The organism is Gemmatimonas sp. (genome assembly GCF_031426495.1).
Classification (GTDB): domain Bacteria; phylum Gemmatimonadota; class Gemmatimonadetes; order Gemmatimonadales; family Gemmatimonadaceae; genus Gemmatimonas.
Window position 1 is genome coordinate 1 of sequence record NZ_JANPLK010000082.1, and the last position, 115,343, is coordinate 115,343.

The following is a 115,343-nucleotide window of genomic DNA, read 5'->3' on the forward strand; positions in this document are numbered from 1 at the left end:
CGCGTTCAACGACTCTGACCCCTTGAAACGGACCCCTTGAAACGCGTTGAAACCCCGCAGCTTCGCACCGTCGGTCAGCGCAGGCCGGTGAGATACGCCGTGACCTTGTCGACGCTTCCCCCGTACCGCACGATGCTGTCCGCCACCACGCCGCCGCGTTGCACGAGCGCCAGTAGCACGTGATTCGGATGGACGACTTCTCGGCGTTGTTCCGCCGCCATGTGGATCGCCGCGTCCAGCGCGGCTTGGGCGTCAGGCGCGAACGGCAGCGGTGCGCCATCGACGACGTGCTCACCGTGGCGTACGCGGTCACCCACGTCAACGCGAAACCGCTCCCGGTCCATCCCGCTCTCGTCCACGATGGCGCGCACGGCCGGGTACCCCCCGCGGAGCATACCGAACAGCAGGTGCTCCGGGTTGACGGTCACCTGTTCGAGTCGGCGCGCATCGTCGCTGGCCAGCCCGAACATGCGCGTAAGCTGTGGCATGATCTTCGGAGACGACGGTGGGCGTGCATCGCGCGCCGCGAGAATGGCATCGATGTCGAGCCCGCACAACTCCGCAATGCGGTGTCGGTCGGCGTCGGGCGGCTGGCTCTCGAGCATCTCGCGCGCCATCTCCCGCGCGCTGCCGTTGCATGCACCACGCAGATCGAGGTCGGCACCACTGCGAATGAGGGCCTCGACCATCTCGACCTTATTATTTCCCACGGCCATGACGACGAACGGCATGTCCCAGCGCCGGGTGTTCACGGGGAACCCGCGCGCGACGAGATACTCCATGACCGCCGTGCGGCCGTTGAGGAAGGCGATCATCGCGGCTTCCGCGAGAATCTCGTCGTTGTCGTCACCCGGGATGCGCCCGAACACGTGAGGACCGATGGCATCGAACTGCGGCCGGTTTTCGCGTGCGGCATCGGTTGGTCGGCCGCTCGCGTCGAGAAAGCGGCCGACGCCCGCCACGTCTCCGAGCCCCGCCGCGATCCACAGTGCCGGCTGGCGCACGGTCGCATACTGCGCGAGGCGATCCAATGCACCCGGGCTCCGGTACCGCACGACAGCGTGCTCCAGCACCGAGTATCCATTTGGCGCTACCCAGTTCGGATCGGCTCCACGGTCGATCCAGTAGTGCACATCCTCAGCCGTGATTCGCATGTCACCACAGAGCCGGAGATTGAGCTCGCGCTGCACGTCGAAGCCGATGGAGGCCAGCCACTCGATGATGGCTCGCATGCGGTGGCGATCCGCACCTTGCTCAACATCCATTCGTTCACGATCCAGAGCCATCCTTAGCAAATGCCTGCACGTCGCAATCTCGTGCTCGGTTGGCGTGCGCAGCTCGGGATGCGCTTCGGCGATAGCCTGCAACTGCGAAAGGTCCGCCGCGGTCATCGCCTCGTATGCACGTCGGAGCGGCGGGACCTCCAATCCTTCGCGAGTCGCCTGGGAGTGGACGCGCGCCATCAATGCGTCCCATGACGGAAAACCGTTCCCGCGCGCCACCGCGAGGCGCGCTTCGTCCTCGGTCGGCGCAATGTCGAACGCATCTTCCAGCGACATCCCGTAGAATCTGGGCACGTACGAGACCAGCGACCGGGCCGCGGAGACACGGCGGTTGCCATGTCGCGCGATGAGATCCTGCACCATTCCAGGCCACTCCTCGGGCCGATACAATCCCGGGTTTACTGCCGATGGCGTGCGGTGCAGGAGCCGTTCGGCCTCCTCGAAGTAGCGAACGAGACGTGGCCAGCTGGCGAAGCCGTACTCGCGCGCAATGACCAGCTGCGCATCGGCGAGTTGCAGCGTGTCGAGTGCGCCGACCTGCACGGCGGAAAGACGCGCCTGTGCACGGGAGCGTGCATCGCCGTCGCCGGCGCGCAGCAGCCGGAGCAAGGCCTTTGCCTCCTTTCTCTCGAACTCGAGGTTCGGCCTGAGCGGAAGCGAGCGGGGTATGGACAAAACTCCTCCTTTCGTGGTGGCCCATGTCCGCCTGGCGGGCCCGAAAAGAAGAGAGAAGTTTCGAGCGAGCAACTCAACTGCGTCGGATGGGACCATCCCTTTCCGCGGACCGGATGCGCTCCGTGGGCGCATTCGGAGTCTGCCCGCAGAACTCGGGAGTGTCAAGATTTTCACGCTGCACGGGTCAGACGGGTTGGCGGCGTGTGTGTTGACAGCCCCTCGTTCATCACCCGCCGATGACATTCGCCTCGCGAGTCACTTGCCCTTCACCACGCGCGGCAAGTGCACCGCGAAGCAGGTCCCCTGCTCAGCGTTCGACGTCACCTCCAAGCGGCCGCCATGCGCGAGCACGAGTTGGTCCGCAATAAAGAGGCCCAAGCCAAGATGATGGGCGTCGCTAGCCTGAACGCCGCGCCGCAGCCGCTTGAACGGAGAGAAGAGTCCGGATATGTCCTGCGGGTCGATCGTCGGCCCAACGTTCCGCACTTCGATCACGACGTGATCGGCCTCGCCTCGCGCGGTGACCGTCACGGGCGCGGATGCCGCGCCATGCTGTACCGCGTTGCCGATCAGATTGATCAGCGCTTGCGAGAGCCGGACGCCGTCAAATTTTCCGCGCAGATCGCCGGTGAGCTGCACGTCGAAGACGTGATGCGGACTGGCGCTCCGCATCTCGTCGACGGCGTCGCCCACCACCGTGGCAAGGTTGATCTGGCGCGGCGTGATGGCGATGCTCGTACCCATGCGGCTTCGGGTAAAGTCGAGGAGGTCATCCAGCATGTGGCCCATGCGTCTGGCACTCCGCATCGCGCGAGCGATCAGCGGAAGGTGCGGCGCGTCGACCAGCTTGGCATCGAGTACGTGCTCGGCCACGAGCGTGATCATGTGGAGCGGTGTGCGTAGGTCATGGCCCAGGATCGCGACAAACAGGTCATGCGATTGATCGACCGCGCCCGTGTACGTCGCTACCGACTCCACCATCGCCTGATCGATAGCCTCGTTGAATCGCATAAGATCCTGGAGGTCAGCTCGAGCCAAGTCGCCGCGCGACTCGGTCCACAGGCGCAGCACGCTCGCGCGCAGCGCCCGAAACTCCGCCATCATCTCCCCCACCGTGAAGCCATCACGGGCGCGGCCAGTGCCGTGGGACTGGGCCGCGCTCTCGGTCGGAGATGCGTCGGGAGGCGCCTCTCCTTGCGACTTGACAACTTGCTCGGCCGATGTCTGCGGCGTCCGCAGGTCCTTCGCGATGGTGCGAAGCATGTCCGAGGCATGATCGCGGAGGGTGTCCAGGTCCATGCCGTCCGAGCCCGCCTGTTTACGGGCGAACGTGACCCACTCATCCAGGATCGGGTCGATGTTGGCGTCGATGAAATCGGCCAAGCGCACGCGGGCTCCGAAATTAGACGTTGGTCGGCTGCACGTCCGATACACGCCAGCGCTTGAGCCTGCGTCAGGTGATGCGGTACGGCCTCATCATTCGCTGGTGAGCATGCCGTGTGATATCCTCTGTATTGGAAGGAAGGTGCACGACGCGTGCCGGGCCGCCGCGCCTCTCGCATGTACTCATCGTCGTGGTGCGCGCTATCACCGCATCGCCTCGATGATCTGCTCGCGTACCCACGCGCGGTGTTTCAGCGGGAGACTATGGTCGGCCCCCTTGCGCACGGAGACCGCGACCGACGGACGGAGGAGGGCGATGTCCTGGATGCCCGAAAGTGGTGCACTCTCATCCTGGTCGCCGTGCAGGAACGTCACGGCGACGCTGGGAGGCAATCGCAGCAGATCCGCCGTGAGATCGTAGCGATAGATGACCTCCCACATCGTCGACGTAGACGAGCGCCAGGTCATCTGATTCATGTCCTCCGCCACCTCACGCGGCACGTCGCCGGCGAGCATCGGCGCCGCCCACCCCAACAGTCGGCGTCCGAGCAAGCAGGCCAGTGCGAACGGCACCATATGCGTCCAGATCCACCCGTTGTCGCGGCGTGCAACGAACCGTTTGGCGTTGTCGCCGCCGGCGAAGTAGGGCATGCTCACCAGCACGAGTCCGCGCACCTGGGTAGGGAAGCGCGCGGCGTACGCCACGGCCAATCGTGCGCCAAGGGAGTGGCCGACCAGCACGACGGGCCCCTCCGCCGCGACCGGTGTGATGACGCGCTCGAGCTCGGCGAGATGACGGCTTACCGAGTACGTCGTCCACGGCTTCGGGGAACGACCGAACCCAAGCAGATCGACCAGCGCCAGCCGGTGCCGATCCCGCAACGAAGCCACCACCAACTCCCAATAGCGCGTGGTGCCGCCGATGCCTGGGAGGAACACCAGCAATGGGCCCGTTGCACCGAGTCGTTTCACGAAGAGTGGTCGACCGGTGTCTGCGCCGTCCGCGTCGGCCACGGCGAGCGCGGCGATCCCGAGCGACACAGTGCCCATGCCGAGCGCGACGCGTTTCACCCACCAGCGACGCGACCCACGCGGCTCGCTCAAGTTGCCAGCGTCACGGCGATGTGCTCACCGAATGGTTCGGCAACGCTAGATCCGATCTCGCAGTGCATCAGGCGTCCACTGCTGCAACCACGTCGACAGGACCGTCATACTGCCGGTAATCATGAGGATGCCGATCCCGATCAGTAGTACGCCTGACGCGCGCGACATCCACACGAGCGCTCCCTTGTAGCGCTGGAACAACGTCATGAAGCGGTCGATCATGAGCGCCGCCAGCAGGAACGGCACCGCCAGCCCGAGGGAGTACGCGAACAGCAGCAGCAGTCCGCGGTTGAGATCTGCCGACGATGCCGTGTACGTGAGCACGCCACCGAGAATGGGGCCGATGCACGGCGTCCAACCCGCGGCAAAGGCCATTCCCACGAGCACCGTGCCGAGGTAGCCCAACGGCTTATTCGCGACGTGCACACGGCGCTCTTTGGCGAAGGCGCCAATGTTGAACACGCCGAGCAAGTATAGGCCGAGCACGATCACCAGCACCCCACCCACGCGGCCCACCCACTCGCGTTCCTGATGGAACAGTCGGCCCAGCACCGTTGCTGTGGCACCGAGCGCCATGAAGACCAGCGTGAAGCCCGTGACGAACAGCAACGCGTGAATGAGCGTGGTACGACGCGAACGTTGCGTATCGTCGAGGCTCATCCCAGTGATGAAGCTGACGTAGCTCGGAATCAACGGGAGCACGCACGGCGACAGGAAGCTGAGAACGCCAGCGGTAAAGCTGATGGTGACGCCAATCGACGCGGACTGAATCACGATCCCAACGCGCGCTGAATGGCCGCCGTGAGCGTGGTGTCGCCGGGTGCAATCGGGCCCGTCTTTCGCCAGCGCAGCACGCCCTTGCGATCAATAAGAAACGTGGCCGGCACACCGACCACGAGGAACTTCGTTGACACGCGCTCGTCGGGATCACGCCAGATCGGGAAGGTCATCTGGAAGTCCCGCATGAAGCTGCGGATCGCATCGTCGGTCCCATCGGTGTCGACGCTCACCCCGATCAGCTCGAGGCCCTGCGCCTGATACTTGGCGTGAATCGCCCGCAGCTCCGGAATCTCAGTCCGGCACGGGTGACACCACGTGGCCCAGACGTTGAGCAGCACGACCTTGCCGCGCTGCGCGGCGAGTGAGACCGAGTCCCCGTTGAGCGAAACCGTAGCGTAGGCCGGCGCCGGATAGCCCACTTCTACGCGGCCGTCGCCCTCAGCCCCGACCGCATCACTCCGCTCGGTAGACGTGCAACTGCTCATCGAGAGCAGGCCGACGGCGATGAGCGCGGCGATGCGAGGTGCCGCATGCCAGCGGGTCATGGGAACTCCGTGACAGCGGCGCGCGCGACACGTACGGCTGACGGCCGCCCCGGCACAGTCCACGCGAACAGCACGTTCGCACCGGACACGGTGGCGCGAGGAAATCCGCTCGACCGTGCGGCTGAACTGGAGGCAATGGTCATCGGCATACCGACGCTGCCGTCTCGGCCGATGCGTCGAGCGCGCACCGCCGCAATGTCGCCACCCACCCGTTCCACCCACGTCACGAGGGCCGCGCCATCAGGTAGCAGCACGACATCCACGCGACCCGCCGGACTTCCGCCGTCAACGCGCACCGGCGCACCGAACGTGGCGCCGGCATTGTCCGAGAAGGCCACGTTCACGCGGCCGCTGTCACCAGGGGCGGTGAACCATGCCAAGGCCACCCGCGCGCCGTTCGCCGCCAGCGCGGGCCCGTTTACCGGACACGCCGCAATCTTCCACTGGTCGTTGTGCACCGGCGTGCCGGCACGCCACACGCCGCTCACTCGCCGAGTCACGTAAATGTCGCGAATCTCGTCATGGGTGCGATTGCGATACGCCACGATAGGACCGCTGCTCGTCATGACGGCGGCGTTGAGGCAACAGTCGCATGTGCGTTCGTCGAGTCGCACTTCGCGACCCAGCAGGCCGTTGGCGCTCAGGGTCGTTGACACCAGCATCATCTCATTGCCCGCGTCGTGCCCGCTCGACGCGGGTGCGCCCGGTGCTGGCTTCTTGAACTTGCGACCGTCGAGCCACACCGCCCCGAGCGTTTCTCCCTCATGCCACATTGCCACGAAGCCGTGCTCTGTTTGCGAACTGTCACGATGCGGCGTGACCGGAGGGCTCCACGTCTTTCCGCCGTCGGCCGACTGCGTGATGCGCACGCCGTACGCATACGTACCAGCGCCGTTGCGCTGCAACCAATGGGCGGCCAGGCGATTGCCGCTCAATACCTCGAGCGACGGAAAGTCGGCCCAGTTCACAAAAAAGTCGCTGCGCGTGACGATGGTCTGCGGCGGTGACCAGCGCGTACCATCATGAACGGCGAAGCGGAGGGAGTACCCGGGATTGGCCGGTTCCAGCCACGACAAGTACACGCGGCCATCGGGGCCGACCGTCAAGTTCGGCTCGGCGCTTCCCGGAGCCGCCGGGCTCGCGATGCTGTCGATGCTCGCGGCGGGCACGCGTTCGAGTGGTCCGCGCGTCGCGGCAGCTCGCGGATCCGATGTCGGGGATCGATTGCCCATGGTGAACGCCAGCGCACCCAGCGCGCTGCACAGAACCAGCACACGACGCGTCATCGAAAGCCTATGGTGTGAGTGAAGGAACGCATGTTGGGTCAGCGCCTCGCGACCGAGAAGACCAGCGTGGCCCAGTGCACGTCCCAGTCAGCGCCGGAGCCCTTGGTGGCTGGCACGATCTGTAGCGTGCGAATGTTCCACAGGCCAGGCTGCGTGACGACAACGAGGGCGATGCCACTGGCGTCGGTAACGAATTTCGCGTCGCGGGCCGCGGCACGACGGGCCACCGCGGTGTCGCTGAGCGCGGTCGCACCATTGGGCACTGATCCCGCGTGAAGCTGTGCGGCTGCCGCCGGTTTGCCGAGCAACATCAGTCGCACCCGCAGCGTATCGCCGATACGGAGGGCTGACGGATCGGACAGCGGCACGAACTCGAGCGGGTGATTCAGCACGCGCTCAAAGGCACGGGGGCCGCGACCAACTTCGATGACTGTTTTCGCGTACTTGGCGTAGCGGCGCGTGATACTGTCTCCCCCGACCGGTGGAAGCAGCCCTTCGCGTTCGTACCGCATTCGTGCCTCGGGCGCTCCCTCGAGGTCGAGATACCGTCGAAAGCTGGCCGGCGATTCGCGGACGCTGCGAGGCGCGAGCTGTACACCCACTACGTGCTGGCCTGCGGTCGACACCGGATGCGTAAGGCGCAACGAAGCGCCGAGCACCGACACGCCTTGCACGGTCACGGCCGTGTTCGCGGTCACGACGCGCGCCGCCACAATGCGATCGGGCGTGACCGCGGACAGGCTGCTCGGGAACAGACTTGAGGTTTGGCCTCGCACGGCGATACGTCCACCGGGGGTGACGGCGAAGGCATCGGGGATCAACCAAAAATCATGCGCGGCCAGCAGCGTCGCGGAGCCGGCCAGGCAGGCGGTCACGATGAGCGCCGACTTCAGCACTTGGCGCCGCACAATGTCCAGACGAAAGGAGCGCGGAGTGGGCATGAACGGGGAGGTGGAGGGAGGTATCGTATGTGGTGCGTGCCTTACTCCTCGTAAAGTAGCGTGGCGCTGGCCACGCGGCGATGCTTTACAGGCCGTAAAATGGCGCGTATGATATGCGGATCACGCCCTCGTTCGCTCCCTCCTCGGCTCAGGGCCCTCCTCATGCGCACCAAGCGTCGCACGTCGTTTCCCGCACGTTACAGCCGTAGCGTCGCGCTCGCCGCCTTCGCCGTCGTCGCGGTCGCTTCGACGGCGGCCGCTCACGACTTCTGGATCATTCCGGATCTGTTCGCGTTCGACGCCAATGCGACGCTGCAGGTCAATGCCCGGCAAGGTGGCGGCAAATTCCCCGTCGGCACGGCAGTCCAAATCGAGCGCGTCGTCGACGCGCGCATCATCGGCGCGACGACCGCTGCACAGCTGACCGACATGTCCGTGGTCGGGACTTCACTCACGCTGCGTCACAAGCCGACGGCGGCCGGTCAATACGTCATTGCCGTCAGTCTCGCGCCTCGCGTGTTTCGCGAAACGCCGGCGGGGGTCATTCGCTTTCTCAAAGCGGAGGGTGGCGCCGCCGAAGCCGCGCGCCTCGAACGTGAGACGCCGTTCGCTGGGCTCGATAGTGTGATCTTCACCGCGGCTTCCTACGCCGCGACGGTCGTTGAAGTCGGTACGGAAGGTCCGCGCGCTTTTGCCAAGCCTTCCGGTATACGACTTGAGTTCGTGCCGTTGGACGATCCGTCTCACCTGCATGTCGGCGACACGTTGAACGTGCGGATGCTCGGCAACGGGCGCCCAGTGCCCGGCATCGGTATTGAACTCGCAACAGGCCTCGAAAGCACGGCCGATGCGACGGCCGCCGTCATCCGTATCCCGTTCACGGCCGATGCGAACGGCGTGGTGCACATTCCTTTGGAGAAGGCAGGTCCGGTCATGCTGCGCTCCGCCTACGCCAGTCGGAAGGCGGGCGGCGCCGCGCGGGATTGGGACGTCTCGCGTACAACCTTCGTATTCCAGGTTGGAGCGCAGCACTAAGCGGATTCGGGGCGCGGACGACTTGCTTACCCAGCCGGTGGATCGCTTGGTCGGCGCGCGCGTGAGCTCGTTTGCGTATGCCGGACAACCCACCGGGCTGACGCTCCGGATCCACGGCGCTCGAGAATCGCGGTGCCGCGGCCAACGTTGTCCAGTGTTCGAGTGCCCATCTCGCCCTTGAGATTGTATCGGTACAGCGCCCACGCCGTATTTCCGGACACGTGCATCTCGATGTCCACGGGGCGGTAGTGAAAGTTCTTCATCTCTTTCATTTCGGGCGCGAGATGATGATCCCGATAGTCAGTCCAGCCGCGATTGATCCCGGCGCCTTCAACCACGGTGAGACTGTCGCCGGCGTAGAGCGTGTCCAGCGCCTTCATGTCATTGCGCTCCGCGGCTGCAAACAACGCCCGCAGCGTGGCGGTGGCTCCTGCCGTATCGTTTTGCGGCGCTGGCGCAGCGGTGCCCGTGGCGCGCTGCGCATGCGTGACGGATGACAGTACCGCCGTGAGCACCAAAAGTACGGTCGCAGGTCGATTCATGGGTGGTCGGGAGTGCGGGAAGGAAGGATGCGTTCTCGAGGCGCGGTGCGGCCGCCGTCGCCGCTCTTTACGGCGGGTAAAGCGTCATATACATTGCGCAGAGCCGCATTCTTCCGCCAGAGGGTCGTTGGTGTCCAAGCCACGTAAACCGTCATCGTTGGTCGCGTCGCCCCCGTCACGAGTCCGTGGTCTGGCGGCGCCACGCGCGTCCGAGCCGCGACTTCAGGATACGGTCCGTCTCTCTGCCGACGGGCTGGCCAAGGTGCTTGGCGACCTGGAGGCGCGGGTGATGACGGCCGTGTGGGCCCTTGGAACGCCGTCGCCGGCACGCGTGGTGCACGAGCGCGTCGCCCGGACGCACGCGGTCGCTTCGCTTACCGTGATCACCGTGCTCAACAAGCTCGTCGCGAAGCGCTTGCTGCGACGAAAGACGCGCGACGGACTGTTGCACTTCCACGCGGTGATGAGCGAAGCCGAGTTCATGGCGCACGCCTCCCGCCGAGTCGTGGAAGGCATTCTCTCCTTCGGGCCGCAGGCTGTGGCGTCGTCACTCGTCGACGTGCTCGCCGAGCAGGATCCTCAACAGCTCGAAGACCTCGCGCGTCTCATCCGACGCCGACTCAAGGGCTGAGCTGCCGCGGGAGCGGCGGTTCCGTGACTTGGGTCCGCGCCATCCCCGAAAGCGAGCGCCACTGGGAACATGCCAGATCGAGACCATTTAGCCCGCGCAACCGGCGCCCATGAAGGCCGTCATCGGCGCATCGTGCTTTTCGCCACCGGGTGCTGATCCTGCTTGCGACCAGCCCAGTGCTGGCGCATCACGTCGGTTCTCGCCTCGATCAACTGCTGGCGGGCCGTGATCATGTGTTGATGATCTGCGTAATTGCCGTGCACCAGATGCTCGCGCCCGTCCATGCGATCTTTCACTGGCTGCTGGTTGCGGGCCTCGCGTTCGCGATCTGGGATCGCAGTCGTGCATGGCTCGTCGTTCGCCGGCTTCTCGGGAGCGTCGAGGCGCGCAAACCTCGAGCAGGCGACGCATTCTGGGTGGCCGCCGTCGCTGCCGACGTACGGCCCACGCTCATGCGCGTCGTCGATGGTCTGCCCAATCCGGCGTTCACGGCGGGGTGGCTGCGTCCGCATATCTATGTCGCGGCACGGCTACCGGACGCGCTCACGGCGGAGGAGCTGAGCGCCGTGCTTGCGCACGAACACGCGCACGTGCGCCGACGCGATCCGGCACGCCTCTCCATCCTGCGCTTTGTCGGGTGCGCGTTGTTCTGGCTACCCGCGCTGCGACGGTTGGCGGCGGACGCGGCGGACGACGCGGAGATTGCTGCGGATGACACTGCGGTGCGTGGTCAACCGCTCGTGTTGGCGTCGGCGATACTCAAGCTGGCCGGGTGGCGAGTTTCGGGACAGGATCCCGACCTTGGTGGACGGGTCCTCTCGCGCGGATCGGGCGTGATGATCGGTTTCCAACGTGACGCGCTGCTCGACCGGCGGATTCATCGTCTGGTCGGGGACGAGGTCCCCGTCGTGACGCACGTTACTCGGCGGTCGATCGCGACGGCGTTTGCGGGTCTTGCTCTGGTGTGGAGCTCCGGGCTCGCCGTGGCCCATCCTCTTCCGGAAGGCGGTGAACACGGCGCCCCACACGGCGGACACTGTACGCAGCATAACGCATGGGCCGTCGAACATCTTTTCTGCCTGGCGGGGCACGCGCGCACCCCTGGGGCGCTCTGCCCGCACGCGACCGTGCGGAGCGCGACGCGGTAGCGCACCCGTGCTCAATCGCCCCGGTGCGCCACGGGCGTGCACATTTTATGCATGGTAAAGTGCGGTATGGTGCGCCGTCGAGGTGCCTTCCGCTTTGTGTTTCTCGAACTCGATAGTCGAATATGGAAGATCTGGAACGCTCGTATACCGATGGCATAGTCACTGAGCCCGTGACACGACGCCGCTTCCTGCACGCGGCCGGGGCATTTGGCGCGCTCGCGGGACTACAGCGCTTGAGGCCGGCTTATGCCTATCCAGCAAATGACTTGCAAGCATTTGCCGGCGTCGAGCATCGCGTGGCGGGGGCAGCCAGTCGCACCGACCTCGTCATCGACCGCACGCCGTTCGGGTTCGGGGGACGGCGCGGCATCGCCACGACCATCAACGGCTCGGTTCCCGGGCCGCTGCTTCGCTTCCGGGAGGGAGAACGCGCCACGATCCACGTGACAAATCGACTCGGCGAGGACACCTCGATTCATTGGCACGGTCTCCTCGTACCGAATGCGATGGACGGTGTGCCGGGTGTGAATTTTTCAGGAATTCATTCGGGGCAGACGTTTGTCTATGACTTTCCGCTCCGGCAGTACGGAACCTACTGGTATCACAGCCATTCGGGCTTCCAGGAGCAGCTGGGCCACTACGGGCCGCTCATCATCGATCCCATTGAGCCCGAGCCGTTTCAGTACGATCGGGAGTATGTGGTCATGTTGTCGGACTGGTCGTTCGAGAATCCGCTCAAGATCCTCGACAACATCAAGAAGCAGGGCTCGTACTACAATTTCCAGCGGCGTACGGTCGGTGACTTCTTCAAAGACGTAGACCGGGTGGGCTTGCGCGCCACCATCGCGGATCGCTGGGAATGGGGCAAGATGCGGATGAGTCCCATCGACATCGCCGATGTGACGGGCTCGACGTACACCTATCTCCTGAACGGCCTGCCAGCCGCCTCCAACTGGACCGGACTGTTCCGGCCAGGCGAACGGGTGCGGCTCCGCTTTATCAATGCCGCTGCGGGCTCGTATTTCGACGTGCGCATCCCAGGGCTCGAGATGACGCTCGTGCAGGCCAGTGGCCAGCATGTGCAGCCCGTGACGTTCGACGAGTTCCGCATCGAGATCGCACAGACGTTCGACGTGATCGTGCAGCCCACGGAGGATCGCGCCTATACGATCTTCGCGGAGTCGATGGACCGGTCGGGTCATGCGCGGGGCACACTGGCCCCACGTGCCGGCATGAGTGCCGAGGTCCCCACGCGTCGGCCGCGTCCCACGCTTGGCATGATGGACATGGGCATGGCGATGGGAATGGGCGGACACGGCGGGATGTCGATGCCCGGCATGGATATGTCTGCGGCTGCGCCCAAGTCTGTTGCACCGGCGGCGACTGGTCACGCGGGCCATGACATGAGCAGCATGCCGGGCATGGCCTCTTCGCCGGGATCCGGCGTGTTCGAGGGGACGCTGCGCGACGGCACGATTATCCGCGCCTCGAATCTGCGGGCGCCCGGGACAATCCCGGAGCCCATGATGCACGTCGGAGGCAAGCACGGGTCGGCGAGTGCCGGCACGGCGATGGAGACGCGGAGCCGTCTTTCGGAGCCGGGCGCCGGACTCGGCGAAGATGGATGGCGCGTGCTTGTCTGGACCGACGTCAAGCGACTCACGCCGGCTGCGACCTTTGAGGCACCAGCGCGCGAGATCGAGTTACATCTGACCGGCAACATGGAACGCTACATGTGGTCGATCAACGGGATCAAGTATTCGGACGCGCCCGATCCGATCCCGCTCAAACATGGTGAGCGCATCCGGCTTACCATCGTCAACGACACGATGATGGCGCATCCGATGCACATGCACGGCGTGTTCATGGAACTCGAGAATGGGCACGGACCAGAGTGCCCATACGTGCACACCATCAACGTCAAGCCCGCGGAGCGAGTGTCACTGCTCGCGACCCCGGTAGACCCGGGGCCGTGGGCATTCCACTGTCACGTGCTCCTTCACATGGACTTGGGGATGTTCCGGGTGTTTCAGGTGTCGGAACCGGATGGGACGATGACGACCAGCGAAGGGGCGGCGTCGTGAGCGGACACACGCGTTGGGCACGCGCACGGTGTGGCCGTGCCGCGGTCGTTGCACTACTGCTCTCGATGGGGAACGGCTTGCACGCGCAAGCGGCCGGTGCCTCGCATGGATCGCATGGGATGGACTTGGATCGTACGATTCGCGCGTTCGTCCTCGCCGAGCAACTGGAAGTGCACGCGAATCAACCCGATCGACCGGTTGACGTCGAGCTGGTCAGCTGGATCGGCGGCGACTACCGGCGCGTGTTCCTGCGACTGCAGGGTGAGCAGTCGACGCGCCGGTCCGGCGGGTTGGAGTTGCAGGGTGACGTCCTCTACGGGCGGCTCATCACACCCTTTTGGTCGGCGGTCGCCGGCGCTCGCGTCGACACGCGACTACGCAGCGACGAGGTGCCGGCCGAGGGTGGGAACCTATCGACCGTTCGGCGCGCCGCCGACGGTCGACTGACGCGCGGGATGCTCGCGATTGGCGTTGTCGGCCTAGCGCCTGGGTGGTTCGAGCTGGAGCCTACGCTCCTTGTCAGCGACAAGGGCGACGTGTCGCTCGAGGTGGAGTCGTCGTTCGACCTGCTCTTCACGCAGCGCCTGATCGTACAGCCGTGGATAGAGATCAACGCGGCGGTGCAGGCCGTGCCGGAAATCGGTGTCGGCTCCGGGCTCAACGACGTCGAGGTCGGCGCACGCATGCGCTACGAGATTCGGCGGAAGTTCGCGCCGTATGTGGGCGTCTCGCTGCTTCGCCGCACCGGTGTCACAGCTGCGACGTCGCACAACCTCGGCGAGCGGCGAAGCGTCGGCACTATTACCGCCGGCCTGCGGATCTGGCGATGAACTTCGCGATCGCTATTCAACCGCATGGATCTCTCCGCTCTGCGTCATTACCACAGGTCAACGCTATGCGCACTCTCTTGGTCGTTTCGCTGCTCGCCTTCGCTATTCCGAACGCCGCGGTCGTGCGCGCGCAAGGTTCGGGTAGCGTGACCTCGCATGACCACAGCATGTCGATGCCGCAAGGCGGTGCGATGACCGCGCTGCTGACCGATCCGTTCGGGTCGCGCGGCGCATCTGGAACCGCCACCGTGCGCGGTACGTCGGTGCTGATGCAGTGGTCTGGTGATCAACCAGGCACCGCGCGGGTCTGGTCGGTGCGACGCGGATCCTGCGCGCGTGATGAGGGGCTCATCGGCGCTGCAAGCGCGTACGCGCCGATTGCCGTTGATGCAGCCGGAAGCGCTCGTGCTGGCGCGAGTCTTGACGCGCCGCTGGCCGCTGACGGGCAATTCCATGTGCTGGTGCAGACGGCGGCAGACTCGCCATCCGCTGGCGCGGCGGCAACCAGGATCGCCTGTGGGGCCCTGGCAAAGGGAGCCACGCCGGCACGCGCTGTCACGGAGCTCACTACGTCGTCGAACGGCAGCAGACCGGCGGCGATGGATCACTCGGCGATGGACCATTCCTCGATGAACATGTCGGGCTCTGGTGCGGCCAGCGGCGCGGCCGACGCGGCAACGCCAAGCACGAGCATGTCGGGCATGGGTGCAACTGACACGAGCCTGATGGCGATCCACATGCGCATGATGGCCGACCCGGTGATTCGTGAGCGTGTGATGACGGATCCGGTGCTGCAGCGCATGATGGCGCAGATGCCGGGAATGTCCGCCATGGATCTGGACATGGACATGCCGGGGATGAAGAGGGCGCCGTCAGGCAGCGGTGCTGCTGCACGCGCCAAGGCCACGGGCACAACGGCCGAACCTGCCGCGAGGCCTGCGGTCAAGCCAGCCACGAGAGCCGCTACGAGACCCGCTGCGAAACCCGCTGCGAAACCCGCTTCCAAGCCGGCTCCGGCGGCGATGCCAGGCATGGATCACAGCAAAATGCCGGGCATGCGAAAGCCGCCTGCATGACTCACCGTCCCATAACGGCCTCGCGCACCGCAGAGGGCCGTCGGTTCTTGTCCGGTCGCACTTCGCGGTGCGCACTACTGGCACTGGTGCTTCTCGGCGTCGCCCCCGCGCCCGCGCGTGCGCACGCGTCTCTCAAGAGCTCAACGCCGGCTGCTGACTCGACGCTGACGGTAATACCGCGCGAACTGCGGTTGCTGTTTACGGAGGCGCCGGCGCTCGCCTTCAGTCGTCTTGAGCTGCTCAGCGCGTCGGGGGCGGCGGTGGCACTGTCGCCAGTGCGAGCCGCGGCGGATTCCCGGCGAGCGCTCGTGGCTGACATTCGTGGCACGTTGACCGCGGGCACCTACACGGTGGTGTGGCAGATCGCCGGCGATGACGGGCATCCGGTGCGCGGTCGATACACGTTCACGGTCGCTGCCGGTGCGCTGTCGGCCACGCCGACGTCGCCCGACACGTCCCCGCCAAGCGCGGCCGCGGAACCTGAAGCCCGCCCGGAAACGCATCACGATCCAGCGTCGATGCCGCAGGGCGCGAGCTTCGGCGTCGAGTCACCGGCATACGTGGCCATTCGCGCCCTGCTGTACCTCGGCTTGCTCATGGCCATCGGCGCGGTGGCCTTCCAGGGAGCGGTGCTGCGCTTGCTGCAGCGGCGGCGCGGCGCGGACGGTGCACTGCTCGCGAGTGCACGACACGGCGCTGCCCGCATCGGCATGCTCGGCACGGTGCTCGTCGGCATTGCGGCGATGCTGCGCCTGGGCGCGCAGTCGTACGCCATGCACCCACCCGGGTCGACGTTCGATTCGACCCTCGTTCGCGCTATGCTGACGGAGACAGTATGGGGGCGCGGGTGGCTGCTTCAGGTTGTCGGGGTACTGGTCGCCGCGACGGGCTTCCGTTCGGCCATCCGTGGGACAGGCGGGTGGGCGTTGGCCGGGCTTGGCATCCTGGCACTTGCGGTGACCCCTGCGCTTTCGGGGCACGCCGCCGCGACGCCGGAGCGAGCCGGACTCGCGATCATCGCGGACACGTTACACGTGATCGGCGCTGGCGGATGGCTGGGTAGCCTGCTGGTGGTGCTGGCCGCCGGCCTGCCGGCAGCGATGCGGCTGCCGGACGATGAACGTGGTGGCGTGGTCGCCGACCTCTTCAATGCGTTCTCGCCCACGGCAGTGTTTTTTGCCGGCCTCGTAGCCTCGACCGGCGTGTATGCCGCGTGGCTTCATATGAACGCACTTTCTGCGTTGTGGCAATCAGGGTACGGACGGACGTTGCTGCTCAAACTTGCCGTGTTGTCAGTAGTAGCCGGAACTGGCGCCTTCAACTGGCGCCAGGTGAAACCCACGCTTGGAACGAGTACCGGTACCTCGCGCCTTCCGATCTCGGCACGGACGGAGCTGCTCGTTGGTGCGGTCGTCCTCATCATTACTGCAGCGTTAGTGGCCACTCCGACTCCCATGGACATGTTAGACATACCCATGGAAGCCAACGTCGTAGACGCACGGTGAGCACCTGCACGCTCGACCTATTTGGTTGAGGCCTTCGGCTGGAACTCTGCGATTTCACGGGTCTGATCACGCTTCATGCGCTGGGCCATCGCCTTGACCTTGGCATCCTTCAGCATCGGCAGGTGGTGGTCGATCATCGTCGTTGCCTGCTGATGATGCTGAACCACGTGGTGGTAGAACATGCGGTCGTACGCAGCGCCAGTCAGCGGCTTGAGTTCGTCGACCATTTTCTGATTGTCGGGCATGATCATTGGATCATAGGCATCCTTGAATTGCCGCTCCAGCGTGGTCACCATTGAATCGAGCTCGGCGTCCTGTTTCGTGTCGAGCATTTCCGCATCCGCCTGTGTCGCTGCCGATCCCTTCTTTTGCTCGATCGTCAGATGAGCCATGGCGATCATGCCCTTGTGGTGCTCGCTCATCATGCGGAGGAAGTCGCGGTCCGGGTCGCCAGTAGCGCCACCCATCGGCGACATAGTGCCCATACTGCCCATGGTGCTGTGATCCATGCCCGCCATACCATCGGCACTACCTCCGGCCTCGGGCATCGGCGCACCGGCGCCCGCCGCTGCGGACGTATCGCCACGAGCCGCCTGGTCCGATTTTGCAGAGCACGCGGTGGTCACCACCAGGGCGCCCGAGGCGACCAACAACGCAGCGGCTCTCACGCCGCCTCGCCTCACGCCCTGGGTAGCGCTGGCCGGCAAAAGACTGTGCATTGACGCCTCGTGAAAGCAGAGTGAAAGGACAGTGTCGCGCTCGCAACGTTGCGGTGCATAAATCGTACCTTGACGGCGGGCCGAGTGGTCTAGCGAACGCGGCTTTATGCAGCATAAAACAAGAGTATACTTCGCACGACCACCCATTTGTGCAGTGTCTCCAATTCATCAATACATCCATCATGATTGATCCTCACGCGAGCCATCAGGGAGACACTGCTGGCGATGTTGCGCCTCACCACGCGGTGCCGCCGGCACATGGCGCGCATGCGAGCGGCCGTGTGCCCGAGACAAACCACAGCGCCCACGACAAGCATGCCGGGCATTCGGTCGAGATGTTCAAGAGCAAGTTCTGGCTCTCGTTGGTTCTCACGCTGCCCACGTTGGTGTGGGGGCACATGCTGCAGCGGGCGCTGCACTACAGCGCGCCGGCATTCCCTGGCGCCGAGTGGATTCCCGCGCTGTTTGGTACGGCGGTCTTTGCATACGGAGGCTTACCATTTCTGCAGGGTGCGCGGCGCGAGATCGTGAGTCGTCTTCCAGGCATGATGACGCTGATCGCGCTGGCGATCACGGTGGCCTTCGTCTTCAGTGCGGCGGTCGCGCTCGGCTATCCGGGAATGCCACTCTGGGAGGAGCTCGCGACACTCGTCACGATCATGCTGCTAGGGCATTGGCTCGAGATGCGCTCGATTTCGCAGGCGCAGGGTGCACTGGGCGAACTCGCGAAACTGTTGCCCTCGACAGCGGTACGCGTGCTCGGCGCTGGCGCCGACGAACGTTTGGAAGACGTGCCGGTGGATGCGCTGCGCAACGGCGATGTCGTGCTCGTGCGACCGGGGGCCAATGTACCGGCGGACGGCGTGGTACGAGTGGGTCGCAGCACCGTCAATGAGGCGCTCCTTACCGGCGAGTCGGCGCCGGTTGAGAAGGCTGACGGTGCTGAGGTGATCGCGGGCGCCATCAATGGCGCGGGATCACTTCGCGTGGAAGTGACGGGTACCGGAGAGCGTACGGCACTCGCGGGGATCATGCGACTGGTTGCGCAGGCGCAATCGTCCCGTTCGGGCGCGCAGGCGCTCGCGGACCGTGCGGCGTTCTGGCTCACGTGGGTCGCGTTGGGATCGGGAGCGATCACGTTCGCTGCGTGGTTGATCGCCGGCGCGAGCGCGGCCACCGCGGTTGAGCGACTGGTCACGGTGCTGGTCATCGCGTGCCCGCACGCTCTCGGGCTCGCCGTCCCACTCGTGCTGGCGATCTCGACCACGCTCGGCGCCCAGAGCGGTCTGCTGGTGCGTGACCGACGCGGGCTCGAGGAAGCGCGCAATCTTACCACGGTCGTCTTCGACAAGACCGGCACGTTGACGCTCGGCGAACATCGGGTGGTGTCGATGCAGACCGACGGCGACCTCGCTGAGAACGACGCCTTGCGCCTGGCGGCGGCCGTCGAACGTGACGCGGAGCATCCGGTCGCTCGTGCGATCGTCAAGAGTGCACAGGAGCGAACGCTCGCGATCCCTGCGGCGACCGCGTTCGAGTCGATGCCCGGGCAGGGCGTGCGGGCAACCGTCGAAGGTCGGCAGCTGGCGGAAGGTGGTCCGAATTTGCTCGCCAGTTTGGGTGTCACGCCGAGCGCGCAAAGCCAGGCGTTCGCCGACACGGCCGCGGCGGCAGGGCAGGGGGTGATCTACTTGATCGAAGGCGTGAACGCGCTCGCCGCGTTCGCCGTGGCTGATGCGGTGCGTCCCGAATCGGCGGAAGCGGTTCGACTGTTGCACGAAGCCGGTATCGAGGTGGTGATGATGACCGGCGATGCCCAAGCGGTTGCGGATGCCGTCGCACGCGAGCTGCAGATCGACACCGTGCTTGCGCAAGTGTTGCCTGAGCAGAAGGCATCGCACATCGAACGTTTGCAGCGCGAGGGCAAGCGCGTGGCGATGGTGGGTGACGGCGTCAACGACGCGCCGGCACTCGTCACGGCGGATGTGGGCATCGCCATCGGCGCGGGCACCGACGTGGCCGTCGAGGCTGGGGACGTCGTGCTGGTCCGGAGCGACCCACGCGACGTGCCGCGCATCGTGCACTTGTCGCGGGCCAGCTATCGCAAGATGGTGCAGAACCTGTGGTGGGCGGCCGGCTACAACATCGTGGCGATCCCCCTTGCCGCGGGCGTGCTCGCGCCGTGGGGGATCGTACTCACGCCGGCCGTCGGTGCCGTGCTCATGTCGTTCAGCACGATCATTGTCGCGCTGAATGCGCAGTTGCTGCGTCGCGTACGGCTGTAGTACTCGCGCGCAGATCGTCCACGTGTGAGCGCGCTCTGAACACCGAGCCGCTTGGCATCGGTAAGGGTTTTCCCGACTCGGCATCGTCGAACTGCTGACTGACAGGATCGACTCGTGTCGTGAGACTTCAAACATCAGAAACGGACCACGTGCAGCACATGCCTTGTCCGGTTTCCTGCCGCGTGCTTTCGCGCGTTGGAGTTCTTCGCGTGCGTGTCTGTGACGTGGAGCGCTACCGCGACCGGTGTTGCCCTGCCTCGACCTTGGCCGTGACCCACGGCGGTTCATAGCGCCGCGCAGCCACGGACTTCCCCGTCGCCGGGTCCACCAGGTGTTGCGCGCGCTCTCATCGAGGTCATCATGCGTTTCTCCGTCGCGGTCCCTTCGGCCGGGATCTTGGTCGGTTCCGTGGGGACGGTCCTGCTCTGTACGACATTGCTCACTGGTGCCGCAGTGGCGCAGGTCGCTCCGCGCGCGCCCATCACCGTGCGATCAGCCGGAGCGCCTGCGAGCGATGCTCGTGCCGACACGCTGCTATTCCTGCACGCGCTCTACGACGCGCTCGACCGCGCCAATCCACGCGTTCGCGCTGCGTCAGAGTTGTCCCGGGCGGCCTCCGCTCGCGTGTCCAGTGCCACCAAGCCACCGGATCCGGAGCTTCAAGTGGGCTTCATGAACTACAGTCTGCCACGCCTCGCGCCCGACGCGACGCTCGGCATGCGACAGCTGCAGCTCATGCAGATGGTGCCGCTGCCGGGGAAGCTCGCTGCCGCCGGCGATGCTGCTCGCGCCAGAGCAGAGGCTGCTGGTAGCAGAGCCGCCGACATCCGTTGGGACGTTCGCGCCGCAACGGCCATGGCGTTCTACGAACGCTGGTCCGCTGGCGAGCGTATCGAGATTGCGCGTGCAACCCGACGTCTGCTGGAGGACGCCGCCGCTGTGGCGACGGCCATGTACCGCGTGGGCGAGGGACGACAGTCGGACGTCTTGCGCGCACGAGTGGAAGTCGCGCGCATGGACGAGGAGATCATTCGCATGCAGGTGATGGCCGAGTCGGCGCGCGCGCGGCTTGCGGCGGCAGTGGACCTGCCCGAATCAACCGTCGACGGCACTCCGGTCCTTCCGATATTCCCGGACTCAGTCCCACAGCGCGCCGACTTGCAAAGCCTCGCGCTGCGAAACCGGTCGATGCTCGCGGCCGGCGAGGCCGAGGTACGGGCCGCCGTAGCCGAAGAGCGGCTCGCGCGCCGTGAGCGCTGGCCAGACCTGGTAGTTGGCGTGCAGTACGGCGAGCGTGGGATGGAAATGGGCACGGATCGTATGGGCAGCCTCATGGTCGGTGCGACGATTCCGATCTTTGCACGGTCGCGGCAGCTCCCCATGCGCGTTGAGGCGGCCGCGATGCGAGCCATGTCCGAAGCCGAATTGCGCTCAATGCAGGCGGACACGCGGGCACGCGTCACCGAGGTCCACGCGGAGTTGGCACGCGCCCGCCGACTCACTGCGCTCTATCTCACCACGGTGCTGCCACAAGCCGAAGCGGCCGCCGCGTCGGCGCTGTCGTCGTATCGGTCCGGCGCCGTCGACTTCATGACCGTCATCGAGAATCGTATGGTCGTCAACCGCTATCGTGAAGAACTTGTCTCGCTCACGGCGGCCGAGGGGCGGGCGTGGGCGGATCTCGAGATGTTGATCAGTCAACCTCTACTCGTGCCAGCGGGGACCAGGCAATGCCAAATAGCATGGGGCGAGTGGGGCGGGTGATGGCGCTGGTGCTTGTGCCCGTAGCCGCGGTGGTCACCGCGTGGTGGTTCACCAGGCCTGCCGCCGCGCCACCGACCACCGTCGGCACGGTCGATCACGCGGCGATGGGCATGCCGGCCAGCGATAGCGCCGGCCCGGTCATGATGGACGCGGCGAACGCGCGGCGCATCGGAGTGACCTTCGCGCCAGTGACGTTGGAGCCGCTGGGGCGCGAGGTGCGCGCTGTTGGCCAAGTGGTCGTTGACGAGACCCGCATGCGCACCGTCACGCTCAAGATCGACGGATGGGTGGAGCGGTTGTATGTGGACTACACCGGCCAGCGCATGACGCGCGGCGCGCCACTTCTGACGATCTACTCGCCGATGCTGGTCACCGCGCAGGAAGAACTGCTGCTGGCCCGACAACTGACGCGGGACGTCACTGGCAGCAGCGCCGACACGCGGACCGGAGCGGAGGAGTTGGTGCAGGCAGCGCGTCGGCGGTTGCGCTGGTGGGACATCAGCGACGAGCAGATTGCCGGAGTCGAGCGTGCCGGTACGGCACAGCGCGCGCTCACCATCCATGCACCGGTCGGCGGCACGGTCCTCGAAAAGAATGTGACGGTGGGGCAGCGAATCATGGCGGGCGAGCCGCTGTATCGCGTCGCTGACCTGTCGAGCGTGTGGGTGGACGGCGAGGTGTATGAACGCGATCTCGGCGCCATGCGCGTCGGACAACTCGTGACGGCGAGCTTTGACGCGCTACCGGGCGTGTCGATGAGGGGCCGGATCGCGTATGTGTATCCCACGCTGTCACCCGATACTCGTACCGCACGGGTTCGCGTGTCGTTGGCGAACCCCGGGTCGCGGCTGCTGCCGGGAATGTACGCGACGCTCAGAATGGAGAGCGATGCTCGCGGCGCGGTCCTGTCGGTGCCGCGCGGCGCCGTGCTGGCGACCGGCGACCGACAGCTGGTGTTCGTGCGGCTCGCCAACGGACAGTTGCAGCCGCGCACCGTGGACGTTGGGGCAGCTTCCGATGCGCGCGTGGAAATTCTACGCGGCGTCGCGCTGGGCGACACGGTGGTTGCCTCCGCCACGTTTCTCGTCGATGCCGAATCCAACCTCGGCTCTGCGCTGGGCGGTATGGGCAACATGCCGGGAATGGATATCACGGCTCCGGTCCCACTGCCGGTAAAAAAGGGTGGAGGATCCCGACCATGATCGGCGGCGTCATCGCGTGGTCGGTTCGCAATCGCTTCATCGTTTTGCTGGTGTCCGCCGCGCTGGCGGTCGGCGGATTCTGGGCACTCCGCACCGTGCCCTTGGAAGCGCTTCCCGACCTCTCCGATGTGCAGGTGATCGTGCAGGCCGACTTCGGCGAGCAGGCACCACGGATCGTCGAGGATCAGGTCACCTACCCGATTGCCGCGGAGATGCTCAAGGTGCCCGGCGCCCGGACCGTACGTGGCTACTCTTTCTTCGGCGTGTCGTTTGTCTACGTGATCTTCGAGGACGGCACCGATCTGTATTGGGCGCGCACGCGCGTGCTCGAGTACTTGAGTGGATTGCGCAACCGCCTGCCGAGTGCGGTCACGCCGACGCTCGGTCCGGATGCGACGGGGCTGGGCTGGGTGTACCAGTACGCTCTCGAAGATACGACGGGTCGGCTCGATCTCGCTGCACTGCGCAGTGTGCAAGATTGGTATCTCCGCTATGTGCTCACGGCGGTGCCCGGCGTCGCCGAAGTCGCCAGCGTGGGCGGTTTTGAGAAGCAATATCAAGTCGATCTCGATCCCGCGAAGTTACTCGCGTTCGGCATACCAATCACCCGGGTGATGTCCTCCATACAAAGCGCGAATCGGGATGTGGGCGCCATGGTCATGGAGCTCTCTGAACGCGAATATATGGTGCGCGGGCTCGGCTATCTCGGGGGGCTCAGCGATATCGAGAATGTGGTCGTGAGCGTGAATGCCACGGGGACGCCGGTCCGCGTGGCCGAACTCGGACGCGTTTCTATCGGTCCCGCCGTGCGCCGTGGCATCACGGATCTCGACGGACGTGGTGACGCCGTGGGCGGCATTGTGGTGATGCGATTCGGTGAGAATGCGTTGGCCACGATTCAGCGTGTGAAGGAGGCGCTGTCGGACGCACAGGCTGGGCTGCCCGCTGGCGTGGTCGTGCGGCCGGTGTACGACCGCAGTACGCTGATCGAGCAGGCCGTGAACACCGTGCGAGAGACGTTGCTCGAGGAAGCGATCATTGTCGCGCTCATCTGCCTCGTCTTCCTGTTGCATGCGCGCTCGGCGTTGGTGGCGGTCGTGACGTTGCCGATCAGCGTCTTGATTGCGTTCATCGGGCTCCGCACCTTCGGCATCGGTGCCGACATCATGTCGCTGGGCGGCATCGCCATCGCGATTGGCGAGATGATCGACGCAGCCATCGTGATGGTGGAGAATCTGCACAAGCACTTCGAGCGCCGCGCGCCGCCGGGCGATGGCATGATCGATACGTCGGCGCTCAGCACGGAGGAACGATGGGAGATCGTGCTGGCATCGGCGACCGAGGTTGGGCCCTCGCTCTTCTATTCGCTGCTCATTATCACGGTCTCCTTCATTCCCGTGTTCACGCTCGAGGGCCAGGAGGGCCGCCTCTTCACTCCGCTTGCGCTGACGAAGACATTCGCGATGGCCGCATCGAGTCTCCTGAGTATCACGCTGGTGCCGGTACTCATGGGACTCTTCATCCGGGGTCGGATCCGCCGCGAACAGCGCAATCCACTGAGCCGTGGGATGATCCGGGTGTATCGGCCAGCCCTCGCTTGGGTCATGAATCGTCGCTGGCCGGTGATCAGCGCCGCGGCGGCACTCTTGATTCTCACGTGGATTCCGTTTCAGCGCATCGGCAGTGAATTCATGCCGCCGATGGAGGAGGGGACGATCCTCTTCATGCCCTCCACGTTGCCCGGCATTAGCGTGGCCCGTGCGCGGGAGCTGCTCCGCCAGCAGGACTCCATCCTTCGCGCGTTCCCGGAGGTGGCGAGTGTCTGGGGCAAGGCGGGGCGCGCCAACACGGCGACCGATCCCGCAGGTCTCGATATGGCGGAGACCACCATCGCACTCAAGCCGGCAGCGGCGTGGCGCGCCGGAATGACCTACGACCACCTGATCGCGGCGATGGATTCGGCGGTGCGCATGCCCGGCGTGACCAACGCGTGGACGATGCCGATCAAAGGGCGCATCGACATGTTGGCCACGGGAATCCGCACGCCGGTGGGCGTGAAGCTCTACGGCCCCGATCTCGGAGAGCTGGAGCGGCTCGGCAACGAGCTCGAGGGGCACCTTAAGATGGTGCCTGGGACGAGGAGCGCCTTCGCCGAGCGTGCGGTGAGTGGGTACTACCTCGACATCGACATTGATCGCGTGGCGGCGGCGCGTCACGGCCTCAATATCGACGACATCCAGTTGGTGATCGCGACGGCGATTGGTGGGATGACAATCACGCAGACCGTCGAGGGAAGAGAGCGATACGGCGTGCGGGTGCGCTACCCGCAAGAACTACGCAACACGCCGGAGCGCTTGGCGGCCGTCCTGGTGCCCGTCATGCACGCGACCAGCAGCGGCAGCATGCCGAGTGCACCGTCTGTCGGCTCGATGGTGGGCGCGCAGTCGGGAGGTCTAACCGGCGCCACGGCCGCCACCCCGCCCGCAGCCGGGCGGACGGCGCAGGTACCGCTTGGTCAAGTCGCGACGATTCGGCAAACTGTGGGGCCGATGGTGGTGCGTACGGAAGATGCGCAGCCCACGGCGTGGGTGTACGTCGATGTCGGTGAGCGCGACGTCGGCGGCTACGTCGCGGAGGCGAAGCGGATGGTGGCGCGCACGATGACGCTGCCGCCCGGCTACACCCTCGCGTGGAGCGGGCAGTATGAATACATGGAACGCGCGAAGGCGAAGATGCAGATCGTGGTACCGGCCACGCTGGCCCTCGTATTCTTGTTGCTCTATCTCAACTTTCGCAACGTGAGCGAGGCGCTGCTCGTGATGCTTTCTATCCCGTTCACGCTCGTGGGCGGAGTGTGGTTTCTCTGGGCACTCGACTACAACTGGTCGGTCGCCGTCACCATCGGGTTTCTCGCGCTCGCCGGCGTGGCCGCCGAGACGGCGGTGATCATGTTGGTGTATCTCGATCATGCGTGGGATGCGCGCAAGGCGGCTTCGCCGTCGCTCGATGTTCGCGACGTATACAGCGCCGTCATGGAAGGCGCCGTGGAGCGCGTGCGGCCCAAAATGATGACCGTGGCGTCCACGATGATCGGCCTGCTCCCGATTTTGTGGGGTACTGGCGCGGGCGCCAGCGTGATGAAGCGCATCGCCGCGCCGATGGTGGGCGGCATGGTATCGAGTACGGTGCTGACGCTGCTGGTGGTGCCGGCGATCTGGTCGCTGCTCAAGCAGCGCGAGGTTACACGGGCTTCGACAACAGCGTCGTAACGGGCAACTCGCGGCACATCAGCTATTGACGAGTTCGCTGTGGCCGGCTGTCGGAACATTCCGACCGCTCCTGAAATCCGGTTCGAATTGAGCGGCGTAGGTGGGAGGTCGCCAAGCGCGACTCCGTTGGCCCCTCTCGTCCGTGGAGCAACAATGCCGAAGTGGATTTCCCTGCGAGTACCTCTGGTGGCACTCGCCGCGCTGACCGTCGTTGGCGGTTCTGCGCTTACCGTCCGCACTTTGATGGCCTCCGATCACCAGGACACGCCGCTGGTGGAGCTGTCACCGCGCTTTGACGTCAATGACGTCTATGCGTTCCCGTCGCCGACCGACCCGTCGCGCACGGTACTCGTGCTGGGGACGAGTTCGCCGATCACGCCCGCGCAAACGCCGAGCTTCACGTTCGGCACGAAAGATCAGGAACTGTATCAGCTGAAGATTGACAACACCGGTGATGCCAATGAGGACCTCGTCTTCCAGTTCACATTCACGGGGAAGGCTGGTAAGCAGAAGGTTTCCATGCGCGGTCCAATGAAGCCCAACAGCGTCGGTACGCAGAATACGCTGGTGGGTGGGAAGCCACTGAAGGGCTATACCAATACGGTCATTGAGCAGGACGGCGTGAAGCTCTTCGCCGGCCCGCGCGACGATCCGTTCTTTATTGATCTCGAGCAGTTCTTCCGGATTCTTCCGGACCGTCGCCCCGAAACTGGTCCGCTGTCGATGATCACGCAGGGCCCGCTGACGTTCCGGTCAGCCACTGGTGCCAATCCGGCCGTTGATTTTCTGCGCGGTATCAACGACATGGCCATCGTCGTGGAACTGCCCACTTCGATGCTCGCCAACGCCGCAACCAATGGTCGCTTCGGAGTCTGGGGCACGACCAGCCGCGCCCGCGGCAACTAGTCGTGCTGTCGCCAGTTCTCATTCGATTCCTCAACGATTCAGGAGCAAGATCCATGTTGCGAACCACTGCCGCTCGCGCGGCTCGATTCACGCAGCGCACCGCGCTACTGCTCGCCGTCGCAGCGACCGGAGCGCTCAGTGCCTGTCAGGATACGCCGCAGGACCAAGGGCTCACCGGTCCCTCGGCCAGCCAAAGCAAGGAAGGCACCCGCGCCGACATTGGCGATGACGACGATTCGGTTGACGAGAACATCGTGTACGAGCAGGTGGAGTTCCTCGGCAATCCCTTGGTCAGTGAAGTTACGATTGTGAAGGCGAATCATGATCGCTACAATCGTACACAGCCGTACAACAGCGCCGAGTTCGGCCCGCAGAGTCTGGCCTTCATCAATGCATTCCGCGGCAACCAGCCCGTCGTGGCCAATACGCTCGGCGCGGTTCTGTATCCGGACATGTTGATCGTCGAGTCGTCGCGCAATCCGTCGACCTCTGGATGGTTGTCCTGGGCGTTGGCGAACGGATGGGGTGGACGAAACCTCGCTGACGATGTCGTCGATGCCGGCCTGTCGGCGATCTTCGGCAAGATCATCGCCAGCGATGGAGCCTTCTGCGACAACGGCCAATTGCCGCTGTGCACCGATAACGTGCCGGCCAACGATAAGGCATTCCTTCGCACGTTCCCGTATCTCGCGGCCCCGACGCTCTAAGCGTTCGGTCGTCTCGCTGTACACGCGGCACACTAGCCCGCATCTGTCCGGACTCCCTTCGGACAGATGCGGGTCGGCCACTTCACGGAGCGTTCCATGTCTCACCGTACGCAATTGAACAGGCGCTGGATGACGGTGATCGCCGGATTTCTTGTCGTGGCCGTCGCGATTGTGGTGGTAACGGTCGTGAATGACCGTACAGCGTCGCGTTCGCCGGTCGTACGAAGCGCGCCCTTGGTCGAATTCTCCACCGTCGCAGCCACCGACGCCGACATCCGCGATCGCAACATTGACTTCTATGCTGCGCGAGCTGCGAGCGATCCGGCGAGTTCCAGCGACCGACTCGCTGTGGCGGGACTGCTCTTTGCGCGGTCGCGCACGAATGGCTCGGTAGCGGATCTGACGCGCGCTGAGGCGTTGGCCCGCGAATCGGTCGCCCTGCGTATGCAGCGCAACGGGCAGGCCTTCGAACTGTTGGCCAGCGTACTCATGGCGCGCCACGCGTTTGCCGAGGCGCGCGCCGTGGCACTGCGTGCTGACTCGCTGGAGCCGGCAAACCCATCGCATCTCGCGCTGCTGGGCGAGATCGAACTGGAACTCGGCGACTACGCCGCCGCCGCCACGCACTTCGGCGCCATTTACTATGATCGTCAGCAGTTCACGATCGGCGCGCGTCTGGCTCGGTGGTATGAAGTCACCGGGCGCGCCGATATGGCTCGACTATTTCTCAAGAACGCGATCACGCACGTGGACGAGCGCGACGACCTGCCGCGCGAGCAGATCGCGTGGTTTCACTATCGGCTGGGTGAACTGGAGTTGCGCCTCGGGAATTTCACGGCGGCCGACTCGGCGTTGCAAGACGGCCTACGCCGTAACCCGGACGACGTGCGCGTGTTGGGTGCGCTGTCGCGATTGGCCCTCGCCCGGAGCGACTGGTCACGCGCCATCGAGTACGGTGATCGGGCTACCGGTGTACAACTCGATCCGACCACCCTCGGAGCGGTCAGTCGCGCCTACGCCGCCCAGGGCGACACGGCGCAAGCGACAGCCTATGCGCGCGCCATGTCGGTGAGCGCGCTCAAGCAGCCCGGTGTCATTCATCGCGCATGGGGGCTCTTCTTGCTGGATCATGGCACGCCGAGCGAACGCGCTGAGGTGCTGGCGCGCGCCGAGCGCGAACTGCGCGACCGCAAGGATGTGTACGGACATGATCTGGTGGCGTGGGCGCTGTATCGTACGGGGCATGGTGACGAGGCACGGCGCGCGATGGCGATGGCCGTGTCGCAGCACACGCAGGATCAGATGCTGGTGGCCCACGCGGCTGCCATAGGCGTGGGCGTCCTTCCGCGTTGACTTGGACGCCGCCATGTGCTGTGTTGACGTAGCGCGACCGGCGTGACTGCCAACGACGGGTCGAGCCTTCGGTCCATGGCTGGGACGCTGAAGCACGAACTGTCGGGCCTGATGACGTTTGGATGAGGTCGTAGTGACACCAACCGCAGTTGACGGGTTATCAATGGGAAGCCCTTTTCCCTGACCACCCGACCGATGCGCATTGCTCGTTCACGCACCTCATCTCTGATTGCCGCGCTCGCGATCATGGCTACCGCTTGTTCTGGCGCCGGCACCGCGCCCGACTTGGGCGCTGCCGACTCGCTCGCGGCCCTGCCGCGCGCGCTCACGGCGACCGAGCGTCAGGCCATCACCGCCGGCAACGACTTCGCGCTCAGGCTGTTACAGCGCACCTCCGCTCGCAGTGCGGGTAATGTGCTGCTGTCGCCGCTCTCGGTCTCGCTGGCCCTCGGCATGACGATGAATGGCGCCGCGGACGAGACGCGTTCCGAGATGCAGCGCGTGCTCGGTTGGGGAGCGGCGAACCGTGCCGACATCAACGTGGCGTATCGTGACCTGATGACGATGCTGCCCGCGCTCGACGGCCGCGTGACGGTGCGGATTGCCAACGGGATCTGGATGCTGCAGCCGAAAGTGCCCGACGCGACCTTCGTTGGCGAGGCGCGTCAGTTCTTCAACGCGCCGGTGACGAGTGAGGTGACGCCGCGCGCGATGTTCGATGCGGTGAACGCGTGGGGCGATCGCGAAACCCGTGGCATGATTCCGAAAGTGCTGCAGCAGGATCCGCCGCGGGACCTCGCGATGCTGTTGGCGAACGCCGTGTACTTTGCCGGCACGTGGCGCGATCGCTTTGATCCTGCGAAAACGAGCCCCGGCCCCTTTCAGCTCGAGGGCAGCACCACGGCCACCGTGCCCATGATGGCGCGCGAGGGGGGCTTCCGCAGCTGGCGCGATGATCGCCTCGTGGCCGTCGAGATGCCCTATGGTAATGCGGCATTCTCCATGCTCGTGCTGATGCCGACCAGAGACGCGGTGGGCCCGTTCGTGGCCACGCTCGATACGGTGCGGCTCACTCAAGTGGTGCAGGGGCTACGCGAGGCGAGAGCCGACGAGCGACTGCGCTTCCCGAAGTTCACCCTCGAAAGTGCACTCGAACTGTCACCCGACCTGCGAGCCCTCGGCATGACGCGTGCCTTCTCCGACGCGGCCCAGTTTCCGCGATTGGTGACGAACGAATCCACCAAGCTCTCGTTCGTGCAGCATAATGTGAAAGTCGAGGTGGATGAGAAGGGGACACGCGCCGCCGCCGTCACCGTGGTGGGTGTGGTGGTGACATCAGTCCCACTCGGCGTGGACATCGACCGCCCGTTCGTCTTCCTGATCCGCGAGCGACTGAGCGGGACTCTGCTGTTTGCGGGCGTCGTGCGGAATCCCCTGGCGCGCTGAGCAAGTTTCGCGCGGCGCGGACTACGCCCCGCGCGCTGTAGCGCCGAGCTGGTGACGCGCGTCACGTCGCTGTTACCGTTCCGGCGCCGTTCAACACCACGTGCCACGCGGTGCGCGCTGCGGGTGCGCTGGTGCGTTGAGCGGACCACAGCCTACGGTCGTCCCCTCCTGAGAGGAAACCGTGTCTGTCTCGCCACCGCTGCTACGCCGCGCACTGCGCGCTGCGAACTATCGCCGTCCCTCGATAGCCGTCATCGTCGCGCGGTCTATCGCGCTCACACTTGGCGCGTCGTTGGTCCTGCTTGGCGTGATGTCTGTACTGGCCGACGCCGCGCGTGGGCAAGGCAGCGCTGCCCCCGACCCCACCGTTCGCGCAGCGCTTTCCCACCTCGCCGACAAGCACGGACTGTGGGGATCGGTGGGACTCGGTCGCGCGAGTGGCCGCTTGCAGTGCGAGGCCTGCACCAAGGGCGCGACGTATGCCTATGCCGGACACGCCTCGATCGGATGGCGGCTCAGTCCCGTACTCTTGGTGGGCGCCGAAACGCTGGCGTGGTTCGATGTGATGGGCGGTGGCGCGGACCGCATCGTTCGTGGCACGTACCTGGTAGGTCGCTCCTATTTGACTGCCGGCCGCCGCCTCTTCGTGCACGGTGGACTTGGCGTCGCCAGCTACACCATCAATGACGGAGATCTCGCGTTCCGCACGCAGTCGCCGTCGGCGTCGCTCGCGATGGGATACGACTGGCGACTTCGCACGGTTGTGCTCACGCCATCAATCGCCGCCGTGGCCTCCACCGGCGGTCCGCTGCGGAGTGATCGCACCGAGAACGCGATCGCCGAGAATGCGCGCCTTTGACTGCTGCGCACGTCATTCGCCCTCTCCTGGTATCGCTGATGCAGCCCATCATGTCTATGGGCGCGACGCCGATGGCGCTTGGCCTGCTCTTCGCGCTCGCGGCGTGCACTGACGCGTCCAATACGGGCCCCACCGACGCCGAACTCGGCTCCGCTGCTCCGGCGCGCGCCTATGGAATCTGGGTGCCGAGCAAGACGGACACCTGCTCGCCCGACGTGCACAACCGCTACGCCACGCTCGGACCGGACGGGAAGAAGTATCCCACGTGGCATCCGCCGGTCGACCCCATCTCGGGTTGCAGCTTCGGTCATGAGCATGGGCGCGATCCACATGGGTCGGCGCTATACGATCGCGTTGGTGATCTCGCCTTCGGGTATGCGAACGAGCAACTCGATGCGGCGAATCTTGGCATGCAACGTCATGAGGACCACGTCGGACACAAGATCGAATGGGAGAACGGCGTGCGCATACGGCCTGGCGGTGGCGCCGGTACGGCGATCGAGGTGACTTGTGACGTGCTCGTGAAACTGCATCAGGGCACGCACTCGCGCGACGCGTTCACCAACAATCTGCACGAACTCAATTACCATATCCGCTGCAACGATCGCACGGAGATGCACGTGACGCTGCTGAGCGCCATCGGTCGCCCAGGTGAATTTCAGAGCTCCTGCGGCGGTACGGTTCAGGCGGGGGTGGCGACGCCGTCCAACGCGCCGAGTGGTGGGGGCCATCGTCGGATCCCAGATGCCAACTGTCTGCTCTCACGTCTGTTGGTCGCGCCCGGACGTGAGTCAGACTTTGGGCACCTGCATGAAAGCTGGGAGACATCGAACGAGATCAAAAGCGCTGACGGCAAGCGGCTGGCGGCATTCAATCCGTACTTTCAGGTGTTTCGCCCGAGTCGCTACTTCGATCCCGCGGTACCCGGCGTGGTGGGACGTCCGGTGACGCTCTGTGCAACGACGATCGGTGACCTCCGTGCCCGCGGTCGTGAATGTGATGGGCTGACGAGCACGGTGAGTGGTACGCTGTTGAGCGTCGAGTTCGACGATGTCCGTTCAGGATTCAACGGTGCGCGCCGTCAGGTGGACATCAACGACAATCAGATCAGCAACGCTGGTGGCCCCGCGGTGTGGTACACCGATCCGTTCGGACGCAACGGGCGTCCCACACCGTTTGCCGGTAGCATTCGCCAGGAGATCGCGTCGATCAACAACGACTATGGTGTCGGGATCAACGGTCCGGTCATCGGCGGCGATCGGAACTACGCGGGGGTGGGGACGCGGGCGCCGAACTAACGGCGCTCGTCGCCTATCGTTTCTCGAGCCGATACAGTCGCACCTCCGGCACCTGTTCTTCTGGATCGATGTACCGACCGAGCACGTAGTCAGCACCGATTTCGTACACCTCGAGCGCTACCGGCATCGCGATCGTGGCGCGCACGTTGCCGGCCGGCGCAAACACGGTCCACCGAACGGTTGTTGACGACGCGCTCGGAAAGTGCTGCACCCACACGTGCCCGGTGGCGTCGACCAGCAGATCGCGCGTGGCCGGCAGAAACTCGGGCATCGTCATGGTCGCGAAGCTTCGTTCGATCACTGTCCGTGCACGCTCTCCCAGCTTGGCGACTTCCCGCTCGCGTTCGGCCTCCACGTCAGCCTTGGTCACGCGCACGCGCGTCGCCGGCGCGGTCAGAGACGGCATGGCCTTCCCCGACAGGTCAAACACCAGCACCTCGAGTCGATCCGCCAGTGCGACATACGCGCGCGACGCGGAGAGTGCGACGCGTGGCTCCCGGCCCAACGGCAGTGGTCCATCGCCGCCGCCTTCGCGCCAGCGGTCGCCCGCGGGAAACGTCCCCAGTGGCACTTCGACGCTCGTGTCGGCCCGGGCGATCCAGTACCGCACCTTCGGGCGGTACGCGCCAGCCTTCATGTCACGATCAGACGCCCAGCCCATCGCGACGAAACGCATGGCGGCGTTGCAGGCGATCCGGTATGTCGGCGTCGGAAAGCGAAAGCCGCGCTGGAACGCGCCGTCGAGAGTGAAGACGGACAGCGGCCCGGTGATGTCGTTCGCCACGAGCGCGCTTCCGCATCGCAACAGCGGCGCCAAGTAGCCGACTTCACCGGGGCCTTGTCCCTTGCGGGCATATCGCTTCACCAACGTGCCCGATGACGTGAACTCGCGAATCGCGTAGTCCGCCAGATCACCCACCACGATATTGCCGTTGGGTAAGCGCGTCGCGCCTGCCGGTGCCGCCAACGAGAGCTCGGCCTTCTCAGCGGAGCCAATGCGGACCGAGGGAGTCGCGGCGACATGCCAGCTGGTCGTCTGCGCGGAGAGGACGAGCGGGCCGACCAGCGCGAAGCCCAGCACGAGAGACTGCGGCGAGAGCATTCGCATACGGAGAGGTGAAGATCAGAGGGATTCCCACGAGCTAGTGCTCCACGGGGAGAAAAGCTTACACCGCCTGAAAACGCGCTGCGCCGTCGCTCAGCGATCGCGCCACACCAGCCCGCGAATGTCGGCCTCAGCCCGCGCCCCGGTTTGGTCGGTATCCTGCATCATCCCGACCGCAGCGATCCTGCCGTCGCGCCACGCGCAGTCTCGCGCCGCATCGGCGGCTGGTGACACCGTCAGACGCTGCCAAGACGTGCTGCTCGCGGTAGGCAGGCGAATGTCGCACAGGCTGTCGTCACGCTTGATACGCTGCGCAGCGCTTACGGTGCCAAGGGAGTAGAAGAGCACGCGTCGAGTGGGAAGGAAGCGTCTCGCGCTCTCGAACACGACGTAGAGTCGCAAGGCGGCATCCGAACGGGCGGTGACCGCGAGGTCGGCACCCGCGGGGAGCACCGGCAGCCGGTATTCGAGGGTGGCCGTGCCGTCAGGCGAGAGTGGCTGCTCACGGAGGTCGAGAACGAACCATGCGGCCATACGGTTGCCACTGATGGAGAGGAATCGGTCACCGCGCTCGTCGCGCACGGCGGACGACGGCGAACGCGACCCACGTACGGCGCGCCGCTGCCACCGCGGCGGCAACGAGTCGCCGGCGTTGGCCGTCGCCAGCGTGAGCAGATCGATCTCCCCCCCGATCGACGTGGAGGCGGACGCGATCGGCGTCGTCGCGCCCCACATGCCCCACACACTGACCGCGACGGCCGTGCGCATCCACCACGCGACTCTCATCTCCCTGCGGTCACGTGAAGACGCGGAACCACAGCGCGAAGAACTGTTTCGCCCGCGACGTGAACGCCCGCTTGCGCCAAGCATCGGCGGCACGCCGGAACACTTCGGCCTGCGTGGGATAGGCGTGGATCGCTTTGCCGACGGCGCCGAGTCCGATGCGGTTGGTGATCGCAACGGTCATCTCGCCGATCATCTCACCGGCATGCGTGGCGACGAGTGTCGCGCCCACGATGCGGTCTGTGCCGGCGGCTACGTGCACCTTCAGGAAGCCGTGCGGTTCGTCGTCGAGACGCGCCCGGTCATTGTCCTCGAGGTTCACGTGAATCGTGTCGATGCGTACACCCTGAGCGGAGGCTTCCTCAACGGTCATACCGACGTGTGCGACTTCAGGGTCGGTATACGTGACGCGCGGGACGACCAGCGCACTGGCGCGCCCGCCGCCGATACCGAAGAAAAGCGCATTGGCCACGACCAGCCGCGCCTGCGCATCGGCGACATGCGTGAACTGGAGCGCGGAGGACACGTCGCCGATCGCATACACCCGCGGATTCGACGTGCGCAGCCGTTCATCGACTCTGACCCCTTTCGGGGTGAAGCGAATGCCGGCCACGTCAAGACCGAGGCCGTCGACGTTCGGCGTGCGTCCGGTGGCTACGAGCACGCGCTCAGCCTCCACCACTGACGGAGCGCCGTCACCCGAGAGATGCACGCTGAACTGTTGCCCGTCATGCAACACGCGTTCGACGTTGGCCCTATGCACCATCCGCACGCCGTCCGACTCAAGTGCGGTCGTTACGATGTGCGCGGCATCCGCATCATCACGCGGGAGGAGGTGCGCGCCAGCATGCACGAGGGTGACGGCGCTGCCGAATCGTGCGAATGACTGGGCGAGCTCGGCACCGATAGGCCCACCACCAATCACGAGCAATCGCGCCGGGCGCTCGGTGAGCGAGAAGATCGACTCGTTCGTGTCGTACGGCGTCTCGGCGAGACCGGGAATCGGTGGCCGCGCCGCCCGCGCGCCGGTGGCGATGATCGCCCGGCGGAAGCGCAGTACCGTGTCGTTCACCGCGATCGCATCGGGTGCGGTGAAGGCGGCGTTGCCGAGGAACACATCGATGCCGAGCGAGCGGAATCGCTCCACGCCATCGACGGGGCTGATGGCGGCGCGCAGGCCGCGCATGCGGGCCATCACCGCACCGAAATCGCCGTCGTTGGTGACCTGCGGGCCGCCGAAGCGCCCGGCGGCCGTACGGGCGTCTCGCCACGCGCGGGCCGCGCGAATCACGGCCTTGGAGGGGACGCAGCCGAAGTTGAGGCAATCGCCGCCGAACATGTGCCGCTCGATGAGCGCGACACGAGCACCGAGGCCGGCCGCAATCGCGGCGCTGACGAGTCCAGCCGTTCCGGCACCGATCACGACCAGGTGATAGCGATCCTTCGGCACCGGCGCGATCCAGCCTTTCGGCGCGACCGTGCGCATGAGCTGCGCATTGGCCTCGTCGAACGGGAGCAGCGGCATGTCGGAGGGCCAGTCAGGCGGCGGGGAATCGGACAAGCGCATCAGGCAGGGGCAAGAGAAGACAGCACGTTCACGGACTTATCGCACCGACGGCGCGTCGTCGACGCCGAACACGATCGCCGTTTGATCGGGTGAAAGCCGGAGCGTGCGCGCCAGCCGATCCCACCACGAAAAGAGTGAGCTGAAGTTCGTATTTTGCTCGGCGACCACCACGGAATGATGCACCTTGTGAAGATGCGGCGTCACGATGACCACCCGAAGCAGCCGGTCCAGCCTGTCGGGCAGGCCGACATTGGCGTGCTGAAACTGCACGACGGCTAAGAGCGCGACTTCGTACACCGCGAATTGCTCCACGCTGCAGCCAATGAGCGCGAGCAGCGGCACCCGGGCGATCGATGACAGGGCGATCTCGCCGAGATGAAATCGACTCGCGGTCGTGGCATCCATGTGCCGATCGGAGTGATGGAGTCGATGGAAGCGCCATAAGCCAGGCACGATGTGATTGAGGCGATGCCACGCGTACGTCCAGCCATCGAGCAGCAGGATCGCCACGATCCAGCCGGTCGCGCCGGGCAAGGGAGCCCAGTGCAACACGCCAACGCCATGCTCGCGGCTCCAATCCATCGCGGCAATCCACACCCCGAGAAAACCGAAGCGCACCAGTATGACATTCACAAGTCCGATGGCGATGTTCTTCATGCCGTGGACGACGCGATCGCGAACGGACTGCGGTCCGTGTCCGAATAATGGGAAGAACGGCTGCACCGATTCCCACAGCACGAGCACGGCCAGTACGGTCAGTGCCGCTGGCAGCCGAAACGCCGTGATCTGATCGGCGAGCTTCACGAGTGCGCTACACCGTCTCGAACAAGGCGCACACCGCGCCCGCCGGATCTTCGATCATGGCGTACCGCCCGGTCGTGCCCATGTGGCGCACCGGCATCACGATCTTGCCGCCCAGCGCCACCACCGCGCGCAACTTCTCATCGAGCCCCGATACGGTGATGTACACGATCCACTGCGGCGGAATCCCGCTGTTGGCACCACGCGCATGGCACACGCCCGCCTGCGGTGCCCCGTCGGCGCCGAGCATGAGGTAGTCGTCGTAGTCGCCCATGCTGAGCGGCATCGGCGTCCAGTCGGTCACCTTGGTGTAGAACTCGTGTAGCTCCGTGGCGTTGGGCACGGTCAGATCGGTCCAGCTGATGCGGCCGAGTGGGGCCGGGGTGTCGCTCATGCGCAGCTCCGGTTGAGATCGCGTGGTGGCTACGCGAAGCTACGCCGATCACACGCCATGTGGCTACGGTTCGACCACCAGAATCCCGATGGCGCCCTTCTGTCCGTGCCCGAAGCCGTGGTTCACAAATGGGAATTCTCCCGGTACGTCGCAGACGAGTTCGAACACCATGCCGCCGCCCGCGGGGACGGTGAAGGTCTGCACGCCGCGAATGGGCGTGCCGGGCGGTGCGCCGAGGTACACGGTGTCGAACTGCTCGCCGACGACGTGAAAGTGCGACGGATGCGTGGGGCCGGCCGACACGACCCAGAAGCGTACCCGATCGCCCACCTTCACCCTGATGGGGGCATCCATGTACTGATTGGGGCGTCCGTTAAACGCCACGAAGTCGGGCAGCATCGCCGTCATCTTGGCGTAATCGAAGGCCCGTACGCCGTTCACCGCTTCCGCGAGATAGAACTCGCTCTGTACGATGACGAACTCCTTGGCCGGCGGCAGCGGCTCGCGCGGCGACACCACAATCGCGCCGTACATGCCGGAGCCGATGTGCATGAGCACCGGGGCGGTGCCGCAGTGGTACATGAACGCGCCGGCAAATCTGGGCGTGAACGAAAATTGTACCGACTGCCCCTTTGTTACGGACCGAAACGCGTGCTTGGGATCGATCTGCGCCGCGTGAAAGTCCATCGAGTGCGGAATGTCCACGTCGTTCGTGAGCGTGAAGTCCACGGTGTCGCCGACGCGACAGTGCACGATCGGTCCGGGGATGTCTCCCTCGAAGGTCCAGGCCGCCACCACGGTGTCCTTGGAGATCCGCACCGGTACCTCGCGCGCGTGCCAGTTCAGCGCGAGGCGGTTGCCGGGGGCCAAGGGGGGCAGCGCGGGATCGAACCGACGAAAGGCGGTCTGGCTGGCGCCGGCTGTTGCGGCCGCCGTGGCCGACGTGCCTTCGTGATGTTCCTCGCGCAGCACGGCGGAGTCGAGTCGACTGTTCGAGTTGTCGAGCGGTACGACTCTCGAGCCAGCGCTGTCGCGAATGGCCGCGGCTTTGTCGGCATCTCCGGCCGGAGCGCACGCCGCCAACGCCGCCCCGACGCCTGGGATCGCCAGCGACAGGGTCGAGGCGCGCGCCAGAAATGCCCGGCGGTCTGTCGATCCCGCCGGTGCCGGCTGCACGATCGCACTCGAATCGAGTACCAGCACCGCCTGATCGTCGGCATACAGCTGATGAAACGGAGGCAAGTCCTCACTGAGGAGGCGATCGACCAGCGACGAGAGACGTGGGACCGTCGAATCAGTCATGACGATGTTCGGGAGGAGTGGACGACCGTGCAGCGTGACGACCTCGGCTGGGGTAGCTTCTGGAAGCCAAAAATCCCCGTCCCGTCGGCTCGAGGTCATTGCATGATTCGCTCCGCACTCCGTACGCTCGCGCTCCCTTCGCTGGCCGCGGCACTGCTGTCCACAACGATCCCAGCCCGCGCGAACGCACAGGCGGCGGATTCAACCGCGCTCCTGCTGGCGCAACTCATTCGCGCCAACAGCAGCAATCCGCCCGGGCACACGCAGCAGATAGCCGACATTCTCGCGCCGCTCTTTCGCGCGCGTGGATTTCAGGTGGATATCATCCCCACACCGGACTCCGCCAAGGTGCACTTCTTTGCGCGCCTGAAGGGGAACGGATCGAAGAAGCCACTGCTGCTGGCGGCGCACGCCGATGTGGTAGGCGTGGAGCGCGAAAAATGGAGCGTCGATCCCTTTGCCGGCGTGATCAAGGATGGAGCCGTGTACGGGCGGGGCGCCATCGACTTCAAGGGAGGCATCGCCGTTTTCGCGCGGGCCGCGATGTTGCTGGCGGATCGCAATGTGCCACTCGATCGGGATGTCATCTTTCTCGCCGAGGCCGACGAAGAAGGGGCGCCCATGAACACCACGTGGCTCTCGCGCCAGCATTGGGACAAGATGGACGCCGAGTTCGCACTGAACGAGGGCGGTTGGATCATCAAGCGTGACGATGGGCGCGTGCAGTATGTGAGCATCTCCACGTCGGACAAGCGTGTGATGAGCGTGACGCTGACAGCCAAGGGTACGAGCACGCACGCCTCGATGCCGATGCCCGACAATGCGCTGGTTACTGTCGGTCGTGCCCTGGCCAAGCTCGGCAGCTACGAAACACCGATCGAGTTCACCCCCGATTCACGCAAGTATTTCGCGACGCTGGCGAAGACGAGCACGGGCGAGACGGCGCGCCTCTACACGCAGCTGCTGAACGGTACGCCGCAGCAAGTGGACGCCGCCGACCGGATGCTCTCGCGGGATCCGCTCATCCATTCGCTCATGCGCAACACCATCGCGCCGGTCATTGTGGCCGGTGGGTTCCGCAGTAATGTCATTCCCGGCTCGGCCGAGGTCACGCTGAACGTGCGTCTCATTCCGGGCAGCGATCCGGCAGCGCTGATCGGCACGCTCGAGAAGCTGTTCAACGATCCGTTGCTCACCGTGAAGATGACGACCGCGTTGGCCGCGTCGTCGCCGGCATCGCCTGATACGTCGCTCCTGTACCGTGTCCTCGCGGCCGAATCGAAGACCCAGTGGCCGGAGGCTGAGGTGACGCCGTACCTGTTTCAGGCCGGTACCGACGCCGCGGCGTGGCGTAATCGCGGGATCCCGGTGTTCGGCATCTACCCGTATCCCATCAGCACGGACGAGTTGCGCCGGATGCACGGCAACGATGAGCGGGTCAGTGTCGAGTCGTTGCGGCAAGGTACGGAGATGGTATTCCGCACCTTGAAACGAGTCGCTGGCTCGAGCGCAGCGCGCTGAGCCCAGCGCGCTGAGCCCAGTGCGCTGAGCCCGGCCTGACACAGCGAGAACTACGCCTTCGCCTTGGCCGCTCGATGGCGATACGACAGCACGTAGAGCCCGCTGGCCACGGCGGCGGTGACCAGAATGCTGCTCCATTCGGCCATCGTGATCGACGTCAGCAATCCGATGATGACCACGCAGGCGAGGATCGGCACCACGCCGGCGCCCGGGACGCGGAAGGGAATGCCACCCGACTGCACATTCCGTCGGCGCAGTTCCAGCGCGGCCACGGCACAGGCGAAGTACACCAGCAGTGCCGCCACGTTGGCAATGATCGCCAGCGGCCCGAATCCGCTGGTGATGGCCAGTGTGCAGGTCACCGCCAGTTGTAGGGCGATCGCGATATGCGGCGTCTTCCACGTGGGATGCACGGACGCGATCGGCGCCGGCAGAAATCCGTCGCGAGCGAACGCATAGAGCGCACGGGGAACCGCCAAGGCCATGCCACTCAGATAGCCAAACGTCGAGACGACGACGCCGATCAGCAGCAGCGTGCGGCCCCACGGTCCAAGCACCACGCCCGCGGCATCGGCCAGCGGTGTGGCCGACGTGGCCAATGCTGCGCCAAGCACGCCCTGCGCGACATACTGCAGCGCGACGTACAACACGGTGATGCCGATCATCGCCACGAAGATCGCACGTGGCACGGTGCGCGACGGGTTCTCTACCTCGCCGCTCGGTACGAGCGCGGTCTCGATTCCACTGAACGCGAAGATCAGCACGATGCTGGCGCGCAGCACATCCCCGGAGGCGGGCACGGTGGCAATCGCGAGGTTCTCGCCCTGAATGGAAAACACCCCGACGGCGATCAGCAGGAGCAATGGGGCCAGCTTGGCGACGGTCGTGACCTGATTCAGTCGACTGCCCTGACTGACCCCGATCATGTTCACGCCACCAACAATGGCGAAGGTGGTGATCAGGAGCGCCGCGCGCGGGATCGGTCCGGCCAAGGCGGGGATGAGGGTGGCCGCGTTGTCCGCGTAGACCGTGGCCACGGCGGCCACCGCGTAGGTGCCAAGGAGCCACAGCATCACGCCGGCCTGGAAGCCGAAGAACGGGCCGAACGCCAGCTCGACGTAGGCGTAGGGACCGCCGGTGAGCGACACGCGGCTACCCGCTTCGGCGATGCACATCACGATGAGCCCCATAGCCACCGCACACACGAGATACGCCAGCGGTGCCGCCGCCCCCAGCGCGCCGGCGACGGAGGCCGGCAGGCGGAAAATGCCACCCCCGATCGTCACGTTGGCGATGGCGGCCGCCAGCCCCCACACGCCGACCGCCCGAACCAGCGAGTGCTCGGACCCACGCGTGGGTCCCGTTGAGGAGGAGGCGGTGCGGCTCTGGGGCATGCGAGTTGCTCTGAGATGAAGTCGTGCGGAACAGGGATGAGACGTACCCCGAGTGCGCAACGTAAGCGACGTTCCGGCAACGCCCTAGCGCTGGCGCGCGTAACTACGTGAACCCTTGCTCCACGACTGGGCGGGGAACACTGTTCAGAGACGTTTCCGCCCGTGGTTCCCGCCTGTCGTTCCCGCCCGGCACTGTTGTTCCCGCCCCGCCCCGAGGCTTTGGGATGAAATCTGTCGTTGCTGTAGGTGCTGGCTCAGTCATCCTCGCGATCGCTGCGAGCAGCTATGATCGCGTCGAGGCTCGTGTCGCGTCCGTCGCTCCGCAGCCCATCGCGGCGACGGCCGTGATTTCGCCGGTCAGCTACCTCGCCTCACCGTCGGCGCCACTCGCACGCTATCGCGCGACGCTCGATGCAGTGCGTCCAAGCATTGGCGCGCACGCGCGCACCACGCGCACCCTGGCCCCGGTCGTGCTCAACGAGGTCGTCAAGAAAACCTGTGCGGGCTGTCATAGCGATCAGCGCAAGATGGGCAATTTCTCGCTGCAGTCGTTCGATCTCGCTACGGTCGGCGCCACGTCACCGATCATCGCAGAGAAGATGATCGGCAAGCTGCGCACGGGCATGATGCCGCCGCCGGGACGTCCGCGTCCGGCCGGCGACACGCTCGACGTCCTCACCGAAACGCTTGAACGGCAGATGGACGCGATCGCCGTGCGCAGGCCCGATGTCGGTCGCCGCTCCTTTCAGCGGTTGAACCGGGCCGAGTACGAACGTGCGGTCAAGGACCTGCTCACGGTGAGCGTGAACGCCGAGTCGTGGCTGCCGCTCGATACCAAGAGCGCGAACTTCGATAACATCGCCGACGTGCAGATCCCGTCGGCCACGGTGCTCGAGTCGTACCTCGACGCGGCGAGCGCCATCAGCCGGCTGGCGGTTGGCGATGCCAAGGCGAACCGATCGACCACGACGTACAAAGTTTCACGCCTCACCAATCAGAACGGACGTGACAGCGACACGCCGATCGGTACCCGCGGCGGCGGTGCGTCCACGCACTATTTTCCGGCCGATGGCGCGTATGTGTTCGCGGTGTCGCTGCATTCCACGCCGATCGGGCAGCTGGTCGGTGGCAATGCGCCGTTCGACGAGAAGATCGAGATCTCGGTCGACGGTGAGCGCGTGGCACTGCTGGATATCGATCGTGGCATGCACGAGAGTGAGCCGAATGGGCTCGATCTCAAGACGGTGCCGATCACCGTGAAGGCGGGCCCACGTGTCGTGGCTGCCGCGTACGTGCGTACGTTCGAAGGACCGGTCGAAGACCTCATGACGCCGATTGGGAACAGCCTGCCCGACACGCAGATCGGCATTCAGGACGCGATCACGATTCAGGGCCACATGAAGCTGTTCACGGTCACCGGCCCGTTCAATCCGACGGGCGTGTCCGATACGCCAAGCCGTCGTCGTATCTTCAGCTGCCGTCCGCTCAGTGCCGCCGAACAGCGCCCCTGCGCCGAACGCATCGTGAATCGCATCGGCTCGCAGGCCTACCGCCGGCCGCTGACGGTCAGCGATCGCCAGGCGATCATGAGCTTTTACGACGAAGAAGCGAAGTCGGGTGGATTCGAAAGCGGCGTTCGCGGCGCGGTCGAAGCGATTCTGGCCAGCCCGTACTTCGTGTTCCGCGCCGATGAAGTGGCCGGGAACGCGAAGCCGGGCTCGAAGGTCGCGGTCAGCTCCTCCGACTTGGCGTCGCGCCTGTCGTTCTTCCTCTGGGGAACGCTGCCGGACTCGACGCTCACCGGCGTCGCGCGGCGCGGCTTGCTCAGCGACACCACGGTGCTGATCGCGCAGACAAAACGCATGCTGGCCGATCCGCGCGCCGATGCGCTGTCCACGCGCTTTGCCGCGCAGTGGCTGCGCTTGCAGGACATCGAGAAGGTGAATCCGGACCCGCTGCTGTACCCCGCGTTCAATCTGCAGCTCGCGAAGAACATGCAGAAGGAAACGGAGCTGTTCGTGGCCAGCCTGGTGCGCGAGAACCGCAGCCTGCTCGATCTGTACACGGCCGACTACACGTACGTGAACGAAGACCTGGCCAAGCACTACGGCATGACGGAGGTCGTGGGCAGCGACTTCCGTCGTGTCACCTACACCGACAAGAACCGCGTCGGCATTCTGGGACACGGCAGCGTGTTGCTGCTCACGTCACAGGGCAATCGCACGTCGCCGGTGTTACGTGGCAAGTGGGTGATGGAAGTGCTCATGGGCTCACCGCCGCCACCGCCGCCGCCCAATGTGCCCGACCTCGAAGTGACAGGCGCCAGCAAGGAAGGTCGCATGCTGACCACGCGCGAGCGCATGGAAGAGCACCGCGCCAATGCCTCGTGCCGCTCCTGCCACCAGTTCATCGATCCGATCGGACTGGCGCTCGACAACTTCGATGTGATCGGACAGTGGCGCATCAAGGAGAACAACATGCCGCTCGATACGCGCGGTGATTACTACGACGGCACCAAGATCACCGGCCCACGGGAGCTGCAGCAGGTGCTGCTGAAGCGTCCGGTGCCACTGGTGCGCACGTTCGTGACGAACCTGATGGCCTACGCCGTCGGTCGGCGCGTGGAGTACTCCGATGGTCCGGCCATCCGCAAAATCGAAGCGTCGGTGCGGGCCAAGAACTACCGGATTCAAGATGTCGTGCTGGGTGTGGTGAAGAGCGACGCGTTCCGGATGCGCATGGTGCCGGTCGCTCAGGCAGCACTCCCCGCGAGCGGGGCATCAGTCGGCCACAGCCGCTGAATTTCCTGACCAAATTCTCGGAGCAACAGTTATGCAGTTTTTGACGGGAAAGGCGATGCCTCGCCGACAGTTCGTGCAGTCGCTCAGCGCGACCATCGCGCTGCCGTACTTGAATGCCATGGTCCCGCGCGGCCAGAGCATCATGGGCTCCGCCAACGCGGCGCCACGACTGATCGCGATCGAAATGGTGCACGGTGCCGCCGGCTCGAACGACATCGGCTCGAAGCTCAACTTCTGGTCGCCGGCCGCGACCGGTCGTGACTTCGACCTATCGCCGTCGGCGTTGTCCTCGCTGGACAAGTACCGCGAGTACATGACGATCATCAGCAACACCGACGTGCGCGAAGCCGAGCCGGCGGCGCCGCCCGAGATCGGCGGTGACCACTTCCGCTCGAGCGCGACGTTCCTCACACAGACGCACCCGAAGCAGACCGAAGGCTCCGACGTCAAGATTGCCACGTCGCTCGATCAGCTCTATGCGCAGCGCTTCGGACAGGAGACGCCGATCCCCTCCATGCAGCTGTGCATCGAGAACGTCGATCAGGCGGGCGGCTGCTCGTACGGCTATGCCTGCGTGTACACGGACTCGATCAGCTGGAAGTCCCCCACCGAACCGCTGCCGGTCATTCGCGATCCGCGGGTGGCCTTCGAGAAGCTCTTCGGCGTGGGCGGCAACAGCGCCGAGCGCGCCGACCGTCGGCGCTCGCGCCGCAGCATTCTCGACTTCGTGTCGGGGCAGATGACGTCACTGTCGCGCGGGCTCGATGCCGACGACCGTCACCGCATGGACCGCTACCTCACGGATATCCGCGAGGTCGAGCGCCGTATTCAGATGGTGGAAGCGCGCAACACGAGCGGCGAGGAACGGCAGCTGGCCGCCGCGCCGGCGGGTGTGCCCGATTCATTCAAGGAACACGTCGAACTGATGTTCGACATTCAGGCGTTGGCGTTCGCGGCCGATGTGACGCGCGTGTTCTCGTTCAAGATGAGCCGCGACGGCACCAGTCGCACCTATCCGGAAAGCGGCACTGACAAGGGATTCCACCCGGCGTCGCACCACGGCGGCGGGGAGAAGGGTGTGCGCGACTTCCAGCTGCTCAACAAGTACCATGTGTCGATGCTGCCGTATCTGCTCGACAAGTTGAAAAGCATCCAGGAAGGCGAGAGCAACATGCTCGACAAGACGATGATCATCTACGGTTCGCCGATGGGCGACCCGAACGTGCACAACCATCGTCGCTGCCCGCTCATGCTGCTCGGCAAGGCCGAGAATCGTCTCGCCGGCAACCTGCATATCAAGGCGCCGGACGGTACGCCGATGGCGAATGCCATGCTCAGCATGATGCACACGCTCGGCATGAACGACCTCACCACGTTTGGTGACAGCACAGGTGCCCTCAACCTGAATTCCCATGCCTAAGCAGGTGGCGGGACACGTCGTGCTGCGCGCCCCGAAGCGGCTGGCTACGGTGGGAATGGCGCTGGGCGCGGCCCTGCTGCTGTCCGCAGGCAATCCGTCGTCGGACTCGCCGCTGGCGGATGCCGTCATGCGCGGCGACAGCGCCGGGCTGCGTGTGCTGCTCAAGCAGGGCGTCGACGTGAACGAAGTGCAGGGCGATGGCATGACCGCGCTGCATTGGGCGGCGTCGCGCGGCAATCTTGCCGCGACGCACATGCTCGTTTCCGCTGGTGCGCGGTTGGATCCGGTCACGCGCAACGGCAACTACACGCCGTTGCATCTGGCCGCGCAGAACGGACGCGCCGAGACGGTGAAGGCACTCTTGGCCGCGGGGGCAGACGTGAATGCCGCCACCTCGTCCGGTGGCGCTTCGGCACTGCACTTCGCGGCCTCGAGCGGTGATGCGGCCACGATCGACGCGCTGGTCGACAAGGGTGCCTCGGTGAACGTACGTGAAGCGGCGTTCTCGCAGACGCCGCTCATGTGGGCGGCGGCGGCCAATCGCGTGTCGGCGATTACCGCGCTGGTGAAGCGCGGCGCCGACATCGAAGCGGAAACGCGTACGCAGAGCATCCCCGAGCAGGAGAAGAAAGATCGCGCGTACCTGGTCACGCGCTCGCGTAGAATGGCGGCGATGAAATCGGCGGAAGCGTTGTTGGCGCCTGCCGCGGTTGCGGCCGCGCCCTTGGCCGCACCGGTGCCCGCATCCGCCACGATGCCGAGAACGGCCGTCCCCACTGCCGTCGCGGCCGCCCCAACCGGCAACTCCGACACGCGCATCACCCCGACGGCAGGCGATCGCCGGCAGCGTGGTCCGTCGTACGGAGATCTGGTAGGCAGCAAGGGTGGCAACACCGCATTGTTGCTGGCGGTGCGTGATGGCCAGTCGGCCGCCGTGAATGCGCTGTTGATGGCGGGAGCGAAGGTGAATCACGCCAGCGCCGGTGACAGCACCACGCCGCTCTTGATGGCGACGATCAACGGGCGCTTCGATCTGGCCAAGACCCTGCTCGATCGCGGCGCCGATCCAATGCTCGCGAGTACGGCCAACGCCACGCCGCTGTATGCGGTCATCAATGTGGTGTGGGCGCCGAAGGCAGCGTATCCGCAGCCGGTGGCGCAATATCAGTCGAACGTCAGCTATCTCGAACTGATGGAAGCGCTGATCAAGGCCGGCGCCGATGTGAACGTGCGGCTTACGAAGCACCTGTGGTACATGTCGTACAACTTCGACCAGCTCAGTGTCAGCACGGCTGGCGCCACCCCGTTCTGGCGCGCGGCGTACGGCACCGATCTCGAGGCAATGAAGTTGTTGCTGAAGTACGGCGCCGATCCGAACGTGGCCACGATCAAGCCGGCCGGTCGCTTGCCCGGCTCCGAAGAGCTCGATGCCGATGTGGCGGCAGGGAAGGACCCGTCAGGATTGCCGCCGGTACCCGACAACGGCCCAGGTGTGCTCGCAATTCATGCGGCCAGCGGCGCCGGCTACGGCGAAGGCTTTGCCGCCAACGCGCATCGTCATGCACCAGACAGCTGGGTGCCCACGGTCAAGTTTCTGGTGGAAGAGCTCAAGGCGGACGTGAATGCCCGCGACTTCAAGGGCTACACGCCGTTGCATCACGCGGCGGCGCGCGGTGACAACGACTTGATCAAGTATCTCGTGAGCAAGGGCGCCGACGTCATGGCCGTCGCCCGTACCGGTCAGACCACGGTCGATATGGCCAACGGTGCGGTGCAGCGTATTCCGCCGTTCCTCGACACCATCGAACTACTCGAGAAGATGGGCGCGAAGAACAATCACAAGTGCAAGAGCTGCTGATGCGGGATTAGCGTTTTGTCACCGGTGGCGAATCGTTCCACGATGCCGTCACGGTGATGCGCATACCGACGGGCGTACGCACGAACACTCGTGTCGATACGCCCGTCAGCGTATCACCGGGTGCGGCACGCCGATGTAGCGGTAGTAGCCGTATACCACGCCCAACCCGCGATTGGTGGGGGACAAAGCGGACGGTACGTTGCGACCGTCAGACTCTCGTCAGAAATAAGGTCGAGGTCGCCATTCGCGCGCCTTCCGTGCCCTTGCGCGCGCTCCACGAAGCCGCATGTTAGACCGTGCGCTTGGGGCGAAAGGCATGAATCGTTTGGGTCGGCGCACTGTGAAATCGACGAGAGTCCTCCACTTCTGCCCGAGGTATCGAGATGATGCACCGCTCTGTTTCCCCGTACTCGGCTCCGCGTGTGCTTGCTGCTTTCACCGTCGGAGTGGCGGCCCTGCTGTCGGCCTGCTCCGACGGTCCAACCTCCGTGCCGCTCGCTGACCCAGAGGCCCGATTCGCCCAAGGCGGCGTTAATAGCACCGGCTGTGCTCAAGACTCCAAATCGCTCGGGCTGATCAAGCTGAGCGCTGTGGACGCGCCGGACACGTGGTGGGGTATTACGAACGCCGGGTTTGCCGCCGCCGGTATCACGGACCCGAAGTCGTTTATCGAAAACGCGTTCGGACAGGAGTTCGAATCGGTTGAAGCCGCGGCGGCGTTTCTGGTTTTGCAGGTGAAACCATACGATCTGAACGGCAACGACTTGGTCTGCGCTTTCAGTACACGTGGTACCCGCACAGTGTACGGTGCTCCGAACGTGGCGCTCTATTTGTTTCGGGCGACGGACGATCGGTAGTGGATAGGCACGTCGCACCCGCATCGGCATCACGAGCTTGCCGCCAAGCGCTTCCCTCTCGCGCAGCGTTTCGTCGAACCCCGACACCATGATACTTCGAACTCCTCGAGAAGATGGGCGCGAAGAACAATCACAAGTGCAAGAGCTGCTGATGCGGGATTAGCGTTTTGTCACCGGTGGCGCATCGTTCCACGATGCCGTCACGGTGATGCGCATACCGACGGGCGTACGCACGAACACTCGTGTCGATACGCCCGTCAGCGTATCACCGGGTGCCGGCACGCCGATGTAGCGGTAGTAGCCGTATACCACGCCAGGAGCGACCGGGACCACGCGCATCTCTTTCACGATCAGCGTGTCCGGCCAGGCACTCTCGGTGATCGCTGGCCACCCTTCGTAGCCAGTTTCGAGGGCGGTCGGCGAATGCCGGACCAGCTGCGGCGTGTGCACGTAGGTGGCCAGATAGCGCGGCTTGTTACGGGTGTGAATCGCGGCGATGTTCTCGCGAAAGGTGGCCATTGCGTCGGCTGAGTCACGAGCGGCGCCGACTCGCGCCGCCGAGGTCACGCTCGCGCCTGTCGTGGCCTGTGCGGCGGCGACTCGCGTGGTCAGCATCGCCGCCGCGATGAGGGTGCCAGAGGCGACCAGTCGCCGAATCTGCGTGGCTGAGGATGTGGTTGTTGAGCGCGCGGTCATTCGCATGCGTTGCATTCGATGTTGGTGGTGGTGAGGCGGAGTACTGCTCAGAACGGTGCCGTGCCACAGACCTACGGCCGCGGCGCCACGCGCTGCAAGGCCAGCTTCACGGCGGCGTAGGCATCGATCACGCCGCCGGTACGCGACAGCGAGGTGAACTTCACTTTCGCACCATCACCCGGTCGCCGAACTTCGAGCTCGGGCAGCTTGCGCACCGACTCCAACAGAATGTCGCGCACCTGCATCGCGGTGAGTTCCGGGAAGTAGGCCATCAGCAACGCGGCCACTCCCGACACGACCGGCGCCGCCATACTGGTGCCGCTTTCGCGTTTGAGGACACTGCCCGGCACCGTGGAGAGAATATCGACGCCCGGCGCGAACAGGTCGACCTGCTCGCGTCCGTAGTTCGAGAACTCGGCTGGCAGCGACGCCAGCGGCTTCCAGCTCGAGGCGCCCACTTCGATCCAATTCGCTGCGCGCGTCCCGCCGCTGAGCACGGGCGTGGGAAATGACGGCGTCTGGTCGTTGTTCTCGCCTTCGTTGCCGGCCGCATGCACCAGCAGTACGCCCTTCGATTCGGCGTAGCGCACCGCGGAATCGACCGACGCCTTGGCGGGCGAGTAGGCTTTGCCGAAACTCATGTTCACGATCTGCGCCCCGTTGTCCACCGCGTAGCGGATCGCCCGCGCGACATCGACGTCGCGCTCGTCGCCGTCGGGTACCGCACGAACGGCCATGATGTCGACATTCGGGGCGATGCCCTGCATGGCCGCGCCATCGCCACGCCGCGCCCCGATGATGCCCGCCACATGCGTGCCGTGGGTCGCGTCGGGTCCCGTCACGTCGCGCGTACCGGCCACGCGCTGGGGCGAGCGCGGATTGAACAGCGTGTCGAGCGCGTACTTCGCCTGCGAGTCGTAGGCTTCGCGCGCCTTCGCGATTTCGCTGGCATTGAGACCATCCGCATCGAGCCGCAGCCACATCCGCTTGGCTTCTTCCACGTTGGCAGATGCCGGGCGCAGCGCGGTGACCGACGCCCGCGTGACCGGCGCACCGTTGAGGGCCGTGCCGAGCACGCGCTCGACACCGCGCAGAATTTCGTCGATGTTCTCCACCTGCAGGAGCGTGGACTTCACTTCCTTCGCCTTGTCTCGGTATTCCGACGCCAGGTCACTGCAGGCGGTGATGGGCGGCTTGGGCGTCAGCGCGCCGGCCGGCTGATTGCGGCACGCCGCGTACAAGCGCGTGAGCTCGAACGTGTCGTAGCGCACCGGGGTGCCGTCGGCGGTGGCGAGGGCATTCCAACCGAACACGTCATCGACTACGCCATTGCCATCGTCATCCTTGCCGTTGCCGGCGACCTCGCGCGGGTTCTTCCACAACGAGCTGGTGAGGCGGGTGTGCGCCGTATCGACGCCACCGTCCACGACGGCCACCACGACGCGACGACGTGGCTGCCGCGAGGCCAGCAATTCGCGAATCGCGCGTTCCGATCCCACACCCATCACGCGATCGGTATCGTAGTCGAGTCGCTGCCAATCGGCGCGCGCCGTGTCAGACGCGGCCGGTGCTGGCGGTGCTGGTGCCACCTGAATCGGGGCCTGCATCACCGGCTGCATGGCCGGCTCGGGCGTCGTGGTCACGGAGGCGCGCGCGCAGGCGCCAAGCGTAAGCACCAACGGCAGCGCGAGCGGGAGCAGCAGCGCGAACGGACGAGCAGGGAGTACAGCGAGCGAAGGACTCTGCATTGGTCGTGTTGGTCGAATCGGTGGTCGGCTTGGCATGCGACACGCCAGCCGCGGTCGTCACGGCATCTCCTTCTCTACCCCGCGGATGGCGAATGCTCCGTCCCGCGCGTCCAGCGTTAGCCGCTGGTGCCCATGCCATCGCACCAGAGTACGTCTCGGGTGAGCTGTGTGCGAGGTTGCCACGCCGGCGAGTTGTACGCACTCGCCATCGGCGCGTCGGGCGGCGCCGTGTCGAACCGATACGCCGTGAGCTGCTGCACTTCGACGGGATGACGCCGGCCACGTCCCTGAAATGGTTTCTGCCAGTTGATCGCGCACACACGATCGATCAGCGACAAGCCCGGCGTGATTTCCCGGAACGTGGTGGACACGGCCACCGTGCGGATGCCCTGCAGTCGGCGCGGCAAGCGTTCGGGGCGGCTCAGCTCGAGTTCCATACGCCGCAACTGCGCCGTGGCACTGTCCAGAAAGAAGGTGCCGTGGACATCGGGCGAGCGCAGCTTGTCGGCGGCGCGCACCTCGAGCCGCACCCAGGTCTCGGTGCCTTCGGCGACGACGCCCCCGAAGTGAAAACAGTGGTTGGCGAGGAACGACGGGGCGGCAATGTCTGATAGCACGGGAATCGACATCGTGGTCTCGGTCCGGCCACCGGGGGCCCGTTGTTCACGGACGACGCGACCGGGACGATAGCCCCCCAGCGACTTGCTCTCCGCCACCAGCGTATCGACGGTCTGCACGAACACGGTGCTGTCGGCGACGGCCGCCAGCACGCGCTGCGTCGCGTACCGAAAGGGATACTGCGAGGTGAGGAGACGAAATTGATCGGCGTTCTCCCGGAGCAGCTCCACGATGTCGAATACCGCCGGATCGCGCGCCCGGTCGGGCATGCCGGGTTTGGTGCAGACCTCGCGCGGGCGCACGAGCATGCCCGTGAGTTGCACCGGAATCTGGGACAGCGTGATCGAAGCCGATGTCACGAGGCCGGCCTCGATCACCACGCGACCGCGATGCGGCGCGAACCCGATACGACGCACCGCGATGTCATAGCTGCCAGCGGGAAGGGCGACGATGGTGGCGCGTCCGCCCGCGTCGGTAAAGCGCTCGATGCTACGGTCGGGCAGGGCCACCACGGCGTAGGGCAACGACACGCCGGTTTGCGTCGCGGTGACGGTCACGGCGAGCGTACCGGTGCCTTGCGCCAGCAGCACATGCGGAATCATCGCGGGCAACATCGCCCGCAACATCGCCCGTAGCATCGCCCGCAACATCGCTGGCGCAACGAAGTGGGCAACGCCGCTTACTGCCCGGACGAGACGTCGCAGGAACCTGACATGGTGCATCGGACCGTCACCGGTGAGTGACTACGGAGTTTTCAGTAGATTCCGAACAGTGCGGCCGCGTGCGCGCGCTGTCAACCGAAACGGCTATCGGGTGCGCTACCGTGTCCGCGCATCGAGCGGCGTTCTCCGCGAGCCGTGCCGATCGTACACGCGCTGCGCACTTCCTGATCGCTGTGCCGCCAGCTTGATCGCGTGCATACGGTCCCGCGCGAACGCATACGCCGTTTCGTGGTGCACGATCGGCAGCGGATAGTCCCGCCCGACGACACAGCCCGTCATCTGCTGCATCATGAGCGGCGTCTGCTCGGGGCGCACCAGATCGGCATCGGACAAGGCCGACAGTTCGGGCACCCACCGACGCACGAACGCACCCGCCGCGTCGTGCTCCTCGGCCTGCTTGTACGGATTGTAGATGCGGATCGTATTGATTCCGGTGGTGCCCGACTGCATCTGACACTGCGTCCAGTGAATGCCGGGTTCGTAGTCGGTGAACCAGCGCGCCAGCACCGGCCCGGTGTGTCGCCAGTCCAACCAGAGATGATAGCTCGCGAAGCTCATCACCATCGCCCGCATGCGGAACGTGAGCCAGCCGGTCACGCGCAGCGAACGCATGCAGGCATCCACCAACGGGTACCCGGTCTGGCCGTCGCGCCACGCACGCAGTCGCTCCGTATCCGGCTGCGCCGGGCGCAATCCGTCGAACACCGACGCGTAATGCGTGGTCTCGAGGCGCGGCTCGTCTTCGAGCTTCTGCATGAAGTGGCAATGCCAGTGCAGCCGAGAGGCAAAGCTTACCAGGCTCTGCGACCACTGCGCCGCATCGCCGTCATGCCGGATGCGCGTGTCGTCTCGCAGCTCACGCGCGCGCTGTCGGGCCGCCTGGTACGCCTGACGTACCGAGAGCGATCCAAAGGACAGCGCCACGGAAATCCGGCTGCACGTTGACGGTGCCTCGTTCGGGCTCGACATGGCGCGGCGATAGTCCTGTCCACGCGCCGACAGAAACGACTGCAGCAGCGCATGCCCGCGTGCCTCACCGCCTCGCTGCCAGTCCGACCACGGCGGCACAATGATCGCGCCGGTCGTCGTGCGCATGTCAGCCGGTAACGCCTGCAATGCCGCGCTCGTGGTCGCCGCATCCGGCGACCCGATTTGGTCTGGTGCGGGAACGACGCGCGATCGCATGCGCTGCTGCCAGGTCTCCGCCCAGCCGTCGCGCGACGCGAGCCGACGCACGACGCCGTTGCTGGGCAGTTCATGCATCGTGACGCCGGCATGCCTCGCCCACGCACGGACGCGTCGATCGCGCGCGTAGCTCAAGGCATTCCACGTTTCCTCATGGGCCCAGATCGCCGAGTAGCGGAGCACGCGGTGCAACGCGTCGAACACCTCGGGAAGTGCGCCGTGCAGCTCGATGAGGTGGCCACCTCGTGATTGCCAGGCGGCGCTGAGCTCGTCGAGCGCGTCACGCAGTACGCGTTCGTGCCGCACGTCGCGGTCGGCCGCGTGGTGTTGCTCCGTCTCGTGCACGTACACGCCCACCACAGGCCCGGCGTCCATCGCTCCCGCGAGCGGCGCGTGATCGGCGATGCGGAGATCGCGCTTATACCAGACGAGTTGCAGGGCGGGCATGTGCGAACCGAACAACGGGCGACCCTGCCGACGTTCCCGCGAGCGCTCAGCGTGCCGTGGTCTTGAACGCCATGGCCACAAGACAGCTGGGTGAGAACTGCTCGACCTGCTTGACGCGTCCGGCCGCATCGAACCGGTAGCGTATCACGGCTGCCCCGGCACCCTGTCCGTTCCGGGCGTCATCGACCAGCACCACGACCTGGTGCGCGTTGGCGGCGATGAATCGGGCCGCTCCGCCGCGTCCGTACAGCGCGCGGACTTGTTCGAGATTGCGCTGCATGGCGAGGGAGACGACGCGGATGCCGTCGTCGCGCGGTGCCCGCCGGTCGAATAGCGGGAGATCGTCGATGAACACGTCGAGGGTGTTCACGTCGCCGCGCTCGTCGAACGTCGGGATCGCTACGACCTGCACCGATGTTTCGCCGCCGCGGAGGCCCGTCCGGTGACCGTTTCGACGAGACTCGGCGGCTCGGATAGTGGTCCGCGAGAGCACGAGCAGACGGCCCTCGACGGTCGAGTATATCGCCACGGCGGCGCTGTCTTGAGTCGCCAGCCCGCCCAGCGCGGCGAGATGCGCGCGCACACTGTCGGCGCCGCGGATATCGCCGGCGAAACGGCTGCTACCGGGGATGTGCAGCACGACGTTCTCGGCGAACCGCCAGCCGCGGGGCGCCGGTGACGTCGGTGCGGCCACCTGCGCCAGCAGCGGCGTACCGAGGGCGCCTAGCCAGATCCCCGCGAGCGCGGCAGCGCGTCTCACGCGAGAGGGTAAAAGGTGCCAGTCACTGTTGCAAATGTGCTTTCGAATCGGTGACATATCGTCGTCTGCAGAATGGTGCGCTAAAGGAGAACGTGCGGTGAACGGGGCTATGACGCCTGAAGCGTCGACGGGCGGTGCAGGGCTCCTCGACGCTGCACGCGGTCCATGACCGCGCGTGACATGGAGTCGACCGTTACGGTGGACAGCGTGCGCAACAGGGCTTCTTCGGCGTCCGCGTAGAGTTCGTCGAGGTATTCGGCGATCACCGGCGCCACCTGACAGTTCTCACCGACGCAGCCGGCGTGACGACCGATCAGTGCACAATCGCGCTCCTCGACCGCCTCATACACCATGCGCATGGTGATCTCGCGCGGGTCACGGGCGAGGATCGACCCGCCGCCCACGCCCCGGCGGCTATCGACCAGTCCCGCCTGCTTGAGCTGGGACAGCACCCGCCGCACGACCACCGGATTCGTCCCCACACTTGAGGCGAGTTCGTCGGAGGTCGTGGCGCGCTGTTGCTCGCGTTCGGTAAACGCGATGATGCCCAGCACATGGGCGGCGACCGTGAGGCGGCTGTTCATGAGTGAATACGTAACAGCTCTTGATGCAAATAGGCAAGGGCGGACGGTCCGCTGCCGGTTACCGGCCTCGGCTATCGATCATTCCCCCCTTGCCAACCGGCGACACGCTCCGCATTGATCAAGTAGGTCCCGATGTCCCCGCCGTCGTCTCGCGCCCTCAGGGTAGCGACATGCCAAGAGCAAAAGTTCGTCTCACGTTGATCGAGTCGACTCGCCGGACCACGCTGCACGCCGTGGGCGCCGAGTTGTTCGGCATCAGCACGTACGCCGCGCTCGTTGCCGCCTCCATCATCGGCGCGCGCACGATGAACCGCATCGCCCCCACGCCATTGGTCGACGAGGCGGTGAGTTTCTTGGCCCCCCTCCGTCAGTCGGCACCGCCGCCGGTGCAGGAGTCGATTCAGTTCATCGGGCTCGGTGGCCTGAGCTCCGTATCCATCCCCGTGATCGAAACGTCGGCGCTCGGCCGGACGCCGGTCCCGCGCGGCAGTCTTGGTGACGTCGCGGGTGAGGAGCTCGAACTCCCCGATGCGTCGAACGATTCGGAGAAGGCGTACAGCGAAATCGAAGTCGACTCCACCGTCACGCTCGACCCCTCGGCCGAGGGCCCGCAGTATCCGCCAGCGCTGCTCAAGGCCGGTGTGCAGGGGGTGGTCTACGCGCGATTCGTCGTGGACACCATCGGTCACGTGGATACCGCGTCGCTAATAGTGCTCGACAAGCCCGAACCGGAGTTCGTGGCGGCGGTGCGCACGGCGCTCGTGAAGATGAAGTACCGGCCGGCGATCCTTCACGGGCGCGCGGTGTCGCAGCTGGTCGAACAGCCGTTCGTCTTCCGCATCCAGAATCCCGACGGGAGTCGTTAAGGGGCTCGGCGAGCGCAACGAAGCTCGCCACCGCGCGTACAGGGAGAGATATTCGGGGCGAGCGTTGAACGTCCCGTTCCGTTGTCTCTCTCTGTTGGAGCCCCTGCGTGGATAGCCCCCTGGATGTTCTGGAGCAGGCCGAAGCCGAACTGGCCGCCGCCGAGCACGATGAGTCGGTGACCGGTGTCGACCGTCGGCAATTCATGTTTTATTCGCTGGTGGCCGCGGCGGCGACCACCTTTGGCGCGCAGGCGGCCGGTGCACAGGGAGCGGTGGCGCGCGCGGGCGGCATGGGGAGCCTGGCCAGCGGCGCCGCGCAGCCTCCGCAAGTACCGCCCGTGTCGCTCGGCAACGGCGAAGCGCCCGCGCTGCAGTTCATGCCGTATCCCGGCGGTACCGGCGCGCTCATGGAGAAGGTGGTGCGCGAGAAAGGCGCGGCGGCGTTCGCGCGCACGCCGCACGCCGTCGAGAAGTGGAGCGGGGCGGTACCGACCAATCCCGACGATCTCGCCTTTCTGCCGGCGCATCGCATCTCGGCGCTGATCAAGGCGCGCAAGATCACGTCGCGGCAGATCACCGACATCTACCTCGCGCGCATCGAGAAGCTGAATCCGACGCTGAATTTCGTGGTCACGCTGCTCGCCTCGCAGGCGCGCGCCGAAGCCGACAAGGCCGACGCCGAGATCGCGGCTGGGAAGTATCGCGGTCCGTTGCATGGTGTGCCGTACGGTATCAAGGATCTATTTGCCGTGAAGGGCGTGCCCACTACGTGGGGCTCAATCGACTTCAAGGACCAGATTGCCGATGCCGATGCGGAGGTGGTCGTGCGTTTGCGAGGCGCCGGTGCGGTGTTGCTGGCGAAACTGGCCACAGGGTTGTTCGCGCAGAACGACTGGTGGTTCGGTGGACGCACGAACAACCCGTGGAACACGAACATCGGCTCGAGCGGCAGTTCCACGGGCCCTGGTTCTGCCACAGCGGCCGGCTGCGTAGCGTTTTCAATCGGCACGGAAACGCAAGGCTCGATCGTGTCACCGGCCATTCGCAACGGCATCAGTGCCCTCCGCCCCACGTTCGGTCGCGTGAGCCGGCACGGTGGCATGGTGCTGGCGTGGTCGATGGATCGCGTAGGGCCCATGTGCCGCACCGCCGAAGACTGCGCGATGGTGTTCAGTGTGCTGCACGGCGTGGACGAGAAGGATGCGAGCACGGTGACCATGCCGTTCCAGTTCGATCGCAATCTCAAGCTTGCATCGCTGCGCATTGGCGTTGATCCGGCTGCTCCGAAGGAGCTGGTGGACACACTGCGCGGGCTCGGCATGAATCCCAAGACGATCGGCGCACGCCCGACGGTGGCGGGTGGTCAGGGTGCGCTGGGTGTGGAGTCGGCGGCCGCTTTCGATTTCTTCGTGCAGCGTAAGGCGAAGGAGATGGGGCTCGACCTGAATACGATCTTCGACACACCGCGTACCGGGAACGCACCGTACGGCAACCACGTGGCCTCGTTGCCCAAGGGCGTTGAAGCTGGAGCGACCAACCCCATGGCCGCGGCCGACTGGAATCCGCGCTTCTTCGGCGGTCGTGCCACCCGCGGCTTCGACTTCATACAAGGTCAGCGTCGACGCATGCTGCTGGTGGCCAAGTGGGGCGAGTTCATGAAGGATCTCGATCTGTTCATTGCCGGACCGAACGCCGACGTGGGGGCCAACGCGCAGACGGGCCATCCGTGCGCGGTGTTGCCGTACAAGTTCGACGTGCCGCAGTTCGGCGGTGGCGGTGGTGGTGGTGGTGCGAATGCCGCCACGCCGGCGCCGGTGTACAAGGCGCAACCCATCTGCGGCGTGATCACCGGCAACCTGTACAACGACGATCTCATTCTCTCGGTGGCCCATCAGTTCCAGAAGGCCACGGATATCCATACCAAGCGCCCCGCACTCTGATGCAGCGATGACGGGAGTTCCGTATGCTCCTGCTGCACTGACTGATGTGCAGCGGGACTATGTGATACAGGTGTTGTCGGCGGCATTCGCGACCGACCGGCTGTCGATGGAACAGCTCGATGAGCGATTGACCGCCGTGTACCGCGCGCGATCACTCGGCGAGCTGGAGGTGCTGCTGGCGGATCCGGCCGAGACGAATCGCTCGCTGGCCGATCAGGCGTCGATCAATCGGGTCGCGGCCGATCCTGTGGTGCCGGCACGCGGTGCGGCGCTGGCCATCATGGGTGGCTTCGACCGGAGCGGCAGCTGGATCGTCCCACGGCATCTGCGCGTGGTCGCCGTGATGGGTGGCGGTCAGCTCGACCTGCGTGACGCGAAGCTGGGCGCTGGCACCACCGAGATCGAGATCCTCACCTTCTGGGGCGGCGTCGACATCCTCGTCCCCACCGGCGTGCGCGTCGAAGTGACGGGCATGGCGGTGATGGGCGGCTTTTCGGTGCGCGGCGCGCAGGCCACGGAAGATCCGAATGCGCCGGTGCTGCGCATCAGCGGCCTCGCGGTGATGGCCGGCGTCGATGTGAAGCACAAAGGGCGCGACAAGCACAGCGAGAAGCGCTACCTCCAGGCGCTCGAGCGGGCGCAGAAACTGCGACTCCGCTCGGGCGGCTGAAGACATCGGCGCTTATCCGATCGGCTTTTTCGGCGCCACGAACACGTTCGGGACGCCGAGGCGCGTGAGCAGCGCATTGAACTGCTGCAGGTCGTTGTCTTCAAGCTTCTGCAGCGTGTTCAGCTGCACGTTCAGCTTCGTGGAGAGATCGGTGAGAATCTCGCCGTGCTGGCGGGTGGGCGGATTGGTGCCTTCGTTCACTTGCCCATTCAGCGTCACCAACATCTGGTACAACTTGATCGGATAGTTCAGCGTGGCCTGATCGGCCTTGGTGTACACCTCGTACACTTCGGCGCGCACCGCTTCGAGCTTCTTGCGCAGTGCGGTGGCCATCGTCTTCACCGAATCCGCATACGCCTGCGAACTCGCTTGGCGTGCGCGCTGATCGAGCTGCTGCTGCAGATCCTGCATGCGCGCGACCGCCTCCGTGATGCTGGTGATGCGGGCACCGACGGCTGTGGCCGCATCGAACTGCGCCGTGTACTCGGCGGCCGTGAGCTGCACGCGCGGATCGGGACGCACGGTGAACCCGCGGGAGAGCGTATCCTTGCCCACGATGAGACGAACCGAGTAGTCGCCCGGGACCGCCATCGCGCCCTCGTACGAGCCGTCATCGTTGATCGACCCCGGAATCCGCTTCGGACCGGTGTACATGAGATCCCAGACGAAACGGTTGGCGCCGATGCGCGCGTGCACTACGGAGTCCGCCGGTGCGTACGCGAGCTGCATGACGTTCTGCAGCGCGCGCGCGGCCTTAGCCGCCGAATCGGCCTGCACGTTGCCGGTACTGTCTTTCTTGTCCGGCGCGTCGCTCGTAAACGTGCGGATCACGGTGCCGTTCGACTCGAGGAACTGCATCGTGATCGGCGCGGCCGGCTTGGTCTTGAGCCAATAGTCTACCGTCACACCGAACGACGGATTCGCACCCGCGCCACCGCCACGTCCGCCGCCGCTTGCCCAGCGAATGGCCGGCGATGGCGCAAAGAGATACGTGACCTTGGTGGTGATCGAGTCGCCTATGGCGCGCAGCGACGAGATGTCATCGATCGACCAGAACGCGCGGCCGTGCGTGGCCACAATCACGTCGTTGTCGTGCACGCGAATGTCGCGGATACTCACGCGCGGCAGGTTGAGCTGCAGTGGCTCCCAGCTCGCGCCGTCGTTGAACGACATGTAGATGCCTGTTTCCGTACCGGCGAACAGCAGGCCCTTGCGCTTCATATCGCTGCGGATGGCGCGAGTATAGGCCCCCATCGGGATGCCGGCGTCGATGCGCGTCCAGGTGGCGCCGTAGTCGGTGGTCTTGAACAGATACGGTGTGAAATCGTCCTGTTGATACCGGTTCGCCGCGAGGTAGGCTGTGCCGGCATCGAACGGCGACGCCTCGATGATCGACACGCGCGTGAACGTCCCGAGGGCTTTCGGCGTCACATTCTTCCACGTGCTGCCGTTGTCGGTGGACACATGCACGAGGCCGTCGTCGCTGCCGGTCCAGAGCACGCCGGCCTTCACCGGCGATTCGGCGAACGCGAAAATCGTGGCGTACCACTCGGTGCCGGTCATGTCGCCGCTCACCGGTCCGCCGCTGCGACCCATGGTGTTGGTGTCGGCCCGCGTAAGGTCGCCGGAAATCTTGTCCCACGAGGCGCCCTGATTCTTCGAGCGCCACACGTACTGCGACGCCGTGTACAGCGTGGTGGGATCGTGCGGCGAGAAGTGGATGGGGAAGGTCCACTGGAATCGCTGCGGCACGTCCTTCACCGCGATGCCGTCGTAGTTGCCAAGCCACACCGACACGTCGCGCCGGGTGTTCGTGGACTTGTCGTGACGCGTGAGCTGACCCATGTAGCAGCCGCCGAAGGTCACGTTCGGATTCTTCGGATCGATCGCGATGTACGCGTTCTCGCAGCCGGCGACGGGGAACCAGTCGCGCTCACCGATGAAGCCGTTGTCCGAGCGGCTGGCGATCGACACCGTGCTGTTGTCCTGCTGCGCCCCGTAGATCCGGTACGGCTGCTGATTGTCGGTAGTCACATGATAGAACTGCGACGTGGGCTGATTGCCCTGCGTGCTCCACGTGCGGCCGCCGTCCATCGAGATCGTGGCGCCGCCGTCGTTGCCGTTGATAAGACGGTTCGGGTCTCTGGGATCGACCCACATGATGTGCGTGTCGCCGTGCGGCACACGTATCGGCGTGAAGGTGCGGCCGCCGTCGATGGAGCGATGCACCGTGAGATTCATGACGTACACGGTGTTCTCGTTCACCGGATCCGCCGTGAGGCTCATGTAGTAGAACGGGCGCACCACGAACTTCTGATCGCCGCTGGTGCGCGACCACGTAGCACCGGCGTCGTCGGAGCGGAACACGCCACCCAGCGAGTCCTGCGCTTCGATGTTCGCGTACACGCGCTGCGAATTGGCCGGAGAGACCGCCACGCCGATCTTGCCGATCAGGCCTTTCGGCATGCCGGGATTGAAGGTGATCTCTTTCCAGGTGTCGCCACCGTCAGTGCTCTTCCACAGGCCGCTACGGCCGGCGCCGGCGTCCATGCCCCAGGGGGTGCGCTGGAATTTCCACATCGACGCATACACGATGCGCGGGTTGTTCACGTCGATCGACAAGTCGGCGGCGCCGGTGCTGTCGTTCAGGTACAGCACCTTCTTCCACGTGGCGCCGCCATCAGTGGTGCGGAACACGCCGCGATCGGGCGACGGGCCGAAGGCGTGGCCCAGCGACGTCACGAACGCGACATCGGGATTCGACGGGTGCACGCGGAGCGACGTGATCTGCTGCGCATTGGCGAGACCGCGCGGCGTCCACGTCTGCCCGCCGTCGGTGGAGCGGTACACGCCCGTGCCGTACGTCAGGTCTTCCCGCGGCTTGCCTTCGCCCGTGCCGACCCAGATCACATTGGGATCGCTGGGCGCGACGGTGATCGCACCGACCGAGGAGAGGTCGGTCTTGCCATCGGTGATGTTCTCCCACGACTGTCCGGCGTTGGTGGTCTTCCAGACGCCGCCGTTCACGGCGCCAAAGTAGAACACCAGAGGTTTGGTGGGGTCGCCGGTCACCGCCGTGGCGCGACCTCCACGGGAGGGGCCGACGTTGCGCCAGCGCAGCGACTTGAAGGCCGGGTTCGTCTTCGTGCCGTCGCTGTACAGGGCAGGGTCGTAGGCGGGGCGCTGCAAGCCCGTGGCTTGTGAGCGAGCGCTTTGCTTGGCGGTGCTTTGCGCAGCGGCCGGCATCACGCTGAGCAACAGGAGCGCAGCGGTGGCTCCGCTGCGACGTATTAGGAATGATGAACGCATCCGGGGACGTTGCCAGCGAACGGCGCCGGGTGCAAGATCAGCCGACTCTTGGCGTTTCCCATCCGTACCGAGGCTGCCCATGCGACCCGTGCCCGACCGATCGCTCGTTCCCTCTGCCGCCCGCGTGGCTGTGGGCGGCACTCTGCTAGTGCTGTCCGCTTCACCCCTCTGGGCGCAGGCCAGGCGGCCCATGGCCTGGGTGGACGCGCAGCGACTCCGCTCGGTGGCCGGCACCGCCATCTCCCCGGATGGCACCCAGATGCTGTACGCCCTCAGCACGCCCGACTGGAAAGAGGCGACCACCCAGAGCGATATCTACGTAGTACGCACCGACCGCGGGCTGGAGAGCACGCGGCAGCTCACCTTCACGACGGGCAAGAACGAGTCGTCGCCGCGGTGGGCTCCCGCCGGCGGATGGTTTGCGTTCTCGTCCAATCGAGAGGGAGCGGCGGGTGAGACGAAGCAACAGCTGTTCCTCATGCGCGCCGACGGTGGTGAAGCGCGGCGCATCACGAATGCAAAAGAAGGCGTGAGCACGTTTGCCTTCAGCAAGGACGGACAGTGGTTGGTGTACCGCAGCGGCAAGGCCAACGAAGAACAGCTCTACGCGCTCGCCATGGCGTCGCTCGACCGCGGCACGCCGGTGGATTCGCTCATGCCCACGCAACTCACCAAGCACCCCACGGGGGTGGGCAGTTGGGAGCTGGCCCCGGATTCCCGTCGCATCTACTTCATCACCGCCGATACCGTCGATTCCGATGAAAAGGCGCGTGTGGAGAAGAAGTTCACCGTCGCCGTGCGGAACGCGGCCACGTCGATCAACTCGCTGTGGATGGTCGACCTGTCGTCGGCATCGCGCGCCACCACGCGCGTCACGCGTGACACGTCGCTGGCGGTCACCGCCTTCGTGATCGCGCCCGACAGCAAGTGGGTGGGCTTCACGGCGGTGCCGAACGACCGGTACAAGCGCAACATTACCGAGCAGGGGATCTACGCCGACCAATTCCTGCTCGACACGCGCGACGGCAGCATCGAGCGGCTCACGAGGAATGACGAGTCGTCCGAATCGGGGCTCTCGTTCTCGCCCGACGCGCGCACGATCGCGTTTTCGGCGTCGGACGACATGGTGGCGTACAACATGAAGAACCGTCGCGTGTACGTGCGCGCGACCGATGCGAAGGGCGCCGCGTTCCGCAAAATTGGAGATCTCGACGGCGACGTCAGCGCCGACTGGTGGTCGGCCGACGGCAAGACGATCTATTTTAACGAAGGCCTCAAGGCCACCCAGCAGCTGTTCGCCCTCGATGTGGCGTCGGGCAAGGTGAAGGCCGTGACCGATGTGAAGGGTGTCATCGCGGTGACGCAGGACGAGGCCACCAAGCGCCTGATGGTGTCGTATCAGGATCCGACCACGACGCCGTCCATGTTCACGGTGCCATCGCTGGCGGCGCTGGCCTCACGCAGTTCGTGGACGCAGCTCACCGATCCCAATCCGTGGGTGCGCGAGCAGCTCGCGCTCGGCGAAGCAACCGAAGTGACGTGGACGTCGAAGGACGGCAAGAAGGTGGGTGGCGTGCTGCTCAAGCCGGTCGGCTACACGCCGGGCAAGAAGTATCCGCTCATCGTGGCCATTCACGGCGGTCCGGCCGCGGCCGATCAGCTGTCGTTCAATGGCGGCTATGGCGCGCAGGTCTACGCGGGGCAGGGGTGGGCGGTGTTGATGCCCAACTACCGTGGCTCCACGAACTACGGTGAGGCGCACAAGAACGGCATCGTCGGCAATTACTTCGAGCCGGGTTACAACGACATCATGACCGGTGTCGATGCGCTCATCGCTCAGGGCCTGGTCGACGAGACCAAGATGGGCGTGCTGGGCTGGAGCGCCGGTGGTCACTGGAGCAACTGGATTCTCACGCACACCGATCGCTTCAAGGGCATCTCGAGTGGTGCCGGCACGTCGAACTGGATTTCCATGTACGCGCAGTCCGACGTGCAGCGGAACCGGCAGTACTATCTCGGCAACAAGCTCCCGTACGACGACTTCGACGCCTACTGGAAGCAGTCGCCGATCAAGTACATCCGAAATGCGAAAACGCCCACGATGATCCACGTGGTGGAAGGCGATCCGCGCGTGCCGAGCCCGCAGAGCGTGGAGCTGCACATGGGCCTCAAGCGGGTGGGTGTGCCGACGGAGCTGTTCATGTATCCGGGTGCCTCGCACGGCATTCCCGATGCGCGCAACCGGCTCGTGAAGAGCACCGCCGAGATGGCGTGGATGAACTACTGGGTGCTCGGCAGCGGCAAGAAGTTCTCGTGGCGTGAGGTGCTGGAGACGCTCGAGGATCCGAAGGCCGAGAAAAAGGTCGAGGTGAAGGGACCGGAGAACTGATCAGCTCCACGCAAAATCGTGAGAACTGATCACACAGAGCAAAAGCGCAAAAGAGAAAAGGAGACTGCGGGATGTCCCCCCGTGGCCTCCTTTTCTCTTTTCCTCTGTGTAATCAGTTCAGCGAACGCCGACCCTACGGGCACCCTTTGGCGACGACCGGGGCCGGGCATTCGCTGCCATCGGCGGCACACAGCGCGGCGCGCATCACGAGACGATCGGCGAAGCGGGTAATCGGGAAGCCGTCGTCGGGGAGCACGTCGAGGGTGGGCCAGGCCTTCACGAGATTGGCGCTAATGCGCGCGTGCTCGCGCGGGGAACGGATCGTGGTGCTCTTGGCCGTTCGACGCAATTGCGCGAGGTCGAACATCAGCCAGGCGTTCTCGTCGGTGATCTCACCGACGGCGTGCTCGCTGCGATCCTTCACGTCGCCTTCGTGCAGGCGGACGGCGATGGCGAGGGCGGAATTGAGCGTGGCCATGGCCGCCGATTCCTGGCCGCCGGCCAGCTCGACGGCAGCCATGCCCTGGAGGAAGGTCACGCTCTCGCGGGTGATGTTGCTGCCCACCGACGGGACGTCACTGTAGGCCTTCACGAGTACCGTGCGTGCCTCCGCGACCGCTTTGCGGGACGCCAGGAGACGAACGAGCGCATCTGCGCTGGATCGGTCGCCCGGTGAGGCGGCGGTGACCGCCTCGCGCAGGATCCGAGTGGTGCTGTCGGCGCAGCCGCGCAGCATCCACAGATCGGCACGGCCCCGTCTGGTGGCTTGTTCGGTGGCGAGATCGCCGGTGGTTCGTGCTGCCGTGCCGGCCAGCTCGAGATTGCGGAGGGCGGAGTCGGCCTGCCCACGCAACGCGAGGGCCCGGCCAGCGCGCCACAGGGTGGCCGCTTCGCCCGACTGCGCCACGAGGTCGCGGGAGGTGGCGGCGCCGACGAGCACCGCCGCCGCGAGCAGCGCACGCAGCGTGAGCGGGGTCAACCGATCACCAGCCCCGGCAGGGGCGAGGGGGCCGACAGGGCATCTTGAGCAGCCATAAGGACGGAGGCGGGCAGGGGTGAACTACCGGCCCGCTTGGCGGCTTCAACGACCATCGAGAGTGCGCGGGCCTGTGCCGCATACGCGGCAAGAAGGGCACCACCGGCGCCTGGGATGGCCACGATGTCCTGAGCCAGGTCGTCCAAGTGACGCACCAACGCGCCACCGTGGGCGGAGCCCGGCGTGGATCCAGCACTCAGCGGTAGCTCACGATCCTGGCTGGCATCCTGATGGGACGACGTGCCCCAGAACCCTGGAAACGCCGACGCCGAGAGGGCTTCCTGCACGCGCCCGTTGCTCGACGCCAGTGCGGCCAAACGGCGCCGCGCTACCTGCGATGACTCAAATCCCACGCGAAATCTCCGGAAAGTGCCGTATATCAGGGGTTTACGCGGGTTTCACCCGAGTTTGCTCTTGACAGGAACGGACCTGTTACATAAATGCGACAGTGATGGCGATGCGGTGCCTGCGAGATAACCGCATGCTATGGCGTTGCTTACTGCAGTTGCTTTGTGGTTCGGCGCGTTTCTGGCGCCGAACGGGCGCCTAACACAGCGTGGGCGCGAAGCAGAACGGTCTCGATCGGTCACCCGGTCGTCGCCGGCGCGTGCTTCGATCAGAGGTCTGAGGCCTGTTCCAACACCACGTCGGGTGTCGGACAGGGTACGGTTCGAGCGCTCCCCTGGAGGAGGCTGGATGCACGTCCTCACCCCGGCAGCTGAACGTGATGTTGCGGCGAGGGATCTGGCGGAGCTTGCCAGAACCACCCTCGACGATCACTGGGCTGTCGCTGCGATTCCGACCGAGCGGCGAACGCTGCTGCTGGAGCGGGCTGACGCGGCGGCCCTTCGCCCCGGTGACGGACTCGGCGAACCGATCGCCGATGGATTGGCATTGCTTGGCACGGCGTACGAATTGGCCGCGCTCAGCCAACTCGACGCGGCGCTGCAGCCGGCTCCGAGTGCCGGCCGCGATCTGGCTCAGGCCGTGCTGGCCCTCGGTGCGGCCCGCGCCTTCCGCTGCTCGGCGGCGCTCCGACCACCCACTGACGATGGGGAGTCGGCAGTGAAGTGGGCTCTCAAGCTGGGGGCGCTGGCGCTGGTATCTCGACAGACCGACGCCTACCTCCGCTGGTGGGAGGTGCGCAATCAGGTCCTCGACACCGTCCATCAGGCTGCCCTGCGGCTTGAGCATGAGCCGTGGGAAGCCTACGCCCGCGGAACGCTCTGGATGGCGTGGCTGGGGCTGATGGGCGCTCCCGTGGCAGCGCACGCCGATAATGCCGCTGAGGAACTGCCCATGCTGTCCGCCACACGCAGTCGCCTGGCGGCGTTCCGCGAACGCCGGGCCGACCACGAAGTGCCGGGCGAAGGGCCCGTTCTCAATACGGCCGCCTTGCGTGCCAGGATGACCGAGTTCGCGATCCGGCACTTGGCCGACGCGACCGAGCTGCTCACGGTGGCCGTCCTGCGGCGCACTCTGCCCGATGTCTCGGGCGAGTTCAAGCTGCACCTGAGCGCGGCGCGCTCCGCCATGGCTGGCGATCATGGACAGGACGTATTGCTGGCGTGGCTGCAAGCTGCCGGCGTTACGCTGGCAGGCGGCGTGACCGCCCAGCTAGAACTCCCAGGATTCTAGTCCGTCCAGCCTTCGACGCGCCTTTGGCGTTCCCATTCGCGTTGCCGTTGGCGGCGCCTCGGGGGGCGCGCCAGACGCGATATACGCGGCGTCCGCTGCTGCCCACGGGAAAGGCGATTCGCCCTGCCCCGAGGGGCAGAATGTCGGCCATCATGGCCCCGATCGCCATCCGCGTGGCCTCATCCGTGGCCGGCGCCGACGCTTCGGCCTCGATGCGATACCAGGCGGTCCCGGCTTCGCCCTCGACGCACACCAGGTACTGGTCGTCGCCGCTCCAGAACGCCGTCATCCGGTCACTCTCCAGTCCCATGTGGATTGGCAAAGATGTGAGCGGGGCCGGATCTACGGTGCCGAGTGGGGCGTTGCAGGCGACGACATGCATGAGCGTTTTCCAATGAAGGCATAAACGTGAGCACCGGCATTTCGACTTGCGTCGGATCATCGGCGGGCGGTGATGTTATGACGATCCGAGTGCCCGCGCAATACGACCAACTGAGGCTAAGTTGTTGACCTAGTTGTGGATATACGTTGAAAGGTGTGTGGATAACTCGGTAAGTCCGCGTCGGAGGGGAAGATCGCCCCGCACCAACTGTGGATAAGTGGTTCCGTGATGCCCCTCCGTTTTGCGGCTCGGCTGAGTGCTTTATCCACATAACGGGTTGTCACAAAAGTGCTTTTCGGTTGTTCGCTAACACATCTCCACGGCTGGCTTCGGTGTTTATCGGGCGAGCCCATCCGTGCCAGTGACGAAACACGCGGGGCCATGGCGGAGTTGCCCGTTTGGGCGCATTCTCCCGTGATCTCGCGCACCTCATCAGGAGAACAGACGTGTCGATGGAACCACGGATCGGATTGCTGGTCGGCCGGGAATGGTCGTTTCCCCCCGCCTTTCTCGAAGCAGTGGCGCGCCGGGAGTCCGGTGTCACCGCGGACTACATCACGCTCGACGCTACGCGAATGGGGCAGGACGTCCCCTATTCGCTGATCATCGACCGCATTTCGCATGAGGTGGGGTTTTACCGCACCTTCCTCAAGCACGCGACCCGGATGGGGACGACCGTGGTCAACAACCCCTTCATGTGGTCGGCCGACGACAAGTTCTACGACGCCACCGTGGCCATCCAGAACGGCGTCGCGCACCCCAAGACGATGGTGCTCCCCAACAAGGATTACATCCCCGGCATCTCCCATACCGAGTCGTTGCGCAACCTGGCCTACCCGCTCGACTGGAAGGGCGTGGCCGAGTACATCGGCTTCCCGTGCGTCCTCAAGGACGCCCACGGCGGCGGCTGGCGCGACGTGTACATCTGCGACTCCATGGAGGAGCTGATCCACCACTACAACAACAGTGGATTGCTCACGATGGTCGTGCAGGAGTTCATCAAATGGGACGCCTACGTGCGCTGTATGGCGCTGGGACGGGAGAAAGTCCTGCCGATGCCGTACGACCCCGGCGAGCGCCGCTACATCCCCGATCCGGGCTATCTAGGCAAGGAGCTCGAGGCCCGGTGCATCAAGGACTCGCTCACGTTGTGCAATGCATTGGGCTACGACATGAACACCGTCGAGTTCGCCGTGAAGGATGGCATCCCCTACGCCATCGACTTCATGAACCCGGCTCCCGACATGGATATCTATTCGCTCACGCCGACCTACTTCGAGTGGGTGGTCGAGCACATGGCCGACCTCGCAATCAAGCTGGCCACGGCGCCGCGAACGCAGCCGAGCGGCGTGGCGATTGGTGGGCAAGCAACAGCGAAGTAAGGGGTGGGGAGTATGGGGTGGGGAGTACGGGCGTACGGAGTACCCCGTACCCCATACCCCATACTCGCCACCCCATACTCCCCTGTACATGGCTGCTCGCCGACTGATCACAAACCTTATCGACGTTTTATGTCAACATCCGCGATTGCGCGGTACCACGATGTGCTGCAGGATGGCGCAATCGCGCAGGCCAGCGCCGAAGTTCTCGATCGGCAACTGCGGCATGACGGGCTCTTCTTTGGGGAGCGCGCGTTGTGCAGCGTCTTGCGCCCGCGCTTCCTGAGTCTCGGCCAATACCAGCAGCTGGCCCGCGCCTGCGCCCTCGTCGGATCGGCCTTCGAAAAAGTCCGGGTAGCCGCCATGGCGGACTCGGAATTACGGGCCCAGTTCGGGCTGACGGCGTGGGAGGAGCAGCTCATTCACGCCGACCCCGGATTCGACGTCGCCAGCCCGACCTCCCGCCTCGACGCGTTTTTCGCGGAAGGGGAGGGGGGGCTCAAGTTCACGGAATACAACGCGGAGACGCCGGCCGGGGCGGCGTACAACGATGCGTTGTCGCGCGCCTTCCTGTCGTTGCCGGTCATGCATGCGTTCAGCCGGACCCATATTGCCGTGCCGCTACCCGCTGCGCCGTCGGTCGTGCACTCGCTTCTGAACGCGTACTACAGTTGGCGCGGCGTGCGCGAGGCACCCACGATCGTCATTCTCGATTGGAAGGAAGTGCCGACGTACAGCGAATTCGTGCTCTTTGAGCGCGAGTTTCAAGCGCTCGGGCTCGACGCCTTCATCGGTGATCCGCGCGACGCCGAGTACACGAACGGCAGGCTGATGATCGGTGGCAAGCACGTCACGATGATCTACAAGCGCGTGTTGATCGACGAACTGGTCACCCGCGAAGGGCTCGATTCGCCCGTCGTGCGAGCTGTACGTGAAGGTGCGGTGTGCATGGTGAACCCGTTCCGCTGTAAGATGTTACATAAGAAGGCCTCACTTGCCGTGTTAAGTGACGAACGGCAGGCGCCGTTGCTCACCGCCAACGAACAGGCGGCCGTCGCCGCCCATGTTCCTTGGACACGTGTGGTGCAGGCGCGACACACGCAGTATGGCGCCAGTCGTGTGGATCTCGTGGAATTCACGGCGGCGAACCGTGCCACCCTCGTGCTCAAGCCCAACGATGAGTATGGCGGAAAGGGAATCGTGCTGGGCTGGACGGTCAGCGACACCGAATGGGAAGCGGCGATCGCGACGGCACTTGCCGAGCCCTATATCGTGCAGGAGCGGGTGGAAATTCCCAGCGAACTGTGGCCGGCGTGGACCGACGGCGCGCTTCATCTTGGAGAGCGTATGCTCGATACCGCGCCCTTTCTCGCGGACGGCATTACGATGTCTGGGTGTCTCACGCGCATCGCGACCGATCCGCTGCTGAACGTCACCGCCGGCGGTGGCTCAAACGTCCCTACTTTTCTCGTCGAACAACGCTGATGTCGTCTTTGAAACGCCCGGTGATCGGGCTCACCACGCAAACGCTGCACTCGATCGATGGCATCCCACCGGGGTTACCCTCGTCGTGGGTGATGAATCAGCGCTACTTCCTGGCCGCCACCATGGTGGGTGCCGTGCCTTGGATGATCCCCCTGCTCGACGACGATCTCCTGACGCTCCGCGAGATCTACGAACGGCTCGACGGCATTCTGATTCCCGGCGGCGTGGACATTAGCCCCCTCGAGTACGGGGAGGCTGTCCGCAAGGAATGCGGCAATCTCGACCCCGCGCGCGACCGCGTCGAACTGCAACTGGTGCGTTGGGCGATCGAGGATGGCAAGCCGGTGTTCGGCCTCTGCCGAGGCCTGCAGGTGATCAATGTGGCGTCGGGCGGTACGCTGTGGCAGGACCTCGCATCACAAAACCCCGCTTTCAACAAGCACGACTTTTTTCCGACGGCCGGCTTCGAGCGCGATCACCTCGCGCACGAAGTCGACATCGTTCCGGACACAAAGTTGTCACGCTTGCTCGAATCCACACGGTCGCCCGTGAACAGCATGCATCATCAAGGCATTAAGCAGTTGGGGCAGCGCCTGGTTGCGTCGGCCACTGCTGACGACGGCCTGATCGAAGCGGTTGAAGGCGACGGTGAGGCGTTTCTGGTCGGGGTGCAATGGCACCCGGAAGTGTTCGAGATGGCGGATCCACATACTCGACATCTGTTCGGCGGCTTCATTCGTGCCGCGATGGATTGGTCCACGGCGAACAGCACGTCCCGCGTGGGCGTGGGGGGTTAAATGCGCGCTCCGAGCCTGACGGTCGGAATCGAGGAAGAGTACCAGATCATCGACCCGGTCACGCGTGACCTCACGCCAGGGTTCGATGCCCTCGTGTCGAGCAGCGACGCGCAGTTGGCCGACGTGAAAGCCGAGCTCCACCAGTGCCAGGTGGAAATCGGCACGAAGGTGTGCTCCTCGATTGCCGAACTGCGTTCGGAGCTGGTAAACCTGCGCCGACTGGTGATCAATGCGGCCGGCCAGCACGGCCTGACCATCGCCTCGGCCGGTACACATCCCTTCTCCAATTGGATGAATCAGGAGATGACGCCGAAAGAGCGGTACCTCGGCGTGAAGGCGGAGCTGCAGGACCTTGCCCACCGCCTGCTCATTTTCGGGACCCATGTGCATGTGGGCATTGAAGATCCGGAATTCCGGATCGACTGCCTGAATGCCGCGCGATACATCCTGCCTCACATTTTATGTTTGTCCACATCGTCGCCCTTCTGGTTCGGGCGCAACACGGGGCTGCACTCTTATCGCAGCATCGTGTTCAAGAACTTTCCGCGCACCGGTGTACCGCGCATCCTGAACGGATGGGGCGACTACGCGGATCTCGTGGACACGCTCGTGAAAACGCGCAGCATTCCCGACGGATCGAAGATCTGGTGGGACGTGCGCCCGCACCACATTTACCCGACGCTTGAGTTCCGCGCCTGTGATGTGAACACGAAGGTCGACGAGGCGGTGTGCATTGCCGCGATCCTGCAGGCGGTGGTCGCCAAGATGTGGAAGCTGCGCCGCGACAACATGACGTTCCGGGTCTACGCGCAGGATCTCATTGAAGAGAACAAGTGGCGCGCCGTCCGGTGGGGACTCGGCGGCAAGCTGATCGACTTCGGCAAGAAGGAAGAGCTGCCGGCACCGGTGCTGATCCGCGAACTGGTGGAGTGGTTCCTCGACGACGTGCTCGACGAACTCGGTACTCGCAAGGAAGTCGAGTACGCGTTTCGCATCCTCGATGAAGGATCGAGCGCGCAGCGCCAGCTCGCGACGTACGCGCGAACGGGAGATCTGCGGGCGGTCGTCGACCAACTCATCCGCGAGACGGCCGAGGGGGTATGCGAGCCGTTCCTTGGTCCGCCGCTCGAGTCGGCGTACTCACGTGAGGCGGCTGTTCCGGGGTCGATGCCCACCCCGACCGCCCCATTGTCGGCGGTACGAGGGCAGTCGGTCCCGTAAGGACGCGTTACGGGTCGACGCCGATCGACGCGTACGCGCTGGCAATGCGCGCCGCCGATCCGGTACGCGTGTAGACGTCCGGTCGGCGGTCATGAAGCACGGCGGCGATCACGGCCGCCACGTCGTCGGCGCTCTGCGATTCCGGGAGCGCTCGAGAGTCGACGCCACCATGGCGGGCATTGAGGCCGAAGTCGGTGCGCACGACGCCCGGGGAGATCAGGGAGACGTGGATGTCCGGGTGCGTTGACTGCACCTCGGTGCGGAAGTTCGCCGTGAGTGCGTTCAGGAAATGCTTGGCCGCACTGTATGCCGAGCGTTGCAGGGCGAAGGGCGCGCGCCCGAGCATAGACGAGACATTGACCACGTGTCCGCGGCCGGCGGTCATGAAGTGCGGCAACACCTCCTGCATGCCGTACAGCGCCGACTTCACGTTGATGCGCATCATGTCGTCGATGTCGTCATCGGTGAGTTCAGATGGCATGCGGGTGATGCCCTGACCCACGTTGTTCACCCAGGCATCGATCCGACCGAAGTGCGCCAACGTCTCGCGTACGATGCGCTGGACCTCGCCGCGACTTGTGACATCGGCGGTGATGGTCAGGACTGGCGATCCAGTCGCCGCAGTCAGCTCGTCGCCCACGGCTTGAAGTTCCGCGTGGCGTCGCGCGACAAGGGACAAGGCGTGCGTGGGCGCCACGTGACGCGCCAGCGCCGCCCCAATGCCGCCACTCGCCCCCGTGATAACGACCACGGGGCGATCGGAGAGAGTCGGTGTGCTCATGGTAGCAAGAGTAACGCAGGGATTCCTCTACAATCACCTCGTTAGAAATACGAATGCAGCAGCGAAGTGCGCATAGGTACTGTCCAGCTTCGCGCACGGGCGGGCGATATCCGCCGGTGCTGCTCGACTCAATCGAATCTCTTCTGCGCTCTCCACTATATGAAGTCGATGATGATGCGATCGCTGTTGTCTGTGGCCTCCCTCGCCGTGCTTGGCGCGTGTGAAGGCGAGTCGAACGCCACGGGTCCGGGTACCGGCACACCGGAGCCGGCCATCAACCAGGTGGTGTCGTTCGGTCCGCTCAACGCGAGCAGCACCGACACCCTGGTGTTCTTCAGCTTTGCGTCTGGAACCTTGGTGCCGCGCGCCGCCGACTGGGATCTGGCGTTCCGTCGCTACGAAGTGCGCTTGAACTCGCCGGCGGTTGGCGGGGCGACGAGCAAAAACGTGCTCGGCTTCGCGCTCGACAATAACAAAGCCGCCAGTGATGCGCAGGTGCTGGCGTTCACGTCGGCGGCGACGCTCGCCGACTTCGATGCAGTGCGTGTGGCGCGAATTCCTGCCGACGATCAGTTTCAGACGGATCGTCTGACGGAGAACAAGCAGGGTTACCTGAATCTGAGCGGCATTCCGACGGCCAACCCGGCGAACTATTGGAAGCTGCGTCTGGCCAACGGCACGTTCGCGGTGTTCCGCGCCACTCGCATCAAGTTTACGCAGACGTTCGCGGTCGACACGTTGTACCTCGAGTCGCGCCTGCAGACCGGCAGCACTCTCGGGGCCGTGCAGACGCTGGCGATTGCGCCAGCCAACGGCGTGCGTCAGATCAGTCTTGCCACGAATGCGGTGGTGACCGGCGCCGGCTGCAACTGGGACCTCGAGTTCAATCCCGCGGCGAACCAGCTCTCGCTCGTGCCGAACGTTGCGTGCAACGCCGGCACGTATCCAGGACCGACGTCCCCGGCCTTCGCCAACGCGACAATCGCCAGCGATGCGCCGCAGTTTGCGACGTTCCTGTCGACGTTGGTGGGTCCGATCCCGAACTCTGTGCTCGATAAGAGCGCGCCATTCCGCTACAACTTGCAGGGCAACGATCGCCTGCACGCCGCGTTCAACACGTATTTGGTGAAATCGGGCACGCGCGTCTACAAGCTCCAGATCACCGACTACTACAGCAACACCGGTGTCGCGGGCTTTCCGACGATTCGCTACGCCCGCATTCGATGAGTGCAGGACGGCGCACCGCGACGTCGATGCTGATGAAGCCGCTCGTGTGCGCGCTGATGCTGGCCGTCGTGTCTGGCGGACCGGCTCGCGCGCAGAGCGCGGTGGCGGTGCAGGGTACGGTGCTAGGGAAGACCGACGGGGCGCCGGTGTTGTCGGCCGAAGTGCGCATACCACGCACCGGAGCGCGAGTCCGCACCGATGAACGCGGCACCTTTCGCGTGGCGGCGTCGGCTGGTGATTCGATGATTGTGCGGGCGCTCGGATTCGCCGAATTGCGCACGTTGGTGCAGAGCAGCACACCGGTGGTCCGCTTGGTGGCGTTGGCCACCGTGCTCCCGGTGTTCACGACGACGATGGGGCAGCGCGTGATCCGCGCCAGCGAGTCACCGCGCAGCGTGACGGTGATCGGTCGCGAAGAACTCGATGCCGTGGCGGCGGTGTCGGCGAATCAGTTGCTGCGTCAATTGCCGGGACTTCAGGAGCTTCCCGCGCCGCCATCGAAGACATCGATCTCGATTCGTGGGTTCGACGATTCGCGCGTATTAGTCCTGGTGGATGGTGAGCCGGTGGCCGGCGCGCTCATCGAGAGTCGGGACATCGGCCGATTGAGTACCATCGCGACCGAGCGCATCGAGGTCACGAAGGGTCCCTCGAGTGTGGAATTCGGCAGCGACGCCCTGGGGGGCGTGATCAATATTGTGCAGGCGGCGCCGACGCATCGACTGAGCCTCGACGCCCTCGCGCGCGAAGGCGGACTCGGACGACAGGAATCGTCCGTGGGTGTGAGTCAGACGGTGGGGAAACTTGGCTACCGCGTGAATGGCGGGTGGCGACAGTCCGACCGCGTGACCGGATACAACGCGATCGGCTCCACGTTCAATCGCATCTACGATGTCCGCACGGACTTCCGCTATGCGCTGACCGACAAATGGGCACTGCGGCTCGATATGCAGGGCTCGCAGGAACGTCAGCGCTTCCCGGTGGATGCCGCGTTCAATGGCTTCATCGACAATCGCGGCGGGCAGGGCTTCGCCGAAGTAAGGGGTCCGCTGTTCGGCGGCAACATCCGCGCGCGCGCTTTCGAGCAGCGGTTCGTATATCAGTATCGCCAGTCGCGCGGACTGCTGCCGATCAAGGGCTCGGCCGATTCCCTCGAGCAACGGGAACGACAGGGCCGATATCTGTTGTCGTACACGCACGTGGTCGGCGCGCACGCGATCGACGTGGGCGCGCAGCGCTCGCATCGCACACTGGTGGCGCCCAAGAAGGTGACGGGAGACAGCGCCGACGAACAGGTTACCGAAGTCTTCGCGCGCGACTCCTGGACGCTCGGCAACGTGTTGATGACGGCCGGTGCGCGTCACACCAACAGTACGCTCTGGGGCAGCAGCACAAATCCGTCCTTCGGTGTGGCGTGGCAGACGTCGTCACGTGTGCGACTGCGCAGCAACGTGGCGCGAGGATTCCGCGCGCCGGGCTTCAAGGAGATCCGTTACACGTTCACGAATCCGGCCGGAGGCTATACGCTCGAGGGAAACCCCGATCTGTTGCCGGAGTCGTCGTGGAGCACGAGCGTTGGCGGCACCTGGGCGCCCAGTGCGTCGCTGTCGTTCGATGTGGAAGGGTATCGCAACGACGTGTCTGGTCTCGTCGACTGGCGGTACGAGGGTGACAACGCGGCCGGTTTTCAGACGTACCGGTATGTGAACGTTGCGCGCGCCCGCACGCAGGGAGTGGAAACCAACGCGCGCGTGAACGCGGGTGCCAACGAGGTCACGCTGGGCTACGACTTCCTGCGTGCGCGCGACCTCAACTCGGGGTTGCCGCTCAGCCGGCGCGCGTCGCACACGGCGCGACTTCGTGTGGCCCGTGAGTGGGCCGTGCGCCAGGGGCTCTCCACCGATGCCTCGGTGCGCTACACCGGGAACGCGCCGCTGGTCGGTATTCCCAGCGGCGCCCCGATTACGGGGCCATTCTCCACGGAGAGCGGTATCATCGGTCGCCAGGGGGCGTTGCTGTCAGTCGACGCACAACTGCGTCTGGCCGTGACGCGCGAATTGGAAGTGTCCGGTGGCGTGAACAATCTGCTCGATCAGCAGCCGAACTTGTGGACCCCCGCGTTTGCGCGACAGTTCTACGTGGGATTGCGGTGGCGCTGGAGCGTGGCGCCGTAAGCGTCGGAGCGTAGACGGCGCTACCGCGTCCAGATCGAGATGAGACCGCAACCGGTCCGCGCGCGCGGTCCCAGTTCATTGCCGCCTTGGGAGGCCATCGTGGCAGGAATCGTGGCTGCGCCGGCGAACACTTCGACGCCATACACCTCGCCAGGCGCGGGCAGGGTTCGCAGGTCCGGTCGTCCATCGCTTTGCACGACGCCGTTGATCGCGACGCGCAACCAGCACTCATCGTTGCGATTGCGCATCGATCGCGCGTACACGAAACCGAGGCTGTCCACGACGAGTACCGACGGGACTCGGGTCAGCATCTGCCAGAGGCTCACGGGATTGCGCCGCTCGATCTGCTCGCGCGTGATCGATGCCGTGGTCAGCCCATACGCGCGCCGCGTTTCGAAATCGGTGAAGCGATTGTTCGATCGGTTTGCGCGCACCGTGACGGTATCGAGCGATGGTGGCGCCGTGGGGTCGAGCGAGAGCTGCAGAGTGTTGCTGCCCGCGACGAACTCAGTGGCGATCGTGCCCTCCACGTAGCCGACCCGGCGCAGATGCACGGTGGCGACGCCGGGTTCGAGATCACCAACCGTGGCCTCGCCAACGTGATTCGTGCGTACCGCGACCTCACGACCGGCGATCGTGCGCACCACGGCCAGCACATCGCCCAGCGGTCGTTCCTCGGCGTTGTACGTGCGCAGCAGCAGCGACGCAGTCCGCGAGACGCGGAGGCCTACGTCGGCGGCGGCGAGGGCATCCATTGCGGCGATGCGGAACAGCGTGTCGATCGTCCCGACGCCGGACATGACGCGGAGCTGCAGCGGGGTATCGCGGGGAACGCCGCACACGCGCCACTGCCCGAGTGAGTCACTGGTGGTGCTCACGACGTCCTCGCTGAAACTCACGCGGTCGGCGGCGGTGGCGATGTTGCGCATGGCGCGTAGGCGCACCGTCGCACCGGGCACTTCGCGACCACTGGAGTCGCGCACCGTGCCGCGCAGAAAGCTTTGCGCGCGTCGTACCACGTCGGCGCTGCAGACGGCGCGCAGCAGCTCGGTGGAACTGGGCAGCGTCATCTGAACGAGTCGACCGTCGACGCCGACTTCGATATCGTGCTCTCGGGCGAGCACACCGAGTGAGTCCATCAGCGCCGTGCGCACCTGCAACCGGTATTGTCCGGGTAGGATCGGTTCGACACGGCCGATGCCGACACTGTCCGTGCGTAGCGCGTAGTCCGTGCCCGTGAGCACGGCGAACGCGCCGCTGATCGTGTGTCCCGGCACGGACGGTCCCGTTGCGCGGCGCAGTTGTACGGCGAGCTGGGCGCCTTCACCACGGAAGAGCGTGCGCTCGCCCTGCGTGACGCGGAGGACTTCGCCGCCACTGACCTGCAGCGCGCGGACGACGACGCCGGATGTGGTGATGAGCACGCGCCGCCGCCCGACGGAGGTTTGATTGTCTCGGCGCGCGAGGATCGGCATGCGGACATGCCAGCGCTGCACCATCCACTGTCCCGCGCCGAGCCGGAGAAACTCCACCGTTCCGCCGGGGCGCGCGCGCTCGACGAAGGCGGGCAATCCGGTATAGCGATACTCGATGCGACGCAGCTCACTGCTGGCGCGATCGAGCCACAGCACACCTGTGATGTCGCGCCGCCGGTCGTTGTCACTGACCGGGCGAAATGCGACCCCGATCTGCTCGGGCGCGGAATCGGTGGGCGGTTCGAGGCGGAAGCAGTGCCCGTTCGTGAACGCGTCGGAAAGCATCACCTCGGCATCGGGGGCGTGGTACACCGTGCCGTCGTCACGATCCACGACGTAGCCATGGGTGGCGAGCGATTCAGCCGGCGCGCTGCGAAATGCGCGTGTCGTGACACTGCGCGTGGTGCGCACCGACTGTTCGCGCACGCGCACGCCCGCGCTATCGAGCGTGCGGTCGTATTCGATCCACTCGGCGTTCAACGGACTGTCGGACGAGGCCAACTGCGATGCCATCAGCGCCTTGCGCCCCTCCTCCCATACACGCGCCACGAGTTGTCCATCGGCGCTGCTGGTGCGGCAGTCATCGCGTCCGCGAACGGACACCGTGGGCAGGGCTACGGATGCTCCGGTCAGCATGAGCTGCAGCGGCGGCAGCTCGCTGGCCGCGCTCTCGAATGGTCCAACGGTCGGGCCGTCCGTTGGGGAAAAGCCCACGCGGAGCGCGCGCAGTCGATAGCGCGCACCCGGTGCCGGCAGCTGAAACCGAAAGGCGCCGCGCGCGTCGGAGAGAGTTCGCGCCAGGACCTGTCCGGTGCTGCTCTCGAGCACGACGATGACGGCTGCGGCTGGTGTGCTCCCATCGCTGGCGAGTACGGACCCGCGCACCAACTGCGCGTGCAGCACAGCGGGCGTGCTGCTGACGTAAAGGGCAGCGGCGACTACACCGACCGAACGGACGAGGCGGCCCAAGCAGAGCATAGTAGGAAATGCCTCTCCGCGAGCGGATCGGCAAGGGGGCACGGTCCGGTGCGCCGGACTCAGCGCGGCGGAATGACCTCGTCGAACAGCGCGTTGTCGGAGAGCGCCATCGGGCGGAGCAACTGCCGAGCGATGGCCTCCGGGAACTCATGCACGTTGATGCCGTGCGTGTCGCCGATATCGGCTTCCGTTTCCGAGAGGTCGACCGTGAGACCCGGGCCGACCCCATGCACGTGCCCCACGAACGAGCGCGAGGCGCCGGTGCGGCGATGCGCGAGCGTCACTCGCCAGGGGGCGTGAGGCGGCGCCTCGTGTGCGGCGGGCGTATGTGGTGCGGCGTCGTGCGGTGCGACCGTGACATCGAAGATGGCGATACGCGGCGTGGCGATCCCCACGGAGGCGCAGGCGATCGCGCTCGCCGCCGCACAGGTCGTCGCATCGCGGTGCGGCATGGCCTCGCGCACGAACAGTTCACTGGCGCTGCCGGCGTTCGGCGCGCCGCTCGTCGCGGGCGCGAGCCACTGCACGAATTCGGGCATGAGCCGCGACGCGTGGCCGGACAGTTCGATGGAGCGCGCGGCGTAACGAAGCACCTGGCGCACTTCGATGCGATCAACGTCGTCGAAGAACCACGCGCATGACGTGAAGGTCCGCATCGTTGCCCGTTCGAGCTCGAGCAGTTCGCGGGCGCGCTGCACTTGGTGCTCCGACGCATCGGCTGGCAACTCGCGCCGAGCGAACTGTTCGAGCGCGGCTCCATCCTGCGCGACGACGTCACCGTACCGATCGCGCACCTCCCAGGGATCGTCGCGGAACAGCGTACGCCCCTCCTGTTCGAATACCTCATGCGCGTGATACGAGACCCGCTCGATGGCCGCTCGGAGCGGTCCGCGCCACTGCTGTGCCGGCGGCTTGCTGCCATCGAGGCGGCAGCCACAGTTGCTGCGCCACCGCTCCACTCCGTGGGCGCAACTCCAGGCACTCGGCGAGACCAAGCGCACGTCGGTCGTGGGCGGAGACATCGCCACCAACGCCGCGCTGTTCGTGACGCGGGAGCTCGACTGCTGCACCACCATCGACAACGCTTCGGTGAGCGTGGAGTCACCGCTCTTGTGATGATGTCCAAACGTTTCGCCGTCGGTGGCCAGCGTCGTGCAGCGATCGAAGGGCGTATCCCCGGCGTCGCGATAGGGTGTGAGCCGCTGCGCCAGCGCGGGGGCATCACGCAGCAGCCCGCCGAAGGCGACATCGCCGGCCAATGCACCGTCGTAGGGCACGATCGTGAGGGTGCGACCCGACGCGCCTCGCCAACGCACCGGCATGCCGCTGCCGTCGTGACCCTGCACTTGATACGGGGCCAGAATCGTGAAGGCGATGCCCTCCTTGGCCACGGCATCGAGGGTGTCTTCATCGGCCGCGCACTCGGGCAGCCACATGCCCTCCGGTTCGCGATGGAAGCGCCGACGGAAGTCACGAATGCCCCAGCGGATTTCGGTGGTACGCTCGCGCGGCGAGGCGAGTGGGAGAATCACATGATGATACGGCGCGGCGATCGCGTTGCCGTGGCCCCACCGGCGCACGCTCGCCGCATCGCCCTCCTGCATCGCCCGCATAGTGTCCGGCGCTTCCGCGTCGAGCCATTCACAGAGGGTGGCCCCCACGTCGAACGAACACCACGCATACAGATTCACCACACGCGCGATGCCGGATCGTGCGTCAGGATCGCGCGCGGCGGCACGCCGGTCGCGCAGATGCGCCTCGGCGGCGGCGAGGCGCGCGTAGCACTCCCGATTGATGCGCGTATTCCAATCGTGATCGGGCGCGGCTGACGGCTCCGTCGGGACCACCTCGAGCCAGGGATCTTCGCGCGGCGGCTGGTACAGGTGATGATGAATGACGATCGAATGCATCAGCGGCGCTGCTTGGCGATCTCGATTGCCTGCTGATACACCTGCGCATATCGCTCGGCCGAGCGCTCCCAGCCGAAATCCTGCGTCATGGCGGCGCTCATGCGTGGAGTCCAGGCGCTCGGGTCGGCGAAACGCGCGAGGGCGCGGGAAATCGCCCGATCGAGCGCCGCCGGCTGAAATGCGTCAAAGAGAAATCCGGTGATATCGTCCTGCACGGTGTCCGCGATGCCACCGACACGGCGCCCGATCGGCAGGGAGCCGTAGCGCTGCGCGCGCATCTGCGTGAGGCCGCACGGTTCATACTGCGACGGCATGAGGAACATGTCGGCACCGGCCATGAGGCGATGCTCGAGCCGGTCGGTGAAGTTGAGCTGAACGCCGACGTGCTGCGGCCGCGCCTTCGCCAGTGCTAACAGCGCGCGTTCGTACTTGGCCTCGCCGGCGCCGAGAAAGACGAACTGCGCGTCGAGGGTCCAGATGAGCTGAGAATTCAGAATGAGGTCGAGGCCCTTCTGGGTGACCATGCGTCCGGTCAGTCCGAACAACGGAATGCGCTTGCGCTGTGGCAGGCCGAACGAACGCTGCAGCGCCGCTTTGCACTTCGCCTTGTTCGCGGTGTCGGCACGCGAGTAGTTGGCGGTGATCTGATCGTCGGTGGCTGGATTCCAGAGCGACTGGTCGATGCCGTTCGTGATGCCCGTGAAGCGCGGGCCCAGCCACTGAAACACCTCCTGAAGACCGAAGCCGCCACCTGGCGTACGCAGCTCCTGCGCGTGCGTCGGGCTCACGGTCACGACCATGTCGGCGAACGTCAGTCCGCCTTTCAGGAAGTTGAGGCGGTCATACCACTCGAGATGCCGGAAGTTGTACACCTCGGGTGGAATGCCGCAGTCGTTCAACATCGACGCCGGAAAGTGGCCCTGGTAGCCGGCGTTGTGCACCGACAGCACCGTCGGCGTCTCGGCGAAGCGTGCCTTGAGGTCGCCGTACGTGCGCATGTACATGAGCGCCAGCGACGTGTGCCAGTCGTGCGCGTGCACTAGCACGGGACCGGCGATCAGTCGCGGAATGGCATCGAGTACGGCACGCGAGAAGAGCGCGAAGCGTCGCGCGTTGTCGACATAATCGCGGCCGCCCTCGCCGTACAAGCCGGCGCGGCTGAACGCCGACGGAATATCGACGAACACCACCTTCGGACCGGCAGGCGGCTGCACTTCACGGAAGAAGCGCACTTCCTCACTACGGAATCCCAGCTCGACTTGGATCGGACGGCCGAGCGGGGCGAGGTCAGGCGCATGGTCGCGCACCGAGCGATAGAGTGGCACGAACACGACCACGTTCGCACCACCCTTCACCTGGTAGTTGGCCAACCCCATCACGGCCTCGGCCAGCCCACCCGTACGCGCGAACGGACTGTACTCCGACGTGAGATGCACGATCGTCGGTGCTCCACCCTCGGGGGCCCGGATCACGGGCGACCCGAAGCTGGGCGTGGGCATGGCTGGGGATGTCATTGACTGAGTGTTACGCGATTGGTGGATCGTCGGGCAGGGCGTCACCCAGGATCGATGGCGCATAGTAGGCACGCGCGTACTGCTCCACCATGCGTCGCGCCGTGAACTGCTGACCGGCCACACGGATGGAGTGCTTCATCGTGGCTAGCCAACGACGCGGAAGATCATTCTTGTCCACGTCGTAGTAGCGCGGCACCACCTCCTGCTCCAGCAACTCGTAGAGACGGTTCGACGTGCTGACGCCCGCCTCGTCGTCTTCTTCGGGCGTGATCGCCCAGCCATTGTTCCCCTCGTAGCCTTCCTCCCACCAGCCGTCGATCGTGGAGATCTGCGGCACGCCGTTGAGCGCCGCCTTCATGCCACTCGTGCCCGAGGCCTCGAGCGGCACGCGCGGCAGATTCATCCACAAGTCCACGCCCTGCACGAGCAGGTGCGCGAGGTGCATGCCGTAGTCCTCCACGAAGGCCACGCGGCCTTCGAAGCGCGGATCACGGGTGAAGTGATACACGTTCTGCAGCACCTGCTTGCCCGGATTGTCGGCCGGATGCGCCTTGCCGGCGAAGACGATCTGCACCGGTCGCTGCACGTTCGTGACGAGCTTCCGCAGCCGCTCGACATCGCGGAATATCAGGTCGGCGCGCTTGTAAGTGGCGAAGCGACGCGCGAAGCCGATGGTCAGCGTTTTCGGGTCGAGCAGCGTGCCGGCGCCGACGAGCTGCGTGGCCTCGATCTGCCGTCGCGCGAAGGCGCTGCGGGCTTCTTCACGCACGAGGCGCATGAGCGTGTGCTTGAGGCGCGAGTGCGTGTGCCACAGCGCCTCGTCGTCGAGCGTGAGCACCTGTTCCCAAAGGGCGGGATCATTGCTGTGTCCCCACGCCGGTCCGAGGTGATCGTCGAGCAGCTTCATGATGGGATTGGCCATCCACGTCGCTAGGTGCACGCCGTTCGTGACGTGACCGACGGGGATGTTCTCGGCCTCGCGACCGTTCCAGAGCGAGCGGCTCATGTGGCGCGTCACGATGCCGTGGCGACGCGACACGGCGTTCACGCGACGCGAGAGGCGCACCGACGCGGCGGTCATGTGGTACACGCCGGTACCCGACTCCGGCATGTACCCGATGCGCAAGAAGGTCTCGGCGTCGATCCCCATCTCGTTCCAGAATCCTTGGGCACACTCACGCACTTCGTTCACGCCGAAGTGGTCGTGGCCCGCCGGCACCGGGGTGTGCGTGGTGAACACACTGCGATTGCGCACGCGCTTCACGGCGTCGGCGAACGACACGCCCTGCTGGCAGAGCTCGCGCACGCGCTCAACCATCATGAATGCCGCGTGCCCTTCGTTGGCGTGCCAGGCGGCGGGCGCAATGCCGAGCGCACGAAGCGCGCGCACGCCGCCAACGCCCAACAACCATTCCTGCCGGAGACGCATCGCGGGGCCACCCGAGTACAGCTTCGAGAGCAGCGGCCGGTCGTCGGGATGGTTCTCCGGGAGATCGGAGTCGAGCAGATACACGGGCACGCGACCCACCTGCATCTTCCAGACGCGGATGTTGATATCGCGACCGAACGTGTTCACCGTCACGAGGTGCTTCTCCCCGTCCTTGCCCGGCAGCGGCACGATGGGCACCGCATTGAAGTCGATCGCGTCGTTCGAGTCTTCCTGCCAGCCGTCCACGCGGATATGCTGATCGAAGTACCCCTGCCGGTACAGAATGCCGACCGCTACCAGCGGGATACCAAGATCCGACGCCGTCTTCAGGTGGTCACCGGCCAGCACACCGAGACCGCCCGAGTAGATCGGCACGGAGTTGTGCACGCCGAACTCGGCGCAGAAATAGGCGACCGGCTGACCGCGCAGCTCGGGGAAGGTGCGGGCATACCAGGTGTGTTCGTCCGACCGTTCCGAGGCCAGCCATTGCATGGCGCGGTCGTAGCGCGCACAAAAGACCGCGTCGTCGGAGAGCTGCACGAGACGGGCCGGATCGACCAGCTGGAGCAGGCGGATCGGGTTATGGCGCAACCGATGCCAGAGGCTTTCGTCAATCTCCTTGAAGATCATCCGCGCGTCGCGATTCCAGCTCCACGCCAGATTGTGCGCGAGATGGGTGAGTCCCGCGAGCCGGCCCGGCAGTGGGGCAGGTTCGGGGACGGGCGGGGCGGGCGGCGCTTCGACAGGTGCGGTCATATCCACGGGAACACGGGACGTAAAAGCGACCCGGTATGGTCGCGTCAGGACAAGCGAAGTGAAAACTAGGTGGATGCGTACCGGTGTGGACAGGTGAACCGGCCCGAAGTAGTGTGCGGATGTGCCCCTCGATGACCTCTCGAGAGTAGGACCGGGGCGTCCGATTGGTCTCATATTCCAGCTGCAACATGCCGCCACTGCGCACCCGTTCCGCTTCGCGGTCCACCGCGATCGACGTTTTCAAGTTTGGCGGGGCCTCCTTGGCCGATGCGGCGGCCGTACGCCACGCGATCGACTTGATCGTCGAACCGCGTCCGAGTCGCGTGGTGACCGTGGTATCGGCGCTGGCCGGGGTCACCGACGCGCTGCTGGCGATCGCCGAGGCGGCGCGCGTCGGGGATGTCGATGCGGTCGATGAGCAGGTCACGACGTTGCACCAACGACACGCGGCCGTGGCTACCGGCATCATCGGCAACGCCAGAGTACGGGCTTGCCTCCTCCGCGAACTCGACGCGGCATTCGAGGAGGTACGCACCCTCGGGTACGGTGTGGCTAGCCTGCGCGAGCTGACGCCGCGCACCACGGACTTCCTCTTGGTGCGCGGTGAGCAGCTCTCGGCACGACTCCTCGTGGCTGGCCTGTTGGCGCGCGGCGCGAAGGCGGAGTACGTGGAAGCCGCCACGCTCATTCGCACTGACGGCGTGTTCGGTGGAGCGTTTCCCGATCTGGTGGCCACCGATCGCGAGGTTCGGGCGCAACTGCGCCCGTTGCTGAAGCGGCGGGTGCTCCCGGTGGTGCCCGGCTTTGTCGGGGGCACGACTGACGGCGCTCTGGTCACGCTGGGGCGCGGTGGCAGCGATCTCACGGCCACGGTGCTGGGACGTTCGCTGCGCGCCGAGCGGATCACCCTCTGGAAGGACGTGCCGGGGCTGATGACGACCGACCCGCGCCTGGTGCCCACGGCGCGCATCGTGCCGCAGCTCAACGTGCGCGAAGCGGCCGAACTGGCGTACTACGGCGCCAAGGTGCTGCATCCGCGCGCGCTCATTCCCCTGGCGCGGGTGCGCGTGCCCGTGTTCGTGCGACCGTTTGCTGACCCCACGGCTCCGGGCACCGAGATCTCGGTGCGGCACACGCTCACGCGGTATCCCGTGAAGGCGCTCTCGATCGTGCGCAGTCAGTCACTGGTCACGGTGACGGGCAATGGCATGCTTGGTGTTCCCGGTATCGCCGCCCGCACCTTTGCGGCCTTGCAACAGGCGGGCATTTCCGTGACGCTGATTTCGCAGGCCTCGTCGGAGCACTCCATCTGTTTGTGCGTGCCGGCCGAACGTGGTGCCGAGGCGCGCGTGGCCTTGGAGAAGGCATTTGCGCTCGAACTCTCGCGGCGTGAACTCGAAGGCATGGACGTACAGCGCGGTATGGCGACGTTGGCCGTGGTGGGACTCGGCATGGCCGGTTCGCCGGGCATCGCGTCGCGCATGTTTACATCGCTGTCCAACGCGCGCGTGAACATCGTGGCGATCGCGCAGGGTTCGAGCGAGCTGAATATTTCGGTGGTGATCGCGGAGCCCGATGCCGAAGCCGCCGCGCAGGCGGTGCATGATGAGTTTCAGCTCGACAAGATCGGTGGCGGCGGATTGCGCGAAGAAGACCGTCTCGACGTGGTGCTGATGGGCGTGGGGCTGATCGGGCGTGAGCTGCTGCGGATGCTGCCGCGGGTGCGGCGGCGCGTGAAGCCGACCATCGTCGGCCTCATCGATCGCAGCGGGTTCGTGTTCGAACCGAATGGTCTCACGGCCCGACAGTTGGCGAGCTACGCGAAGGCCAAGGAGTCTGGCGGGGCGTTGGCCACGATGAACGGCGGGCAGAAGGCTACCGCGGCCGAGGCGGTGGCGTACATCGGCTCGCACGCGCTGGCGCGTCCGGTGCTGGTGGACGTCACGGCGCACGAAACGCTGCCGGCGATTCGCGCCGCGATTGTGGCCAACATGGATATCGTGATGGCCAACAAGCGGCCACTATCGGCGCCGCGTGCCGAGGTGGCGTCGCTGCGGGCGCTGGCCGCGAAGCACGGCGCACGCCTGTTGCACGAAACCACGGTGGGTGCCGGATTGCCTGTGATGGACAGCTATGCCAAGCTCGTGGAAACAGGCGACAAGGTGCTGCGCATCGAGGGATGTACGTCGGGGACGTTGGGGTTCCTGCTCACCGAAATCGGCAAGGGCCGCGCGTTCAGCGAGTCGCTGCGCGATGCGATGTCGCGCGGCTTCACCGAACCCGATCCTCGCGATGACTTGTCGGGCATGGACGTTGCCCGCAAGGCGCTCATTCTGGCGCGCATGATGGGCTTCGGCGGTGACCTGAAGGATGTGACCGTCGAGTCTTTGGTCCCGGCCGCGTATCGAAAGATGCCGTTGCCGAAGTTTCTGGAGTCGCTGGCGGCGCAGGACGCGGCATGGACCGCCCGTTTTGCGACGGCCACCAAACAGGGGCGCGTGTGGCGTTACGTGTTGAACGCGTCGCCGCGGAAAGTGGTAGTCGGGTTACGTGCGGTGCCGCTCACACATCCACTGGCGGGGTTGCGCGGTACCGACAATCAGATCGTGTTCACCACCATGCGATATCGTGAGCATCCTCTGGTGATCACCGGCCCGGGCGCTGGTCCGGCCGTCACCGCCGCCGGTGTCCTCAACGATATCCTTCAGCTTACGCCATCATGACCACGCCGATGTCTCATCCTCTACCGGCGAACGCGGTGTTCCTGCCCGCCGGTGTCACGGGACTGCCGGCGGGCGCCGAACGCAGCGTGCAGCGATGCGCGGCATGCGGGCATCTGCTGTCGCCACTCAATGCGGCGCCGGATTGTCCGACCTGTGGAGGCTTGCTCGAGATCATCCATCGCGCGCCGGTGGATGAATTCGAGGCGCCGCTCTCGGCCAACGCCATCAAACACCGATTCTCGCAGCACTGCTGTGCGATGCCGATGGGTCACGCATCGGGGGTGTGGCGCTTCGAGTCGATCGTGATGCCCGGCGCCGGCGAGGCGATCGTGAGTCATCCCGAGGGAAATACGCCGCTGCTGTCGCGGCCGGCGATCTCGAAGTACACGGGCTGCGACGGCTTGCTGATCAAGCATGAAGGACACAATCCCACCGGTTCGTTCAAGGATCGCGGCATGACCGTGGGCACCACGCAGGCGGTGCGCATCGGTGCCAGCGCCGTGGCCTGTGCCAGCACTGGCAACACCTCGGCGGCCTTGGCGTCGTACGCTGCGCAGGCTGGCATTCCCGGACTGGTGTTCGTGCCGGCAGGCAAGATCGCGCTGGGCAAGCTGGCGCAAACACTGTCGTACGGCGCGCGTACGCTGCTGGTGAAGGGCGACTTCGACGAATGCTTGCGGCTTGTGCAGCAGGCATCTCGAGAACTCGGGATCTATCTGCTGAATTCCATCAATCCGTGGCGCGTGGAAGGACAGAAGACCATCGTGTTCGAGATGCTGCAGCAACTGGGTTGGAACGCGCCCGACTTCATCGTGTTGCCGGCCGGCAACTTGGGGAACACGGCAGCGTTCGGCAAAGCGTTGCGTGAAGCGAAGGCGTTGGGGCTGATCGACAAGATGCCGCGCATCGTGAGCGTGCAAGCGGCGGGAGCGGCGCCGTTCGCGCGCGCTTATCGCGAAGACTTCGCCACGCGGTATACGGTACACGCGGAAACGATCGCGACCGCTATTCGCATCGGCGATCCGGCCTCCTGGGATCGCGCGGTGCGGGCGATTCGCGAAACCGATGGCCTGGTGATTTCGGCGACCGACGACGAGATCATCGATGCCAAGGTCACGATCGACGGGGCTGGTGTCGGATGCGAGCCGGCCAGCGCGGCCAGCGTGGCGGGCGTGCGGCAACTGGTGCGCAGCGGTATCATCCGAGGCGGAGACACCGTGGTGGCGGTGCTCACTGGACATGTACTCAAGGATCCCGGCATGCTCGTCGAATTGCATCAGCGCCAGGATTACCCACGCGCCAACCGCCCCATTGAAATCGATGCCACGGTGAGCGCGGTGGAAGCGGTCTTGCGGAGCACGCGCGAGCGTGCCTCATGACCCCCGTCGGGATGCATGCGTTGGCGTCGCCGCGACGCACACTGGTTGCCGGCGCCGCGCGGCCGCTCGGTGTGGAGTTGGTACGTCAGTGTCTCATTCGCGGTGACAAGGTGTACGCCGCTGCGCGCAATCCGGCGCGGGTGCCGGTGTTGGCGGATCTGCGCGCCGAGTACGGTGGGTTGGAACTGATTGCACTCGATCCTGCCGACCCGTCGTTGGTGGCCGACGCGGTGCCGGTACTCGAGAGTCTGACCGATACGCTCGATCAGCTCATCATCGCGCCGGCCGAACCCGGGCCGCATGAGAAGCTCGCCGACAGTGAGCGCGACGAAGTGCTCGCGACGCTGTCCGGCACGGGCCTCACGGAGCACTACCGGCGTCACGCGGTGGCGCCGCTGCTCTTGGTGCGCACGCTGCTGCCGTTTCTGGCCAATCGCGACGGGGCGCGTGTGCTGGTGGTGAGCAGCTGGCTCGGCTCATTGGCCGGCAAGACACAGGGCGGTGACTACGCGACCTGCGCGAGCGGCGCCGCGTTGCACATGCACATGCGCGCGCTGGCGCATGACCTGAGTGACGAGCGCATCGTGCTCATGCTGGGAAATCCGGGCCATTTCGCCACCACGCCCGACGGCCCCACGTTTCGCGTGCCGATCGATGAAGCGGCGATCGGTCTGCTGAGTCAGATGGAACGGTTGCCGCGTGAGCGGACCGGAAGCTTTCTGGATTGGACAGGGGCGGAGCGGGCGTGGTGAGGACGCGGTGGAGCGCTTCGCTGTTGGTGTGCCTGGTGATCGGTTCTCGAGCCGAGGCGCAAGCATCGCCGAGTCATACGGGAGCGCGCCGGGCCGGACTCGATGTGGTGCACTACGAGTTCCGCGTCGACTTTCCGGCGCGCGCGTGGCCTGACACGATCCGGTTTGTGGCGACGACCACCGCGGCGCGCCGCGATGCGATGTCGCTCTCGCTCGATCTGGCCGCCGCGATGCACGTGGATTCCGCGCGTGTCAACGGGGCGCCGGTGGCCTTCACGCGCCCCGGCGACAGCGTCCGGGTGGCGTTGCCGAATGGCAGCAACGACACGGTGCGCGTGGCGGTGTTCTACCATGGCTTGCCGTCCGATGGCCTCATCGTTCGTCGCGATACGTTACTCGGCTGGACGGCCTTCGGTGACAACTTTCCCGACCGCGCCCGGCAGTGGCTGGCGACGGTCGATCATCCCTCGGACAAGGCGCTGGTGGACTGGATCGTGCGCGCGCCGCGAACGCATCGCGTGATCGCCAATGGCGAGCTAGTGGAAGAGACGCCGGAGAATGGTCCCGCCGACGCGCGCCTCGTGCGCACGCATTGGCGGACCGCGCGGCCGATCTACACCGGGCTGATGGTGATCGGCGTGTCGCCATTTGCCGTGCTCGAATTGGGTGAGACCGCGTGCCATCTCGCCGAGCGGGCGGGGTGCGTGCGCCAATCCGTGTGGACAAGCCCCGACCGTCGTGCCGCCATGCCAGGGAGTTTCGCGCGCGCCGGGGAGATCGTCACGCTCTTCTCGACGCTGGTGGGTCCGTTCCCGTACGAGAAGCTGGCGCATGTGGCATCGTCCACGCGCTTCGGCGGCATGGAGAATGCCAGTGCCATCTTTTACGACCAGCGGTTGTTCAGGCCGGGAGCGCTCGCCGAGTCACTGATCGCGCACGAGACCGCACATCAGTGGTTTGGGGATGCGGTCACGACGCGTGAATGGCCACACGTGTGGCTCTCGGAGGGCTTCGCCACCTACTTCGCCGCCCTGTGGACCGAGCACGCGCATGGCGACAGCGCGTTCCTGACCGAGATGCGCGAGATTCGCGCGAAGATGTTGAAGTCGCCGATAACGGTGGAGAAGGCCGTGATTGATACCACGCTCGACGATCTGTCGCGCGTGCTGAACACCAACGTGTACGAGAAGGCCGGCTTCACGCTGCACATGCTGCGCCGTGAGATCGGTGACTCCGCGTTCTTTCGCGGGATCCGCGCGTACTATGCGGCGCATCGTCACGGGAATGCGCTCACGGCTGACGTGCAGCAGGCATTCGAACGCGCGTCGTCACGCCGGCTCGATTGGTTCTTCGATCAGTGGATGCGGCGTCCCGGATACGCCGACGTGGACGCTTCGTGGTCGTGGAACGAGCAGACGCGTCGACTCCACGTGACGGTGCTCCAAGGGACACGCTTTGCCCCGTACCGGCTGTCGCTCGCGGTCGATATCACCACGGCGAACGGCACGGTGAAGCGTGTGCGCGTCAGGGTGCCGGCGTTGCGTACGTCAACGATGACGGTTCCCATAGCGCTTTCGGTGAAGCCGAGCGCCGTACGCTTTGACGGGGACGTGTCGCTGCTCGGAGTACTGCGCCAATGACGAAGCCGCTCCGCTACGTCGAGATGCCCGCGGCGCCGGCGCTCTCCAGGATTGTCGCGACGTATTGGGGCTTCAGTATCCGGGAGCTGCCACATCCTGGATTCACGCATCACGTCTGGCCGGATGGGTGCGCCACGTTAGCGATCTGCACCGTGCCCGACGGCGCGTCGGTGGCGGCGCTCGTTGGGGCGTCGGTCACCGCGTCGAGCGTCGCGGTGCATCCAGGAGAGCAATACTGGGGCGTTCGATTTCGGCCCGAAGCCGGTGGTGCGTGCTGCGGGCGCAGCGCGCAGTCCCTGCGTGATCGACGGTTTGATGCACGAGATGTGTTCGGCCCCGTACTGACGCCGCTGATTCAGGCGCTGGCCGATTTTCGCGACGCCGACGACTCGAGCGCGGTCGCTACGACGTTCGATCGCTTCCTGCTCGACACGGTTGGGGTAGACCGGCCGCTGGACGCGCTCGTTCAACGCGCCGTAGACGCGATCGTCGCCGAGGACGGCACAGGGCTGATCACCGACATGGCCGTGCGGCTTGGCGTCACCGTGCGCCAGCTCCAACGTCGCTTTCGTGCCGCGACCGGTTTGACACCCAAAGAGTACGCCAGCATTCGGCGAGGGCGCGCCGCCTTGAAACGGCTAGTCGTCCCCGAGAACGGAGGCCTTCAGCCAGGGCTGGCGCAGGTGGCATTCGACTCCGGATACGCCGACCAAGCACATCTTGCCCGTGAGGTCGGTCGACTCACGACCCTGACGCCAACCATGCTGGCCGAACGACTGGACGACATCGCGCACGATCATCTCGTGGACTGACGCTGTCGCATTTGTTCAAGACCCGTCGACGTGCTGGACGTACTGTGAAATGGAACCGTTCGATCATTCCCTTCGGAGCGCGTCGATGACCCTACCTATGTCCCTGGCACGACCGGTCGTGCGCTCAGCCGTTGCCGGCCTGATGTTGCTCGCCGTGTTCCCTCAGGCGTTGCGTGCGCAGGCGCCGTCGACGGCTGGTGCCGATACGGCTCGAGCGAGGCTTGCCCCGCTCACGTGGCTGGTCGGCGAGTGGAGCGGCCCCGCAACCGTCACCTCGGGTGGGCGGACGTTCACGCTCACCCAACGGGAAACGGTTGAAGCCGCCGCGAATGGCACCGTGCTGATGATTCGGGGCCGCGGGAGTATGAAGGACGCCTCGGCGGTGGAACGCGAAGTGTTCCAAGCGGCCGGCTTGTTGACGTATGACGTGGGCACGCAGCGTTTCACCTGGGTGTCCAGCGGCGGGAGCGGCTACCTCGGCATCACAGAGGCCTCGGTCAACGGCACGTCCTTTGTGTGGAAGCTGGCGGACCGCGGGAACGTCCGGTCGAGATTCACCATCACGCAGACGCCTGAAGACGCGTGGTATGAGGTGGGGGAGGAGTCTACAGACGGCGTGGTCTGGACGCGTACGATCGAGATGCGGCTGACGAAGCGCTGAGGGCGCAGCGCGTTGCGAGCTGCGGTCACTCTGGCGCACCTGGAAATCCGGCCGCACGTTAGGGTGGATTCCGAGTTCGCCCCTCAACTCCGCCCCTCATGCGTCTCGCCTGCCGACTGCTGCTTGGGTCCGCGTCTGCCGCGGCCCTCCTCGCCCCGACGCTCCTGTGGGCCCAAGCCCCCGAGCCGGTCAAGTTCGCGCGCTACGCCCACGTCGCGAACGACGGCGCCATCGCATTCACGTATCAGGACGACATCTGGTTGGCCGACGCCGACGGGGCCAATCCGCGCCGACTGACGGCACACGTGGCGCGCGATATCATGCCCCGTTTCTCGCCCGACGGACGCTGGATCGCGTTTACGAGCAATCGGTTGGGCAACAACGATGTGTACGTGATGCCCGCGTCCGGAGGAGAGCCGAGGCAGCTGACGTGGCATTCCGGCGACGACCAGGCGCTGTACTGGACACCCGACGGACGCGAGATCGTGTTCACGAGCGCCCGAGGTGAACATCCGTTCGGGTCCCCGCTGTACCGCGTGACGCTCGATGGGTCGGTACCGCGCGCGATGTCGATGGATTTTGGTCGTTCCGGCATGATCAAGCAGGATGCCACCAAGATTGCGTTCAATCGCACCCTGCCCAGCTATTGGCGCAAAGGCTATCGCGGGAACAGCAACGCGGATATCGCGGTGCAGGATCTCAAGAGCGGCGAGATCACCGAGCTGACCGACACCGACGTGAAGGGGTACCAGTCGGCGGTGCACGACGTGCACCCGATGTGGGGCGCCGACGGCATGATCTACTTCGCGTCGGAACGCGACGGGACCTTCAATATCTGGCGCGTACCTCCCACGGGAGGCGCGCCGCAGCAGGTCACGAAGCACAAGGAAGACGGCGTGCAGTTTCCGTCGATCTCGCCGGACGGTCGTCATCTGATCTACGAGAATGACTTCGAGCTGTGGACGCTCGACGTACCCAGCGGTGTACCGAAGAAGCTGGCGCTTCGGATGGCCTTCGATCCGAAGGAAAATGACATCGACATGATGTCGACCACCAACCGTGCCGACGGCTTCGCGCCGTCACCGTCGGGCGACTATCTCGCGGTGGATTTTCACGGCGAGATCATGATCGTGCCCACCGAGTCTGGGGTGGGTGAGCGCACGCAGGTGACCAGTTCTCCGTGGCGTGAGCGGTCGCAGGTCTACAGCCCGGATGGACGACGCCTCGCCTATATCTCCGACGAATCGGGCGACGAGGAAATCTGGATCTATGATCTCGCCACGGCGCAGCGGCGCAAGGTGACCGCGCAAGAGTCGATCAAGGCCGATCTGAGCTGGGCGCCGAATTCGCAAAAGCTCGCGTACACCGGAGCCAATCGCTTGTGGGAAGTGGATGCCGCCGGTGGTGCGCCGCGCGAGTTGGCCTTCAACCAAGCCGGCGGATTCACCATCGGGTCCTGGGCCAGCGATGGTAACGCGCTCAGCTATGTGAAACGCGACGATGATCAGAATGCCGATGTATTCGTGTTCGATATCCGCACGAAGAAGGAAGTGAACGTGACGCGCAATCCGTTCGCCGACGGGAACGGTATGCTCACGTCGGATGGTCGGCATGTGGTGTTCACGTCGTCGCGCGACGGCGGCGTGTCACAATTGTTCGTCGTGTCGTTGGCGCGCCTGACCGAAGATCCCAATGATCCGCTCGTGCGCGAACGTCAGCGTCGGGCGGCGGGTGCCGGCGCTGCTGTCGGTGCCGGCGCGCGCGCTGATCGCGGTGACTCCGCCGCAACGTCGTCAGCGGCGACCGCCGCTGCTCCGGCTGCGGCGCCGATGCGAATCGACGAAGCGGGCATCGAGCGACGCGCCATGCAGCTCACGCGCGGCACGCTTCCCGTCGGCGCCTTCTTCCTGTCACGTGACGGCCGGACGATCACGTTCACCGTGGGTGGTGGTGGCGCACCGGGAGGCGGAGGGCAGAACGCCGCTGCGGCAGACGCCGACAACCCGAACGTCGGGCTGTTCAGCATCGCGATCGACGGGCTCAATCGCCGACGCATTGCCGGCGGTAGCTATCCCGGGATGACCCCGACCACCGATCGCCGCGCGATCTACTTCCGTCGAGCAGCGCGCTCGGGTGACGGCGACGCCGCGGCGGGCGCGGCCTCCGGCACAGAGATCGCCAAGTTGGTCATCGCGACGCCGCAACGCGCCGAGCCGGTCGCGTTCAGCTTCGGTGTGCGGGTCGATCGTCGCGCGGAATGGAATCAGCTGTTCGAAGAGTCATGGCGCGTGATGAAGTACCGCTTCTACGACGAGAAGATGCACGGGAAGGATTGGGACGCCATCAAGTCGCGCTACAAGCCACTTCTTCGCTACGTCGGCACGAACGAGGATGTGTACGATCTAGCCAACGAGATGATCGGTGAGCTGAACGCGTCGCACACGGGCGTGAATGGACCGCCGACTCGCGCGATGCCGCGTGTCTACTCCACGCGCTTTCTCGGGGTCGAGCTCGAGCCGACGGATGGAGGCCGATATCGGATCGGACACATCTACCGTGACGGGCCGGCCGACAAGGAGTGGCTCGGCTTGTCGAAGGGAGACTATGTCCTGTCGATCGACGGGCAGGATGTGAAGTCGGGCGACAACTACTGGAAGATTCTCAGCGCGACGGTGAATGAGTACATCCCCGTCAAGGTCGCCAAGTCATCCAGCGGTGAAGGCGCTCGCACCGTTCGCATTGAAAGCGTGACGTCGTTGTCGAACATCAAGTACGAAGAGTGGGTCGCCAACAATCGCGACGTCGTGGAGAAGGATACCAAGGGCGACATCGCGTACGTGCACATTCGTTCCATGGATCAGCCGTCGCTCGTGCGTTTCCGTAACGAGATCGATCGCTTCTCTAACAAGAAGGGCATCATCGTCGACATCCGCTACAATGGCGGCGGCAATATCGATCAGGAGATCATCGATATTCTCGAACGGCAACCGTATCAGTTCTGGAACCAGCGCACCGGTTCGCGCAGCTGGGGACGCCGGCCGCGTCAGGCGATAGCCGGTCCTAAGGTCATGATGATCAACGCGCGGTCCGGCTCCGACAGCGAAGTCACACCGATGGCGTTCCGACAGCTGGGGCTGGGCCGCATCGTCGGCAACCCGACCGCCGCGGCGGTGATCGCTACCGGCAGCTACAACCTGATCAACGGTGGCACGATCAGAACACCCGGATCCCTGGTGATCACCTACGATCCTACGAAGCCGAACAACTACGGCGTGAACCTCGAGAACCTGGGCGTACCGCCCGACGTCTGGGTAAAGAACTCGCCGATGGACGAAGTGAAGAAGTACGATCGTGAGCTCAAGACGGCGATCGACGAAGCGATGCGCATGCTCAGGGAGAGTGCGCCGAAAAAGATCACGGGAAACTGAGTACGCGCCTCTACCGCGCCAAGCTCGCCTCGAGGAAGCTCTGGGCGTCCGCCTCACTCATCTGCCGGTAGCCCGGCGTGACGTTGTCCAGCTTGCCTGCCTTCATCCAGGCTTCAAGCTGACCGACTAACGCATACAGGTGGTCGAAGTCGGTCACAATGAACAGCAACGGCTGATAGTGGTCGATCTCGAAGTGCTGATTGATCACCCACTCCAACTGGAGTGGGTGACGCTGCGTGGTGTCACTGTCCACGCAGTGCACGATCTCGCCGTACGATGACAGCAACCCCGAGCCGTACACTTTGATGTCGGTTGGCGACGTGCCGCGCATGAGGCCGAACTCCACCGTGAACCAGAAAAAGCGCTGCAGGGCATTCTGAATGCTGGTGAGTCGCCGCAACTTCTCCGTGCGATCGGGTACCGTGCTCACCAACTCGGCGGCGAGATGGGCGCAGGCCCCGAAGCGCACCAATGTCTCAGCGAACGCCGGGTCGGTGTGCATGGGCACGTGACCGGCAATGTCGTGGAAGATGTCGGGCTCAGGCAGGTAGTCGAGCGACGCGCCATCACGAATCGTGATCGTGGTGGGAAACTCGCGCCGGCTGAGGCAGTCGAAAAAGTCGAACGCCGGCACGAATCCGCTTACCGCCTTCGCGCGAAAACCGGTGCGCGGCGCCATGAACTTGTTGACGTCTTCCAGCCGCGGCACCTGCGTCGCGTCGAAGCAGAGCGTATCAAGCCCGTCAAGGAAACGTGGATTGGCGTAGCGCGCCCAACGGTCCTGCATGCGAGCGTACAGCCGGCGCCAGGCGTCGTGATTGTCCGCGGAATACAGCTCGTAGGGCTGCGTGATGTACATCTCGCCGTTGGCTACGGCATTCTCGATGTACGGCGCCTTGGTGGTCGTGAGCCCCTGTCCGGCAACGAGCTGCTGCAGCGAATCCATTCCTTGAACCCCACGTGATAGTTCTCAAATGCGCGGATCGCGACCCAGCGAAGCTCGGTATCGCCCTCCAACGTAATCGGCCCCACGTCGCAAATGACTTCGGTAAAGTACGGAGGAGGCCGCGACGTCAGGGCGTTCCGTCCTTCCACGCTTGTTCGAGCGCACCACGCAGTACGTCAGGGCTCTGGGCGCCCGAGATGCCATAGCGTCGGTCGAGCACGAAAAACGGCACCCCGGTCACGCCGATCTCTCGTGCGTCCGCCTCGTCCTCGCGCACGGCGGTGGCATACTCGTCGCCGCTCAACACCGCGCGAGCCGCGACGGCGTCGAGGCCAACCTCGCCAGCGAGCACCACCAGCGTTTCGATATCGCCCAGCGCGGCACCCTCACCCAGATACGCGGCGAAGAGACGCTCGCCGAGCGCTTCACGCTTGCCGAATGCATCGGCAAAGTGTAACAGTCGGTGGGCATCGAACGTGTTGCCGACCTTCACGTCATCGAGCCGGAACGCGAGGCCTTCGCCGGCGGCAGCCTCGGTCATGCGCGCGTTCATTGCCTGCGCATCCGCGACCGACATGCCGTACTTGCGCGCGAGCAACTCCGGTTGCGGCATATCATGTTGCCGCGGGGCCCGTGGATCGAGTTCGAAGCTGCGCCACGTCACGGTGACCGCTTGGCGGTGCGCGAAGGCTGCCAACGCGGCTTCAAACCTTCGCTTTCCCACGTAGCACCAGGGACAGGCAATATCCGACCAGATTTCGACGAGCATCCGTTACTCCAGGGTGACGATACGGTGCTTCTGTAGCGCGTGACAATTTAGTTGCGGGGGCCGCGCGCCTCCTAGGTGCCGTATCGATTGCAGAGGGCGATCTTTCCGGGACTCCAGACCACCCGTACTCATCATCGCCTGCGACATGTCTGAAACGCCTCTGTCCCGCCGCCGGTTTGTCCAGGGTACGTTGGCGGCGGGCGCTGCCATACTGGTGCCCGACACCGTACTCTGGACGCCGGCTGATGGCGCACCGTCAATCGTGCCGAGCGCGCGAGAGCGCCCAGTCATGGTGAATGGTGTGCAGACCGGCGACCCGCTGGCCGATCGCGCGCTATTGTGGTCCCGCACCGATCGTGCGGCGCGACTGCACGTGGAGTGGGACACAAGTGAACGCTTCACGAATGTGCGACGCCTGCGTAGTCCTGTGGCGATGGCTGAGTCGGCGTATACCACACACCTCGATCTCACCGGCCTACCCGCTGGTCAGGATATCTGGTACCGCGTGCGGTACGAGAGTGAACGAGCGCCCCGCGTGTTCAGTGAGCCCCTCGTGGGGCATCTGCGGACGGCGCCACACGCGTCCGCGCGTGGCGGGCGCTCGGTGCGCGTGGCGTGGTCGGGAGACATGGTGGGGCAGGGATGGGGCATCGATGAGTCGCGCGGCGGCATTCGCATGTACGACGCGTTGCGACGAGCCGAGCCCGATGTCTTCGTGCATTCCGGAGACAACATCTACGCCGATCAACCGTTGCTCCCCGAAGTGCCGCTCGACGACGGCACCGTGTGGCGCAACCTCGTGGTCGATGGCAAGCGCAAGGTGGCCGAGACGCTCGATGAGTATCGCGGCGCATTCGCCTACAATCTGCTCGATGCGAACGCACGACAGTTCGGCGCGAGTGTGCCGATGATCGCGCAATGGGACGACCACGAGGTTGTCGACAACTGGTTTCACGATCTCGTGCTCGAGAATGATCCACGCTACACCGAAAAGCGGGTTCGCGTGCTGGCCGAGCGCGCGAAACAGGCGTTCTTCGAGTTTCTGCCGATCCGACGCAATCCCAAAGACGCGGGCCGCGTGTACCGGCAGTTCCGGTATGGTCAGCTGCTGGAGCTGTTCGTGGTGGATCTGCGCAGCTACCGCGGCGCCAACAGCGGTAATAGGCAACGCAGCGCGTCTGGCGAGACCGCGATCTTCGGTGCTGAACAACTGGCGTGGCTGTCGCGCGCCATGCGTGAGAGCCGCGCGGTCTGGAAGGTGGTGGCGTGCGACATGCCGATTGGGCTGGTGGTGCCCGATCGGGTGCGAAATGGCGAACGCCACTTCGAAGCGATCGCCAACAACGATGATGGCACTCCTGCCGGGCGAGAACTGGAAGTGGCCCAGCTGCTGCAGCAGTTGCAGCACGCCAAGGTGCGGAACGTGGCGTGGATTACGGCCGATGTGCACTACGCGGCCGCGCATCACTACGCGCCGGAGCGCGCCCAGTTCACCCAGTTTGATGCGTTCTGGGAGTTCGTGGCTGGCCCCATGCATGCCGGAACGTTCGGACCGAATGCTCTCGACGCAACGTTCGGTCCGGACGTGCGCTTCGCCAGTACGGCACCGAAGCCCAATCGTCCACCAAGCGACAACCTGCAGTTCTATGGCACGCTCGATGTCGATGCCGCAACGCACGCGCTGACGGCTGGCCTCTGGGACGTGACCGGCAAGCGATTGTGGCAGGTGGAGCTACCGGCGGCCGAACGCTCGCGATAGTGAGGTCGAATGTGCGCTTACGCGGCGGTGCTTTGTTGCCGCAGCGCGTCGATTCTCGAGCGGGTGGCCGGGGTGTCCATATCCTGGAGCCGTCGCAGGAATGGCTGCACGGCACGCGGTCGATGCTGCGCCAGCAGCTCCAGTGCGTCGCAGACGATGCCACTATTGCGCGGGCTCGATACCAGTCGGGCACAGAAGCGAACGAGCAACGCGACGGCCATGGGATGCGGGTGCTCTCCGAGGCATGAAAGCAGGGCTCGCTGCACTAGCGGGTCGACCTCCGTCGTGAGGGCGTCGGAGAAGCACGCGAGGCTCGGGGTATCCGGCGAACGTGCCAGTCCTGACCACGCGGCCACGCGCACCTGGACGAACGGATCACGGGTGGCCGCCTCGAGGGCAAGTACGGCGACATCGGAGCCGATCGCCGCCAACGCCTGCGTTGCTGCCAGCCGCACGCGTGCGTCGGCATGCACGAGCAACCGGGCCAGAGCGTCGTCCGCGCCGTGGGCGCGCATCTCACCCAGCAACATCGCGGCGTTGCGCACCACGTACCACGTGCCGTGATCGAGCGCCCCGATCAGATCTTCGACGCCGTGCTGCAAGCTGGCAATAGCGTCGCAGTACCGACGACGCTCGGCCGGATTCGGTGCAGCCGCCAGACGGGAGAGCAGGGCACGAGTGCCGTCGGCTTGCGCCCGGGCGAGTACGATGCCGAGCGGTTGGTCGGGAGCGAACGAGACGCCGCGCCCCACCAGCGCCGCCATCGCCAACAGTCGCTCTGGCGTAGCCAATTCGGAGAAGGCCGATGTGCTGGCGAGTTCCGCCAGTGTACGCTCGCTCGCGGCCATGTCGAGCGGCCCATGCGCGTCGTCGCGAGGCGGTTTGCTGTCACCAGCCGCATCATGCCCCTCGTGCTCTCCGAGCAGACGAGCACTGGCCTCACCGGTCAACTCCAGCCTGATACGCCAGGCCCCGTGTGCCCCCCACAGCTTGGCGATGGCACCGGTTGCCTCAGGCGGCGGATTGACCAGGAAGGCGAGAAACTGCAGCAGCTCGCGCGCGGACGTATCACGGGTCAGCACCGCGCGTCGCACCCCGTGAGCCACCAGAATGTTGCGGAGCAAAGCCGACGTCTCAGGATTGCAGGGAGCACCGTTGGCGAGAAGCCGTTCGTCTTCCTGCAGCAAGGTGATGTCTTCAACGGCAAGTAAGGTGTCTGCGATATCAAGCAGCTTCCCGAGCTCCGCACCGGGGGCACCAGCCTCCAAGGCGGCCAGCAGCCGGTCACAGACGCCGGTGATCGCGTGCGCGACAATCCTATCGCCGTTGTCGCTCATGCGGCACGCCCGGCGTGGCGTTGGCGCTTCTGCCGTACCATCGCATCGTCAGCGCATTGCATCACAGCCGTCAGTGCTTGGGACCGGTCGGGCGACCAACGGGCCACACCCACGCTCGCTTCGAGAACGAGTTCTCGTCCGATCTCTGCGTTCAATACGGCCAGCGCGCCATTGATCGCGCTCTCAATGTCCGTGTGCGGCGTGCCGCGAGGCTCCGCAATCATCAACGTGAATTCGTCGCTACCCCTGCGTGCCACGACGTCGCCGGACTGCACCACGGTGGTGAGCAAGGCGGCGATATCGATCAGGGCATGGTCGCCGACGTCGTCTCCGTACTGTGCATTGACGTGGCGAAACCCGTTCAGGGACACCGACACTATGCTGAACGGCGTTCCCCCTTGCAGCGCGAGGGCGTACCGCGCACGGGAGATGGCGGCGAAACCCCGTCGGTTCAGTAGGCCGGTCAGCGTGTCGCGATCCGCCTGGGCGGTGTATCGAGACTGCTCCTGCGACAGATCGTGCGACAGGGCGCGCATCTCGATCTCCGCCATGGCGAGCGCCGACAAATCCTCGAGGAGCGCGATCTGTGCAGTGGTCCACTGCACGGGTTGGACGTCGATCGCGCACAACGCGCCCAGCGTCTCGCCTTGCTCTGTGCGCAGCGGCACGCCGGCATACGCGACCACCCCGAGGTCCTTGAACGCGAGGTGGTCGCGTAGCGACGGATGCGACGACGCATCCGGTACCACCAAGGCCTCGTTGCTGGTGACGACGTGCTGGCAGAATGAATGCGAGAGCGTCGTTCCCCGCTGCGTGCCGGCCCAGCCTCCGAGGCCGGCCAGGCCGGGAAAATGCTGACGCTGATCGTCGACCAGTGACACGAGGGCGATCGGCACACCGAGGATGCCGGCGGTCAGCCGGGCCACGCGGTCGAGTACCGGATTGGCGACGCCGCCCAGCAGCCCACTGCGCTCGAGTGCGTGCAGCCGGCGCTTGTCCCGCAAGGGAGCGTCGTGTGCGTCGGGCATGCCCTCCGCGGCGCTGTCGGGTGACTCAGCGGAGTCGCGGCGGTCGAAGGTCTTCGGCATAAGCTATCGCGGGGGAAGCGGGCAGCGGTCCTCGAGACCAGCCAGTTACGAGAGTATCGGCGCCACGACCTCCGGAGTTGACGATTTGAGCCGCGGAATATGAGCCGCGCAATCCGCCGAGCTGCATGGCAGACGCCAAAACGTAGGCGTATGCGCTCCAGTATTCATGCATCCACTGTGACCATTGCCTATCGCGCGGCGGCTCCACAGCTGGCCGGCGGCGTTGAGTCGTTGGGGAAAGCGGACACGCACGTGCCAATGTCACGCGCCATACGCGACAACGCCGCATCCAATTCGGTGACGAGGCCCGCGTAGTCCCCCACCCGCCACGATCCCCCCCGTTCGTCGGTCGTGCCGCGCATCAGGAGTGCCCCATTGCGTGGACTGATGATGTCCCAGGTGGCCAGCACATGAATGCGGCCCTGAGTGGCGGCCGAGTCGGCAATCCCCTCGAAGCGAGACACATGCAATTGCACGAGGAAATCGTGCCGCGCACCGATCTGCCACGGCGCGACGTGAACGGCACGCACCGAGGGAGTGCCGGCGAGATTCGCCGCCACCACGCGATTGATACCGTCGCTGAGATCCTCGCCCCAGCGGTGAAATTCCGACACCACCAGCTCATTGGCGCCGCGTCGGATGACGATAGCTGGTACGGCCAGGTAGGCGGCCAGATCGATTCTTCGGAGCGCCAGCGTGCGGCCGGCGCGCCCCTCGCCCGTGGAGGCAGGCGGCGCTCCGCTCAACACGAACTGCTGCAGTCGCGGTGACTCTCTGGAGAGCTTGAAGCAGGCTGACAGCGGAAGCAAGGCGGCCAGCATCATCAGGCAAGTCGAACGAAGGCGCATGTTCATGGGAGTTTCTCCGGCGGCTTCTTGCCGCGGATCATCATGTCAGGATTTTGTTCGAGCGATCGGATCAGCACACGGAGCGCGTCGGCTGCATCCCGCAGACTGGTCATGGCACCCGTCAGCGCGTATCCGGGCCCGGTATCCGCTGACAACAGTCCGTGCGTGTCGTCGAGCGTTTTGCGGAGCGCTTGCAGCGTAGCGATCGCCTCGGTCGAGGCCCCGGTAATCTGCGTCTCCATCGGATCGATGGCCCGCGTGGCCCGAGCCGCCAGCTTCTCGGCCTCGGCCATCGTCCGATTGAGTTGCGCCGTAGCGCCCGGCATTTGCCGCACAGTGGCGCGAAGCTCAGGTGAGCCCACGAGTTCCTGCACGGCCTTGGCTGACTGCACGACCGCCGCATTGATCTCGCGCATGTTCACGTCACCGAGCATGCCGTTGACACGATTCAAGATCTTCATCATCTCGGCGAGTAGGCTACCCGCGCCACCGCCGATGGCCGCCATGAGCGACGGCGTGGTGGGGATCTCTGGAAACTCCGTCGCGCGTGGTTCGAGCTGCGCCGGCGTGGAATCCATGCGATAGCTGAGCTCGAGGTACAGTACGCCCGTGACGAGACTCTCAGTTTGTAGCTGCGCCCGCAGTCCTTTCTTGATCTGCTCTTTCAAGACGAGGGTGTCGGCGAGATTCACGTACGTGCCGCGGGGCGTGGTCAATCGCGGCACATCGACTTCGTACTCCACCGGAACCTGAAACGAATCGTCGCGCTGATCGATCTGAATGTTGATACCCGTTACCGTGCCGACCGGGACGCCCTGAAACTTGACCGGTGCGCCGTTCTCCAGCCCATTCACCGACTCCGGGAAGAAGCTGATGAACGTGGTGCGATCCTGAAACCAGGTCGCGGACGCAAGGACGACCGTGGCCACGATGGCCAGGACCAGTGCGCCGAGGAGAAAGAGACCGATGGCGGTAGGATTGGCGCGCACACTCATGGAAGGCCGTCGCTGCTACGGGTGAGGAATCGGTGCACTTCGGCACTTGGCGGATGGTCGCGGAGTTCCGCGGGCGGGCCGAGCGCGGTCATGGTCTTCTGCTCGATATCGAGGAACAGCGCGCGGTCGGCAATACGGAAAATGCTGTCGAGGTCGTGGGTTACCACGACGATGGTGGTGCCGAAGCTCGCCTTCAGCTCGAGAATCAGGTCGTCCAATCGACTGGCGCTGATCGGGTCGAGGCCTGATGACGGTTCGTCGAAGAAGAGCACCGCAGGATCGAGCGCCATCGCTCGGGCAAGTGCCGCTCGCTTTCGCATGCCGCCACTGATGGCCGCGGGATAAAAGTCTTCAAATCCGCGAAGCCCCACCAACGCCAACTTGAGTGACACCACTTCGGCGATCGTCTGCTTGTCAAGCTCGGTGAACTCGTCGAGCGGCAACGCGACGTTCTCGGCGAGAGTCAGGCCACTCCAGAGTGCACCGTTCTGATACAGCACGCCGAATCGTCGGAGGACACGCTTGCGCGCGTCATCGTCGAAAACGTCGAATCGTTCGCCCTCAAATCGAATCGTGCCCTTCGCCGGCTCCTTCAGGCCGATCAGGTGCTTGAGCAGAGTGCTCTTGCCGCTGCCGCTGCCGCCCATCAGCACAAAGACTTCACCCCGCGCCACGGAGAAGGTCAGGTCGCTCATGATGACGCGATCCCCATACATCATGGTCAGGTCGAGCACCTCGATCGCTGGTGTCGTCATATGTCGAGCAGCGCGGCAAGCCAATCGACCACCGCGTTCGCGAGGATGATCAGGGTAATGCCAAGCACGACTGCGGACGTCGCGGCGCGCCCGACGGCGCTGGCGTCCGAACCGCCTTGCAACCCCTTCATGCAACCTGCCACGGCGACGATCAGTCCGTAGATGGTTCCCTTGAAGACGCCGAGGAGCGCGTCGGACAACGTCACGGCGGACAGGAGTCCACTTAGGAACTGCTTGAAGGACAGGTCGAGCAACGATGCGGACACGAGCATTCCGCCAGTGATGCCAACAGCGTCGGCGTAGATCGTCAGCAGCGGCATCATGGCGAATAATCCAAGGACGCGAGGCAGCACCAGATGCTCGATCGGCGACACGCCGAAGGTGACATATGCATCGATCTCCTCGGTGATCTTCATGCTGCCCAGCTCAGCGGCGAACGCTGCGCCAGTGCGACCGGCGATAATGATGCCCGTCATGAGCGCCGCCATCTCGCGCAGCATCCCAAAGCCAACCAAGTACGACACGTAGTAACCAGCGCCGAACCGCTTCAGCACGACCACGCCAAGAAACGCAATGATCACGCCGACGAGCAGCGCGATTAACGTGACGATCGGAAGCGCACCGGAACTATTCGTCTGCACCACCACCCAGAACTCGCGCCAACGCATGTGTATGCGTCGTGTGGGAAGTCCGGCAATCGCGATCGTGATCTCTCCGGTGAAGCGGATGGCGCTGAGCGCATCGCGCCATGTGCCAACCGCCGCGTCGCCGATCCGTGTCGCCAGCGACCCGCGATCCGGCGCTTTCGCCTGGGCTCGCTCGGGCACCGCGCGCGCGAGGGCGAGCAGTCGCGGAACTTGCGCGGGCAGCGTGGAGGGCTCCAGTGCGAGAGCGTGCTTCTCGCAAAAGGACTCGACCTGCATCAGAAAGATCAGTAGGCTGCTGTCCCATTCGCCGAGCTCAGCGGCGTCGATCGCGACCGATCGAACGCGTGATGCTGCTGCCGTGGAACGTGAGACGAGATCCGGGAAGCGAGGTACGACATTGTCCAGCGTCCAGTCGCCACCGAGCGCAACCACGAGCACATCGTCCTCGCGGCGCAGCTCGGCAAGCGCAGCTGTCGTGCTGGTTGCCTCCGTACCGGTCATGCCGTCCCTCGTCGCTCACGTGGTCGAATGTCCGCTCAAAAATGGCCGGATCGGAATGCTCGTCACCAACCACAAAGCAAGATACGGACCGAGTTCGAGCGTGCTGCGACACGGCATACATCCTGCCACTGATCACGTCTGCCGTGGGAAAATCGCAAGAGAGGCCGCTGAGAGGGTCGAGTTCGCCACACGACATGATCCGTGTTCGTGGCGCTCGCGAGCACAATTTGCAAAACGTGGATGTTGACATTCCCCGAGACATGCTAGTGGTGTTCTCGGGCGTTTCTGGCTCGGGAAAATCGTCACTCGCCTTCGGTACGGTCTTCGCGGAGGCGCAGCGACGCTTTCTCGACTCGGTGGCGCCATACGCGCGCCGCCTGTTCGATCAGATTGGCGTGCCCGATGTTGATGCGATTGATGGTCTTCCGCCGGCCGTAGCCCTACGGCAGCAACGCGGCGCGCCGAGCGTAAGATCGAGCGTCGGCAGTGTCACCACGATCTCCAACTTGCTTCGCCTGCTGTATGCGCGCGCGGGTCACTATCCAGCACGGCAGCCGCCCCTACACGCCGAGGATTTCTCGCCGAACACGCCACAGGGCGCGTGTTCGAGATGCCATGGCCTCGGTACGGTCTACGACGTGACAGAAGCGCGCATGGTTCCGGACACGTCACTCACCATACGTGACCGGGCGGTGGCCGCGTGGCCGACCGCGTGGCAGGGGCAGAACCTCCGCGACATTCTAGTCACCCTGGGGCATTCAATCGATACGCCCTGGCGCGAGCTGCCGAGGCGTACGCAGCGATGGATACTGTATACCGACGAGCAACCGACCGTTCCCGTCTTTGCGGGCTTCTCGGCAGACGAAGTACGTGCCGCACGGAGGCGAAATATGGAGCCCAGCTACATGGGCACGTTCATCGGCGCGCGAAAGTATGTGCTGAAGACCTTCGCGACGACGCAGAGCGCGCTCATGAAGAAGCGGGTCTCGCCATTCTTGACCGGCGTCCGTTGCCCGCTGTGCAGAGGCCGTCGCCTCAAGAAGGCCGCGCTCTCGGTTACTGTCGCTGGCAAGGATATCGGCAGCCTCTCGCAGCTCGCACTCAATGAACTGGTGACCGTGCTCGGCCCGGCGGTTCATCTCGTAGCCGTCGAAAAGCGTCTCGCGGCCGAGCGCATCGTTGCGGACATTCTCGCGCGCGTGTCGGCACTTCAGTCGCTGGGACTTGGATACCTCACGCTCGAGCGCTCCACGACGACGCTTTCGGCCGGCGAGTTGCAACGATTGCGTCTTGCCACTCAGATCCGATCCAATCTGTTCGGCGTGGTGTACGTGCTCGACGAGCCGTCGGCAGGATTGCACCCGGCCGATAATCAGGCGCTGTTCGCCGCACTGGATGCGCTGATATCGGCCGGTAACTCCATGTGTGTGGTCGAGCACGACCTTGAGATGATGGAGCGTGCGGACTGGTTGATCGATGTCGGTCCCGATGGTGGAACCGGCGGTGGCCACATCGTATATAGCGGACCACCGGAAGGCTTGCGAAGCATCACGGCCTCTCGCACGGCGCCCTATCTCTTTGGCTCAGCAGTGGCACCGGCTCGTCGCCGGCGCGAGCTGACACGATGGTTGGAGCTGCGCGATGTGACGCGCAATACGCTCCGCCGACTCACCGTCCGTATTCCACTCGGCGCGCTGACGATGGTGACTGGCGTCTCCGGGTCCGGCAAGTCGAGTCTGGTGAGTCAGGCGCTGGTCGAACTCGTCGCGCTTCATCTTGGTCAGAAGGCGCGTGAGGAGGAGTTGGACGTTCCCGACGAACCCACGATTCGCCAACAGTCGAACGGTCGCATCACGGCAGGCGGAGACGGCGTCCGTCGACTCGTCACGGTCGATCAGCGTCCGATCGGCCGGACGCCGCGTTCAAACCTCGCCACCTACACGGGACTGTTCGACCATGTACGCCAGTTGTTCGCCGGGACGCGTGCAGCGCGCGCCAAGCGGTACAGTGCCGGTCGGTTTTCGTTCAACATGAAAGCCGGACGGTGTGCGACGTGCGAAGGTGAGGGATCGGTGCACGTGGAGCTGATATTTCTCTCGACGGTATATGCGCCCTGTCCGACGTGTCGCGGTTCACGGTACAATTCGGCGACACTCCGGGTGACGTGGAACGGAAAGAGCATCGCTGAGGTGCTCGCCCTTACCGTCGCCGAGGCCTTTCACTTCTTCGAAGGCGAAGCGGGAATCGTCCGAACCTTGGCGCTTTTGAAGGCGATTGGTTTGGAGTATCTCCGGCTGGGCCAACCGGCCACCGAACTTTCCGGTGGTGAGGCGCAACGGATCAAGCTCGCCTCGGAGCTGCAGCGCTCGCCTCGCCGCGATACGCTGTATGTCCTCGATGAGCCGACGACGGGATTGCACCCCGCCGACGCCGACCGACTCCTCGCACAATTACAACGCCTCGTCGACCTGGGGAACACTGTGGTGGTCGTTGAACATGACATGCGCGTCGTCGCGTCGAGCGACTGGGTGATCGATATGGGCCCGGGCGCCGGTGACGCCGGCGGGCTGATCATCGCGTCCGGTCCTCCCGAGTCGCTCCGACACTGTCCGGACAGTCGAACCGCACGCTATCTGATGAAATGGCTCGACAACTCTGCCACGTCCGTAGTTCCACGTCCAGGTATGGAGATACACGATGTCCGATGATGTTTCGCTGATCGCAAGTACGGAGCGGAAGCATGAAGTCTGGATGCAGCGGGCGCTAGCACAGGCCCGATTGGCCATTCAGGGTGGCGAAGCTCCAATCGGGTGTGTGCTGTATCGCGACGACGGAACCATAATTGCCGAAGGACACAACACGATGGTGAGCAGCGGCATCGTGACCGCGCACGCCGAAATGAATGCGTTTGCGGCTGCAGGGCGGGGGATCGCCCCCGGTGACCGTGTGATCATGGTGTCTACGCTTGAGCCGTGCGTCATGTGCACCGGCGCGGCGATGCAGGCTGGGGTCGTGCAGATTGTCTATGCACTGCCGGCACCGGCCGATGCCGGCACCGGACGTGTGCGTCCCCCAGAGAGCCCTGGGTCAACCGCGCCGGAGATCGTCGGGCGGGTGGCAGCTCATGCCAGCCGGGCGCTCTTTGAGGAATGGCTGTCGCTGCATTCCAACGACGACTCGCGCCGCGATCAACGCGAGTTTGTGGAGCAACTGCTGGCGCTCACGGCTGCGGACGGCGGATCCGGCTCTCCGGCGCGAGCGGCTTCGGTCAACAAGTAACGGGTAACGAGTAACGGGTAACGGGTGGCCGGTGGCGCCCGACGATGGTGCGCGCTACGTCAGAGGTCGAGGGCCATGTGGAGCCACCCTCGCGCTTTCACCCAGTCACGGCGCACGGTGCGCGCCGTGACGCCGAGGGCTTCGGCCGTATCCTCTTCGGTCATCCCCGAGAAATAGCGGCACTCAACAACTCGCACCAGGCGCGGATACACCCGACTTAGTTGCTCCAACGCCTCGTCGAGTGCCAAGAGCATGTCCTCGCGCATCTCCACGACGCCGAGGGGACCGTCGAGCGTGATTGGGTGAAAGCCACCTCCCCGCTTCTCGGCGCGCAGCGCGCGGACGTGATCGATGATCACACGGCGGATGGTGACGGCCGCTGCGGCGAGAAACTGCGGACGATCGGCGCTTGCCAACTGACGCTGCGTGATCAGTCGGAGAAACGCTTCGTGCACCAGCGACGACGTGTCGAGCGTGTGCAGATCCGCGTTCCGTCGACGTTCGCGATGTGCCAGGTCGCGTAAGTCATCGTAACAACGCTCGGCCAGCACGCGTATCGCCTGTGCCGAATGTGGAGAGGTGTCCGCTTCGTGAATCAGAATACGCCATCGCTCCAGACAGAGGTGCGCCAATTTGGCTTCAGCAGAGCATGGAGCACAACCGAGGTGAGCCTTGTCGCACCTTGCGCGCGTGGCCAGCGAATGATGACGCATCGCTCATGTGTAACGCTGTCCGCATTCGCGAGCGAATTCCGCCAAATCCAATGACACCGGAAGCCCATCCGTCGACCTGTTCAGGGGAGCATACAATGCAGAAAGTATCGTGGCGCGCGGTCAGCGCCTTTGCGGTGGCGTGTCTACTCAGCGCCTGCCAGGACACGCCGATGTCGGTGCCGTCCATCGAGGAGACCGCGCGCTTGGACAATCGGATCGCGCGCGGTGAGGGTTACGCCAAGCGCGGAGAGCTGCGCCAGGGTTACGTCTTCGGGCGCGACGGCCAGCCAACGCGGATTACGTACGAAGTGCAGGGTGAACTGGCCATCTGGCAGGGCGACATTGTGCTTGGACGAGCGCGAGACATTGCGCCCACCGCGAGCGCCCTGCTGCCGTCCGTGGCCAGCGGGGTGCGGAAGGCCGTGTACATCGACGGCGACGGCTATCGCTGGCCCGATGGCGTGGTGCCGTACGTGATCGACGGGGGGCTCAGCAATACCGCTCGCGTCACCGATGCCATCGCCATGGTAGATCAAGCTACCGCCGGCATCACGTTCGTCGTGCGGACCGATCAGGCGAACTACATCCGCTTTCAGCTTGCCGACGGCTGTTCCTCGCAGATCGGCATGGTCGGCGGTGAGCAGGCGATCAACCTCGATACCGACTGCAGCGCCGGCAATGCGGCCCACGAGATTCTGCACGCCCTCGGCCTCTTCCATGAGCATACGCGCTGCGACCGCGATGGCTTCGTCGAGGTGAAATCGGACAACATCATTTCCGGGAAAGAGCACAACTTCGTCAAGCAGTGCGATGACGCGAGCGACCACGGCGACTATGACGAAGGCTCGATGATGCACTATGGCCCATTCGGCTTTGCGATCGACGAATCCAAGCCGACACTCGTTTCGCTGCGTGGTCGTGACGACGAGATGGGTCAGCGCTCGGCGCTCGGCCCCTCTGACATCGCCACGGTCAACTTCTTGTACGGCGCGAACAACGCGGCGCCAACGGCCGATCTCGCGGTGTCGGCGCCACCGTACACCGAAGGCGTGGCGCTTTCATTCGATGCGACGGGATCTAGTGACCCTGACGACCTGGTGCTCACGTACAACTGGGATTTCGGCGACGGCAGCTGCGCCGTTGTGCCGAAGCCGGCCAAGTGCACGGCGGCGCAACCCACGCACACGTACGCCGACGACGGCAGTTACGCGGTCACGCTTGTGGTGAGCGACGGCACGCTAACCGACGACGCGACGACCAACATCACCGTGCTCAACGGCCCGCCAGTGGTGAACGCGGGGGCGAACGCTGCGCGTAACGAAGGGCAGCTGTTCACCCAGAACGGCTCCTTCACCGACGCCGGCACCGACAGCTGGACGGCTACCGTTGACTACGGCGATGGGTCGGCGGCGAGTCCTCTTGCGCTGACAGGAAAGACATTCGCGCTGTCGCACACGTACGTCGACAACGGTGTCTACACCATCACGGTGACGGTCACCGACGATGACGGCGGTCAGGGCAGCGATCAGGTGACAGTGACCGTCGCCAATGTGATTCCTGTGGTCGACGCCGGCTCTGATGGCACGGTCGTGTCGGGATCCAACTTCACGCTCACCGGTGGCTTTACGGATGTCGGTGTGATCGACTACCCGTGGAATTGGACGGTAAACTGGGGCTTCGGCAGCAATGCGACCGGGTCCACCAATGTCCAGGGAGCAGGCGTGTTCAGCGCGACCACTCAGTCATGCAGCGCCGGAACCTATTCAGTCAACGTGTCGGTCAAGGACAAGGACAACGGCACTGGTTCGGACCTGATGACACTCGTGGTTTCGTACTTGGCGGTCGCCATCGACATCACGCCCACCAAGTCTCCGAATCCGATCAACATGGGTAAAGGCGGTCTGGTAACCGTGGCAATCCTGAGCACGCCAACGTTCAATGCCGCGAACGCAGATCCCTCCAAGATCACGCTCGGCAATGAAACCGGAACTGATACGCCGGTCGCGAAGCAGAACAAGGGGACGTATCACGCGAAGTACGAAGACTCGAACGGCGATGGACGCACCGACTTGATCGTCATGTTCGACGCAACGCAACTCGCCGCAAACGGCGACATCGCGGTCGGCTCGACGCAGCTCGTGCTGCGCGGGTTCCTGAACGACGGATGCACGAACTTCCGCGGAACCGATGCAGTGGTCATCCTTCAGTAGCATGGCAAGGAAGTCTTGATTATTCGTGCCGGCGGGGCCGGGAGACGTTCACAACTCCCGTCCCCGCCGATTGCCCGTCTCTCACGAGCGCTCGGAGTGAACATGGTTGCCACGGGTCGGTTCACCATCGCGCTGGCCGGAGTCCTGGCGGCCATAGGCGCCTGCGCCGCCAGTCAGCCGACCAGCAGTGTTCGCCTGGTATTGGAGGTTGCGGGTGAGCGACGTCGATGTACGGGAGAGGCTGTGCAACAGTGCCTCGTGGTGCGCCGCGACGCCGATACGACGTGGGGGAATTTCTACGACCGCATAGACGGGTTCACGCATGAAGCGGGAATTCGCTACCGCATCGAGGTGGAGCGCACCATGGTGGCGAAACCTCCGGCCGACGGGTCGGCGTATCGCTATCGGCTGATCCGGATCATCAGCAGCTCACGCGACGTGTTGTAGTTTTTGCTCGCCGGGTCGATACTCGGTAAATCGAGAGCAACCGCCTGCTCGTCGCTTCACCTCGGCTCTGCGCATGTTATCGTTTTTTTTCCGACGCTTCGGCTCGACTGTAACCAAAGCTGGCTCGACGAAAGCCGCCCATGTGCCGAGACGTCCGGAAGAGATTCTCCACGCATACGAACCCGCGGTGGAGGAATCGCGAGGCGGCGGTCTCGTCTGGCTCGCCAGGGACAACTCGTATTGGTCGGAGCGCGTGGAACGCGTGTTGGCCCGGCTTCGCGGCGATTGGGCGCAGTCGGGTGACGGCGCCAAGTGGCCAGATGCGGCGGCGCTCCTGTCTCTGCTGTCGGCCTCGCCGGTTGAAATGATCCGCCAGCTGCCGGCCGCGGCCCGCGATGCCATGGCACTGTGCGAGCAGGAGAACGTCCCGCGTAGGCAGCTGGTCGATCAACTCAGCAAGGATCCGTCGCTGGTGCAGGGGCTCCTTCGTCAGGCCAACAGCACATCCAATAGCGCTGGACTTTCACCGATTCTGGCCGTGGACGCGGCGATCGATCGGATTGGACTTGCGGGAACACGTGCGGTCGTCGTGGCCGCGTCGGTGGATGGTCTGCTGAGCAAGCCCGGTGCGCCGTACGACGCCCTGCTCGCCACCGCGTGGCAGCGCATGGTGAACACGGGGCCAATGGCGCGTGCCATCGCACCGGCCTTCGCCGCCGATGGTGAGGAGGCGTTCGCGATTGCGCTGCTGCACGATGTTGGCCTGCTCATCATTTTCGATCAGATCTCAACGCTGCGCACCAACAATCGCCGCGCGGTCGCTTTGCCGGAGGGCTGGCTCGACCTGCTCATCGGCGAACTCCACGAGCCATTGGGCGCCATTGCCGCGCACCGCTGGGGACTTGGCATCGACGCCGCCGACGCCATCGGTACGCACCATCGCCGTGCACGTCCCGGTGACCGTCACCCGCTGGCCGAGACACTCTTTGTGGCGGAGCATCTGGAGGCCGCGGTGAGTCGCGGTGAGCCGCTCGATCTCTTCGGCCTTTGGGAGCTCGGTGACTTGACGGGCGACCCCATGCACGTGCGCGGCATCATTGACCGGCAGCTCTCCAGGAACTGAATGAACATTTGAACGATGCAGTTCTCTTGACCTGACGAGCACGCCGGTGTCGATTGCCCTACAGCAATCCTCGAACGGAGCGGTGTACGCGTGGCCATCAATCTCAAGGCAGTGTTGCGTCACGCGAGCACGCTCCAGCGCGCCACGACGCTGAGTGAGTTGGTGGCGCTGACGTGGAGCGCGGTCAGGAGCGAGACGCGATATCGAACCGCGTGGCTGGCGCTGGTCGAGCCGGCGGATCCGGCGCACTTCCGCGTCGTGCAGGTGGAAGGCAGCATGCAGGAACTGGTGTTGGAGCGGTGCCCGAAAGTCGCAATCGCCGGTGACGCGATGTTGCACGAACTCATCGAGGGCAAGGCGCCCGTGCTGGTCCTCGAGGCCGCGGCTGATCCGCGCACCAACAAGGCCATGGTCGCCGCGCTTGGCAATCGCACCATCCTGAACGTGCCGATGGTGCTCGGTCCGGTGGTGGTTGGCGCCCTGGGCGTGGGCACCTTCGGCGACGAGGGTGTGCTGGCACCCACCGACGATGAAGTGGAAGCCCTTGTGATTCTCGCGACGCAACTCGCCGGCGCCATCACGCGGATGTCGCTCCTCGATGCGCAACGACAGGATGCCGAGCGTCGTCAGCGCTTGGAGCGGCACCTGGAATCACTGCAGCGTGTGGAATTGATGGGCGTGTTGGCCGCGGGCGTCGCGCACGATCTGAACAACTACCTCACGGTGGCGCAGGCCAATCTCGGATTGCTGGAGCTGTCGTCGACCGACACCGACCAAGGCCTCGTCGACGCGGCGATGCAGGCCACGCAACGTGCCAGCGATGTCGTGCGGCAGTTGCTGTCGCTGGGACGGGCCCAGTCCCGGAATCGCGAGCGCGTAGATCTGCAGGCGCGCGTTGCCGGCACCGTGCGTCTCGTACGCTCGTCGATGCCCGCCAACGTGACACTGACGCGCGAACTCGGTGGCGCTCCTCCGGTAATCGGCGACCCCGTGCAGATCGAGCAAGCCTTGGCGAACTTGCTGATCAACGCGCGCGAGGCGGTGGGCAACGCCGGCGCGATCACTATCGGCGTGCACGAGCGCGTACTGAACGAGGAGTTCGTACGGGCGCAGTCGTGGGCGCGGACCGGTCGGTTCGCGTGTGTCTCTGTGAGCGACACCGGCGCTGGCATTCCGGCGGACGTCCTGCCAAGCATCTATGATCCGCTGTTCTCGACCAAGACCATCGGCACCGGGCTCGGCCTCGCCGTCGTGTCACGCGTCGTCCAACAGCATGCCGGACTGATTCACTGCGAGTCGACACTGGGGCATGGCACCCGGTTCGAGCTGTACTTCCCGGTGGACGCCACGGCGTAGGCACGTTCAGACCCCGGCACGAGCGCTAATCGTCGACGGGACCGGTGTCATCGACGTTCCGATTCGTCATGGCTGTCCGCGTGCGCGGGTCGAGCAGCCGTAGCGCGCAGCTGCGCAGGATATGGCGAGCGCTGTCTTCGCCGCGATCGAAGGCCTGCAGGAATCGCTGCTGCGCGGCGGGCTCCCACAGTGCGATCATCGGTTCGATCTCCTGCGTATCCGGATTCAGATAGCCGATCGCCTCGATGTTGTCGGCGCGCGCGTCCACGAGACGCTGCAGATCCTGCGCATCGATCCACGGATAGTCGCAACCAACCACGAGCCACGCCACAGGGTTGTCTCGAGAGAATGCGGCGTGCAGGCCGCTGGCCGGACCATGTCCGGGCACGATGTCGTGTATGGCATGATCGCCGAGCATCCAGTCATCCGCCTGCGACGGTGTGCACGACCAGTACGGTTCGGCGTCGCACGCCCGCAGGGAATCCGCGAGGAACTGCCACTGCGGCGCGCCGTGATACGCGATCGTCGCTTTGTCTCGCCCCATCCGCGAACTCGCCCCTCCCGTCAGGACCAGTCCACGTAGCGGCGCCAACGTGCGAG

The 115,343-nt window shown here is 65.1% G+C and carries 88 protein-coding genes (1 of these 88 running past the window's edge); 47 read left to right on the forward strand and 41 right to left on the reverse strand.

The features are described from left to right. Positions 1-74: 74 nt before the first annotated feature. From RMP10_RS20955 to RMP10_RS20985, 7 genes are all read right to left on the reverse strand, one after another. The gene (locus RMP10_RS20955) at positions 75-1,958 is read right to left on the reverse strand and encodes a Clp protease N-terminal domain-containing protein (protein WP_310572035.1); all 1,884 of its coding nucleotides are present in this window, start codon (positions 1,956-1,958) and stop codon (positions 75-77) included. Positions 1,959-2,213: 255 nt separating this feature from the next. Continuing rightward, complete coding sequence (locus RMP10_RS20960; protein WP_310572036.1) at positions 2,214-3,347, reverse strand: sensor histidine kinase; 1,134 nt, start codon at positions 3,345-3,347, stop codon at positions 2,214-2,216. A 198-nt stretch (positions 3,348-3,545) separates the two neighbouring features. Beyond that, a complete protein-coding gene (locus tag RMP10_RS20965) occupies positions 3,546-4,445 on the reverse strand; it encodes an alpha/beta hydrolase (protein WP_310572037.1) in 900 nt (299 codons plus the stop codon). A 45-nt stretch (positions 4,446-4,490) separates the two neighbouring features. Next, positions 4,491-5,219, reverse strand: a complete 729-nt coding sequence (locus RMP10_RS20970; protein WP_309673453.1) for a cytochrome c biogenesis protein CcdA — start codon at positions 5,217-5,219, stop codon at positions 4,491-4,493. Further along, complete coding sequence (locus RMP10_RS20975) at positions 5,216-5,770, reverse strand: TlpA disulfide reductase family protein (protein WP_309673452.1); 555 nt, start codon at positions 5,768-5,770, stop codon at positions 5,216-5,218. Before RMP10_RS20975 ends, RMP10_RS20970 begins: the two co-directional genes overlap by 4 nt. Then, entirely contained in the window at positions 5,767-7,056 is a 1,290-nt protein-coding gene (locus tag RMP10_RS20980) for a sialidase family protein (RefSeq protein WP_310572038.1), read from the reverse strand. The genes RMP10_RS20975 and RMP10_RS20980 overlap by 4 nt, the downstream gene beginning before the upstream one ends. 38 nt (positions 7,057-7,094) lie before the next feature. Beyond that, positions 7,095-7,997, reverse strand: a complete 903-nt coding sequence (locus RMP10_RS20985) for a DUF4198 domain-containing protein (RefSeq protein WP_310572039.1) — start codon at positions 7,995-7,997, stop codon at positions 7,095-7,097. A gap of 162 nt (positions 7,998-8,159) precedes the next feature. Here RMP10_RS20985 and RMP10_RS20990 point away from each other — a divergent pair, with 162 nt between their 5' ends. Further along, positions 8,160-9,032, forward strand: a complete 873-nt coding sequence (locus tag RMP10_RS20990; protein ID WP_309673449.1) for a DUF4198 domain-containing protein — start codon at positions 8,160-8,162, stop codon at positions 9,030-9,032. A gap of 26 nt (positions 9,033-9,058) precedes the next feature. Here RMP10_RS20990 and RMP10_RS20995 read toward each other — a convergent pair whose 3' ends face one another. Further along, on the reverse strand, positions 9,059-9,574 hold the full coding sequence (locus RMP10_RS20995) for a nuclear transport factor 2 family protein (RefSeq protein ID WP_310572040.1): 516 nt from the start codon (positions 9,572-9,574) through the stop codon (positions 9,059-9,061). 130 nt (positions 9,575-9,704) lie between these two features. On the opposite strand from RMP10_RS20995, the gene RMP10_RS21000 reads away from it, so the two are divergent. The 6 genes from RMP10_RS21000 (at position 9,705) to RMP10_RS21025 (ending at position 16,848) form a co-directional block, all read left to right on the forward strand. After that, complete coding sequence (locus tag RMP10_RS21000; RefSeq protein WP_310572041.1) at positions 9,705-10,205, forward strand: BlaI/MecI/CopY family transcriptional regulator; 501 nt, start codon at positions 9,705-9,707, stop codon at positions 10,203-10,205. 149 nt (positions 10,206-10,354) lie between these two features. Further along, a complete protein-coding gene (locus RMP10_RS21005; protein WP_310572042.1) occupies positions 10,355-11,353 on the forward strand; it encodes a M56 family metallopeptidase in 999 nt (332 codons plus the stop codon). Between the two features lie 122 nt (positions 11,354-11,475). Further along, the gene (locus tag RMP10_RS21010) at positions 11,476-13,437 is read left to right on the forward strand and encodes a copper resistance system multicopper oxidase (protein WP_310572043.1); all 1,962 of its coding nucleotides are present in this window, start codon (positions 11,476-11,478) and stop codon (positions 13,435-13,437) included. 119 nt (positions 13,438-13,556) lie between these two features. Then, a complete protein-coding gene (locus RMP10_RS21015; protein ID WP_310572044.1) occupies positions 13,557-14,267 on the forward strand; it encodes a copper resistance protein B in 711 nt (236 codons plus the stop codon). 65 nt (positions 14,268-14,332) lie between these two features. Continuing rightward, positions 14,333-15,343, forward strand: a complete 1,011-nt coding sequence (locus tag RMP10_RS21020) for a hypothetical protein (RefSeq protein WP_310572045.1) — start codon at positions 14,333-14,335, stop codon at positions 15,341-15,343. Between the two features lie 86 nt (positions 15,344-15,429). After that, positions 15,430-16,848: a copper resistance protein CopC gene (locus RMP10_RS21025; protein WP_310572046.1), complete on the forward strand. Its 1,419-nt coding sequence runs from the start codon at positions 15,430-15,432 to the stop codon at positions 16,846-16,848. A 17-nt stretch (positions 16,849-16,865) separates the two neighbouring features. On the opposite strand, the gene RMP10_RS21030 is transcribed toward RMP10_RS21025, so the two are convergent. Then, entirely contained in the window at positions 16,866-17,567 is a 702-nt protein-coding gene (locus RMP10_RS21030) for a DUF305 domain-containing protein (protein ID WP_310572047.1), read from the reverse strand. 335 nt (positions 17,568-17,902) lie between these two features. On the opposite strand from RMP10_RS21030, the gene RMP10_RS21035 reads away from it, so the two are divergent. From RMP10_RS21035 to RMP10_RS21080, 10 genes are all read left to right on the forward strand, one after another. Next, a complete protein-coding gene (locus RMP10_RS21035; protein ID WP_345785837.1) occupies positions 17,903-19,852 on the forward strand; it encodes a heavy metal translocating P-type ATPase in 1,950 nt (649 codons plus the stop codon). 360 nt (positions 19,853-20,212) lie between these two features. After that, a complete protein-coding gene (locus RMP10_RS21040; RefSeq protein ID WP_310572049.1) occupies positions 20,213-21,616 on the forward strand; it encodes a TolC family protein in 1,404 nt (467 codons plus the stop codon). After that, positions 21,583-22,818: an efflux RND transporter periplasmic adaptor subunit gene (locus tag RMP10_RS21045; RefSeq protein ID WP_310572050.1), complete on the forward strand. Its 1,236-nt coding sequence runs from the start codon at positions 21,583-21,585 to the stop codon at positions 22,816-22,818. The genes RMP10_RS21040 and RMP10_RS21045 overlap by 34 nt, the downstream gene beginning before the upstream one ends. After that, a complete protein-coding gene (locus tag RMP10_RS21050) occupies positions 22,815-26,087 on the forward strand; it encodes a CusA/CzcA family heavy metal efflux RND transporter (RefSeq protein ID WP_310572051.1) in 3,273 nt (1,090 codons plus the stop codon). Before RMP10_RS21045 ends, RMP10_RS21050 begins: the two co-directional genes overlap by 4 nt. Positions 26,088-26,240: 153 nt before the next feature. After that, positions 26,241-26,993: a DUF4331 family protein gene (locus tag RMP10_RS21055; RefSeq protein ID WP_310572052.1), complete on the forward strand. Its 753-nt coding sequence runs from the start codon at positions 26,241-26,243 to the stop codon at positions 26,991-26,993. 53 nt (positions 26,994-27,046) lie between these two features. After that, positions 27,047-27,700 (forward strand): DUF4331 family protein, encoded by a 654-nt coding sequence (locus RMP10_RS21060; RefSeq protein ID WP_310572053.1) that lies wholly within the window; start codon positions 27,047-27,049, stop codon positions 27,698-27,700. 96 nt (positions 27,701-27,796) lie between these two features. Continuing rightward, entirely contained in the window at positions 27,797-29,053 is a 1,257-nt protein-coding gene (locus RMP10_RS21065) for a tetratricopeptide repeat protein (protein ID WP_310572054.1), read from the forward strand. Between the two features lie 246 nt (positions 29,054-29,299). Then, positions 29,300-30,499 carry a serpin family protein gene (locus tag RMP10_RS21070; protein ID WP_310572055.1) on the forward strand — a complete coding sequence of 400 codons (1,200 nt, stop codon included), beginning with the start codon at positions 29,300-29,302 and terminating at the stop codon, positions 30,497-30,499. A gap of 181 nt (positions 30,500-30,680) precedes the next feature. Beyond that, positions 30,681-31,358 (forward strand): hypothetical protein, encoded by a 678-nt coding sequence (locus RMP10_RS21075; RefSeq protein ID WP_310572056.1) that lies wholly within the window; start codon positions 30,681-30,683, stop codon positions 31,356-31,358. Between the two features lie 50 nt (positions 31,359-31,408). Then, a complete protein-coding gene (locus tag RMP10_RS21080) occupies positions 31,409-32,656 on the forward strand; it encodes a hypothetical protein (protein WP_310572057.1) in 1,248 nt (415 codons plus the stop codon). A gap of 13 nt (positions 32,657-32,669) precedes the next feature. On the opposite strand, the gene RMP10_RS21085 is transcribed toward RMP10_RS21080, so the two are convergent. From RMP10_RS21085 to RMP10_RS21110, 6 genes are all read right to left on the reverse strand, one after another. Further along, on the reverse strand, positions 32,670-33,764 hold the full coding sequence (locus tag RMP10_RS21085) for a hypothetical protein (protein WP_310572058.1): 1,095 nt from the start codon (positions 33,762-33,764) through the stop codon (positions 32,670-32,672). Positions 33,765-33,854: 90 nt separating this feature from the next. Beyond that, on the reverse strand, positions 33,855-34,529 hold the full coding sequence (locus RMP10_RS21090; RefSeq protein ID WP_310572059.1) for a DUF3047 domain-containing protein: 675 nt from the start codon (positions 34,527-34,529) through the stop codon (positions 33,855-33,857). A gap of 28 nt (positions 34,530-34,557) precedes the next feature. Continuing rightward, positions 34,558-36,111 (reverse strand): mercuric reductase, encoded by a 1,554-nt coding sequence (locus RMP10_RS21095; protein ID WP_310572060.1) that lies wholly within the window; start codon positions 36,109-36,111, stop codon positions 34,558-34,560. A 36-nt stretch (positions 36,112-36,147) separates the two neighbouring features. Then, positions 36,148-36,915, reverse strand: a complete 768-nt coding sequence (locus RMP10_RS21100) for a sterol desaturase family protein (protein ID WP_310572061.1) — start codon at positions 36,913-36,915, stop codon at positions 36,148-36,150. A gap of 7 nt (positions 36,916-36,922) precedes the next feature. After that, the gene (locus RMP10_RS21105) at positions 36,923-37,306 is read right to left on the reverse strand and encodes a VOC family protein (protein ID WP_310572062.1); all 384 of its coding nucleotides are present in this window, start codon (positions 37,304-37,306) and stop codon (positions 36,923-36,925) included. A 63-nt stretch (positions 37,307-37,369) separates the two neighbouring features. Then, complete coding sequence (locus RMP10_RS21110; RefSeq protein WP_310572063.1) at positions 37,370-38,608, reverse strand: multicopper oxidase domain-containing protein; 1,239 nt, start codon at positions 38,606-38,608, stop codon at positions 37,370-37,372. 102 nt (positions 38,609-38,710) lie between these two features. Here RMP10_RS21110 and RMP10_RS21115 point away from each other — a divergent pair, with 102 nt between their 5' ends. Continuing rightward, the gene (locus RMP10_RS21115; RefSeq protein WP_310572064.1) at positions 38,711-40,129 is read left to right on the forward strand and encodes a M20/M25/M40 family metallo-hydrolase; all 1,419 of its coding nucleotides are present in this window, start codon (positions 38,711-38,713) and stop codon (positions 40,127-40,129) included. A gap of 50 nt (positions 40,130-40,179) precedes the next feature. Here RMP10_RS21115 and RMP10_RS21120 read toward each other — a convergent pair whose 3' ends face one another. Next, on the reverse strand, positions 40,180-41,523 hold the full coding sequence (locus tag RMP10_RS21120) for an APC family permease (protein WP_310572065.1): 1,344 nt from the start codon (positions 41,521-41,523) through the stop codon (positions 40,180-40,182). A 224-nt stretch (positions 41,524-41,747) separates the two neighbouring features. Here RMP10_RS21120 and RMP10_RS21125 point away from each other — a divergent pair, with 224 nt between their 5' ends. The 4 genes from RMP10_RS21125 (at position 41,748) to RMP10_RS21140 (ending at position 48,459) form a co-directional block, all read left to right on the forward strand. Further along, on the forward strand, positions 41,748-44,324 hold the full coding sequence (locus RMP10_RS21125; RefSeq protein WP_310572066.1) for a DUF1592 domain-containing protein: 2,577 nt from the start codon (positions 41,748-41,750) through the stop codon (positions 44,322-44,324). Positions 44,325-44,355: 31 nt separating this feature from the next. After that, positions 44,356-45,744, forward strand: a complete 1,389-nt coding sequence (locus tag RMP10_RS21130; RefSeq protein ID WP_309668857.1) for a DUF1552 domain-containing protein — start codon at positions 44,356-44,358, stop codon at positions 45,742-45,744. Continuing rightward, entirely contained in the window at positions 45,737-47,602 is a 1,866-nt protein-coding gene (locus tag RMP10_RS21135; RefSeq protein WP_310572067.1) for an ankyrin repeat domain-containing protein, read from the forward strand. The genes RMP10_RS21130 and RMP10_RS21135 overlap by 8 nt, the downstream gene beginning before the upstream one ends. A gap of 446 nt (positions 47,603-48,048) precedes the next feature. Then, positions 48,049-48,459 carry a hypothetical protein gene (locus tag RMP10_RS21140; protein WP_310572068.1) on the forward strand — a complete coding sequence of 137 codons (411 nt, stop codon included), beginning with the start codon at positions 48,049-48,051 and terminating at the stop codon, positions 48,457-48,459. Between the two features lie 159 nt (positions 48,460-48,618). Here RMP10_RS21140 and RMP10_RS21145 read toward each other — a convergent pair whose 3' ends face one another. The 6 genes from RMP10_RS21145 to RMP10_RS21170 all read right to left on the reverse strand — a co-directional run bounded on the left by RMP10_RS21145 (position 48,619) and on the right by RMP10_RS21170 (position 55,219). Further along, positions 48,619-49,161, reverse strand: coding sequence for a hypothetical protein (locus RMP10_RS21145; RefSeq protein ID WP_310572069.1), 543 nt, complete (start codon positions 49,159-49,161; stop codon positions 48,619-48,621). A gap of 65 nt (positions 49,162-49,226) precedes the next feature. Beyond that, positions 49,227-50,903: a S8 family serine peptidase gene (locus tag RMP10_RS21150; RefSeq protein WP_310572070.1), complete on the reverse strand. Its 1,677-nt coding sequence runs from the start codon at positions 50,901-50,903 to the stop codon at positions 49,227-49,229. Positions 50,904-51,019: 116 nt separating this feature from the next. Then, entirely contained in the window at positions 51,020-52,159 is a 1,140-nt protein-coding gene (locus RMP10_RS21155; RefSeq protein ID WP_310572071.1) for a carboxypeptidase-like regulatory domain-containing protein, read from the reverse strand. A 180-nt stretch (positions 52,160-52,339) separates the two neighbouring features. Continuing rightward, positions 52,340-53,875 carry a deoxyribodipyrimidine photo-lyase/cryptochrome family protein gene (locus tag RMP10_RS21160; protein WP_310572072.1) on the reverse strand — a complete coding sequence of 512 codons (1,536 nt, stop codon included), beginning with the start codon at positions 53,873-53,875 and terminating at the stop codon, positions 52,340-52,342. A 46-nt stretch (positions 53,876-53,921) separates the two neighbouring features. Beyond that, on the reverse strand, positions 53,922-54,635 hold the full coding sequence (locus RMP10_RS21165; protein WP_310572073.1) for a hypothetical protein: 714 nt from the start codon (positions 54,633-54,635) through the stop codon (positions 53,922-53,924). 107 nt (positions 54,636-54,742) lie between these two features. Further along, the gene (locus tag RMP10_RS21170) at positions 54,743-55,219 is read right to left on the reverse strand and encodes an Rrf2 family transcriptional regulator (protein WP_309668865.1); all 477 of its coding nucleotides are present in this window, start codon (positions 55,217-55,219) and stop codon (positions 54,743-54,745) included. A gap of 170 nt (positions 55,220-55,389) precedes the next feature. Between RMP10_RS21170 and RMP10_RS21175 the strand changes: the two genes are divergently transcribed. The 3 genes from RMP10_RS21175 (at position 55,390) to RMP10_RS21185 (ending at position 58,695) form a co-directional block, all read left to right on the forward strand. Further along, positions 55,390-56,085, forward strand: coding sequence for an energy transducer TonB (locus RMP10_RS21175; protein WP_310572074.1), 696 nt, complete (start codon positions 55,390-55,392; stop codon positions 56,083-56,085). Positions 56,086-56,192: 107 nt separating this feature from the next. Then, on the forward strand, positions 56,193-58,025 hold the full coding sequence (locus RMP10_RS21180; RefSeq protein WP_310572075.1) for an amidase: 1,833 nt from the start codon (positions 56,193-56,195) through the stop codon (positions 58,023-58,025). Between the two features lie 7 nt (positions 58,026-58,032). Continuing rightward, positions 58,033-58,695 (forward strand): DUF1707 domain-containing protein, encoded by a 663-nt coding sequence (locus RMP10_RS21185; RefSeq protein ID WP_310572076.1) that lies wholly within the window; start codon positions 58,033-58,035, stop codon positions 58,693-58,695. Positions 58,696-58,707: 12 nt separating this feature from the next. Here the strand turns inward: RMP10_RS21185 and RMP10_RS21190 are convergent, their stop codons facing one another. Continuing rightward, on the reverse strand, positions 58,708-62,004 hold the full coding sequence (locus RMP10_RS21190; RefSeq protein ID WP_310572077.1) for a glycosyl hydrolase: 3,297 nt from the start codon (positions 62,002-62,004) through the stop codon (positions 58,708-58,710). A gap of 79 nt (positions 62,005-62,083) precedes the next feature. Between RMP10_RS21190 and RMP10_RS21195 the strand changes: the two genes are divergently transcribed. Beyond that, on the forward strand, positions 62,084-64,393 hold the full coding sequence (locus tag RMP10_RS21195; protein WP_310572078.1) for a S9 family peptidase: 2,310 nt from the start codon (positions 62,084-62,086) through the stop codon (positions 64,391-64,393). Positions 64,394-64,526: 133 nt separating this feature from the next. On the opposite strand, the gene RMP10_RS21200 is transcribed toward RMP10_RS21195, so the two are convergent. Both RMP10_RS21200 and RMP10_RS21205 read right to left on the reverse strand, forming a co-directional pair. Further along, a complete protein-coding gene (locus tag RMP10_RS21200) occupies positions 64,527-65,372 on the reverse strand; it encodes a hypothetical protein (protein WP_310572079.1) in 846 nt (281 codons plus the stop codon). Further along, complete coding sequence (locus RMP10_RS21205) at positions 65,369-65,782, reverse strand: hypothetical protein (protein WP_310572080.1); 414 nt, start codon at positions 65,780-65,782, stop codon at positions 65,369-65,371. Before RMP10_RS21205 ends, RMP10_RS21200 begins: the two co-directional genes overlap by 4 nt. A gap of 343 nt (positions 65,783-66,125) precedes the next feature. On the opposite strand from RMP10_RS21205, the gene RMP10_RS21210 reads away from it, so the two are divergent. Then, positions 66,126-67,067: a hypothetical protein gene (locus RMP10_RS21210; protein WP_310572081.1), complete on the forward strand. Its 942-nt coding sequence runs from the start codon at positions 66,126-66,128 to the stop codon at positions 67,065-67,067. Here RMP10_RS21210 and RMP10_RS21215 read toward each other — a convergent pair. Continuing rightward, a complete protein-coding gene (locus tag RMP10_RS21215; RefSeq protein ID WP_310572082.1) occupies positions 67,018-67,449 on the reverse strand; it encodes a hypothetical protein in 432 nt (143 codons plus the stop codon). The two genes, RMP10_RS21210 and RMP10_RS21215, sit on opposite strands and share 50 nt — an antisense overlap. Positions 67,450-67,901: 452 nt before the next feature. Here RMP10_RS21215 and RMP10_RS21220 point away from each other — a divergent pair, with 452 nt between their 5' ends. The 4 genes from RMP10_RS21220 to RMP10_RS21235 all read left to right on the forward strand — a co-directional run bounded on the left by RMP10_RS21220 (position 67,902) and on the right by RMP10_RS21235 (position 72,331). Beyond that, on the forward strand, positions 67,902-68,831 hold the full coding sequence (locus RMP10_RS21220) for a hypothetical protein (RefSeq protein ID WP_310572123.1): 930 nt from the start codon (positions 67,902-67,904) through the stop codon (positions 68,829-68,831). A 129-nt stretch (positions 68,832-68,960) separates the two neighbouring features. Then, the gene (locus RMP10_RS21225) at positions 68,961-70,313 is read left to right on the forward strand and encodes a circularly permuted type 2 ATP-grasp protein (RefSeq protein ID WP_310572083.1); all 1,353 of its coding nucleotides are present in this window, start codon (positions 68,961-68,963) and stop codon (positions 70,311-70,313) included. Further along, positions 70,313-71,110, forward strand: coding sequence for a gamma-glutamyl-gamma-aminobutyrate hydrolase family protein (locus RMP10_RS21230; RefSeq protein ID WP_310572084.1), 798 nt, complete (start codon positions 70,313-70,315; stop codon positions 71,108-71,110). Before RMP10_RS21225 ends, RMP10_RS21230 begins: the two co-directional genes overlap by 1 nt. Further along, a complete protein-coding gene (locus RMP10_RS21235) occupies positions 71,111-72,331 on the forward strand; it encodes a carboxylate-amine ligase (RefSeq protein WP_309668877.1) in 1,221 nt (406 codons plus the stop codon). It begins immediately after the preceding gene. A gap of 7 nt (positions 72,332-72,338) precedes the next feature. Here the strand turns inward: RMP10_RS21235 and RMP10_RS21240 are convergent, their stop codons facing one another. Continuing rightward, positions 72,339-73,112 carry an SDR family NAD(P)-dependent oxidoreductase gene (locus RMP10_RS21240; RefSeq protein WP_310572085.1) on the reverse strand — a complete coding sequence of 258 codons (774 nt, stop codon included), beginning with the start codon at positions 73,110-73,112 and terminating at the stop codon, positions 72,339-72,341. A 159-nt stretch (positions 73,113-73,271) separates the two neighbouring features. On the opposite strand from RMP10_RS21240, the gene RMP10_RS21245 reads away from it, so the two are divergent. Next, entirely contained in the window at positions 73,272-74,339 is a 1,068-nt protein-coding gene (locus RMP10_RS21245; protein ID WP_310572086.1) for an HmuY family protein, read from the forward strand. Beyond that, on the forward strand, positions 74,336-76,513 hold the full coding sequence (locus RMP10_RS21250; protein WP_310572087.1) for a TonB-dependent receptor: 2,178 nt from the start codon (positions 74,336-74,338) through the stop codon (positions 76,511-76,513). Before RMP10_RS21245 ends, RMP10_RS21250 begins: the two co-directional genes overlap by 4 nt. Positions 76,514-76,533: 20 nt before the next feature. On the opposite strand, the gene RMP10_RS21255 is transcribed toward RMP10_RS21250, so the two are convergent. The 4 genes from RMP10_RS21255 to glgP all read right to left on the reverse strand — a co-directional run bounded on the left by RMP10_RS21255 (position 76,534) and on the right by glgP (position 84,575). Continuing rightward, the gene (locus tag RMP10_RS21255) at positions 76,534-78,957 is read right to left on the reverse strand and encodes a carboxypeptidase regulatory-like domain-containing protein (RefSeq protein ID WP_310572088.1); all 2,424 of its coding nucleotides are present in this window, start codon (positions 78,955-78,957) and stop codon (positions 76,534-76,536) included. 68 nt (positions 78,958-79,025) lie between these two features. Continuing rightward, positions 79,026-80,876 (reverse strand): DUF3536 domain-containing protein, encoded by a 1,851-nt coding sequence (locus RMP10_RS21260; RefSeq protein WP_310572089.1) that lies wholly within the window; start codon positions 80,874-80,876, stop codon positions 79,026-79,028. Continuing rightward, complete coding sequence (locus tag RMP10_RS21265) at positions 80,876-82,390, reverse strand: glycogen/starch synthase (RefSeq protein ID WP_310572090.1); 1,515 nt, start codon at positions 82,388-82,390, stop codon at positions 80,876-80,878. Before RMP10_RS21265 ends, RMP10_RS21260 begins: the two co-directional genes overlap by 1 nt. 10 nt (positions 82,391-82,400) lie before the next feature. Next, positions 82,401-84,575, reverse strand: a complete 2,175-nt coding sequence (gene glgP / locus RMP10_RS21270) for an alpha-glucan family phosphorylase (protein ID WP_309668884.1) — start codon at positions 84,573-84,575, stop codon at positions 82,401-82,403. Positions 84,576-84,763: 188 nt separating this feature from the next. Between glgP and thrA the strand changes: the two genes are divergently transcribed. The 7 genes from thrA to RMP10_RS21305 all read left to right on the forward strand — a co-directional run bounded on the left by thrA (position 84,764) and on the right by RMP10_RS21305 (position 95,970). After that, the gene (gene thrA, locus RMP10_RS21275; protein ID WP_310572091.1) at positions 84,764-87,298 is read left to right on the forward strand and encodes a bifunctional aspartate kinase/homoserine dehydrogenase I; all 2,535 of its coding nucleotides are present in this window, start codon (positions 84,764-84,766) and stop codon (positions 87,296-87,298) included. Further along, positions 87,295-88,677 (forward strand): threonine synthase, encoded by a 1,383-nt coding sequence (thrC, locus tag RMP10_RS21280; RefSeq protein ID WP_310572092.1) that lies wholly within the window; start codon positions 87,295-87,297, stop codon positions 88,675-88,677. The genes thrA and thrC overlap by 4 nt, the downstream gene beginning before the upstream one ends. Then, positions 88,674-89,429: an SDR family NAD(P)-dependent oxidoreductase gene (locus tag RMP10_RS21285; RefSeq protein ID WP_310572093.1), complete on the forward strand. Its 756-nt coding sequence runs from the start codon at positions 88,674-88,676 to the stop codon at positions 89,427-89,429. The genes thrC and RMP10_RS21285 overlap by 4 nt, the downstream gene beginning before the upstream one ends. Before the next feature lie 35 nt (positions 89,430-89,464). Beyond that, positions 89,465-91,069 (forward strand): M1 family metallopeptidase, encoded by a 1,605-nt coding sequence (locus tag RMP10_RS21290; RefSeq protein ID WP_310572094.1) that lies wholly within the window; start codon positions 89,465-89,467, stop codon positions 91,067-91,069. Next, positions 91,066-91,881, forward strand: coding sequence for a helix-turn-helix domain-containing protein (locus RMP10_RS21295; protein ID WP_310572095.1), 816 nt, complete (start codon positions 91,066-91,068; stop codon positions 91,879-91,881). The genes RMP10_RS21290 and RMP10_RS21295 overlap by 4 nt, the downstream gene beginning before the upstream one ends. Positions 91,882-91,966: 85 nt before the next feature. Beyond that, positions 91,967-92,542, forward strand: coding sequence for a hypothetical protein (locus tag RMP10_RS21300; protein ID WP_310572096.1), 576 nt, complete (start codon positions 91,967-91,969; stop codon positions 92,540-92,542). 98 nt (positions 92,543-92,640) lie between these two features. After that, the gene (locus RMP10_RS21305) at positions 92,641-95,970 is read left to right on the forward strand and encodes a S41 family peptidase (RefSeq protein WP_310572097.1); all 3,330 of its coding nucleotides are present in this window, start codon (positions 92,641-92,643) and stop codon (positions 95,968-95,970) included. A gap of 10 nt (positions 95,971-95,980) precedes the next feature. Here the strand turns inward: RMP10_RS21305 and RMP10_RS21310 are convergent, their stop codons facing one another. After that, positions 95,981-96,916, reverse strand: a complete 936-nt coding sequence (locus RMP10_RS21310) for a phenylalanine 4-monooxygenase (protein WP_310572098.1) — start codon at positions 96,914-96,916, stop codon at positions 95,981-95,983. Between the two features lie 127 nt (positions 96,917-97,043). Next, positions 97,044-97,685, reverse strand: a complete 642-nt coding sequence (locus RMP10_RS21315; RefSeq protein WP_310572099.1) for a DsbA family oxidoreductase — start codon at positions 97,683-97,685, stop codon at positions 97,044-97,046. A 145-nt stretch (positions 97,686-97,830) separates the two neighbouring features. Between RMP10_RS21315 and RMP10_RS21320 the strand changes: the two genes are divergently transcribed. Continuing rightward, complete coding sequence (locus tag RMP10_RS21320) at positions 97,831-99,444, forward strand: alkaline phosphatase D family protein (RefSeq protein WP_310572100.1); 1,614 nt, start codon at positions 97,831-97,833, stop codon at positions 99,442-99,444. 17 nt (positions 99,445-99,461) lie between these two features. Here the strand turns inward: RMP10_RS21320 and RMP10_RS21325 are convergent, their stop codons facing one another. From RMP10_RS21325 to RMP10_RS21350, 6 genes are all read right to left on the reverse strand, one after another. Further along, on the reverse strand, positions 99,462-100,781 hold the full coding sequence (locus RMP10_RS21325; protein WP_310572101.1) for a HEAT repeat domain-containing protein: 1,320 nt from the start codon (positions 100,779-100,781) through the stop codon (positions 99,462-99,464). Continuing rightward, positions 100,778-101,869, reverse strand: a complete 1,092-nt coding sequence (locus RMP10_RS21330) for a sensor domain-containing diguanylate cyclase (RefSeq protein ID WP_310572102.1) — start codon at positions 101,867-101,869, stop codon at positions 100,778-100,780. The genes RMP10_RS21325 and RMP10_RS21330 overlap by 4 nt, the downstream gene beginning before the upstream one ends. 188 nt (positions 101,870-102,057) lie before the next feature. Further along, positions 102,058-102,723 (reverse strand): PqiC family protein, encoded by a 666-nt coding sequence (locus tag RMP10_RS21335; protein WP_310572103.1) that lies wholly within the window; start codon positions 102,721-102,723, stop codon positions 102,058-102,060. Next, positions 102,720-103,712 carry an MlaD family protein gene (locus tag RMP10_RS21340; protein WP_309668900.1) on the reverse strand — a complete coding sequence of 331 codons (993 nt, stop codon included), beginning with the start codon at positions 103,710-103,712 and terminating at the stop codon, positions 102,720-102,722. The genes RMP10_RS21335 and RMP10_RS21340 overlap by 4 nt, the downstream gene beginning before the upstream one ends. Continuing rightward, complete coding sequence (locus RMP10_RS21345; protein ID WP_310572104.1) at positions 103,709-104,467, reverse strand: ATP-binding cassette domain-containing protein; 759 nt, start codon at positions 104,465-104,467, stop codon at positions 103,709-103,711. The genes RMP10_RS21340 and RMP10_RS21345 overlap by 4 nt, the downstream gene beginning before the upstream one ends. Beyond that, the gene (locus tag RMP10_RS21350) at positions 104,464-105,615 is read right to left on the reverse strand and encodes an ABC transporter permease (protein ID WP_310572105.1); all 1,152 of its coding nucleotides are present in this window, start codon (positions 105,613-105,615) and stop codon (positions 104,464-104,466) included. The genes RMP10_RS21345 and RMP10_RS21350 overlap by 4 nt, the downstream gene beginning before the upstream one ends. A 194-nt stretch (positions 105,616-105,809) precedes the next feature. On the opposite strand from RMP10_RS21350, the gene RMP10_RS21355 reads away from it, so the two are divergent. Together RMP10_RS21355 and RMP10_RS21360 are read left to right on the forward strand one after the other, a co-directional pair. After that, positions 105,810-108,323: an excinuclease ABC subunit UvrA gene (locus RMP10_RS21355; RefSeq protein WP_345785836.1), complete on the forward strand. Its 2,514-nt coding sequence runs from the start codon at positions 105,810-105,812 to the stop codon at positions 108,321-108,323. Next, entirely contained in the window at positions 108,313-108,894 is a 582-nt protein-coding gene (locus RMP10_RS21360) for a nucleoside deaminase (protein ID WP_310572107.1), read from the forward strand. The genes RMP10_RS21355 and RMP10_RS21360 overlap by 11 nt, the downstream gene beginning before the upstream one ends. Positions 108,895-108,953: 59 nt before the next feature. Here RMP10_RS21360 and RMP10_RS21365 read toward each other — a convergent pair whose 3' ends face one another. After that, on the reverse strand, positions 108,954-109,526 hold the full coding sequence (locus RMP10_RS21365) for an ECF-type sigma factor (protein ID WP_310572108.1): 573 nt from the start codon (positions 109,524-109,526) through the stop codon (positions 108,954-108,956). Between the two features lie 176 nt (positions 109,527-109,702). Here RMP10_RS21365 and RMP10_RS21370 point away from each other — a divergent pair, with 176 nt between their 5' ends. The 4 genes from RMP10_RS21370 (at position 109,703) to RMP10_RS21385 (ending at position 114,743) form a co-directional block, all read left to right on the forward strand. Next, on the forward strand, positions 109,703-111,817 hold the full coding sequence (locus RMP10_RS21370; protein WP_310572109.1) for a M12 family metallopeptidase: 2,115 nt from the start codon (positions 109,703-109,705) through the stop codon (positions 111,815-111,817). A gap of 102 nt (positions 111,818-111,919) precedes the next feature. Further along, positions 111,920-112,264 (forward strand): DUF4377 domain-containing protein, encoded by a 345-nt coding sequence (locus tag RMP10_RS21375; RefSeq protein WP_310572110.1) that lies wholly within the window; start codon positions 111,920-111,922, stop codon positions 112,262-112,264. Positions 112,265-112,406: 142 nt separating this feature from the next. After that, positions 112,407-113,387 (forward strand): HDOD domain-containing protein, encoded by a 981-nt coding sequence (locus RMP10_RS21380; RefSeq protein ID WP_310572111.1) that lies wholly within the window; start codon positions 112,407-112,409, stop codon positions 113,385-113,387. Between the two features lie 90 nt (positions 113,388-113,477). After that, entirely contained in the window at positions 113,478-114,743 is a 1,266-nt protein-coding gene (locus tag RMP10_RS21385; protein WP_310572112.1) for an ATP-binding protein, read from the forward strand. A gap of 25 nt (positions 114,744-114,768) precedes the next feature. On the opposite strand, the gene RMP10_RS21390 is transcribed toward RMP10_RS21385, so the two are convergent. After that, positions 114,769-115,343, reverse strand: the 3' portion of a protein-coding gene (locus RMP10_RS21390; RefSeq protein WP_310572113.1) for an NTP transferase domain-containing protein. The gene runs 10 nt beyond the window's last position; only the last 575 of its 585 coding nucleotides appear in the window; the start codon falls outside the window, past its right edge; it ends in the stop codon at positions 114,769-114,771.

What these genes read in the sequence shown, in the direction of transcription:
- RMP10_RS20975 (WP_309673452.1), bottom strand. Translation starts at nt 5,770, where the DNA reads ATGACCCGCTGGCATGCGGCACCTCGCATCGCCGCGCTCATCGCCGTC.
- RMP10_RS20980 (WP_310572038.1), bottom strand. Translation starts at nt 7,056, where the DNA reads ATGACGCGTCGTGTGCTGGTTCTGTGCAGCGCGCTGGGTGCGCTGGCG.
- RMP10_RS20985 (WP_310572039.1), bottom strand. Translation starts at nt 7,997, where the DNA reads ATGCCCACTCCGCGCTCCTTTCGTCTGGACATTGTGCGGCGCCAAGTG.
- RMP10_RS20990 (WP_309673449.1), top strand. Translation starts at nt 8,160, where the DNA reads ATGCGCACCAAGCGTCGCACGTCGTTTCCCGCACGTTACAGCCGTAGC.
- RMP10_RS20995 (WP_310572040.1), bottom strand. Translation starts at nt 9,574, where the DNA reads ATGAATCGACCTGCGACCGTACTTTTGGTGCTCACGGCGGTACTGTCA.
- RMP10_RS21010 (WP_310572043.1), top strand. Translation starts at nt 11,476, where the DNA reads ATGGAAGATCTGGAACGCTCGTATACCGATGGCATAGTCACTGAGCCC.
- RMP10_RS21015 (WP_310572044.1), top strand. Translation starts at nt 13,557, where the DNA reads ATGGACTTGGATCGTACGATTCGCGCGTTCGTCCTCGCCGAGCAACTG.
- RMP10_RS21020 (WP_310572045.1), top strand. Translation starts at nt 14,333, where the DNA reads ATGCGCACTCTCTTGGTCGTTTCGCTGCTCGCCTTCGCTATTCCGAAC.
- RMP10_RS21030 (WP_310572047.1), bottom strand. Translation starts at nt 17,567, where the DNA reads ATGCACAGTCTTTTGCCGGCCAGCGCTACCCAGGGCGTGAGGCGAGGC.
- RMP10_RS21035 (WP_345785837.1), top strand. Translation starts at nt 17,903, where the DNA reads ATGTTCAAGAGCAAGTTCTGGCTCTCGTTGGTTCTCACGCTGCCCACG.
- RMP10_RS21040 (WP_310572049.1), top strand. Translation starts at nt 20,213, where the DNA reads ATGCGTTTCTCCGTCGCGGTCCCTTCGGCCGGGATCTTGGTCGGTTCC.
- RMP10_RS21045 (WP_310572050.1), top strand. Translation starts at nt 21,583, where the DNA reads ATGCCAAATAGCATGGGGCGAGTGGGGCGGGTGATGGCGCTGGTGCTT.
- RMP10_RS21050 (WP_310572051.1), top strand. Translation starts at nt 22,815, where the DNA reads ATGATCGGCGGCGTCATCGCGTGGTCGGTTCGCAATCGCTTCATCGTT.
- RMP10_RS21055 (WP_310572052.1), top strand. Translation starts at nt 26,241, where the DNA reads ATGCCGAAGTGGATTTCCCTGCGAGTACCTCTGGTGGCACTCGCCGCG.
- RMP10_RS21060 (WP_310572053.1), top strand. Translation starts at nt 27,047, where the DNA reads ATGTTGCGAACCACTGCCGCTCGCGCGGCTCGATTCACGCAGCGCACC.
- RMP10_RS21065 (WP_310572054.1), top strand. Translation starts at nt 27,797, where the DNA reads ATGTCTCACCGTACGCAATTGAACAGGCGCTGGATGACGGTGATCGCC.
- RMP10_RS21070 (WP_310572055.1), top strand. Translation starts at nt 29,300, where the DNA reads ATGGCTACCGCTTGTTCTGGCGCCGGCACCGCGCCCGACTTGGGCGCT.
- RMP10_RS21080 (WP_310572057.1), top strand. Translation starts at nt 31,409, where the DNA reads ATGTCTATGGGCGCGACGCCGATGGCGCTTGGCCTGCTCTTCGCGCTC.
- RMP10_RS21085 (WP_310572058.1), bottom strand. Translation starts at nt 33,764, where the DNA reads ATGCGAATGCTCTCGCCGCAGTCTCTCGTGCTGGGCTTCGCGCTGGTC.
- RMP10_RS21090 (WP_310572059.1), bottom strand. Translation starts at nt 34,529, where the DNA reads ATGCGCACGGCCGTCGCGGTCAGTGTGTGGGGCATGTGGGGCGCGACG.
- RMP10_RS21095 (WP_310572060.1), bottom strand. Translation starts at nt 36,111, where the DNA reads ATGCGCTTGTCCGATTCCCCGCCGCCTGACTGGCCCTCCGACATGCCG.
- RMP10_RS21105 (WP_310572062.1), bottom strand. Translation starts at nt 37,306, where the DNA reads ATGAGCGACACCCCGGCCCCACTCGGCCGCATCAGCTGGACCGATCTG.
- RMP10_RS21110 (WP_310572063.1), bottom strand. Translation starts at nt 38,608, where the DNA reads ATGACTGATTCGACGGTCCCACGTCTCTCGTCGCTGGTCGATCGCCTC.
- RMP10_RS21115 (WP_310572064.1), top strand. Translation starts at nt 38,711, where the DNA reads ATGATTCGCTCCGCACTCCGTACGCTCGCGCTCCCTTCGCTGGCCGCG.
- RMP10_RS21120 (WP_310572065.1), bottom strand. Translation starts at nt 41,523, where the DNA reads ATGCCCCAGAGCCGCACCGCCTCCTCCTCAACGGGACCCACGCGTGGG.
- RMP10_RS21125 (WP_310572066.1), top strand. Translation starts at nt 41,748, where the DNA reads ATGAAATCTGTCGTTGCTGTAGGTGCTGGCTCAGTCATCCTCGCGATC.
- RMP10_RS21130 (WP_309668857.1), top strand. Translation starts at nt 44,356, where the DNA reads ATGCAGTTTTTGACGGGAAAGGCGATGCCTCGCCGACAGTTCGTGCAG.
- RMP10_RS21135 (WP_310572067.1), top strand. Translation starts at nt 45,737, where the DNA reads ATGCCTAAGCAGGTGGCGGGACACGTCGTGCTGCGCGCCCCGAAGCGG.
- RMP10_RS21145 (WP_310572069.1), bottom strand. Translation starts at nt 49,161, where the DNA reads ATGCGAATGACCGCGCGCTCAACAACCACATCCTCAGCCACGCAGATT.
- RMP10_RS21150 (WP_310572070.1), bottom strand. Translation starts at nt 50,903, where the DNA reads ATGCAGAGTCCTTCGCTCGCTGTACTCCCTGCTCGTCCGTTCGCGCTG.
- RMP10_RS21155 (WP_310572071.1), bottom strand. Translation starts at nt 52,159, where the DNA reads ATGCTACGGGCGATGTTGCGGGCGATGTTGCCCGCGATGATTCCGCAT.
- RMP10_RS21160 (WP_310572072.1), bottom strand. Translation starts at nt 53,875, where the DNA reads ATGCCCGCCCTGCAACTCGTCTGGTATAAGCGCGATCTCCGCATCGCC.
- RMP10_RS21170 (WP_309668865.1), bottom strand. Translation starts at nt 55,219, where the DNA reads ATGAACAGCCGCCTCACGGTCGCCGCCCATGTGCTGGGCATCATCGCG.
- RMP10_RS21175 (WP_310572074.1), top strand. Translation starts at nt 55,390, where the DNA reads ATGCCAAGAGCAAAAGTTCGTCTCACGTTGATCGAGTCGACTCGCCGG.
- RMP10_RS21185 (WP_310572076.1), top strand. Translation starts at nt 58,033, where the DNA reads ATGACGGGAGTTCCGTATGCTCCTGCTGCACTGACTGATGTGCAGCGG.
- RMP10_RS21190 (WP_310572077.1), bottom strand. Translation starts at nt 62,004, where the DNA reads ATGCGTTCATCATTCCTAATACGTCGCAGCGGAGCCACCGCTGCGCTC.
- RMP10_RS21195 (WP_310572078.1), top strand. Translation starts at nt 62,084, where the DNA reads ATGCGACCCGTGCCCGACCGATCGCTCGTTCCCTCTGCCGCCCGCGTG.
- RMP10_RS21210 (WP_310572081.1), top strand. Translation starts at nt 66,126, where the DNA reads ATGCACGTCCTCACCCCGGCAGCTGAACGTGATGTTGCGGCGAGGGAT.
- RMP10_RS21215 (WP_310572082.1), bottom strand. Translation starts at nt 67,449, where the DNA reads ATGCATGTCGTCGCCTGCAACGCCCCACTCGGCACCGTAGATCCGGCC.
- RMP10_RS21220 (WP_310572123.1), top strand. Translation starts at nt 67,902, where the DNA reads ATGGAACCACGGATCGGATTGCTGGTCGGCCGGGAATGGTCGTTTCCC.
- RMP10_RS21225 (WP_310572083.1), top strand. Translation starts at nt 68,961, where the DNA reads ATGTCAACATCCGCGATTGCGCGGTACCACGATGTGCTGCAGGATGGC.
- RMP10_RS21230 (WP_310572084.1), top strand. Translation starts at nt 70,313, where the DNA reads ATGTCGTCTTTGAAACGCCCGGTGATCGGGCTCACCACGCAAACGCTG.
- RMP10_RS21235 (WP_309668877.1), top strand. Translation starts at nt 71,111, where the DNA reads ATGCGCGCTCCGAGCCTGACGGTCGGAATCGAGGAAGAGTACCAGATC.
- RMP10_RS21240 (WP_310572085.1), bottom strand. Translation starts at nt 73,112, where the DNA reads ATGAGCACACCGACTCTCTCCGATCGCCCCGTGGTCGTTATCACGGGG.
- RMP10_RS21245 (WP_310572086.1), top strand. Translation starts at nt 73,272, where the DNA reads ATGAAGTCGATGATGATGCGATCGCTGTTGTCTGTGGCCTCCCTCGCC.
- RMP10_RS21250 (WP_310572087.1), top strand. Translation starts at nt 74,336, where the DNA reads ATGAGTGCAGGACGGCGCACCGCGACGTCGATGCTGATGAAGCCGCTC.
- RMP10_RS21260 (WP_310572089.1), bottom strand. Translation starts at nt 80,876, where the DNA reads ATGCATTCGATCGTCATTCATCATCACCTGTACCAGCCGCCGCGCGAA.
- RMP10_RS21265 (WP_310572090.1), bottom strand. Translation starts at nt 82,390, where the DNA reads ATGACATCCCCAGCCATGCCCACGCCCAGCTTCGGGTCGCCCGTGATC.
- glgP (WP_309668884.1), bottom strand. Translation starts at nt 84,575, where the DNA reads ATGACCGCACCTGTCGAAGCGCCGCCCGCCCCGCCCGTCCCCGAACCT.
- thrA (WP_310572091.1), top strand. Translation starts at nt 84,764, where the DNA reads ATGCCGCCACTGCGCACCCGTTCCGCTTCGCGGTCCACCGCGATCGAC.
- thrC (WP_310572092.1), top strand. Translation starts at nt 87,295, where the DNA reads ATGACCACGCCGATGTCTCATCCTCTACCGGCGAACGCGGTGTTCCTG.
- RMP10_RS21285 (WP_310572093.1), top strand. Translation starts at nt 88,674, where the DNA reads ATGACCCCCGTCGGGATGCATGCGTTGGCGTCGCCGCGACGCACACTG.
- RMP10_RS21295 (WP_310572095.1), top strand. Translation starts at nt 91,066, where the DNA reads ATGACGAAGCCGCTCCGCTACGTCGAGATGCCCGCGGCGCCGGCGCTC.
- RMP10_RS21300 (WP_310572096.1), top strand. Translation starts at nt 91,967, where the DNA reads ATGACCCTACCTATGTCCCTGGCACGACCGGTCGTGCGCTCAGCCGTT.
- RMP10_RS21305 (WP_310572097.1), top strand. Translation starts at nt 92,641, where the DNA reads ATGCGTCTCGCCTGCCGACTGCTGCTTGGGTCCGCGTCTGCCGCGGCC.
- RMP10_RS21310 (WP_310572098.1), bottom strand. Translation starts at nt 96,916, where the DNA reads ATGGATTCGCTGCAGCAGCTCGTTGCCGGACAGGGGCTCACGACCACC.
- RMP10_RS21315 (WP_310572099.1), bottom strand. Translation starts at nt 97,685, where the DNA reads ATGCTCGTCGAAATCTGGTCGGATATTGCCTGTCCCTGGTGCTACGTG.
- RMP10_RS21320 (WP_310572100.1), top strand. Translation starts at nt 97,831, where the DNA reads ATGTCTGAAACGCCTCTGTCCCGCCGCCGGTTTGTCCAGGGTACGTTG.
- RMP10_RS21325 (WP_310572101.1), bottom strand. Translation starts at nt 100,781, where the DNA reads ATGAGCGACAACGGCGATAGGATTGTCGCGCACGCGATCACCGGCGTC.
- RMP10_RS21330 (WP_310572102.1), bottom strand. Translation starts at nt 101,869, where the DNA reads ATGCCGAAGACCTTCGACCGCCGCGACTCCGCTGAGTCACCCGACAGC.
- RMP10_RS21335 (WP_310572103.1), bottom strand. Translation starts at nt 102,723, where the DNA reads ATGAACATGCGCCTTCGTTCGACTTGCCTGATGATGCTGGCCGCCTTG.
- RMP10_RS21340 (WP_309668900.1), bottom strand. Translation starts at nt 103,712, where the DNA reads ATGAGTGTGCGCGCCAATCCTACCGCCATCGGTCTCTTTCTCCTCGGC.
- RMP10_RS21345 (WP_310572104.1), bottom strand. Translation starts at nt 104,467, where the DNA reads ATGACGACACCAGCGATCGAGGTGCTCGACCTGACCATGATGTATGGG.
- RMP10_RS21350 (WP_310572105.1), bottom strand. Translation starts at nt 105,615, where the DNA reads ATGACCGGTACGGAGGCAACCAGCACGACAGCTGCGCTTGCCGAGCTG.
- RMP10_RS21355 (WP_345785836.1), top strand. Translation starts at nt 105,810, where the DNA reads ATGATCCGTGTTCGTGGCGCTCGCGAGCACAATTTGCAAAACGTGGAT.
- RMP10_RS21360 (WP_310572107.1), top strand. Translation starts at nt 108,313, where the DNA reads ATGTCCGATGATGTTTCGCTGATCGCAAGTACGGAGCGGAAGCATGAA.
- RMP10_RS21370 (WP_310572109.1), top strand. Translation starts at nt 109,703, where the DNA reads ATGCAGAAAGTATCGTGGCGCGCGGTCAGCGCCTTTGCGGTGGCGTGT.
- RMP10_RS21375 (WP_310572110.1), top strand. Translation starts at nt 111,920, where the DNA reads ATGGTTGCCACGGGTCGGTTCACCATCGCGCTGGCCGGAGTCCTGGCG.